The organism is Devosia sp. P1_H9 (assembly GCF_056405135.1).
Map to the genome: position 1 here is coordinate 442143 of NZ_JBFUCQ010000001.1, position 112477 is coordinate 554619.

Sequence of the window (112477 nt, forward strand, 5' to 3'; positions counted from 1 at the left end):
ATTGCGCTCACCGATTGAGCCCACGCTCGGGCAAATTCGTCCGAGCGTCGGGAGCAAGTCTCTGCTCTATGGCCAGGGGTATTCCGGCACTTCGATTCCGGCTGCAGCCAGCCGTTCGGCAACGATGCGCCTGTACTTCACAGCGTTCCCGACCTTGGCCACGCGAAGCGTCGCGACCTCGCCCGCCGAGAACGGCACATAGTTCGGGGGCAGAGAAGGACCCGCCCACGTTTCCATGATGTAGTTGAGCACGTCCGCAATCTCGGCATCGGAAAGGCTCGAGCCGATGACGCCGGGGACATGCATCAGGTACGCCCGCCCCTCGGGCAGCCCGGCAAAGGCGCCGACCTGATCGACGAAGTTGGGTATTCCCGCGCCGGGTAGTCCGGTGCCATCGGCGACGTGGCAGCCGATGCAGCGCAGCACATAGTTGGTTTCGGCCGTTCGATCTGCGGCCACGGCGCCCGTAGCGAAGACGAGCGATAGCAGGAAGAGCAGCGCGCGCGTCATGGGAGCAGTCCCTTTCGAAGCGATCGTAGGTCGGCGTGCGTGAGTGGAGCCCCCCGCGTTTCCCTAAACAGCTCAGGTGCAATGGTGAGGCCCAGACCGTTGAGGTCGTTGAGGACATAGTCCGCCACAGCCGACATATCTTGGTCCGACATCCACGCCTGCGACGGCATGGCAAGCCCGGTATAGGTGTTGCCGTCGGCGACAATGGTCCCCGACAGACCGCCGGTTAGAACGCCAGCGACGTAGCTTGCGGCTTTCCCACCCAGCGCGCCCCAGAGCTCACTGTCCACCAGCGGTGGCGCGAGGCCCGGCGACCCCACGCCGCCGAGTTGGTGGCAGCCGCTGCAGTTGTCGTTGAAGAGCAACTCGCCGGCCTCTCCCGCATGAGCTGGCGCTGCGAGCAGCGCCAGCACGACTGGAATTGGCGAAAGCCTCATTCGGCGATACCGACGACAACCGAGAGGGTGCAATGGATGCCCTTGTCGCCATTGGCCACGCACCAGCTGGATTCGCTGGCGAGCCCCATGCGATAGCCGGGCCGATCGCCTTCCTGGCGCGAACAGCCGCCGTCGCCACAGCTGCCGCCCTTGCCGCAACAATCGTTGTAGGAGACGAGGTAATCCTTGCCGTCGTTGGGGTTGCGGCAGGTGCCGACCCAGGCGACCTTGGACGGCGTCGAACCAGGCGGGCATTGCGTCACCGACCCGCCGCACTGGGTGCAAAGCGTCCCGTGCAGGGAGCAGTATCGCCAGTATTCGCAGTCGGTCGGAAGCTCCTCCGGCTCGCCGAACCCTCGGGCGAAGGCGACGCCGTTCGAATTGTCGTAGGGAAGCATGGGGAGGACGGCGCCCCCGACCAGTGCCCAGCCTGCCTTCTGCAGGAAGCTGCGGCGGCCGGCGACGCTGGCGATGCGACGCGCTTTAGCCTCCGCCATCGTGTCCATCCATTCCATTACATTGTCGATAAAGCTGGCCACTGTGGCTCTCCGTCTTGAAGGGGCTTTCGGGTCGCGTGTCCCACGCGGCTAGTGCTGAACTGCCGGCTGCCGGTCCAGGTAGGACTGGATCGACGCGACGTTCATGTCGAAGGCATTGAAGAGGCTGTCGAACTGCTCGCGGCTGTTGATCAGGCCCTTGGCGCGAATGGTGCCGTGCTGGTCGAGGAGGACCGCGTAGGGCAGCCGTGCCACGCGATAGGCGAGGCCGAGTTCCGTGGACACCACGTAGGGATAGCTCGAGAGTTCGGCGGTTTCGATGAAGCGCTGATGCTGCGCCTTCTCTCCATCGCTGGCGAACACAACATCGAGCCAGCTCCCCTCCGCCTTGCGGACCGATTTGATGATCGGCAGCAGCTTCTTGCAAACCGGACAGGTGGGGGAGAGGAAGAAGACGAGCGTCGACCGGCCCGGCCTTGGGCCCAGCGCGACGGAGCCGCCGGTGAGGCTGGGCAGGTTGAACAAGGGCGTCTGCTGGCCGACCTCGGGGCCGGAGTCGTTGACCAGAGCGCCCATGGGAGAAACCCGCTCGAACAGGATGCCGACCTGGCGGCCAAGGGCCAGCAGCGCGACCGTCAGAGCGACGACCATCAGAAAAAGGGCGGCAAGTGCAAAGATGATGAGGTTCATGTCTTGGATTCCTGGATCACGGTCAGCGCGAGAGTCGAGCTACGGATGAGTTTGCGATAAGCTGCTCGGCGAGCAGGAAGGCGACCCAGAGCGAGATGCCGCACGCTATGGCTGTTATCGCGCCGGCTACATCGAGCGCGTAGGGACCAAGCATTGCCGCTCCGATGGCGAGCAGCGCCAGGACGGCGTTGCGCCCCACCAGCGTCCACGACAGGGGCTGGACCGCGCCGCCGCAGCCGCACTCGATGCTGGTGCGCCCGCGCCGGATGTTCACGGCCATGGCGCCGGCGTAAATCGCCAGCAGCGTGGCCGCCAGAAGCAGGCCGGAGGCCTGTGCGCCCTGCACCAGTTGCAGCAGGACAGCCGCGAGCTCCGCCCCCACGATGCCCATCGACACCGGCCGCACGAGCCGTTCGCCGAACAACTTGTAGTCGGCGACGAAACCGGTGAACTCGGTGAAGGCCCCGAGCTTGTGCCAAGCCGCGCGCACGAAGATCAGGGCGACGAAGACGGTGGTGGCCGCGGACGCCAGCGACCCGAACGAGCTCTCCGTCATGGCGAACTCGTCAGCGTTGTGGCGAAACCGAAGTCCGATTGCTCGGCGGCCTTCTTGACCGCGAACCTGGCCACCGGATCAACCTCGTACTTGAAGACCTTCGAGCTGCCGATGCTGACGCCGTAGAGCGTCGGCACGGCACCGTCGGTAACGTGGATGCCGTTGAGGTCGTCCACGTTGGAGCGATAGAGAAGCTTCTTGTTGTCGAGGTCGTAGGCCCAGACCTCGCTGGCCCCGTGATAGTGGCTGCCGTCGTGGTGATCGGCCGCCATCGGCACAAACAGGATGTTGTTGGCATCGTTGTAGGCGACGACGCTGTAGCCACTTGTGCCCCAGTTCCCCTCGACTCCCTCGGTCATCGGCGTGACGCTGACTGACTTGATCACGCCATCCCGGTCGGACAGCCGGTAGACATTGGCGTGGTAGGAGACGAACAGCAGGTCGCCCTTGGCGCGATCGGACGCCAGGTAGATCGGGTCGCTATCGGGGTCGAAGATCTTGTCGCTCTTCTGGCTCTCGAAGGTCGTACCGTCTTCGCTGAGGGAGAAGGTGGTGAAGGCACCGTCATTGCAGATGGCCGAAAAGCCGTGGCCTTCGAGCGTCGGGTAGATTCCGAAGCACCCCGGCGAGGGAACTTCCTGGACGACCAAGCCCTTCTGGAGGTCGACAACCGTCACCGAGGTGGCAGGCGTCGCGTTCTGCACATAGAGGAACCGTTCGTCGGCGCTCAGTTGCAGCAGCGCCTTGTCGTCCGTGTATTGCGTCACCTTGAGGGGAAGGACGATCTCCGTCTTCAGCGTGTTGGTGGGCACGTCGAAGATCTGGAGGACGTGCTCGCCGCTGCCGGATGCGAGCCGCGAATAGAACCCGGAGACCAGGTAAACGGTGTTCCCATCCTTCGAGACTGCGAAGTGGCTCTGGGCGCCACCGGAGACGCTGCCCTTCAGGGTGAGGTCGTCGGCTGAATAGAAGTAGACCGCGCTCGGCCCGCCGCGCCAGTTCTGCATGTTGACAAAGACGTTGGGCCCCGGGTCCATTCTCTCCTTGCTCGAAACGGTCTCGGGCACGAACTGGGCGTCCTGGCCGAGCGTGCTTCCCACCATTGCATTTCCGATGAGGCATGCAGCGCAGAGCGCGGCTGACAGTTTGTGGGCCATTCGGGTCTCCATCACGGTAAGGCCGCATCCCAATCACCGCACCGGCGGTCCGGAAATCCGCTTTCGGAGAAATGTTTGCCTACGAAATAGGCATAGCGTGACCTTGCCCACGCCTTAAGCAGACGCTACGGTCTGGGCCAGAGATCCGATCCGTGCCCCGCTCTGCAACCTTTATCGCCAGGTCCTACGCCGACGCATCCGAACAGGAGGGCGCCCTGGTCGGCTGGGAGCAACGCTACATCCAGGTCGGTCGTGGACGCTTCGAAGGCGCTACGGCGTTCCTCGATTTCGGAGGTATCTCGGTCGGGGAGGAGCGGCTGAATGTGGATGTCGCCGAGTCGACCTCGCCTCCGCCGGGCAAGGTGGCGATCATCGTTCACAACGAGATGGTCCACGGCCGGATAAATGGGCAGCAGTCGTCGGCGCAGCTGTTTCTGCACCGAGGCGGGCACCAGATCGACCTCTCGACAGGGACAGCCCAGGGCTGTTCCTTCTACCTAGTCGCCGACGAGACTGCGTTCGCAGACATCGATTTCCGCAAACTACCCACAATCGGCCCAATCACCGGCTATTCGGAAGCTGACGAACTGGCCCGCTGGATTTCCTCGGTCATCTCGTCCGCGCCCGAGACACTGCGCCGGTCCCCAGGAGCGCTCGAGCGGGTGCTTCCCGCGATGCTGTCGGAGCGGATATCGGAGATATGCGAACACGCAAGCCACGGCACCGTCGTGCACTTGCGCGAGTCCTACGCCCACTCGCTGTTCAGCCGCGCACGCAAGCGCGTGGACGACATGCCGGACGATGGCCTGACTGTCGCCGCCCTCGCCGACGAACTGAGGGTACAGCAGCATGTCCTCCGGCAGGCTTTCATCGAGTCGACGGGGGTTAGTCCACGCGTCTGGCTGCGGCAGCACCGGTTGGGCCGGGCGCGCCGGGCAATGCTCCGACCCGACGGCCAGCCGAGGACTGTGGCGCAGATCGCCACGGAAGCCGGCTTCTTCCATCTGGGGCGCTTCGCGGCGTACTACGCGGAAACATTCCACGAGAGCCCGATCGAGACGCTGCGCGCCGCCGCGGGACTGTAGGTGGCGCGAACGCGCACAATCTGGGAACACCCACCGTTCGCAACGCGTCGTGCAAGGCCGGACAACCGAACGACCGCTTCGCGCCAAGAGTGGACTCTCGGAGAGCGGTGTCGGTAGAGCGCTACCTGGGATGGACCGGGCTGCTGGCGTGAAGAAAACCCGGAGAGTGCCAAGCTGGCGAGGCACTCTCCGGCGAGCATAGGCCCCTAGGCTACCCCCTGGCCTTCAGATAGGCATCGGCCTGCTTCGCCATCTCCGCGCGGAGAATGTCGAGGCCTGCGGCGTCTGCGGCGCTCTTGAGCTTGTCCAACTGGACATCGACATCGGCCAGCCCGTGGAACAGGGGATTGGCGTGCTGGATGATCACATTGTTCATCTGTGCCGCCTCCTGCTTGACCGGGGTGACGTCGGGGATGAACGAGGCGAAGGTGTCGGTGGTGAAGTTGTCGTAGTTCTGTGCCCAGTCGAAGACCTTTTTCTCGGACTCGGTCATGAACGAGGAGCGACGCTCGAGGCTGGCTCGCCACAGCAGCGCGTAGCCGGGGAACGAGTATTGGCTGAGCTGGTTCAGCCCGTCGTCGCCGACAGCTTCCCAGTCGGTGCCCTCGATGCCGTATTCGAGGAGGTCGTGGTTGGCCTTCACCGAGAGCCAATCCTGCAGCGCCAGCGCCCGGTCGACGTCACCGCCATTGGCGTTCACCACCACCATGTTGTCGGCCTGGAAGGTCTGCACCGGCTTGACCTCACTGAACGGTTTGCCGAACGGCAGCACCTGGGCGAGGCGCGCTTCCGGAACCGCCTTCTTCAGGCCGACGAGCGCGTTGCTGGCAAGGCCATCGGTGATCGACCAACCGCTGGCAATGCGGCCGGCCTGGAACTGGCTCTGGATGGTGGCCGAGTCCGAATTGAACGGATCGGCATTGATGATGCCGTCCTCGTGGTACTTGCGGATCTTTCGCAGGGCGGCGACCACGCCCTCGTCTTCCCAGAAGGGAATCGGACTGGAGGAGCCAGTGGTCGCGGCGTCCTTGGCCAGCAGGAACCGCAGGCCCGAGCCCGCGAACAGGTATTGCATGCGGGTCGGATCTTCCCACGATTGCTGGTTGAACATGCCGGTCGGCGTCGGCACGGCCAGCACCCAGGTCGTATTGCTCGCGATACCGAACGGTGTGATCCCGGACTCCTTCTCCTTGATGGCGTAGAAGAAGCGCTCGAGGGTGTCGAAGTCCTGGATTTCGCCAAAGCCGTGCTTTTCGGCGAGATCCTGGCGGATGCTGAAGTGCTGCACACGGCCGGCACTGTTGACCTGCGGGATGCCCCAGAGCTTGCCGTTCCAGCTGTTGGTTTCGATCAGCTTGGGGGCGATCTGCGCCTTGAGGTTGGGCCACTTGTCGATCTGGCCGGTGAGGTCGGCGAGGGAGCCGTCCTGCTGCAGCTGCGCCATGTTCAGCCACAGTGCCTGTAGCGCGGTGTCGAACTCGGCGCCGGCGGTGAATTTCAGCAGCGCCTGCTGGCCGTAGTTGCTCCAGTTGATGAACTGCGCATCGAGGGTGAAGCCGTGCTCGGCCTGGAGAGCGGCATTGGCCTTGTCCAGCACGGCCTTCCAGTTGCTCGGCGCCTGCGACGGCAGGATGGTCAGCGACGTGCCCGAAAGGCCCTGGCCGTAAGCCCGCGACATGCCGCCGGTAAAGGCGGCACCAAGGCCCGCTGCGCCGCTGAGGGCGAGGAAGTTTCGGCGACTGAAGTTACGTGTCATATCGGTATGCTCCTCCTGATTTCTCGCGGCTCTGGTCGGGAGTGCCGCTACCCCTTGGTGGCGCCCAGGGTGATGCCCTTGACGAAGAAGCGTTGCGCGAACGGGTAGGCCAAAAGGATCGGGCCGACCGTCAGCACCGTCATGGCGAAGCGCAGCTGATAGACCGGGATCGCGGCCTCCGCGGCCGTCGCGCCCGGAAGCGAGGTGGCATTGGTGACGTTGGCGATGAGGTTCTGGAGGATCAGCTGCAGCGGATACTTGTCCGGATCGGACACGAACAGCAGCGCCATGAACCACTCGTTCCAGTACGTAACGGCGTAGAAGAGACCGAGCACGGCGAGGATCGGCTTCGATAGCGGCAGGATGATCTGGAAGAAGATCCTGAGCTCGCCGGCGCCGTCGATGCGGGCAGCGTCGAGGATCTCCTCGGGGAGCTGGCGGAAGAAGCTGACGGTGATGAAGATGAGGAACGGCGCCAGCATGATCGGCAGGATCACCGAGAACCAGCTGTTGGAAAGGTTGAGCACCTGCGTCACCAGCAGGTAAAGCGGCACGAGCCCGCCGTGGAACAGCATCGGCACGTAGGAAAAGACGGTCAGCGAGCGGCTGATCCAGGGCAGCCGACGAGCGATCACCCAGGCGAGCGACGCCGTGCAGGAGACCGACAACAGGGTGCCGACGAGGGTGATGAACGCCGAGGCGGCATAGCCGTTGAGCAGCGATTGCCCGCTGAACAGCATCTGGTAGGCGGTGAGCGAGAAGGGTTGAGGGAAAAGGCTGTAGCCCTGGGTGGCCAGCACCGACTCGTCGGTGAGGGAGCCGGCGATGATCATCCACAGGGGGATCAGGCAGAAAAGCCCAAAGAGCGTCACTACGACATAGCTGACGGCGGTGAAGGGCTCCGGACGCCGCCTTGCCTTGCGGCGCGTTGCCGGCGTCGTCGTTCCCTGAGACTTCGATATGCCCTGCCCGGCAAGGCTCTCGTTGTAGCCAGCCGTGCTCATAGGACGCTGCTCTCTTTCTGGAAGCGGCGCTGCACGAGGACGGCGGCCGTGACGAAGAAAAACCCGACGACCGACTGGAACAGGCCGATGGCGGCCGTCGTGCCAAAGTCCCCTATGGTCCTCAGGGAGCGGAAGACATAGGTGTCGATGACGTCGGTCGTCGGGAAGAGAATGCCGTTGTCCTGGACGATGGCGTAGATGGTCGCGAAGTCGCCGAAGAAGATGCGCCCCACCCCAAGCACCATGAGCACGCCCAAGGTGGGCAGCAGCAGCGGCGTGGTGATGGAGAGCGCCATCCGCGCGCGGCTGGCGCCATCGATGGCGGCGGCCTCGTAGACTTCCTCGGAGATCGAGGTGATGGCGGCAAGGAAGATGACCGAGGTGTAGCCGCCCAGCTGCCAGATCTTGACGATGGTCAGGATCCACGGCCAGGCATCGGGCTCGGTGTACCAGCTGACCTGCGGCACATCGATGATGCTGAGCAGGTTGTTGAGCAGCCCGCCGCTGCCGCCAACGCCGGAGAGGATCACCTGCAGCATGATGCTGATGACGATCGGCGAGACGAAATAGGGAAAGAAGATCGTCGACTGCATGAAGCGGCGATAAAGGCTGCCGCGGATCTCGTTGAGCATCAGCGCGAGGATCAGGCCGGTCAGCAGCGAGGCACTGAGGAACAGCGCGTTGAGAAAGAGCGTGTTGGCGACGATGGTGAGAGCGTCGCCGCTGGCAAGGAAATAGCGGAAGTTCGCAAAACCGTTCCACGGGCTGCCGAAGATGCCGTCGCGAATGTTGAAGTCCTTAAAGGCCACAACCAGGCCGGCCATCGGCCCGTAGGCGAAGACCGCGAACCAGGCGATGCCCGGCAACGCCAGAACCAGCAACAGAAGACTATCTCGCGATGACAGCCCGCGCTTCCGCGAGGCTGCGACAACGGCTTTCCCTTGCACGATGCCCTCCTCCGGCATAGTGTGTAACTAGTTTCTCAAACGCTAGGCCACGCGTCGACACGAGTCAAGGGAGGTTGTAGATGTCGTGGAATGGATGAGAACGACAGCAGTCGGAAGCCGAGCCGCAGCGGTTCGCGAGGACCCGAGCGGATGGCCCCGGTCAACCTGCGCGACGTAGCCACGCACGCCGGCGTATCGGTAGCGACGGCGTCGCGGGTCTTTGCGGGCAACGCGAATGTGCAGCAACCCATCAAGGAGCGGGTCCTGGCGTCCGCCGAGGAGCTCGGCTACGTCGTCAACGGGTTGGCGCGGGCCATGACCGGACGCGGACCACGGTCGATTGCGTTTGTTGTCCGCGCCATGATCGGCCCGACCTTTGCCTCGCTTGCAGCGGGGGTCGAGAGCGTCGCCGGAAAGAACGGTCACTTGGTGCTGATGTGCGCCACGGAAGGCGATGAGCAGCGCGAGAAGGAGCTGATCGGCGTCCTGCGTGAACTCCGAGTCAAGGCTGTCCTCCTCGTCGGATCCACCGAAAGCCACGTCGCATTCGATGAACGGGCGGCCGGCTATGCCAGGGATCTGGCACAAGTGAATGCCTCGCTGATCCTCTGCGGCCGTCCCCCCGTCATCGGCCATCCCGACCTGATCAGCGTCGACTACGACCAGGCGGCCGGTGTAGCGGAGGCGGTGGATGAGCTCGTCGGCCTGGGGCACCGGCGGATTGCCTATGTGGGCGAGCCGCGCGGCATGACAACGGCCGAACTGCGGCTCGACGGATACCAGGCCGCCCTTGCCCGCCACGCCATCGTGCCCGACCCGGCGCTGGTGCGAACGGCAGCCAATTCCGAGGCCGACGGGGCCCGGGCGGTCAGCGAGATGTTGAGCTCCGGTGTCAAAGCGACCGCCTTGGTGGCGATGACCGACAATATCGCAGTTGGCGCCTACCGAGCCGCTCGCGAGCACGGCCTCGCCCTGCCCGATGACCTTTCGATCATTGGCTTTGACGATGTGCCTGTCGTTGCCGATCTCACCCCCGGGCTCACCACGGTGCATCCTCCGTTCTTCGAGGTGGGCGTGCGGGCCGCGGAGATCGCACTCGGCCTTGCGCCGGTGCAGCATGTACTGCTCCCCACTCGTTTCATGCGTCGCGGCTCGGCAGTGCGACTGAACTAAGCTTGCATTCGGCTGCGTGTGTAACTAGTTTCTCATCGATCCGAGTATCGATGAGGCTTTGATGTCACTGCTGCCCCCTTCAAACGCGCCGGCGGAGCGCAGCGGTGTCGACGACCGTTTGGGTGGCCTCGTGACATTCGTCGCCACGATGAACCCACCGGACCTGGCCGGTCGGCTGTTCGGCCCGAATTTCGAGGCTCTGAGGAACGCCGGCGCGACGCCCCTGCATCCCGTGCCGTACACCTCCCTCGACGCGATCGAGGCACGCGAGGCGTTCTCCCGGGCGGAGGTGCTCGTGACCGGCTGGGGAGCCAGCCAGCTCACCGATGGCGACCTCGATGCGGCACCGCGGCTTCGCTACGTGCTGCACGCCGGCGGCCAGGCTGCCCCCTTGCTGCCCGACAGCGCCGCCGATCGTGGCATTCAGGTCTCCAATGCCGGGTGGATAAACGCCATCCCCGTGGCCGAGTTCACTGTCGCGATGATCGCCCTCGCCAACAAGGAAACGTTCCGCGCTCGCCGTCTCTACGGGCGCCGGCGCGACCACATCGACCGCGAGCGGGAATTCCCTACAGCGGGCAATGTGGCGAAGACCGTCGGCATCGTCGGCGCTTCTCGCATCGGCCGCATCGTCATGGAGCGCCTGAGCGGGATGGACGTGTCCGTCCAGCTCTACGACCCGTTCGTCACGCCGACGGAAGCCGCCCGGCTGGAGGCGCGGCTCGTATCGCTCGACGAGCTGATGGCAACCAGCGACATCGTCACCCTGCATCCGCCGCTGAATGCCGCGACCGTCGGCATGATCACCGGCCGCCACATTGCGCTGATGCGCGACGGCGCCACGCTCATCAACACCTCGCGCGGCCTCATCGTCGACCAGGAAGCGTTGACCCTCGAGCTGCGCGATGGCCGGATTGAAGCCATCCTCGACGTCACGCACCCGGAAGTCCTGCGGCCCGACGACGAGCTCTATACGTTGCCCAACGTCTTCCTCACCCCGCATATCTCGGGATCCATGGGCACGGAGATCCGGCGCATGGGCGAGCATGTGGCGAGCGAACTCAACCGCATCGTGCTCGGACGGCCACTCGCCTTCCCCGAGGCTTTGAGATGACCACCACCCTCCATGTGATGGACCTGCCGGCCGTCGGCCGCTATCGCGGGACGATCGTCGCGGTTCCGGGCATCATGGAATCGGCGGAGACGCTGAGCATCACCGCCCAGCACTGGGCCTGCCGCGGCTTCCGTGTCCTCGCCATCGATCCGCGCGGTCATGGCCCCTCCCCGCGCTGGACCCAAGACCTGCTGAGGCGCCATCCCGGTGACGTCATCGTCGAAGACATCCTGTCCGATCTGGACGGTCTGCAGACCGCTGACGACGATCGGCTGGTGCTGTTCGGACATTCTGCCGGTGGCGCTGCCGCGGCAGCTGTCGCCTCCGCTTTGCGCCAGCAGGTCGCCGCCGTCGTTCTCGAGGATCCCTTCTGGAGGCTGCCCGTCACGCCTTTTCAGGACCGGGACGTGGCGGCGGCCGCCGCGGAGCTGAAACGGTTGCAGGCCCTCGGCGACGCCGGGCGGCAAGCCCATGCCGTCGAGATGTTTCCTCGCTGGCCCCGGGATGAGCTTGCGGCGTGGTCGAAGGCGAAAGAGGACATGGACGTCGCACTTGTCGAGCAGGGTGACGTGATTCCGACGCGGGCCTGGCCCACTCTGCTGGACGACCTGGCGGGGGCGGGAGTGCCGGTCAAGATCATCACCGGCACAGTCCGGATCGGCATCACCGCGAACCACCGCGCGATCATCCGCTCATTTGGCGCGGATGTGACCGTGATCCCGGGAGCAACCCACTTCATCCGCCGCGACGCACGTGATGCCTTCCACGATCTCGTCGATCAGTTCCTCGATATTGCATGTCCGGCGTAGTCTGATCGGGAAATGCGGCGTGCGATCAGTCCGGACGAATTCGCCGAGATGATCGGGGCGACCTATCCGGTGTCCGCTTTGCGCCAGGAGCGGACGTTCAGGCGACCGCCTGGCGTGCCAGACCAGACGACGCGATTGCTCTGAAGGCCGCCTCAACGTCGTTCGGGTCTTGCTTTGCGCCGGAGCGCAGCCACCACGTGACGATGGTGATGTATCCGCCGACAACAAACTGAACGGCTACCTCGCGCTCCAGCGCGTCACTGTTGGGTCGGGCCGGAAGTTCTTTGCGGACGATTTCACAGAGAACGTCCCGGATCATTTCGAGGAAGATCTGTCCGCCCTGTCCGCGCATCAGGGCGTGAAAGATTTGGCGCTGCTCGTAGAGGTGGGCCGTCATGAACCGGCTGAAGCCCAGAAGACGGTCCTCCGGGCGATCGCTGCGCTCCGCCTCGGTTTCGTGCTCCGCCACCAACACGCGCTTGAGGTAGTCGCCCGCGCTGCGCAGCAGATCGTCCTTGTCGGTGAAGTGCGCGTAAAACGTCGAGCGGCCGCTGTCGGCGGCGTCCGCGATATCGCCGACCGTGATCTCGTCGTAGCCGCGCTCGACGATGAGCCGGATCAGCGCCTGATGCAGGGCCTGCCGGGTGCGGCGCGAGCGGCGGTCGATGCCGGGCTCCAGCTCCGTGAACATGCCAGGCATGTTTTCGTGGACGAAATGGCCATGGTGTCTCTTATCGGACAAAGCCGCAGTCCTGTTCGTTGCAATTCAAGACATGTGTCCAGTATCACACTGCCGTCTCATAGTCACGGGAGTTGGGCATGACGCTGGATGTATCGACGGCGAAAGCGAAGCGGGGCGGCCAAGGTGGGGCGCTGCTGACCGCCAGCGGAGTCAGCAAGAGCTACGCCACGCCGGCAGGCCAGTTCACCGCCCTCGCAGGTATCGATCTGACCCTCGAACGCGGCGCGTTCCTCGCGGTGGTCGGCAAGTCGGGCAGCGGCAAGTCCACGCTCATCAATCTGCTCACCGGCATCGACCGGCCGAGCGCCGGGACCATCAGCGTCGCCGGCGAGGCGGTGACCGGCAAGTCCGAGTCCGAACTTGCCGCGTGGCGCGGGCGCAACGTCGGGATCGTCTTCCAGTTCTTCCAGCTGCTGCCGACGCTCACCATAGCCGAGAACATCATGCTGCCGATGGATCTTGCGCGGATGGTGCCTGCGGGACAGCGACGGCAGCAGGCGATGGATTTGCTGCGCCGGGTCGGGATAACCGACCAGGCGGACAAGTTTCCTGCCATGCTGTCGGGCGGCCAGCAGCAGCGCGCAGCCATTGCGCGGGCACTCGCCAACGATCCACCGCTGCTGGTGGCAGACGAGCCGACCGGCAACCTTGATTCCAAAACTGCCGAGGGTGTGCTGGAGCTGTTCTCCGGTCTCGCTGCGGCCGGCACGACCATCGTGATCGTCACCCATGAACACGACGTGATGAGCCTCGTCGACCGCACCATCACACTCGCCGACGGACGGATCGTCGGCGATACTGAGCGGGGCTGAAGCCATGCGCTGGATCAAGCTGCTGCGCGACGTGAAGGCCGAGAGCGGGCGGGCAATGCTGATGCTTGCCGCGGTGGGCTTTGCGCTGTTCGCCGTCACCACGATGCTCGCCGCCTACGGCATCGTCACGCGCGAGGTGACGCGCAACTACATGAGCACCAACCCTGCCTCGGCCACGCTCGACATGGCCGAGGTAACGCCACAGATACTCGAAGCGGCAAAGGCCTACCCCGGAATAGCGGATGCGGAAGCACGCTCCGTGGTCGCGGCGCGAGTGAAGGTGGGCACCGAGTGGATGCGGATGCTGCTCTTCGTCGTCGACGACTTCGCCACGATCCGCATGAACCTGTTCATGCCCTATTCCGGCGCCGCAGCTCCGGCAGATGGCGCCATGCTGGTCGAAAAGGTGGCGGCACCGCTGATCGGGGCGGTGGAGGGCCAAACTGTCACGATCAAGACGCCGCATGGACTCGAGACCGCCGTGCGCGTGGATGGGATGGTGCATGATACGACGCTCGCGCCAGCCTGGCAGGAGCAGAGCGGCTACGGCTACATCTCCCGTGCGACGCTTGCGATGCTGGGCGAACTGCCGGTGCTCGACGAACTGCGCATCCTCGTGCCCGGCACTCCGACCCAGGCCGAAGTCGACCGCATCGCCATGGGGCTTGCCGGGCAACTCAAGGCCTCAGGCTTCGATGTGCATGGTGTGAAGGTGCCGCCGCCCGGCCAGCACCCGCATGGTGGCCAGATTGCCATCGCGCTGGCGACCTTCCTGAGTTTCGCCGTGCTGGCGCTGGTGCTGGCGGCGATCCTCGTGGCGGCCGTGCTGGCGGCAACGCTGGCCCGGCAAAGCCGCGAGATTGGCATCATGAAGGCGATCGGGGCGCGGAGCAGCCAGATCGCCGGGCTCTATGTGGTTTTGCTTCTCGGGCTCGGTCTCATCTCACTTATCGTCAGCGTTCCGCCCGGATTGTGGGCAGCGGGACAGTTGTCAGTCCTGATGGCGGACACCATGAACTTCGCCATCGCCGACTTCACCCCGCCAGCCTGGGTCTTTGGCGTCGTCGTGGCCGCCGGCGTCCTGATGCCGCTGGCGGCGGCAGTTCTCCCCATCCTCAAGGCGAGCCGCATCACCGTCCGCGAGGCGATCAGCTCGAGCGGATCGTCTGCCGGCACGGCGGGAGGGCTGCTGGCACGGCTCCTGTCGGGCATTGGCAAGTTCAGCCTCAGCTACGTGCTGGCGGTACGCAACAGCATTCGGCGGCCCGGGCGGCTGGCGCTGTCCATTGCGATGCTGGCGACGGCAGGAGGCCTGTTCATCACGGCCCTCAGTGTCCGCGATGGCTGGCAAGTGATGGCGGCGAACGTCCTGACCGACCGAAAATATGATCTCGAGCTCACTTTCAGCGAACCCGTGACAGGTTCTGTCGTCCGCGACGTTATGGCGCCGATCTCCGGCATCGAAACGGCCGAGGTCTGGGGCTACGAGCAGGCAGCTCTGACCAGCGCAGGAGCGATTGACCTGATGCGCACCTATCCCGACGGCGGCCACGGCAGCTTCGCTGTGCTCGGGGTGCCAGATGGCATGTCGACCGTGGCATTGCCCGTGCGCGGCGGCCGCTGGCTCGAGCCCGGTGACACCAATGCCATTGTGCTCGGGCAAGGCCGGCATCTCAGTGCGGGCACAGAACTCGGCGACCGCGTGACGCTGTCGGTCGAGGGCAAGCCATCTGAATGGCAGGTCGTCGGCTTTGTCCGGGAGATTGGCGGCGGCGGCGCCTATGTGCCCAAAGCCACCTTCGACACGCTCTATGGCGCTGCGGACGCCGGCAAGATGCTGCGGATCCGGCTCACGCCCGGCACCGATCGCGCCAACGCAATCGAGACCATAGAGGCGGCGTTCAACGCGGCGGCGCTCCCGGTCGAGCGCTCGGCACCGCTGACCATGCTCTATGAGGCACTGGTCGGTCACGTCGAGGTGCCGGTGCGTATGATCGTGGCGGCGGCCGTCCTGCTCGCGGCGATCGGCGGGCTGGGCCTTGCCTCGATGACGACTGTCAATGTGCTCGAACGAACGCGTGAGATCGGCATCATGAAGGCGATCGGCGCGAGCCCGGCTGTGGTGCTGCGGATCGTCCTGGGCGAAGCCATGACGGTAGCTATCCTCAGCTGGCTGGTTGCGATCGTCGTTGCTGCACCGCTGGTCCTCGCGATCGGCCAGCTCGCGGCTGGCATGTTCGGATCGGCGCTCCCCTTCACGCTCCCGCCGTCTGCCTTGGCGCTCTGGCTTGGCATCATCCTCGTCATTGCCACCGTTGCCTCCATCTGGCCGGCCTCCCGGGCTGCGCGCCTCGTCGTGCGCGAAGCCCTCGCCTACAATTGAACCCCTGGGAGAACTCTATGCGTCGCACTCTCTTCATCAGCCTTGGCGTCGTGGTGGCCATCGGCCTGCTCGGCTACGCCGCTCACAGCATGAACCTTGTGGGGATGATCATGAGCATGCACACACCGCCCCAGCACTGAAGCGGGGGAGCCCCGCATGCTAGAGAGAGACGACCCGAAAATGTCCGCTTGGGCCAGAAGCAGCCGCTGCACTGGGTCCGCTTTGCGCCAGAAGGTGACGCAAGACTGCCATGCGAAAGCCAGGCTAGGCAACGAGGTCAGCTGGCGTTCGTTGGCAAGTCCTTCTGATCCAGCCGAAGGGCTTCAGCTAGGTCGTCGGCTCGGACCTCCAGCGCTTCCACCCCGCCAGGGTTTGTCAAAATTACGGTCCTTGTCAGAAGATGTGCGGTCCAGGAAACGTCTAGCAGTTCTCGCCTGACACGGACTTCGAACGTCCCCGGATTGTGTGGTTGCTCGAGGCCTGGAAGGGCGAATGGGTGACGGAAGGTCACCCATTCGGTTGTGGCGGTGTCGGATGACATGGTTCGCTCTCCTCGCTGACTATGTGGACGAAGCTGGCTCCATCGCATCGAGCAGCGCATCGACGCGGATGGTTGCGAAGTTCGAGAAGGTGTCCGACACAGCGTAGGGCAGAATGATGCGGGCGCCGTGACGAATAGCGCCGCAGGTATAGACGACGTTGGGGACGTAGCCCTCGCGCTGCGATGGATCCGGATAGACCAGCGGCTCGCGCGAGCGGGCGAGGACCTTTGTGGGGTCGTGCTTGTCGAGCAGCGCGGCGCCGATGGCGTAGCGGCGGACAGGGCCGACGCCGTGGGTGAATAGCAGCCAGCCTTCGTCGAGTTCGATCGGCGAGCCGCAATTGCCGATCTGCACGAACTCCCAGGGCCATTCTGGCTTCAGGATCGGCACGCCACCCTCCCAGGTGAGCAGGTCGTCGGAATAGATCAGGTAGAGGTTCTCGTTGTCCTGCCGGCCGATCATGGCGTAGCGATCGCCGATCTTGCGAGGGAACAGCGCCATGCCCTTGTTGCCAGCAGCACTGCCTTTGAGAGCGCGCATTCGGAAGCTGACGAAGTCCTGGGTCTCGAGCAGTTCCGAGCGGATGCCGCGGCCGTCATAGGCGGTGTAGGTGGCGTAGTAGGTCTGAGTTCCCTCATCCTCGAAGCTGACGAAGCGTGCATCCTCGATGCCGTTCGACTGAAACGAGGTCATCGGAAAGATGACCCGCTCGCTGATGTCCTCGCCGGCGTTGAAGGCGAACTCCACCGGCTCGTCGCTAAAGGGCGGAATCGGCGTCTTGAGGCGCGCCATGCTCGCCAGCCGAGCCGTCGGATCGATGGCGACGCTGCCATCCTTTGAGATCGTGCCGGCCCGGAATGTCAGCGACGACACATGCCCCTCTCCCACCGCCCGTAGGCTCAGGATGAAGCGCAGTCCACCAGGTGGCGCGAGGCTCTGATTGGGGTGAGCAACGATGCTCGGATTGAACAGCGCCGAGGACTCGAACGAGTACTCGTGGAGGAAATAAGCGCCGATCAGCTGGCGCTGAACCGGGGTGAACACCAGGTGTTCCGAAAACGCCTCTTCCATTTCGACGGCGCGGGCATCGAACCCGGCGAGCAGGTTCCGGTGCCGTCCGTCGAAATTGTGCAGCACATCCTTGAGCTGCTGCGACGCACTTTCGACATCGAGCGAGAGGACGCGATCGACGATGTGATTGGCACGGGTCTTTTCATGCGGCTTCAGGTCCTTCGGCTCGGTCGCCGGCTTGAACGGCCGGACGATCACCCGAGCCGGATCAGGTCGCAGGTAAAGTGCCTGCCGGTTGAGGAAGGTGACTGGCGACAAGGCGACCTCTGAACTGTTGATGATGTGGTCTCGCGGGGCGGTACAGCAGCGGCAGCGGCTGCAAGACGTCGACGCGTTCGATACGCCGCATGTCAGCGAGGCCTAGCAGGTACGAGACGACAGACTCGCCGCCACAGTTCTCGTTCGGACGGTCCGGATGGAGGCCGTCCTTGCAGCTGCCGGTCTCGACATCGACCAAGGGCTTGCCCAGGTCGTTGCTGCCGCGGAACCACGCGAAGGCGTGCCGGGCGGCAGCGCGCCAGCGATCGTCGCCGGTGGTTTTCCAGGCTTCGAGGCAGGCGGCTATTGTCGCTGCGGCTTCGACCGGCTGCTGGTCGAAGGCCTTGGGCGGTTGCCGGACGTCTCCGAAACCTTCGGTGCCGACCGGGCGGAACAGCCCGGATGGGGAGGTCTGCCGCTGCAGCAGCCAATCGAGGGTCCGCAGCCCGGCCTCAGCATAGCCGGGTAACCCGGTCGACCGGCCGCAGACGATCAGTGCCTCGCTCAGCCGCGCGTTGTCGTAGCTGAGCCCCTCTTCGAACCAAACCCAATCGCGTGTCTCGACTTGCCGCAGCAGAGCAACCAGGCGATAGGCCAGCCGCAGCCGGAACTGCGAGGCGAAATCATCGTCCGCCTGCACCTCGCAATATGCATTGAGCCCGAGCAAGGTGAACGCCCAAGCCCGCGGCGAGCCGAAGCTCTCCACCGGCGGCAGCGCTTCGGCGAACAAGGCTGCGGCCCAACGCCTACGCGTTGCGCTGACATCATCGCGGGCGGTGACACCGAGCGCCCACAGCGTGCGGCCGTGGCTGTCCTCGGAGCCCTGCTCCTCCAGCCAGCGGCGGTCGAAGCCCATGAAGTTGCGGAAGCGCTTGGTGTCGCGGTTGAAGGCGTGCTGCACGAAGGCGGCATAGGCCGAAGTCATGGCCTCGGGCAGCCGGTCGGCAGTGAAGCCGTGCAGCGAATTGGCAAGCAGCAGGCCGCGTGCGTTGTCGTCGACGCAATAGCCGTGCGAGCGGTCCGGTATGGTGTGGATGGCGTGCTGGAACAGTCCGGTATCGTCGGTCATCGCCCGCAGGTGGCCGATCGAAATCGGTGGCAGGAGCCGGCCATCACCCGGCGGAGTCATGAGGTGAATGCGGGCCGGTTGCGACGGCTGCCGCGCTACGGCGACGGCCTGGAACAGCTCCAGGTAGCGCTCGGCAGTCTGCGTCCAGGTCATCGAACGGCTGGCGGCATAGGCCCGGTTTCGCAGCGCGCGGTGCAGCGGCTCGTTGCCGAGTAGGGCTGCGATCTCGGCACCCATCGTTGCGGCGTCGCCGAACGGCACGAGGATGCCGCGATCGTCGGCCAACAATTCGAGTGCGTGCCAATAGGGCGTCGCGACCACGGCCTTGCCGAGCCCGAAGCTGTAGGCCAGCGTGCCGGAGGTCATCTGCGCCTGGTTGAGATAGGGCGTGACGTAAACGTCGCACATCGAGATGTATTCGAGCAGTGTCGGCCGATCGACGAACTGGTCGAGGAACACGACGTGGTCGGAAATACCCAGCGTCGCGGCGCGTGCCACGAGACCCTCGCGATAGGTTTCGCCTTGGTCGCGGACAAGATTGGGGTGGGTGGCGCCGAGCACGACGTAAACCGCATCCGGCCGGTTCTTCAGCACCGCCGGCATGGCGTCGATCATTACCTCGATGCCCTTGTTCGGCGACAGCAGGCCGAAGGTCAGGATCGTCGTCTTGCCGGCAAAGCCGAGCCGCTGCTTGGCGCCGTCGGGTTCGACGAAGGCGAAATCGGGGATGCCGTGGGGGATCACCTCGATCTTCTCAGATGCCGCCCCATAGGTGCCGACCAGCAATTCGCGTCCCTTGTCCGCCATCACCACGACGCGCGCCGACACGGCGATGATACGTTCGAGCACCCGCCGCTGTGCCGTGCTCGGCGTTTCGAGGACGGTGTGGAGCGTCGTGACTACTGGGACGCTGAGGCGATCGAGCAGTTTGAGGATATGCGCGCCCGCCTCGCCACCGAAGATGCCGAACTCGTGCTGCAGCGAGACCGCATCATACTCACCCGCGTTGATGATCTGGGCAGCACGGACGTAGTCGTCCTCATGCTCTTGCCGCACCTCAAAGCTCACGACGGGCGGGTAGACATAATCTCGCCCGTTGTCGGTCATGGCGACAATGGCCGTCTCGATGCCGATCGGCGAGGCAGCGACGGCCTGCTGCAAATCGGAGGTGAAGGTGGCTATGCCGCAGCGACGCGGTAGCGAGTTGCCGATGAATGCCACGCGGTGGATGGCCTTCATGACTGCCCGCTCCACGGCAGCGTCGGCGCGCCCTTGGAGGAGCGGCCGAGGCCCAGCTCCGGAAAGCGCTCCGCCATCAGCTCCATCGGGATGCCGTTACGGCTCTGCAGCAGGGCGGCAATCGGGCTGTTGGCGACATAGGCCATCAGCCCCTTGGCACCGCGCTCGCCGGTGCGGACCGTCGCTCGGTGCCCCTTGAGAAACATTGCTTCGCCGGAGGCGACCTGCATCAGATCGAATGCCGCCTCGCCCTCGAGGATCAGCACCCAGGTTTCGCTCATCGCATCGACTTCCCAATGCGAGTTGGGCGCGAGGTCGATGCGCTCCAGAACGAAGTACGGGCTTTGCGCCATTACGTTGCGCACATCGGACAACCGGGTCGGGGCGAGCTGTGCGGTCGCCGGCCCGGGGGTAGATGCTCCGACACCGCCATCGAGATGCAGCTCGCGCTGGCGGCCGTAATCGAACAGCCGGAATGTCGCGTCGCTGCGTTGCTGGATCTCGGCAATGACGAGGCCCGCGCCAATGGCATGGATGGTCCCCGCCGGGACCAGCAAGGCCTCATCAGCCTTTACCTCCTGCCATTGCACCAGCTCGGGGATCGAGCCGTCGGCGATGGCGGCGCGCAGCTGCGGCGCCGTCAGCTCGCGCTTCAGGCCGAGAGCGACCCGCCCCTCCGCGGTGGCGGAGAGCACGTACCAGGCCTCGGTCTTGCCATGCGGCAGGCCGATGGACTTGGCGAACGCATCGTCCGGGTGCACCTGGATGGAGAGCGGCTCATCGGTGAAGAGGAGCTTCAGCAGCAGCTCCGGTTCCGGCGCCTGGCGGTCGGCACGCTGGAACCACAACTCCCCCACCGCGACGCCGTCATGGCCGAGTTCGCTCCACGGTCGCAGGTCGGTCTTGCCCCAGGGTTTGCGCACCACCGTCGTCGATGAAAGTTCCATAGTCATGGTGGTCTCCTGGGGTAAGGCAGTCGGTTTGCGGGTGGGCGTCGCTCGATGTCGCTATGCCCGCTTCTTGTTCGGTGGCGAACTGGACAGGTTGGCCTTGGCCAACAGCCCTTCGCCTGCAGCCGGCGCGGCGACCTTCACCTGCTTGGGCTTCTTGGCTTCGCGATTGCTGTGTTTCTGGCTCTTGGCCATGGCAGACTCCTTGCACCGATGGTGCTGTTGGAACGACGGTGGTGATGGGCGTCAGGCGGCTGCGAATGCTCGCTCGGCGAGCTGGTGCTGGTATGATGCTGGAGCGCCATCGGCGACGCGATGGTGCCGCTCGACCAGCACATGCGGGTGGGCGGCACCAACGCCGAGAACCCGACGGTTCGCATAGAAACTGCGATTGGCTAGCGCCGTCGCAACGGCGTCACGCTGGCCCGCGAACATGGCGTCGTCGTTCGATACGGTCGCGATGTAGCGCCAGGACTGTCCTGTGGGATGGTGCGGCAGCGCCGCAGGGTTGTCCGCGTCGACGACGAGAGACGGACCACCAGCCCGCGCCCCGTGTGGGGCGCCGGTTGCATAAATCTTCAAAAACACTTGATGTCCTAAGTCTGCCCAGCGTGCCGAGAAATCACGGCACACCGATATCAATCAGCTCGGGCAGCAGGGAGCTTTATAGCTCTGCGCCTTTGCAGGCGCGTTGTCCAATTTATTCGGGATCGCAATTGTGGCGGCCAGACCAGATACTTTTTGGGTGGACGTAAAAGCTTTAGCTATCGGCAGTTTAGCTCGCTACTCGAACGAATTTGTGGGACGCGCCGGTAAACCGAGTGATATGCCCGCCCCAAGGAGGAGCGCCGATGGCCACCATGTACTTCGTCCAGGGCTTCCGCTCGAAAGGGCGAAAGCTCGAGCCCGACCTGCCGCAACCCGCCAGAAGCCCCGAGGCAGCAATCGCCGCCGCCGAACGATTGGCGCCGACACGCTCAGGCGTCTGGGCCTACTCTGCCAACATCGACCAGGAAACCGACACCTACGACGAACCACGCGAGCTGTTTCGTAGCGGCACCCTGCCTCCCGGGCTGGGGGAATAGCAGCCGGTCAGCGGATGCCCGGCAATCAACGTACCGGCGGGATTCAACGACAATCTGCTCGGCTTCCCATGGCCTTCAAGCTGCTGCCCTCTTGGACAAGTGGCTGGACTCGCAACTGATTTGGCACGCTATGCAGATATCTTAAACTGTCGGAGGTCATCAGTGGGCCTCTTCTGGATTGCCTCAATCCTCGCGGAACGTGTGCATCACCTGATCGAGCAACGGCTTCATCAGGTAGGCGAGAACCGTGCGGTTGCCCGTCTCAATGAATGACTCTGCTGGCATGCCGGGCACCAGTCTCGTCCCCTTGGCGAGGCGAGCCAGTTGCTCGCTGTCGACTGAGAGGCGGACAGTGTAGAAAGCAGCCCCGGTCGTTGGGTCGACGGAGGTTGCTGGCGAGATAGCCCGCACCGAGGCGAGCAGTTCCGGAGTCACTCGGGCGTCGAGGCTGGAGAGGTGCAGTATGACGCCCTGGCCCGCGCTGATCTTATCGACATCCATCGGACTGACTCTAGCATCAACCAGGATGTCAGGATTTGCCGGCACTATCAGCATCAGAGTCTCGCCGGCGGCGATCACCCCGCCCACGGTCTGCACCTTTGACTCATGGATCATTCCCGGCTGAGGAGCGCGTAGTTCGAGTCGCTTCAGCCGGTCCTCAGCTGCAATCTTTTGCTGTAGGAGCTCGGCGACACTGGCATTGACCTGCACACCTGGCATAGGCCTCATCAAGAATGCCGCACGTTGATGTGGATTTGCACGAGCACCCCGGATCCGTTCGTCGTTGCGCGGCGTCCCTTCTCTCTGCGTACCAGCAACAGATGTGACGGAGCGAGCATGAACTCGTCGCTGCCGATCGTAACTGCGAAGGTGCCGGCGAGGGCTAACATCATGGAGCAATCAGCCAAGCTGGTCGTCCGCATGGCGTCGCGATGAACACCAACACTTGCCGTCGCTCGGTCCCGGGCCACCATCACATTGAGGTCTCGCGACGGCCCGCGCACGTTTTCGGCCCGCGTGGTCCAGTCGCCGGAGAAGTGGACCGGCACCAGCGGCTCGACCGGGGCGACGCGGCCGTGAGGGCCGAAATCGAGGTCGAACCCTTCGCCTTCGCTGAGCATCAGGATGCGGTCGATGCCCGGGAAGGGCGAAAAGGCGCCGGCCTCGAGCACATCGGCCGACGAAAGGCGCCACAGCATGGCGCCATCCGCATCGTCTTCGCGGGCAAGCTCGAGCGTGGTGCCCCGGCCGTTGCGCCAGGGCATCGCGGTGAAATCGGCGGGGCCGAGGACCCGCGCCTGCATCAACGCGCCAGCATCGGCAGGTCGAGCCCCTGCTCGCGGGCGCAATCCCGGGCGATCTGGTAGCCGGCGTCGGCGTGGCGCATCACGCCGGTGCCCGGGTCGTTGGTCAGCACCCGCGCGATGCGGCGGTCCGCCTCTTCCGAGCCATCGCAGACAATGACCATGCCGGAATGCTGCGAAAAGCCCATGCCGACGCCGCCGCCGTGATGCAGCGACACCCAGGTGGCGCCCGACGCGGTGTTGAGCAGCGCGTTGAGCAGCGGCCAGTCCGAGACGGCGTCCGAGCCGTCCATCATCGCTTCGGTCTCACGGTTGGGGCTGGCGACCGAGCCGGAATCGAGGTGATCGCGGCCGATGACGATCGGCGCGGAGACGGCGCCGGAGCGCACCATTTCATTGAAGGCAAGGCCCAAGCGGGCGCGCTGGCCGAGCCCGACCCAGGCGATGCGGGCCGGCAGGCCCTGGAAGCTGATGCGCTCGCGGGCCATCTCCAGCCATTTGTGGAGGTGCGCGTCGTCGGGGATCAGCTCTTTGACCCGCGCGTCGGTCTTGTAGATATCCTCGGGGTCGCCTGAGAGCGCCACCCAGCGGAACGGCCCGACTCCGCGGCAGAACAGCGGGCGGATATAGGCCGGCACGAAACCGGGGAAATCGAAGGCGTTCGCGACCCCCTCCTCCTTGGCCATCTGCCGGATGTTGTTGCCGTAGTCGAACACCGGGACGCCCAGCTTCTGGAAATCCAGCATTGCCTGAACGTGGATGGCCATCGAGCGCTTGGCAGCCTTGGTCACCGCTTCGGGCTCGGTGCGGGCGCGCTCGCGGTACTCGGACCAGCTCCAGCCGATCGGCAGGTAACCGTTGAGCGGATCGTGGGCCGATGTCTGGTCGGTCACTAGGTCCGGGCGAACGCCGCGACGGACCAGTTCGGGCAGGATTTCGGCGGCATTGCCGAGGAGCCCGATGGAGACCGCATCACCCTGCTTGGTGTGATGGGCAATGAGCGCCAGCGCGTCGTCGAGGTCGCGCGCCTGCTTGTCGAGATAGCGGGTGCGGAGGCGGAAATCGATGCTCTGCTGCTGGCACTCGATGTTGAGCGACACCGCGCCAGCGAGCGTCGCCGCCAGCGGCTGCGCGCCGCCCATGCCGCCGAGCCCGGCGGTGAGGATCCAGCGGCCCGCGAGCTTGCCGTCATAGTGCTGGCGGCCGGCCTCGACGAAGGTCTCGTAGGTGCCCTGAACGATGCCCTGGCTGCCGATGTAGATCCACGAGCCTGCCGTCATCTGGCCGTACATCATCAGGCCCTGCGCATCGAGCTCGTTGAACTTTTCCCAGGTGGCCCAGTGCGGCACGAGGTTGGAATTGGCGATCAGGACGCGCGGTGCGCCGGGATGGGTCTGGAACACGCCGACGGGCTTGCCCGATTGCACCAGCAGCGTCTGGTCGTCCTCGAGCCGCTTGAGTGTGGCAACGATGGTGTCGAACGATTCCCAGTCGCGGGCGGCGCGGCCGATGCCGCCATAGACCACCAGTTCCTTGGGATTTTCCGCAACATCCGGATCGAGATTGTTCATCAGCATCCGCATCGGCGCTTCGGTCAGCCAACTCTTGGCCGACAGCGTGCTGCCGCGGGGGGCTCGGATTTCGGTGTCACGATAGCGGGTGTTGCTGAGCATCGTCGCGCATCCATGTTGCCTATACAAGCATGTATAAGCTAGGACAGGATTTGCGATCTGGCAATCGGCAAAATTGAGGGGCCTAGCGAGACGGCGGCGCGCTGGCTCGCGACTCCAGGCGATAGCGGCTGCCCGGGTAGAGCAGCCGGGCCAGCGACACGACACTGTCGCCCGACCAGGTGCGCCGGCGGATCATCAGGCAGGGCTCGGTGCGCTGGATTACCAGCAGCTTGCATTCCCACGGCTGCGGCATGGCCGCTTCGACGACATGCTCAGCCTGGCTGAGCGGCGCCTCGCGCGTCAGATAGGCGTTCGGAGTGATTGTCGTGAACTCCTGCGCGAGATAGCCCGGCGCCGAAGCCGGATTGACGAAGCGATCCTCGATCTGCACCGGCACATCGTTCTCGCTGTGCACGACGATGGAATGGAACACCGGCGCCCCGATCGGCAGATCCAGCGCATCGGCCGTCTCCGGTGAGGCATTTTCTTCTTGCAACAGAATTACTTGCGCCGAATGAACGTGGCCGCGCTCGGCGATCTCCTCGGCGATGTTGCGCACCTCGAACAGCGCCGACCGCCCCTTGCGCTCGGCCACGAACGAGCCGACGCCCTGGATGCGCACCAGCTCACCTTCGCTCGCCAATTCCCGCAGCGCCCGGTTGGCCGTCATGCGGCTGACCTTGAGTTCGGCGACCAGCTCGTTCTCGGAGGGCACCCGGTGGTTGGGCGGCCACTCGCCGCTGCGGATCCGGTCGAGCACGAGTTGCTTCACCCCCGCATAGAGCGGAGCGGGATCGTTGGCCGCATCCTTGGCGCCCTTGCCGCGCCGGGCGGCAGCCCGCTGGTCAGCGGGAAGGACGGGCGCCTTGTCGGTTACGGCAGTCTTCCTGTCCATATGCCTATTCCTTCAGCAAATTCACAAAGTGCACAATCGCTTCACTTTTCAGCTTGCGTCGTGAATGAATATGCATATGGTACCCTATACAACTGAGCACAGGCAAGCCGGCAATGCCCGAACCCGTCGCCCATCGATTGCACGCCGAGCGAGCCCTGCTCGCCGAGGGATGGGCGTCGAATGTCGCGATCGAGATCAGCGCCGGCGGAATCATAGAGGCAGTTGTAGCGCAAGCCGCGCCGCTGCCGGGTGATTTCGTCGCCGCCGGCCCGGTTATCCCCGCCCTGCCAAATCTGCACTCGCACGCCTTCCAGCGCGCCATGGCCGGCCTTGCCGAGATCGCGGGAACGGGCGACGACAGCTTCTGGACCTGGCGCGAAAAGATGTATCGCACCGTCGGTCTGCTGACCCCCGACGACGTCGCGGCGATTGCCACCAAGCTCTATGTTGAGATGCTGAAGGGCGGGTTCGGGGCCGTCGCCGAGTTCCACTACCTGCACCATGGGCCCGGTGGCGCGCCCTATGCCGACCCGGCGGAAATGTCGAAGGCAATCCTTCGCGCCGCGTCGGCCGCCGGCATCGGGCTGACGCTGCTGCCGGTGTTCTACGCGCACGCGAATTTCGGCGGCGCTGCGCCCAATCCCGGCCAGGCGCGCTTCATTCACGATGTCGACGGCTTCCTGGCGCTTATGCAATCGCTGGGTCCTAGTTGTGCCGACGCCGGCGCAGCGCTCGGTTACGCCTTCCACTCCCTGCGTGCCGCGACGCCCGATGAGATGCGCGCCATTCTCGCGGCGGCGCCCTCCTCCGGCCCGATCCACATCCACGTCGCCGAGCAGACCAAGGAAGTCGATGATTGCCTCGCCTGGAGCGGGCGCCGTCCGGTCGAGTGGCTGCTCGACGAGATGCCGGTCGACGAGCGCTGGTGTCTGATCCACGCTACCCATATCGAGCCGCCGGAGATCGCGCGCATCGCGCAATCTCGCGCCGTTGTCGGCCTCTGCCCGGCCACCGAGGCCAATCTGGGCGATGGCGTTTTCCCCGGCGTCGACTATGTGGCGGCTGGCGGCCGCTACGGCGTCGGCACTGACAGCCATGTCGCGACCAGCGTCGCCGACGAGCTGAGGCTGCTCGAATATGGCCAGCGGCTGCGCGACCGTCGCCGCAATCGGCTGGCCAGCGCTCCGGGCCAGTCGGTGGGCCGCTCGATCTTCGACAGTGCCCTTACCGGCGGGGCGCAGGCACTCGGCCAGCCTCTCGGACAGATAGGCAAGGGTAAGGTCGCCTCGCTCGTCGTACTCGATGACACCGACCCCTATGTCGACGCCGCCATCGACAACCAGATCCTCGATCGCTGGCTGTTCGCCGTCGGCGACCGCGCTGTGCGCGATGTGATGGTCGCCGGCAGCTGGCGGATCCGCGACCGACACCATCAACAGGACGAGCAGATCGACCGCGATTTCCGCGCCGTGCTCGCCAAGCTCTCCAACGCCTAACGCCTACACCTCATGCAACGACGACCGAACAGGAGAACCAGAATGAACGCAAAGCATCTGATACTCGCCGGCGCCCTCGCGCTGACCGGCTTCGCCGCCATCCCCGCCCAGGCCAAGGACTGGACCACCGTCACGATCGCGCTCGAGGGTGCTTACGCTCCCTGGAACCTCACCAATCCGGACGGCACCATCGGCGGTTTTGAAGCCGAGCTCGCCGCGGACCTCTGCGCTCGCATGAAGGTCGAGTGCAAGCTGATCGCCGCCGATTGGGACGGCATGATCGAGAGCCTCAATGCCGGCAAGTTCGACGTGATCATGGATGCGCTGTCGATCACCGAGGAGCGGAAGCAAGTCATCGCCTTCTCGGTCCCCTACGCCGCAACCCCGGCCACCTTCGCCACCGTGAAGGGCTCGAGCCTCGAAAACCTCGCCGGCACCGGCACCACGGTGAAGCTGACCGGCGATCTCGCCGCCGACAAGGCCACGGTCGACACCATCCGCGACGCCTTTGCCGGCAAGACCATCGGTATCCAGGCCGCCACCGTCTACGCCAAGTTCATCTATGACAACTTCGGCGCCACCGCGACGGTGAAGGAATACAAGACCGCTGCCGAGCGCGACCTCGACCTCGCGTCGGGCCGCATCGACGCCGGCTTCGACGACGCGACCGTGTTCAAGGCTGCGTTCGAGGCCCCCGAATATGCCGAGCTGGCCTTCACCGGCCCCGAAATCGGCGGCCCGATCTGGGGCGAAGGCGAAGGGCTCGGCCTGCGCCAGGCCGACACCGACCTCAAGGCGCTGTTCGACACCGCGATCACTGCGGCGCTGGCCGATGGCACGGTCAAGACGCTCAGCGAGAAGTGGTTTAAGGTCAACATCGCACCCTGATCAGCGCGTTTGCGAGGTGTCCGCCGCGATGCGGACACCTCCCCACCGCCCGGTGTCCTGCGACTTGTCTTTGACGGCTGGAGCAGTCCTTCATGACGATTTTCGACACGCTTGGATTTGGACCCACGGGCTGGGGCGGGCTGCTCCTCATCGGGGCATTGACCACCCTCGCCGTCACCCTCGCCGCATTGGCGCTGGGCTCGGTGTTCGGTGCCCTGGTTGCCTGGGCGAAGCTGTCGCGCGGCTTGATCCCGCGCTTTGTTGGCGACGCCTACACCACGGTGTTTCGCGGCGTGCCGGAACTGCTCATCATCTATCTCGTCTATTTCGGCGGCTCGCGCGCCGTCACTTCGATCGGGGCGGCGTTTGGCATCGAGGGGTTCCTCGGGTTGCCGTCGTTTCTCGCCGGTGCGCTGGCGGTGGGCGTGATTTCCGGTGCCTACCAGGCCGAGGTCTATCGCGGCGCCTTCCTCGCCGTCTCGCGGGGTGAGATCGAGGCCGCCCGCGCCATCGGCATGAACCGCATGCTGCGTTTCCGGCGTATCGTCGTGCCGCAGGTGCTGCGCTTCGCGCTCCCCGGTCTCGGCAATGTCTGGCAGTTGAGCCTCAAGGATTCGGCGCTGGTCTCGGTGACCGGCCTTGCCGAGCTGATGCGCTCGAGCCAGGTCGCGGCCGGATCGACCCACCAGTATTTCCTCTTCTACATCGTTGGCGGTGCTCTCTACCTGATCCTCACCTCGATCTCTGACCGGGCCTTCGGGGCAGCCGAGAGACGCGTGGGCAGGAGCTTCCGCGGCGGCATCGGCCGGACCTGAGGACAAGAGCAATGGACATCGCCTTCCTCTCCGACACCCTGAACAAGCTGCTCGCCGCCCTGCCGACGACCCTGGGGCTGTTCGTCCTCTCGATCACCCTCGGCGGCATTCTCGCGCTCGGCGTCGTGTGGATGCGGGTGAGCCGCAACCCGGTGCTCAAGCGCTTCGCGGCCGGCTACATCTTCATCTTCCGCGGCTCGCCGCTGATGATCCAGATGTTCCTCGTCTATTACGGCCTCAGCCAGTTCCCCGAGGTGCGCCACAGCCTTGCGTGGCCGGTGCTGAAGGACGCCTTCGCCTGCGCCGTCATCTCGCTGGCGCTTTGCACGGCCGGCTACACGGCGGAGATCTTCCGTGGCGGCCTCCTGGCCGTGCCGGCCCGCGAGATCGAAGCAGGACGCGCCACCGGCATGTCGGGCTTCACGCTGCTGCGCCGTATCATTGCGCCGATCGCGCTGCGCCAAGCCCTGCCGGCCTACTCGACCGAGATCGTCTTGATGCTGAAATCGACGGCGCTGGCCAGTCTCGTCACCGTCTGGGAGGTCACGGGCGTTGCCCAGCGCATCATCTCGCAGACCTACCGGACGATGGAAGTCTTCCTCTGCGCCGCTGCGATCTACCTGATCCTCAACTTCATCATCGTGCGGCTGTTCGCCCTTCTCGAGTACCGGCTGTCGCCACATCTGCGACCCGCAAAGCAAGTTGCCACACCCCGCCCGACCGCACTGGAGACGCACTCATGACCGCCACCACTGCCCTCTCGGTGAAGAACATCCAGAAGTCCTTCGGCAGCCTGCAGGTGCTGAAGGGGATTTCGCTCGACGCACATGAAGGCGACGTGATCTCGATCCTGGGCGCCAGCGGCTCGGGCAAGAGCACTTTCCTGCGCTGCATCAACCTGCTCGAGACCCCGGACTCCGGCGAAATCACCGTCGCCGGAGAGCCGGTCATCATGCGCAAGCGCCGTGATGGCCGCGAGGAGCCGGCCGATCACCGGCAGGTCGACCGCATCCGCTCCGAACTGGGCATGGTGTTCCAGAACTTCAATCTCTGGAGCCACATGACGATCCTCCAGAACCTCATCGAAGGTCCGGTGCATGTGCTGAAGCGACCGCGCGCCGAATGCATCGACGAAGCCGAGGCGCTGCTCGAAAAGGTCGGCATCGCCGACAAGCGCCACCACTACCCCGCGCACCTTTCCGGCGGCCAGCAGCAGCGTGCCGCGATCGCCCGGGCGCTAGCGATGAAGCCAAAGGTCATGCTGTTCGACGAGCCGACCTCTGCGCTCGACCCAGAACTCGTGGGCGAAGTGCTGCGCGTGCTGCGAGCCCTCGCCGAGGAGGGGCGCACCATGCTGGTCGTCACCCACGAGATGGGCTTTGCCCGCAACGTCTCGAACCGCGTCGTCTTCGTGCACCAGGGACTGGTCGAGGCCGACGGGACGCCTGACGAGCTGTTCGGCGAGCTGAAGTCGGACCGCTTCCGGCAGTTCGTCTCCGGTCTCGGCGCCTAGGATCAAGCGGATGCCGACCATCGTACTCGATGCGCCGCTGAGCTGGCGGGACATTGCCGCCGTGGCGGATGGCGCGACGCTGGAGCTTTCTCCCGTGGCGCGGCAGCGCATCGCGACGGCCCGAGCGATTGTCGAGGCGCTGGTCGAGAAGGGCATCAAGGCCTACGGCGTCAATACCGGCGTCGGCGCGCTTTCCGACGTGGTGGTCGATCGCCAGCAACTGAGGACGCTGTCGCGCAACATCATCCTCAGCCACGCCTGCGGCATCGGCGCGCCACTCTCGCCCGGCGAGACCCGCGCCATCATCGCCACGCAGATCAACAACTACGCGCATGGCCATTCCGGCGTGCGGCTGGAGGTTGTCGATGCCCTGCTGGCGCTGCTCAATGCAGGATGCGTTCCAGAAGTCCCCTCGCGCGGCTCCGTCGGGTACCTCACTCATATGGCCCACGTCGCGCTGGTCCTGATCGGCGAGGGCTTTGCGACGGTCGGCGGAGAGCGGGTGGGCGCCGCCGAGGCCTTGATCCGGATCGGCCTGTCGCCACTCGTCCTCGAGGCGAAAGAAGGTCTGAGCCTCGTCAACGGCACGCCCTGCGCTACCGGTCTGGCAGCCGAGGCGCTCTCTCGAGCTGAGCGACTGTTCGACTGGGCCGACGCGATCGGCGCAATGACGTTCGAGAACCTCGGCGGCCAGCTCGCGGCATTCGACGAGCACGTGCTGGCGTTCCATGCCTCGCCCGGCCTGCAGATCGTCGGCGCGCGCCTGCGCGATACGCTCGCCGGCAGCGAACTGCTCGCTGCAGCACAAGGCCGCCGGACGCAGGATGCACTAAGCCTCCGGGCCATCCCGCATGTCCACGGCGCCGCGCGCGACGCGCTCGCCCACGCGGCCGAGGTGGTCGACCGAGAGCTCGCATCCGTCACCGACAACCCGCTGGTCGCCGGCTCGCCCGAAGCGCCGCGGGTTCACTCCGAGGCCCACGCCGTCAGCGCCGCCATCGGATTGAGCATGGACGCCCTAGGCGTTGCCGTCGCCGAAGTCGCCGCCATGTCCGAGCGCCGGCTCGACCGGCTGGTCAATCCGCTGGTCAGCGGCCTGCCGGCCTTTCTCGCCGTCGATAGCGGCGCGGCGTCCGGGTTCATGATCACCCAGTACGTCGCCCTCTCGCTGGTCAGCGAAAACCGGCGCCTCGCCGCGCCGGCCAGCCTCGATGGCGGCATCACCTCGGGCCTGCAGGAGGATCACCTCGCCCACGCCACGCCCGCTTCGCTGAAGGCGCTGGCGATCCTCGACAACGCCGAGCAGATTTTCGGCATTGAACTGCTTGCCGCGGGGCAAGCCTACGAGCTTCAGAACAAGGAGCTGCGGCGCGCCGCAAAGACCGACGCCCTCTATCGGGCGATGCGCGCCAGTGTCGGTCCCTACACCGACGACCGGCCGTTTGCGCCCGATCTCGCAACGGCGCGGACCCTCATTCGTAGCGAGCGTCCCTGACCATGACCGATCCCATCGACACAATCTGGCTCAACGCCCGCATCACAACGCTCGCCTCCGGCGCACCCGGGCTCGGGATCATCGAACAGGGCGCGATTGCCGCGAAGGACGGCCGCATCGCCTGGGTCGGCCCGATGGCCGAGTTGCCCGCTTCGCTCGCACCGCGCGAGACCGTCGATCTGGAGGGCCGCTGGGTGACCCCCGGCCTCATCGATTGCCACACCCATCTCGTCTATGGCGGCGACCGCGCCCGCGAGTTCGAAATGCGGCTTGGCGGCGCCTCCTATGAGGAGATCGCCCGCGCCGGTGGCGGCATCATCTCCTCAGTGAGCGCCACCCGCGCCGCCAGCGAGGCGGAACTGACGACCAGCGCCCTCCGCCGGCTCGACGCGCTGCTGGCTGAAGGCGTCACCACTATCGAGATCAAGTCCGGCTACGGCCTCGATCTCGACAGCGAGTTGCGCATGCTCAGGGTGGCCCGCCAGCTGGCCGACCACCGCCGCGTCGCCATCGCCACCACCTGCCTCTCCGCCCATGCCTTGCCGCCCGAATTTGCCAACGATCGAGCCGGCTACCTAGCGCTGGTGATCGACGAAATCCTGCCGGCAATGGCGGCCGAAGGAATTGCCGATGCGGTCGATGGCTTCGTCGAAGGCATCGCCTTCTCGCCAGCCGAAATGGCACCAGTGTTCGAGAAGGCAAAAGCGCTGGGCCTGCCGGTGAAACTGCACGCCGACCAGCTGTCCAATCTCCACGGCGCGCGCCTCGCCGCCGAACACGGCGCGCTATCCGCCGACCACCTCGAATACACCGACGACGATGGCGCGGCCGCGATGGCAAAGTCCGGCACCGTGGCGGTACTGCTGCCGGGCGCATTCTACGTCCTCCGCGAAACGCAGGTGCCGCCCATCGCCGCCTTCCGCCACCACGGCGTGCCGATGGCCGTGGCCACCGACAGCAACCCCGGCACCTCGCCGATCACTTCGCTGCTCACCACCATGAACATGGCCGCAACGCTGTTCCGCCTGACCGTCGACGAGTGTATCGCCGCCGTCACCCGCGAGGCCGCACGGGCGCTGGGCCGGCTCGACGACACCGGCACCATCGAGCCGGGCAAATCTTGCGATCTCGCCATCTGGGACATCGAGCGCCCGGCCGAGCTCGTCTATCGCATCGGGTTCAACCCGCTGCATCAACGCATCTGGAGGGGCCAGTGACCGAAGTTGAACTGCTGCCGGGCGCCGTGTCGCTCGGCACCTGGCGCAGCATCTATCGCGGAGCGAACGTCACGCTCAGCTCGTCGAGCCGGCCGGCAGTCGAAGCCGGCGCGGCAACCGTCGAGGCGATCGTCAGGAAAGGCGAGCCGGTCTACGGCATCAATACCGGCTTCGGAAAGCTCGCGAGCATCCGCATCCCCGATGCCGAGCTCGCCCAGTTGCAGAAGAACCTCGTTCTCTCGCACGCTGCTGGCGTCGGCGAGCCCCTGCCCGCCCCGGTGATACGCCTCGTCATGGCGCTGAAGCTCGCAAGCCTCGCCCAGGGCTTCTCCGGCGTGCGCTGGTCGACCATCGAGCATCTGGGCGCCTGCCTCGCCAAGGACCTTATGCCGGTGGTGCCCGGCCAAGGCTCCGTCGGCGCCTCGGGTGACCTCGCCCCACTCGCTCACATGACCGCTGCACTGATGGGTGTCGGCGCGTTCTTCGTCAGGGGTGTCGTGGTTCCTGCGGAGCAGGCGCTTACCGCAGCCGGGCTGGCGCCGCTGGTCCTCGGTCCGAAGGAGGGGCTGGCGCTACTCAACGGCACCCAGGTCTCGACCGGCCTCGCGCTGGCCGGCCTGTTCGAAGCCGAGCAGGTGTTTCAGGCCGCCCTCGTCACCGGCGCCCTCGCCACCGATGCGGCGCGCGGCTCGGATGGACCGTTTGATCCGCGCATCCACGCCGTCCGCCCGCATCGCGGCCAGACCGAGGTTGCCACCGCGCTCCGCGAACTGATGGCCGGCAGCGCCATCCGCGCCTCGCATCTGATCGGCGACACCCGCGTGCAGGACCCCTATTGCGTCCGCTGCCAGCCGCAGGTGATGGGCGCCTGCCTCGATATCCTGCGGCAGGCCGCGCGCACGCTTGCCATCGAGGCCAACAGCGTCTCGGACAACCCGCTGGTCTTTGCGCGCGAGGGTGAGGTCATCTCCGGCGGCAATTTCCACGCCGAGCCCGTGGCCTTCGCAGCCGACACCATCGCCATGGCGATCTGCGAAATCGGCTCACTGGCCGAACGCCGCATCGCCATGCTGGTGGACCCTGCCCTCTCGGGCCTGCCCGCGTTCCTAACCCCCAAGCCGGGGCTCAATTCCGGCTTCATGATTGCGCAGGTGACCGCGGCCGCCTTGGTTTCGGAGAACAAGCAGCGGGCCTTTCCGGCAAGCGTCGATTCCATCCCCACGTCCGCCAACCAAGAAGACCACGTCTCGATGGCGACGCACGGGGCACGGCGCCTGCTGCCGATGGCCGAGAATGCCGCGAACGTCATCGGCGTCGAGCTTCTCGCCGCCGTGCAGGGCTGCGATTTCCATCAGCCGCTGATCTCCAGCGCCCCGCTCGAGGCCGCCCGCGCGCTGCTCAGGGCACGCGTGCCGCACCTCTCCGACGACCGGCATTTCACCCCGGACATGGCCGAAGCCGCCGCTCTGGTGCGATCGGGACAGCTGGGTGCGAGCACGGCGCACCACCTGCCGGGTGTGACAGAGGCCGGACAGTGACCGAAAGCGCTTTCGACGTCGCCATCATCGGCCTCGGCGCGATGGGCGCCAATGCTGCCGCCCAACTGGCCGCACGCGGGCTGAAAGTCATCGGCATCGAGCGGTTCTGGCCCAACCATGATCGCGGCTCCTCGCATGGTGACAGCCGGTTGATCCGCCTCGGCTATTTCGAGGACCCCGCCTATGTGCCGCTGCTGCGGCGGGCCTACGCCAACTGGCGGGCGCTCGAAGCGCGGGCGCGCGAGGACCTGCTGACCATCACCGGCGTGCTGCAGATCGGCCCGCCGGACGACCCGATCGTCAAGGGCACGCTGGCCTCGTGCGAGCTCCACGGCCTCGCGCACGAACTGATCGATCCGCAAGCCATGCGCGAGCGCTTCCCGGCTTTCCAGCTCGACGACGACGAAGTCGCGGTATTCGAGCCACAGGGCGGCTTCCTGCGCCCGGAGAAGGCCGTAATGGCCGCGCTCCGTCTCGCCGGCGCCGATGGCGCGGCGCTGCATTTCGGCGAACGCGTGCTGGCGATCGAGCCCAGCGATGCGGGCATCCGCATCGTTTCCGATACCGGCACCTATCGCGCCGGCAAGGTCATCGTCGCGACCGGCTCCTACATCGCCGATTTGGTGCCGGATCTCGCGGGCCTTGCCACGCCCATCCGCCAGGTCGTCGGCTGGTACCACCCGCGCGACGCCCTCGCGACGGCGCTGGGTCGGATGCCGGTGTTCCTCCGCGGCGAAAGCACGGCGGGCTCCTTCTTCGGCTTCCCGGCGCTCGGACCGGAGGGCGTCAAAATCGGCAAGCACGCCCATTTCCACGAGGCGATCGACCCTGAAGAGCCCAACCCGCCGGTCAACGAAGCCGACCGAGCCCTGCTCGACGACTTCATCGCCCGCCGTCTCCCCGCCGCGGCCGGATTGCCGAGCGGCTACGTCACCTGCCGCTACACCATGCTGCCGGGCGACGACTTCCTCATCGATGTCCTCCCCTCGGACCCGAACATCATCGTCGCCTCGCCCTGCTCCGGGCACGGCTTCAAGTTTGCGAGCGTCGTCGCCGAAATCCTCGCCGACCTCGCCGCGGACGGACAGACGGCATTGCCGATCGACCCGTTCTCGTTCGCGGCACTGACCCGGCGCGCCAAGACAATCAAGGAAACGGCCTGACCGATGACCTCCCCCACCGACTGGCTCACCGTCCACCGCGGCACGGCGCCGCTCATCGTGAGCCTGCCCCATACCGGCACCATCATCCCTGCGGAGCTGGAACCGGCGTTCGTGTCGCGTGCGCTCGCCCTCAGTGACACCGACTGGTGGATCGACCAGCTCTACGACTTCGCCTTGGGACTTGGCGCCACGGTCATCCGCACCGCGATTTCGCGGTCGGTGATCGACGTCAACCGCGATCCCTCGGGTGCCTCGCTCTACCCGGGCCAGAACACCACCGGGCTTTGTCCCACCACCAGTTTTGACGGCCGGTCGCTCTACCGGCAGGGGCAGGAACCAGACGCCACGGAGGTCGACCGCCGCCGTGAGACGTATTTCACCCCCTATCACGCCGCACTCAAGGCCGAGATCGTCAAGCTGAGAACTGCACACCCTCACATCGTGCTCTACGACTGCCACTCGATCCGCTCGCGCGTCCCGCGGCTGTTCGAGGGCGAGCTGCCGAACTTCAACATCGGCACCAATAACGGCCCCACTGCGGATGCCGCCGTTGCGACGCTGGTGGAGAACTATTGCGACGTACCCGGGTTCTCGCGCGTCACCAACGGCCGGTTCCGGGGCGGCTGGATCACCCGCGACAACGGTGATCCCGCCCACGGCGTCCACGCGATCCAGATGGAACTGGCCTGTCGCGGCTACATGGACGAAACCGAAGACGACCTCCCCGCCCCCTATAGCGAGACCAAGGCAGCTCCTATGCGAGCGATCCTGCAACCGACGCTTGCCGCCCTCGCGCAGTGGGCCCAAACCCGGACTGCGTGAGGGAGCCGGGACGCGGCGACGCGGTTACGTCTGGACCGGCGCCTTGCGTATCGGAGATGCCCTCGAGCTGGGCCAGAGGCCCGAGTGTCCGAATTGGGCCAATAGCGGACGTTCGCTGCGCGAAATATGCCCGCGGTCTGGGTTGCGCAATTGCGCAGATCCTTGGCGGCGACGCGGGCGGCCTCAAACGTGATCGGCTAGAGATCGCGATTCACGCCCTCTACCAGGCGGATCTTTCGGGCGTTGATCTCCCAGACCGCGGAGATCACCCGCCCACGCGTTCGCTTGCTCACGTTGTGCTGGCCCTTCAGAGCGCGGTGTACCGTGCTCTCGGCGACACCGGCGAGGGTCGAGATTTCCTTGATGGTGCCGAGACGCTCAATGCCGAGAGCGGGTTCAAACATCTCTAGCCCTCCTGGTTGGCAAATCCGACTTCCCGGAGGAAGCTCCGGCTCGCTGCCAGGTCATCGAGGATGCTGCCGGTGTTTCGCGGATCGCGCTCCTGTTCGATGGTGATGTAGCCCGCATAGCCGCGCGACTTGAGCAGGTCGTAGACGGCGGCGTAGTCGATCGAGCCGCGGCCGATGGGACACATCACGCCCTTGGCGCAGGCATCGAAGAAGCGGATGCGCTCGTGTTTGACCTCGTCGAACACGACTGGGTCGATGTCCTTGAAATGGATGTAGTCGATGCGGTCCCAATAGCGACGAAGGGTTTCGACGGGATCCATGCCGGCATAGGCGGTGTGCCCGGTGTCGATGCAGAGGCCAGCGGTCTCTGCCGGGATGTCCTCGACGATCCGCTCGATCTCGTCGGCGAACTCGATGTGGCCACCGGCGTGAGGGTGAATGACGGCGCGGACGCCGAAGCCGTCTCGCGCGCGTTCGGCGATGGCCCGGATGTTTCCGACCATGCCCGCCCAGGCCTCGTCGTCGAGGCGAACCGCCCGGTCGGAATGCCCAGCGGCATAGTCCCGCGTGTCGTGCCCCCAGTCCATGACGGTGAGATACGGCGCTTCGAAACGCTGGTGGACATGGTTGGCCGGCTTGGGCAGGCGGGTGATGAGGGCGCAGATTTCCTCGGTCTGGCGCAGCAGGTTCTCGCGATTGTGGGGATCGACGAGGTTGTCGAAGATGGTGCCAGCGACGATGCGGAGTTTGCGCTGTTCCAGCGCAGCTGAGACCCGGTCCACGTCCAGCGGCAGGTAGCCATAAGGGCCGAGCTCAAGCCCGTCGAAGCCGGCGGCACGTGCTTCGTCCAGCACGTGCTCCCAGGCCGGCAGATGCGGGTTCTTGACGTCGTCGACGCCCCAGCAGCACGGGGCGCAGGTGATGGTGATGGGAACGCTCATGCCGTTATCCCTCGCTGGCGCCGGATCTCAGCGGCTGATTGTTGCCTTGAGCGCATCGACCGAAGACTGGATGCCGGCCTCGACGGACATGGTGAAGTCCTCCATCTCGAGGCTCACCCAGCCGTTGTAGCCCTGCATGCGAACCACCGAGAAAAACTCCTTCCACCACTGGAGGTCGTGCCCGGCGCCGACCGCCACGTAGTTCCAGGTGCGGTTGGCGACGTCCGTCACCTCACGAAGTTCGAGCAGCCCGTCGACATCCGCCCGCCCGCGCTCGATGCGGGTGTCCTTGCCATGGCAATGATGGATGGCGCTCCCGAGGGCCCGGGCGGAGGCGATCGGATCGGCACCCATCCACATCAGGTGGCTGGGATCGAGGTTCATGCCGACCTTGGGACCGACTGCGTTGCGCAACCGGAACAGGGTCTCCGGGTTCCACACCAGCATGGCGGAGAAGTTCTCGAGCGCGTACGTCTCAACGCCAACCTCGTCGGCCAGCCTGACGAGATCGTGCCACAGCGGGAAGGCACGGTCTTCCCACTGGTAGCGGTCGCGCTCCGGCATCTCGTTGGGCCAGGATTTGGTGTAGACGAGCCAGTTCGGCACCATGTCGCCCGGGGCCGCTTCCGGAAGCCCGGACATGGTGACGACCGTCTTGACGCCGATGGCGCCGGCGAGACGGATGGTATCCTCCATCTCCTTGCGATGGCGCTTGCCCATCTCGCCTGGATCGAGGGGATTTGCCGAACAGTTCAGCGCTGCGATATGGAGGCCGCGAGCCTCGATCTCTTTCAGCTTGGACTTGAGCAGCGCCTCGTCGGCCAGCAGTTCGTCAGCGCGAAAATGCGGCGCCGGCGACCAGCCGCCACCGGTCATTTCGACGCCCTCGACGCCCAATGCCACGCACTTGTCGAGCATCTGGGTGAACGGCAGGTTGCCCATGACGTCGGTGCAGATAGAGAGTTTCATCGTCGTTCCGTCCAAAGAAGGGGCGCGCCGGAGCGCGCCCCAGGGGGGGAGAAGGGTTACTGGAAGTCGACCCAGGCCGAGCCGGCGTCGGCGGAGCGCACGCAGTTCTCGAGCCAGCGCACGCCTTCGGTGCCGGCTTTGATGCCGGGGTAGTGATGGGTCGCGAGGAAAGCCTTGTCACCGCGGTTGCTGGCGTCGATCGCCTCGGCGATCCACAGGTAGATGTTGGACCAACTGTCACCGAGCCCTTCGGTGTGGAGCGCACCCATGCGGTCGACGGCGAGGCTTTCCTCCTCAAGATACGGCATGCCGTGATGCAGGATGCGGTTCGGCTCGCCCTGCACGTCGTAGAGCAGCTGGTCGGGATGGGAATCGGACCATTCGAGGGAGGCTTTCGAGCCGACGAAGCGGTAGCGCTGGGACCCCATGTTTCCGGCGTTCACCGAGGATACCCAGAGCCGGCCGCGGGCCCCGTTGTCATAGTGGGTCAGCACTGTCGCGTGGTCTTCGAGCGGCGCACGTGTCGCAATGAAGGCCTTGCGGTCGCAGAGCAGCTTCTCGATCCTCATGTGCGGCAGCACGATCTCGGACAGGTAGTAGAGGTGCGTGCCGATATCGCCCAGAACGAAGGTCGGACCAGCGGTTCTGGGATTGGTGCGCCACTTCACCGCCTCGCCCGCGCCGACATCGTCGCCCGCGTTGAAGCCGTGGGTATATTGCAGGTCGACGATGCGGATGTCGCCCAGCAGGCCCTTCCTGACCATGGCCGCCATCTGGTGGACCAGCGGGTGGCCGGTGAAGCCGTAGGTGACGCCGACGATCAGGCCCTTTTCATCGGCCAGCTTCTCGATCTCGCGGCACTCGGCAACGCTGAAGAACAGCGGCTTTTCGCAGATGACGTGGAGGCCGGCTTCGAGGCAGGCCTTGGTGATTTCGTAGTGCGTGAAGTTGGGTGTGGCGATGGAAACCACCTCGACGCCGTCCTCGCGTCCGGCCTCCCCGGCAATCAGTTCCTTGTAGCCGGCGTAGCAGCGCCCGGCATCGACGCCGATATTGACGCCGAAATCCCGGCCGCGTTCGGCATCCAGATCGAAAGCGCCACAGACGAGCCGATAGGTGCCGTCGCGCAGCGCGCCGGTGCGGTGCTTGTAGCCGACCTGCCCGGTCCGACCGCCGCCGACCATGCCCCAGCGAAGCGGGGCCGTGATGGATCTTTCGCCATTCAACATCTTGATTGCCTTCATAGTTATTCGAAACGTGGAGTCGGGCCCGCGGACAGCAGGAGCCAGTGCCGCGGGCGCTAGAGCGGCGACAGGATCGCAGTCATTTCGCGGGCCAGTACTGGTCGATGTAGCGCTGCATTTCCTTGCGCATGAACCGGCCCGACTCGTCGGCACGCTCTTCCCAGGCGAAGACGCAAGCCGTCATGATCCCGTCGAAGCCGATTTCGGCCAGCGTGCCGAAGAAGTCATCCCAGGGCACTTCACCCTGGCCGATGTTGAGATGCTGGTGCACGCGGGCGGTCGAGCCCGGCGGGTTGATGATGTAGCGCAGCCCCGAACTGGCCTTGTGGTTGAACGTGTCGCCCACATGCACATGCGCCAGCACATCGGCGCATTGGCGGAGCATCGTCTTGGTGTCGTCGCCGAAATAGAAGGTGTGCGGCGCGCAGTAGAGGAACTTCACGTTCTTGCTGTTCACCGTGCGGATGATGTCGACGGCAGGCTGGATCGTTTCCACCCAGTCCTCCGGATGCGGCTCGATGTGGAGGGTGATCCCCTCCTTTTCGAGGATCGGAACCAGTTCCTCCATCGAGCGCCACCAGGCGTCCTCGCACGCTTCGATCATCGAACCGGTGTGGCAGCAGTAGCAGGTGCCCTTGTCCGGGTGCGGCCCGCGCCCGAACTCGGAATTCATGACGTCGACTTCCATCTCGACGGCGATCTCGATGGCGCGCTTCCAGTGACGGACGGCGGCCTGCCGCTCATCCTCGTCGTTGGAGGCCCAGCGGTACATCGGCAGCAGCGAGGCGATCCCCACCCCCTGCTCCTTGAGCGCGTGCTTGAAGGACTTCACCCGCTCGGGAAAGACGCGCGGCGCCTTGAACCACTCGAGGAAGTCGCCACGTGGCGACAGCTCGATCCAGTCGTAGCCAAGTTCCTTCACCTTCGCCGGGAGGTCCTCGAGCGACAGGTGGCGGTGCATGAACGGGTCAAGTGCGATCTTCATCGGTGTCTTCCTGGTGCGAAGGGAGCGAACTGCTACGGCGTGGCGCCAGAAGGCGCGCCGGCGTCGGAATTCCTGTGGCTTTCGATTTCGGCTTCCAGCGCGGCCATGGCCTCGCCGCCGGCCATCAGGTCGGTGATTTGCTCACGGGTCATCTCGCCCTTCCTGAAATCGGCTGCCTTGGCGCCGCGAATGAGCACCGCGAAGTGATCTCCGACGGTCATGGCGTGCATGACCTGGTGGGTGATGAAGATCACCGCCAGACCGCGCTTGCGGGCCTCGAGAACGATGCGCAGGACGTGCGCCGCCTCCTTGACACCCAGCGCAGCGGTCGGTTCATCGAGGATGAGCACTCGGGCACCGAAGTGCACGGCGCGGGCAATCGCCAGCGCCTGGCGCTCGCCACCCGACAGGCCACCCACGAGGCGATCACCATCGTCTATGCGGGTGATGCCGAAGCCTTGCACGGCCTTGACCGCAATCTCGTTGGCGGTTCGTCGGTCGTAGATGTTCAACGGCCCGAACTTCCGCGTCGGTTCCACCCCGACAAAGAACGATCGGCCGATGCTCATCAGCGGAAACGTGCCGCCGAACTGGTGCACTGTCGCGATGCCGCGGTTGGCTGCATCGCGGGGCCCGGTGAATTCGACCGCCTCGCCATCCATCTCGATGGTTCCCGAGCTCGGCTTGAAGACGCCCGCGAGGGTCTTGATGACGGTCGATTTCCCGGCGCCGTTGTCGCCGAGCAGGCACAGCACCTCGCCCGCGTTCACTGCGAGCGAGATGTCATGCAGCACGTCGATCGGACCGAAATGCTTGCTGATGTTCTTGAGCTTCAGGATCGGCTTTGCCATCACTTGGCCCCCTTGGTTTTGGGCGCATAGGAGAGGGCCGCCCGGCGGAAGGTGTTGTTCATCAGCACGGCAAGTAGCAGCAGCACGCCGATGATCAGGCTGGACCAGTTGCGGTCGAAGTCGGTGTAGTAGATGCCCTGGGTCACGATGGCGAAGGTGATAGTGCCGAAGAAGATGCCGATCACCGAGCCGAACCCGCCGGTCAGCAGCACGCCGCCAACGACCACCGAAATGATCGAATTGAAGATGAAGGACTGGCCGCCGGCGACCTGCGCGGAATTGTAGAGGATCGCCTGGCACATGCCGACGAAGGCGGCGCTGGTGGACGACAGCACGAACAGCGTGATGGTCAGCCGCTCGGTCGGGATGCCGGCGTTGCGGGCAGAGACCTTGTCGCCGCCCATGGCGAAGACCCAGTTCCCGAATTTTGAGAAGTGGATGAAGTACACATAGGCAGCCGTCGCCAGCAGCCACCAGATGACCATCACCTGAAGCTGGCCGAAGACGAAGTCGCCGAACAGCATTTTCGCCAGGCCCTCGGTCTTGAGCGCGACACTGGTGGACTTGGTGATGAAGACCGACAGGCCCAGCACCATGCCCTGAACGGCAAACAGGCTGCCGAGCGTGACGATGAGCGAGGGCACCGCCGTCCGCACCACCATCAGACCGTTGATCAGGCCCACGAGCACGCCAAGGCCCAGCGTGGCGGCGATGCCAACCCAGATCGGCAGGCCGAAATGTCCGGAGATGATGGACACGGTCATCGCCCCGGCCGGGACCATGGCGCCGACCGAGATATCGAGTTCGCCCGCGATCATCAGCAGGCCGACCGGAATGGCGATGACGCCCAGGGTGGCCGCAACGTTGAGCCAGCTCGACATGCCGGCGATCTTCAGGAACGAGGTCCCGCCGAAGATCGAGAAAAACACCAGCACGGCCACGAGGCCAAGCAAGGCGCCCGCCTCGGGGCGGCGCAATAGCCCGCCAAGCGAGAGGCTACGGTTCATGGGACTCTCCCCGAATTCAAGAACAGAGGTGTCGTGAGGTGGATGGCCGAACGCGCCCATCGCTCTTCGACGAGATGGCCCGCCGCACGGAACGGCGGGCCTGAAGTCGTCAGGACTCGATCAGCGCGCGCCCTTCGATACGCCCGCCAGCGTCGCATCGATGTTCGATGCATCGACGATGCCCGGGCCGGTCAGAACCGGGAAAGTGGGCAGGTCGGTGCCGAAGTCGATGGCGGAGGCCAGCAAGGTTGTCGCGAGGAAGCCCTGCAGGTACGGCTGCTGGTCGATGGCGAACAGCTGCGTGCCGCCCTTGACGCGGTCGAGGCCGGCCTGGTTCAGGTCGAAAGTGCCCAGCATGGTGGTGGCGGTCTTGTCGGCCTGGCTGATGCCGATGGCCGCCGAGTCTGCATCGCCCGCCGAAATCGTGATCACGCCGTCGATGGTTTCGTCCTGCAGCAGCGTTGCCTTGATGGCTTCCGCAACCGCGGTGGCATCGCCGAAGGAGGTCGAAGGCAGCGGCAGTTGCGCACCCTTGCCGCCCTTGGCGGTGATGCCGTCGATCACGCCCTTGCAGCGCGCTTCGATATTGGCAGTGCCCGGCAGCGTGTTGATGCAGAGCACGTTCTTCTGGCCGTGTGCGGCGAAGTACTCGCCGCCCGCCGTGCCAGCCACGTATTCGTCCGAGCCCACATAGTTGATGGCGCCCAGTTCACGGGCCTTGTCCGCCCCGCCAGCGTTCATCAGGATCACCTTGATGCCGGCCGCGACCGCGTCCTTGATCGCCGGGTCCTCGGCTTCCGTCACCCAGTCAGGGATCACCAGCCCATCGACGTCCATGGAGATCGCGGTGCGGATCAGCTGCACCACGTCAGGCGCGAAATTGTCGTAGTTGACGAGGCGCAGGTAGTTGACCGAGCCGCCATTGGCGACGATCCCGGGCGTCGCGTCGTCGAGGCCCTTCTTGATGATGTTCCAGAACGCGTCGTCGTTCGACCCGCCGACCACCGCGATGTTCGCCGCCATGGCGCTCGAGGCCATCAGAGACGCCGCTACTAGTGCCGTAAGAAGATGCTTCGCTTGTTTCACATTTCCCTCCCTGGAGCATTCGCCCCTTATGGCGGCGATACTCAACAGCTCAGGATGAGAGTCAACGAAAGCTGAACTGGCTCATTGATTTCATTCCATCCATGTCATACGGTCTCATTCAATGATACGAAATGACACGAGATCGACGTGGCGCGCCCGACAATTCGTGACCTCGCTGAAGCAGCAGGGGTGTCCATCTCCACGGTGAACCGGGTGCTGGCCGGCGCCGAAAACGTCCGCGACGCCACCATGAGGCAGGTCCGCGACGCGGCAGAGCGGATCGGCTTCTATGGGCTGGGGACCATTCAATCGAGCGTCGCCGCGCGTCGGGCCAAGCACCGCTTCGGCTTCCTGTTGCTGCAGCCAACCCGCCTCTTCTACAGGAACGTGGCGGCTGCGCTGGAGGCGGCCGCGCGAGGCCTCGAGGGCCACGACATCGAACTCGAGATCGAGTTTGCCGAAGACCTGGCGCCACAAACCACGGCGTCCAAACTGCTCGCTCTGGGGCAGACCTGCGACGCGATCGGGGTCGTGGCGCCGGTGCACGCCCTGGTCGCCGGCGCCATCGGCGAACTGGAGCAGCGGGGGGTGCCGGTCTTCGCGCTGATCTCCCAGAGTTCGCCCACCGGTCAACATCGCTATGTCGGGCTCGACAATTGGAAGGTGGGCCGGACAGCGGCCTGGGCGGTCGCACATGCCTGCAAGGAGCCGGGCAAGGTCGCGATCCTCGTCGGCAGTCACCGATTCCGCAGCCAGGAAATGAACGAAAGCGGCTTCCGCTCATACTTCCGCGAGCACGCCCCCCACTTCATTGTTCTCGAGGCGCTCTCGACCTTCGAGACGAGCAGCGTGTCGCAGGAGATCACCGAGAAGCTCCTGTACGAGCACCCCGACCTCGCCGCCATCTACGTGGCCGGCGGCGGCATCACCGGAGTGCTGTCGGCGCTACGCAACGCCGACAAGGCGGGCGAGATCGTCATCATCGCCCACGACCTGATGGACGTGACGCGCACGGCGCTACTCGATCATTCGGTGACCGTGGTGCTGGCCCATCCACTGGAGCGCCTCGCGACCGAGATCGTCTCGAACATGGTGCGCGCGACATCAAACCTGGAGGACTCTCGCAACCAGACGAGCATCCTGCCCTTTGATATTTTCACGTCAGAGAATGTGTAGCCGCGCGACCTTCGAGCGCTGCTTGGAACTTGGGGAATCTGAGACGGACCCCATTCCGGGTGGGGAGATCCAGTCAGCGGGTGCTTAAACGCCAGCGTCCGCCTTGGGCCAAGAGCGGACATCTGCAGAGGTCCGCTTTGCGCCAGAAGCGGACATCGTCGATTCCCCACACGGCGGCAGGTCGCACTCCACCGTTGGCGCTTTGACGGTCATCCCGGCTGGCGGGCAGCTCCAGTCGACCCGAACTAATCGAGTCTCAAATCGCCTGCCGCTGAAATAGCGTGTTCTTGTACTTGGCGTTCGAACTGAGTCTCTCTGATCTAGCAACCAGGCCTTGGTCTAGGTCAAACTTCTGCGAGCGACTGCATGCCGACCAGTGCCTCGATTCGAGCTTGAATAGGGGCAAAAGCCGGAATCGCAGTGGGGCTCAGCGGTCGAGTGCCGTCACTATTGGCAACTTCAACGATGCGGCCAAGGCCACAAGCTCGGCTTGGCGATGACAGCCGGTCTTGGCAAAGATCTGTATCAAGTGCGTTCTGACGGTGCTGACCCCCGCGCCGAATTCGATGGCGATTTCCGTCGGGGAAGCTCCCGAGGCAACCTTCTGAAACACCCGCGCCTCGGCGGGGGTCAGATCGAAGAGGGCAGCGACTTCAGTCTCGGGCCACAGTTGGGACTTGCGCGACGGGGCAATGAACACGGCAGCATCTGCCATGGACCTTACCCCTGGTCGAATCTGACCTGAGCGAAGTGGAAGCACGTGGAAGACATGGGTCTGGCCATCCGTGAGGCGCAGCGGCACACCAAAACCGTTCCGTCCCAGTGTGGTCTCGTCCCCTGCCGCCTTGGCCACTGCCGTCGCCAGTGCAGCCGTCGCTCCGGGAGACGATATCGCGAAGCTACCATGAGCAGCCAGCACGGGCACCCCGCTTGCCAGCATCTTCTGCGCGGCGGCGTTGGCGTGGATCAGCCTGAGACTGGTGTCGGTCATGATCACGCCCACCGAAAGCGCGTCGACTACGCTTTCGAACGTCGCCGCCTTGACTGAGACCAAGTCGAACAGCCGGGAGATAGCGACGGATCTCTGCAGGTGCGGGATCAGCAAACCGGCGAGTGACGTCTCCGCTTCGGTGATAGGACCGGCATCGCGATGCCGGCCAAAGGCGATACTGCCAAGCGTAATGCCATCGCGCGCTAGCATGACAGCCATTACGTCGATAATACCGCGGGGCTTGGTCCATTCCGCATAGAAGCGGTTCCTGTCTGTCAGGCCCTCGCTATTCTTCTCGGACAGTACCGCTGGCTTGTCTAATGCGAAGCTAAGCATCTTGGCCGCTCCGCCCCATTGCTCAACGATGTCGGCGCTGTAATTCGCCATCATTTCCAGCCACGGACTCTCGATGCCGCTGGTGACGTTGAGGAGGGCTCCGCCAGTAGGAAGGTTGCGCAAATTCAGGGCGGCACTGCGGAAGGTCATCGTCCGGCACAGCGCACCTAGGGTTTGCGGCCATAAGTCAGGCTCGATCGCACAATCATAAATGGAGGCGACCAGATCGGAAAGAACAGATGCAGAGATTGATTGCTCCATCGACCCCTCTCCAGTCACGCGTACCCACATGCAGTATATTCATGCGAGATATTCAGGCGTCCCCCGTGCAGTGTCGCAGACATACATTTCTGTTCACCAAACGAGGGGGGCAGAGATTTAGTACCCGATCTACTCGGTGGCGCAAACAGGTGACAGCCCGGCGCTTTTGCGCCATGAACTGGCCGCGCCATGACTTAAAGCATGGCACTCCACCAAATGGTGGAGGAACTGCAGTTCCAATCCTGATCTGCTCCGATGCTCTGACTCATTGCGCATTTGGAGGGCGACGTGCCAAAATTTGGAACGCACTTTATTATTGCGGAAGAAGCCAAGAAAAAGCGTCCGGACCAGTTTCCGTTCGGTCCCCGGTTTGACAATGCTTTCCGGCTTGGCGCTGTCGGGCCAGACACAACGCTATTCTTGTTCGACCCAGCCGTGAAATCGAAGGAGTTCCGCGACGGCATAGATACAGCCCTCAAGGTCCTCAAGGTCGTCCACGACGTGAAGGACAGGGTCGACGACGTCGTCGAGGAGCTGACCGGGCCGATCGAGAATCTGGCCGACTGGGTGACGGGCGGCCTCTACTCGGCACTGCGCTATACGATGAACACGGCCCTTGAGGCACTGTTCCTGTCGCTGAAGCTGGGTACCGCCGGCGTCACGCAGGTGATGAACCTCAAGAACCCGGTCTTCACCCAGCTGCAGGATCTCCCGGGAGACTTCATCGACAACCCGCTTCATGCGGCGAAGTACTGGTCCATCGGGATCGTCGACAATGTCGGTTATCCGCTGCGGACGTTCGGGCACCCATACACCTCGGACGGCGCCTGGCGAAAGCCTGAGCCCACCGGGGACTACAGGAAGTGGTGGTGGATGGACCTGCTGCACTACCGGCGGACAGGCCAGTTCGCTTCCTCCCTGCTGAGAGGCGCCGAAGGCTCCGAGCTCCTCACGGCCTACGCTCGCGGCTACATGACCCATTTCGCCGGCGACGTGTGCGGCCATCCGTTCATCAACACGCTGGTCGGAGGGCCGTATCGGAACCACGCCTATCGTCACCTCGTGGTGGAGACGCTCGCCGATACCTGGCTCTGGCGGCATATGCAGCGCGGCGACATCATCGGCGCTCAGTTCGACGCGCTGATCGACGTCCCTGACAGCGACCTGGGGCAGATCGCCAACCTCGTCGTCTCTTCCATGCGGGAGGTCTATCAGGCGCCGATGGTGCCGACCCACCTCGAGCAGGGCTATCCGACGCCTGACGAGTGGGCGGGCGCGTATCGCCTCATGCGCGAGTACCTTCGCCTTGCCACCAACCCTGGCGTGCGGCGGCCGCCGGTGCCGCCCGATAGCCCGTCGGAGATCATCAAGGAGCTGCAGGATCGGCTGAAGCGCAACATGCCCGGGCCATTCCCGTCGCCTGGCACAAGTATCGAAGTTTTCCTGAAGGCGCTGCTCGGCTGGTTCTCCAAGGGCGTCGCCCTGATTGCCATGCTGGTGACCGCGCCGATCGCCTTCGTCGTGGAGCTTGCGGCCACCGCCCCGCGCTGGCTGATCTATGTGATCAACCTCGCTCTCTACATGATCGTTTCTTCGCTTCGCTCGACCCTGTGCCTCATGGGGTGGGGCTACTGCAGCGTCGACGATTTCGAGAATTTCACGTTCCTCGAGAAGTTCGTCACGGTCTCCGACGGTGCGGCAGAGAGCTATCCCAAGCAGACGGTCCCGAACCCGAAACTGCCGTTCTACTGGCTCGTCTCACCCAACGGACTGATCCCAGCACCGCTGGAAGGCCGGGCCACCATCCCAATGACTCCACACAACCAGGGGCTGACCCCGTTCTGGATGATCGACCCTGCAAACAGGATGGACCTGCCAAGGCTGCTCGAGTTCATAAATTCCAAGTCTCCCGAAGAAACTAGAGGCTTCGAGGCCGCGGTGGGACCCTCCGTTTTCGGAAACGCCATCGACCTCGCTATTGGGCTGCTGGATCACTCCGTGCCGATGGCAGACTTCGACCTCGATGGTGACCGGGGGTTCGGGTATCTCGGATGGGAGGAACTGCCGCCCAATGAGCGCTACTTCGTGAGAAAGGGGTCTGGAAATGTCTGAGCAAGCGATCGAGATCGATCTCGGCAACCCCGAAACCGGGTCGTTCGAAGCCTACGTCTTCTTCCGCCTGTTCGATGGCGATGGCGGCAACGCTAGTGGGCGGAGAAGAAAGCCCGAATTCATCGACCGCAAGCCGGTGTGTGCCGCGTTCGCCGAGGACGCCATTACGCTCGAGCTGTTCAATTGCGGGCAGATGGTGAGCGACATGGTCTGTGTCGACTACGAGCTCGTCTTTTGCACCAGGGCCAGCCACCTGCCTCATGAGGGCTTTACCGTCACACATGCGGACGAGGTCGAGAGCGGCGTGGTCGACCGTCTGGCAACGACAACGTTCGTGCCGGCGGGCGGAGCATCGTTCATCCAGATTCCGCTCGGGCCCCTGCCGCCGAGGCTCAAGAACATCTACCTCCGCGCCTGCGTGTCCACTCTGTGGGAAGAGTGCCCGCCGCGTGATCAATGGGACTTCGCACGGCAGTCCAAGGTTACCGAGTTCCACCACAAGGTGGCCTGACCGCCGTTCTCGGCAAACTGGGGGTTGGTATGACCGCACTTCGCATCATGACGTTCAACGTCCAGCTGCTCCCTTTGGCGGCGGTGATTGCCGCCGCCCAGAGCGACGAGGCGGTCGAACGGGCTGAGCGGGCCGCTGAAGCGATCCGCGGGATGCCGCCCGACGAACAGCCGGATGTTATCGCGTTCAACGAGGTGTTCAGTGAGGACGGCCGAAACACACTGAAGAGCTGGCTCGTCGGGCGTTGGCCTCACTTCATCGAGAAGCTGCCGGGCCCCGGTCCGCGCGAAGACGCAGGGGTGATGCTGTTCAGTCGGTTCCCGTTCAGGGCTCTGCCAACCGGAGACTTCTTATACGAACGCTACTATCAGGATAGCGCCGGCGACGATGCAATGGCCAACAAGGCAGTGGGCATCGTCCAGATCGATGAACCGCTCGCGAGAACGACCATCGCCTTCACTCACCTGCAGGCGTCCTATGACTACGAGGACCAGCACAGCGAAGTTCGCGCAAGTCAGCTCGACGAGATCCAATCAGCACTCGAAACGGTGCTCGCAGGTGATCCTGGCGATCGCGGCAGGGTCATCGTTATGGGCGATTTGAACGTCCGGGGTGACAATCGAGCAACGGCCGGCGAACGGGGGATCCTTTTCGAGCAGGGCGGGACGACCCTTTGTGGGCCCTATATCGACGGTTGGCGGACCTACATTCAGTCGCCACAGGGGGACCGTCTCGACCAAGGGATCACGAACGTCGACTACAAGGACCCCGAGCTCCGCCAAAGGCTCGACTACATGTTCTTCTGCCGTCGAGACGCCGCGGAAACCGTACTCGTTCCCCAGCAGATGCGGGTTCGCTTGCGAAACTCGTCCGACCACTTTGCGCTCGAGGCGGTGGTGAACGAGTACACGCCCCACTGCGTGCCGTCCGAAGCCATCGACTTCCTTGCCGTGCAACCGAAATCCGGCGGCCAGGATGGACTTCCGACCTCGCTGCGGACACGAGACCTGAGCTTCGATTTTGACGGCACGTACCAATGGTTGTTCGTCGACACGCCCGGCACCTACTCGCTTTTTTCCAGCGCCAACGTGACGTTTGAGGTCTATCAGCTCTCGGACATGAGCCACCCCGTCCAGCGCGTCGAGGTCCTGGACCGGCGGCTGTTACCCACCGACCTGAAGAACGCCTTTGTCGAGCACCGCTTCGAGATGAAGGGCGACACCTTCGCGTGCAGGGAGCCATTCCTGGTGCTTACAAAGACGGTGGACGGTCGAAAGGGAAGTGGCGAGATCGGCATGATCGAGCACCGCGGCGAAAGCGATGTGACGGCAATCGAGCTTCTGCTTCACCAGGATGTCGAATCGAGCTTTCCGCCCAATCAGATCCTCGGAGACGAGGATCAGTGCTGGTTCCGAGCCCATATGCCCCGCACGCTGCAGGGGATCACCAGGAACGAGACCTTCCTCATCTACAATCCCAGCGGGGGAACCATAACGGTCAGCATCGTCAATGACGATCTGCAGCCGACCAGTGCCGCGGTGTCTGGTTCCGACGAGTACCTCCTCCTCGAAGCGCCGTTCAAGGGTGGCGAGACCGTCTACCTCACCATCGAGCGGGACAGCCAGGACCTCACGGGTTTCTGGGTGAAATGGAACTGCCCGCTGTCGTTCATCGACCTTAACGAGCCGATCTTTTTCTACATCAACGACGAAAGTGGTTTCGACGTACCCGGCGCGGATACACCGGAGCTTCAGGTTAATGTCGACACGGGACTTCCGGTCTACGCAGGGAGATGGCCCGACGCCGACACCGGCGAACACTGGCCGGGTCTGGCCGAAGCGATCCGGAAGGAGATCGGCTGGAGGCTGCCGGGGGTAATGAGAGTGGGCTTCGTTGAAGGGATTTTCCTGACCTACATCGAGCCCGACTTCAACGCGCATGGATATGAGTTCGAGTTCATTGCCCCGCTTCCTCCAAGTGAGGTGGGCGTCGCGATCCGTACGATCTCCATGCCGGTCCCGGACGCGTTGTTTGACGGCCGGTACAGCTTCACCTGCACGATCACGCGGTTTCCGTAAGTCGAAAAAGAAACGGAACGCGCGTCTTGCCACGCCAGAGGTGGCTAGCTCGGGCGCCGGCCGTTGGCGTCCCGTACCAGCCGGCTCGCCACTTCATCGTCGCCTTTTGCCCTGCAGCTTTAGATAATCGATCGCGGCAGAGGGCGCAAAGGGATAGCGGGGTCACGAGGGCTGGGCGCAGGTTCAACCAGTATGACAGTACCTACGAGCGGCACTCAAATGTCCGCCTTGCGCCATAAACGGACGTTAGCCCCTGCGCACAGACTCTTTCGGGCTACAGCGCAATCGCTGCGCCGCGCCTCGGGGCTAGCTGTTGATCATCGGGGCAAGGGTGCGAACGGCGGTGCGAAGGGCCGACTCTGGCATGCTCGCGTAACTGAGCAGCAGGGTGCTCTCGGCAGGCGCGGCGCCGAGATAGTGCCGGCGCATGAAGCTCAGGCCAATGCCGCGCTTGTCGGCGTTCTCGAGGATCGTCGCCTCCTCGAGCCGCCGGGGGAAGCGCACGGTCGCGTGCAAGCCGGCTGAAATGCCGTCGACCTCGGCCTCGGGCAGTTCCGACCTGACGACAGCGAGGAGCGCCTCGCGACGGTCGCGGTAGACCGCGCGCATCTTGCGCAGGTGCCGATCATAGTCGCCGGTCGTGATGAAGTGAGCCAGGGAGAACTGCTCGATGCGGCCGCGGCCGCAATCCATCAGCCGCAATTCGTCCTCGAGCGTCAGCAGCAGATCGGCGGGGACCACCATCCAGCCCAGCCGCAGTGCCGGGGCAAGCGTTTTGCTCGCGGTACCGGCATAGACGACGTGGCCCGGCGCAAGGCCTTGCAGCGCACCGATCGGGGCGCGATCGTAGCGGAACTCGGCATCGTAGTCGTCCTCGAGCGCGACCGCGTTGTTGTCGCGAAGCCAGCTTGCGAGCGCGAGGCGACGTCCGCCGCTCATCACCACGCCGGTTGGCGATTGGTGAGCGGGTGTCAGCAGCACCGCCTGCGCCCCGCTCCTCGCCAGCGCCGCAACGTCGATGCCATCCTTGTCCACGGGGATGGGGATGAGCTTCAAGCCGGCAGCGAGCCATACGTCGCGGTCGTAGTAGCCCGGATCCTCAAGCGCGAGCCGCGTGACTCCACGACGCTTCAACGCCCGCGCCATGGAGGTCCGCGCCTGCTCGAAGCCGCTGGTGATCAGGATCTGGCGCGGATCGGCGCTGACGCCACGCACGCGTCCGAGATAGTCCGCCAACGCCTGGCGCAGGGGCAGGACTCCGTAGCGCTGTCCGTAGCCGAAGTCAGCGGGCGCCATCGCCTTGAGCGCAGCCTCGACCGCCTTCAGCCAGCGTGCGGAGGGGAAGGTCGACAGGTCCGGGCTGCCGGGTCGAAAGTCATAGCGGAAGGAGAGGGTCGAAATGCTCTCGGGCGGGAGATTGTCCTGGACTTGCTGGCCCGGCGCCGTATCCGCCACGCGTGGCACCGCGCCCTGGCGCAGCGCCAGGTAGCCTTCGGCGGCAAGCTGGGCGTAGGCTTCCATTACCAGCGGTCGCGAAATGCCCAGATCGCGGGCAAGGTCGCGGGTCGACGGCACCTCGCTCCCCGGTCGCAACGTGCCACCGCGGATGGCGTCGCGCAGTTGCCTTTCGACCTGGGCCTGCAGGGATCCTGCCCCTTGGCGATCCACGCTGATCAGCAGCTCGGCATCTCGACTGGACAAGTGTTCCCGCCTCAACTGGTCATTAAGTACCTACCCAGTTTGCCATAGCTTCCTCCTTGCCCGCTAGGGCGTCGAGCCCCGTGCAGAACAGGGCCGATCCGATCAGTCGAACCGTTGGAGAAGCAAATGGCCATCGCCGATTTCGCCCCCGCTGACCGTTCCGTCCAGTCACCCCTGGTCCGCGGTTACCATACGATCGTCCAGTTGCTCGCCGCCCGCCGGGCAGCGCGAGCCAAAAGGGACGCATTGCAGAACCTGCTCTTTGCGCCCGAGCACCTGCTGCGCGATGTCGGTGTCACCCGCGAGCAGCTGATCGAGCAGATCGGGCGCAAGGCCGCCACGCGCCAGACCTGGTTCCCGTACTGAGTTGGAGAAACTGACCATGCCCAAGCAAATCCTCTTCATTCAAGGCGGCGGCGACGGAACGCACGACGCCTGGGACAACAAGCTTGTCGCGAGCCTCGAAGCCGGACTCGGCCCGGACTATGCCGTCCGCTATCCGCGGATGCCGAACGAAGGCGATCCGAGCTACCCGGCGTGGAAAGCCGAGCTCTACAAGCAATTCGACGCGCTGCACGAGGATGCGATCCTCGTCGGCCATTCGGTCGGTGGTGCGTTTCTGATCCACGCCCTGGCCGAGCACCGGTCGAAGCGGAAGTGGAGTGCGGTCCTGCTCATCGCGCCCCCCTTCTTCGGTGCCGGCGGCTGGCCTGACGATGAAATCGACCCTGGGAAGCTGGCCGAGCTTACCGTCGACCTTCCCGTATTCCTCTACCACGGCGCCGCAGATGCTGAAGTCCCGGTCGAGCACATGAAGCTCTACGCGGCGGCTATCCCGCACGCCACGCCCCGTCTCCTCGCGGATCGGGATCACCAGCTCAACAACGACCTGGGTGACGTCGTGCGGGACGTCCGTGACCTTCAATCGCACTGACCCACGACGATCGACGCCTCGGCTGACGTGGCGCCACGCCCCAGGGGCACCGATCAAGGAGCGGGCGCGCTTTTGGCCAGTAGCGGACTTTGGCCGGTGTAGCACCCGCCGCGATGCCGGTGCGAAACCCGTGGCCAATCGAGCGGGGTTTACGCCTCATTAACCATGCAGGGCTAGCCTTAACCACTCAGTAAGGATCCCCTCCGTGAACAGCGCCGCACCTTCTATCCAGAAGAAGTCCATCCGTTTCCGGGCGCGCTCGTTTGTCGCCTTCGCGCTGACGCCCGAGGCACCGTTGGGCGAGTGGCTGGCTGGGCTGGATCGCTGGACCGAGAACTCGCCCGGGTTCTTTGCGGGTCGCCCGGTGGTGCTCGACCTCAATTCGCTGAAGCCGAATGCGCGCGAGATCGGCACGCTTGTCTCGCTGCTCGCCGACCGCGGAATTCGGGTCTACGCGATTGAGGCGGACGGAATCGAGGTTCTCGGCGCCGACCTGCCGCCCCTGCTCAAGGGGGCGAAGACGACGCTGCTCGACGAACCCGTCGGAAGGGCCGGCGGCGCCACGGAAAAGAATGCTGCGCCGGCCAAGAAGGACGATGCGGCCGAGCCGAAGTCGCTGATCATCAAATCGCCGGTCCGCTCTGGCCAGTCGGTGTTTCACCCCCATGGGGACGTTACGGTCCTCGGCTCGGTGGGCTCGGGTTCCGAGATCATCGCCGGGGGATCCATTCACATCTATGGCACGCTGCGCGGCCGCGCCTTCGCTGGCGCCGCCGGCAACGCCGAGGCGCGCATCTTTTGCCAAAAGAACGAGGCGGAGCTGCTAGCCGTCGATGGCTGGTATCGCACCGCCGACGACATGGAGCCGTCCTCGCGCGGCCGGCCGATACAGGCCTTTCTCGACAACGGCACGATTTGGATCGCAGCCCTCGACTAGTGAAGATTGGAGACAGGAACATGGCCAAGGTAGTGGTCGTCACATCTGGCAAAGGGGGCGTGGGCAAGACAACCTCGACTGCCGCTCTCGGCGCTGCGCTTGCCCAGATGGGGCAGAGGGTGGTCGTCATCGACTTCGATGTCGGCCTGCGCAACCTCGATCTGGTGCTGGGTGCCGAGCGGCGCGTGGTGTTCGATCTCATCAACGTCACGCAGGGCGTGGCGAAGCTCTCGCAGGCGCTGATCCGCGACAAGCGTCTCGACAGCCTGTTCCTGTTGCCGGCGTCGCAGACACGGGACAAGGACGCCCTCACCGAGGAAGGTGTGGCGCGGGTCATCGGCGATCTCAGGGAGAAGTTCGACTACGTGATCTGCGACAGTCCGGCGGGAATTGAGCGGGGCGCGCAGCTGGCGATGCGATTTGCCGACGAGGCGGTGATCGTGACCAATCCCGAGGTCAGCTCGGTTCGCGACTCCGACCGCATCATCGGGCTGCTCGACTCCCGTACCCTGAAGGCCGAGCAGGGCGAGAGCATTTCCAAATACATCCTCGTGACGCGCTACGACGCGGCGCGTGCGGCGCGCGGCGAGATGCTCAACATCGACGACGTGCTCGACATTCTCTCGACGCCGCTGCTGGGGATCATCCCCGAGAGCGAAGGCGTCCTGCGCTCCTCCAATGTCGGCTCACCGGTGACGCTCAACGAGCCCACCAACATTGCCGCGCGCGCCTATATCGAGGCAGCACGGCGGCTGAGGGGCGAGGATGTGCCGATGGTGCTGCCCGTCGACAGGAGAGGGCTTTTCGATCGGCTGTTCGGCAGGAGGGCGGCGTGAACCTGCTCGACCTTTTCAAAAGACGCGGTAGCGCACCCGTCGCCCGCGACCGGCTGCAGGTGCTGCTGGCCTATGAGCGGAACAACCGCAACCAGCCCGATCTCGTGGCCATGCTGCGCGAGGAGATCATGGCGGTGATCACCAAGCATGTGCAGGTCGATCAGGATGATGTCCGCGTGAGCATGGATCGCGGCGAGACGACGTCCACCCTGGCGATCGACATTCACATCCCAAACGCAGGCGCGCCGGCGCATTAGGCGCCGGCCGCGAACTGACAGTTCTGGTGCTGCCGGAACGCGAGGCGTTGGCGCTTCGCGCCAACCCAGGCGATTGGTCACGTTGGCGGGCGCAGGCCTCGCCCGGGCATACCGGGTTGCCGTGAACAATTGCGAACGAACGTCCCATGACTTACTGTCGATCGCGCCACCTGAATGCCTGTGCGACCCAATATTCGCTGAAATACTGCAGACGAGCACTTTAGACGCGAACCGGCTATTAGCCGACGGGGACGTGGCGATGCGCAGCACCATGCTGCCGGCGGCTTATGCGATGACGGCGGCGCTGCTCGCTTCGCCCGCGGCGGCCGCCAGCATCTTCTACAACCCGGATCTCAAGACGATCATCATCGATGGGACCATCGAGGCCAGCGACTTCGGCAAGATCCGCAACGCCGTTGCCGACGCCAAGGGCGCGGTGGTGGGGCTTTACCTCCACAGCCCCGGCGGCGACTTCATGACGGCCATCGAAATCGGCAGCTGGGCACGCCAGCAGCACCTTGCGACCTATGCCTCAGGCACCATGTGCTACTCGGCCTGCGCCTTCCTCTGGCTGGGCGGCGAGGCCCTCTACGCCAATGGCGTGGTGTCGCTGCACATGCCGTTCTACCGGACGTCCATGGTGACCATCGCCATCCCCGACGAGGGCGTGGCGGCTGCGGCCTGGTACCTCGCCAGCCTCGGTTACGATCGCAAGCTGATGGACGCCATGCTGGTGGTGAGCCAGACCGAGTCCAACGAGATGTTCCCCATCACCGGCCCCAATACCGCGCTCTTTCACATCAGCTACGAGCATCTGCCGGACGAAGGGCGCTTCAAGGAGGCACTGACGGCGGCCCGGGCCCGAAAGTCGGCAGAGCGGCTGAAGAGCCACCAGTAGCGGACTGCCTCTATGGTCAGGTTGCGAGCCCAAGGCGAGATGTGGAGTATCGCCGGGTGCAGCGGATCGGGAGGACCTCATGGCGCCACCAGCAGCAGTGCCGACGCTCAGTGAATGGGTGGGCGGCGAGGAGCGGATCGCGGCGCTGACCGCGCGGTTTTATCAGAAGGTGCCAGCCGATCCGGTGATCGGCCCGGTGTTTGCCAACATGGACCCCCGACACGCCGCGCATGTCGCGAGTTTCATCGCCGAGGTGTTCGGCGGCGGCACGCCCTACACCGACCACGGCGGCTCGCATACCGGGATGATCGCTCGCCATCTCGGCCGGGCGCTGACCGAGCAACAGCGGAAGCGCTGGATCGAGTTGATGCTGGAGACAGCGGATGAGGTGGGGCTGCCCAGCGACCCGGAGTTCCGGGCGGCGTTCGTCGGCTATCTCGAGTGGGGCACCCGGATCGCAGTGATCAACTCGCAACCGGGTGTGGCGGCGCCGACGGGTGATCCGCCGATGCCCGTATGGGGCTGGGGCCCGCCGGGTGGGCCGTATCGCGGGTGAAGCCGCCGGCCGGAGCTGCAGCGTGGCCGGTTCAGAACTCTTCGTGCGTGCGGGGATCGCCGTCGAACAGGCGGCCGTCCGGGCGGGAGAGCTGATTGATCGCCGCCATATCGGCGTCGTCGAGCTGGAAGTCGGTGACGGCGAGGTTCTCGCGGCGACGCGACGGAGTGGCGGACTTCGGGATGGGCAGGACGCCAAGCTGCAGGTGCCAGCGGAGGACGACCTGCGCTGGGGTGCGGTTGTGCTTCTTGGCGGCCGCGACCACCTGCGGTTCGGCGAGGAGGCCCGTGCCCTTGCCGATCGGGGTCCAGGCCTGGGTGAGGATGCCGCGCTGCTTGTCGGCGGCGCGCTGCTCGGGCTGGTTGAAATAGGGGTGCAGTTCCACCTGGTTGACGCTGGGGGTAACGCCGGTCTTGGCGATCAGCTGGTCGAGATGCTCGGGGAGGAAGTTCGAGACGCCGATGGAGCGGACGAGACCGCGCTCGCGGGCTTCGATCATGCCCTCCCAGGCTTCGACGAACAGCTGCTGGCTCGGGTTGGGCCAGTGGATCAGGTAGAGGTCGAGATAGTCGAGGCCAGAGCGGAGCACCGACTCCTCGATGGCCCAGGTGACGTTCGGCTTCTTGTGATGGCGGCCGGGGAGTTTTGAGGTGACGCGGATTTCCTCGCGCGGGATGCCGGACATGCGGACGGCTTTGCCGACGGCGCCTTCGTTTTCGTAGTTCACGGCAGAGTCGAGGAGGCGGTAGCCCTGGCGCAGGGCATCGGCCATCGCTTCGGCGCCGGCGACGCCGCGCAGCGCGTAGGTGCCAAGGCCGACGGCTGGGAGGGTCGTGCCGTCGTTCAGGGTGTGCTGCGGAAGAGGCATGTGGTGTTCCTGGGTTTGGGCTCAGGGCGAGATGGCCGCCCCCTCCACCGGCTACGCCGGTCCCCCTCCCCCGCCACGCGGGGGAGGATCACTGAGAGGCCGGTTGACCGATCAGGTCGCCTTGCCGGTGGGTGGGGCTTCGTCGCCGTTTTCGGGCATGTCGTCGAAGCTCGAGTAGTTCATGGTGTAAAGCTTGGCGTAGAGGCCCTGCTTGTTCATCAGTTGCTCGTGGTTGCCCGACTCCAGGAGCTCGCCGTTCTGCAAGACGATGATGCGGTCGGCGCCGCGGATGGTGGCGAGGCGGTGGGCGATGACGAGGCCGGTGCGGCCTTCGAGCAGGCGCTTCAGGGCACGCTGGATCAGCATCTCGGTGTAGCTGTCGATGTTCGCCGTGGCTTCGTCGAGGACGAGGATCTTGGCGTCGGCGACGAGTGCGCGAGCGAAACTGATCAACTGGCGCTGGCCGAGCGACAGGTTGCCGCCGCGCTGCTCGAGCTTGGTGTCGTAGCCATCGGCCAGCGACATGATGAAATCATGCGCGCCCACGGCCTTGGCCGCGTCGACGATCTGCTCGCGGGTGGCGGATTGCTTGTTGTAGCGGATGTTCTCGATCACCGTGCCGGTGAACAGGAACGGCTCCTGCAGCACCATGGCGACTTCGGCGCCGAGCGAGTCCTGGGTCACGTCGCGCACGTCGATGCCGCCGACGGTGACCGAGCCGTCCCACACATCGTAGAAGCGGTGGACCAGCGACATGCAGCTCGATTTGCCCGAGCCGGTGGGGCCAACGATGGCGACCGTCTCGCCCGGATTGACCCGGAAGCTGACGTTCTTCAGCACCGGCTGGTTCTTGCGATAGCCGAAGGTGACGTTCTTGAACTCGACCGAGCCGTCCATGGCGCCGGTGAGCGCGACGGCGTCGGGCTTGTCCTCGATGTTCACGGGGACATCGAGCACTTCGGTGATGCGGGTGCCGGAGCTCATGGCGCGCTGGAACACCGAATACTGCATGGTGAGCGAGCGGATCGGATCGAAAAAGCGCTGGATGTAGAACAGGAACGCCACCATCACGCCGACCTCGACCTGATGGCCGAGCACCATCTGGCCGCCGATCACGATGACCGTCGCCATCGAGATGCCGGTGAGGGTGTCGACGATCGGCACCATCACCTGCGCGAACTTGGCTGCGCGCAGGTGCGCCTTGAGGTTGGCGCGGGCCTTTTCCTCGTAGAGGTCGAAATTGACCTTCTGACGATCGAGGCTCTGCACGGTGCGGACGCCGTTGATGCCTTCGGCGAGGGCGCCGTTAGCCGACGAGTTGGTGTGGTGCGCCGCCATGAAGCTGACCTTGGCGGGCGGCAGCCAGAACAGGCGCACGATGAACAGGATCGGCATCGTCGCCATAGTGATCGCGCCGAGCATCGGATCGAGCCACAGCAGCACGCCGATGATGCCGAACAGCAGCACGATATCGCCAACGGAAAGCACTGAAGTTTCAAGGAACTCCTGCATGGAGTTCACGTCGCCCATCAGGCGCGACATCAGCCGGCCGACCTCGGTCTTGTCCATCCAGCTGAGCGACACGCGCTGCAGGTGCTCGAACATGGCGCGGCGCATGTCGAACAGCACGTCCTCGGCCGCCTTGCCGACCACGGACTCCTGGATCCAGCTGGCGGCGAAGTTGAAGGCGATGGTGACGGCGAAGCCGACGATGGCCCACAGCAGCACCACCCGGCCACCGCCGCCCGCCGCCATGCCGTTATCGATGGCGAAGCGGATGATCAGCGGGAAAGCCAGCTGCGTCAGGGTGAAGACCAGCACCGCGGCGACCGAGATGTAGATCTGCTTCTGGTACGGCTTCACGAAGGCCCAGATGCGGCGGACGATCTTGGGATCGTACGCCTTGCCGAACACCTCTTCCTCGCGGTCGAGGCTGGAGCCGACCACAGCGCGCGGCGGTCGCTGACGGCGGTCTTCGCTTTCGTCGTCGTTGACGGTCACGTCGCTCATTCAGCGGCCTCCAGATGGTCGTCGCCAGGCTTGACCTGGAGGTCGTAGAGGGCGCGGTAGCGGCCGCCCAGCGCGAGCAGTTCTTCATGCGTGCCGCGCTCGAGGATGGTGCCATCCTCGATGAAGAGTATCTGGTCGGCGTGCATCAGCGACGAGAGCCGGTGCGAGATGATGAGGGTGACGCGGTCCTTGGCGAAGCGCTTCATGGCCGTGCGGATGCGCTGCTCGGTGCCGGCATCGACAGCGGCGGTCGAGTCGTCGAACACCATCACCGAGGGGCGCAGCATCAGCGAGCGCGCGATGTTGAGGCGCTGGCGCTGGCCGCCGGAGAGCGAGACGCCGCGCTCGCCGACGATGGTCTCGTAACCGGTGGGCAGCCCGATGATGTAGTTGTGCAACTGTGCGAATTCCGAGGCGCGCGAGATCCGGCCCTCCTTCGCCCACGGGTCGCCATAGGCGATGTTGTTTTCGATGTTGGTGGTGAACAGGAAGGAGTCCTGCTGCACCACGGCGACCGCCTGCCGGAGGCTGGCGAGGGTAACGTCGCGCACGTCCTGGCCGTCGATGGTGACCTTGCCGCCATCGACATCGTAGAAGCGCGGGATCAGGTGGGCGATGGTCGACTTGCCCGAGCCGGGGCGGCCGACGATGCCGATGGTTTCGCCGCGGCGGCCCTCGAAGCTGACGTTCTGCAGCACCTTGCGGGTGGGCGCGCTCGGATAGGCGAAGTCGACGTTCTCGAACCGCACCGTGCCTTCGGTGACCTTCAGCGGCTGGGCGCCCGGCTTGTCCTTGATCTCGATCTCGAGGTCGAGGAAGGCGAACAGGCGATTGCCGCAGGTCGAGGCGCGGGCGAACGAGTTGACCAGCAGCCCGAGCTGGCGCACCGGCATCTGCAGGATGGTCATGAAGGTGAGAAACGAGGCGAGCGTGCCGACAGTCATGGCGCCGGACAGCACCTTTTCGCCGCCGACCCAGAGCACGAGGCCCATCGAGAGCAGGAAGCTGACGTTCATCATCGAGGTGCTGGAGACGCGGATATCGACGCGCTTGTGGGCCAGCGCCAGCGCTGCGTTGGAGGCCTCGTCGTACTTCTTCAGCTCATGGTCCTGCCCGGCAAAGGCCCGGACCACACGGATACCGCCGAGGTTCTCTTCCATGACGCGGCTGAGGTTCTGCAGCATTTCCTGCAGCGTCAGCCAGGTGGCGCGCAGCGTCAGTTGGGCGACTGACGAGCGCCAGGCGACAAACGGCGCAAAGCTGAGTGCCAGGATGCCCAGCAACAGGTCGGTCGACATCATCATATAGGCGCCGACGCCGATCAGGATGCTGAGCAGCACGACGCGCAGCACACCGGTGGCAAAGAACATGCGCACGCCCTCGAGGTCGAGCATGCCCACGGTGATCAGATCGCCGGTGTGGACCTTGTCGTGGTAGGAAAAGCTGAGGCGCTGGATCTTCTCGTAGACGGCGAGGCGGAGCTCATAAGCTGTGTGGTGACCAACGGCTTCGCCGAAATAGTTCATGGTCATCGTGAAGATGCCGCGGCCGATCGAGACGACCAGCAGGATCCACGCCGTGACCCACAGCGCGTCCACCGCCCCCGCTCCGCCATCGAGCACGCCCTCGGCCTGATCGACCGCCTGGCCGAGCAGCCGCGGCACCCATAGCTGCAGCACGCAGGCGATGATGGTGGAGGCGATGGTGATGCTTACCATCCAGGGGTGGCGCCAGGTTTGAACCATGATGCGCCATAGGGTGGTCAGTCCCTTGCCGGCCTGTGTGGCTTCGACATGTGACATTGCATCGCCAGGCGAATAGGCGCTGCGCGGAGCATTCGAGCTCAATTTGCGGGTCCAGACATTATGCATTTGGGCCTGCCCTCGCCGGAATATTGGCGGCAGACTCGGCCCTGTAGAACCAGAGGAAGACCCCATCTGTCGCGCCGATTTGCGTTCTGTTCAAGGCAGATATGCGGGCCCGATGGCCTTCTTTCGTATGAGCGCCGTACGGGTCGAGCATGATGTTGCACGAATGCAACCTCGCCCCCAAAGCAACGTTCAGGCCTAATGACGCGCGAGATCGAGATGACCGAAGGCACAGGGCAGCCGCCACCCGAGGACGACACTTTCCGCGAGGCGGTCCGCAAGACCGCTTACTTCCTGTGGCAACAGGATGGGCGACTGGATGGCCGGGATGAGGAGTACTATCTGCGCGCGCTCGAGATGCACCGGCGCGAGCGGACCTACGATGCCTGGCTGAAGGACAACGGGCCGGAGGACGGCTAGGTCGCCCGGCTTGCCACGAACTGCTGCCAGACACGGCGCATCACGACGCCGGCGGTGACGCCGAGCACGCCGCCCAGCATCTTGACGCCGAGGTCGATGAGCCGGCCGTGGCGTGACACCGACACCAGCTGCAGCGCTTCGAGCGCTACCGCTGCCCCCAGCACCACTACCACCGTGACCCAGAGATGGCGCGGATAGGCCAGCGCGAACAGTAAGCCGATGGCCCCGAAGGCCATGAACCGCTCGATGCTGGGCGAGTAGCCGCTGGTGGGCCGGAAGCCAATCGGGGCCAGGGTGACGAAGGCAACGGCGGCGAGCAGCAGCCAGGCAAGCAGCGGTAACAGGCGCATCGGCGAAAGAGCTCCGGATCAGACGGCGTTGCGCCGGGTCTTGGACGAGAAAACCGTCAAGACGATGATCCAGCAATCGAGGAAAATCGACCAATTGTCGATGTAGTAAAGATCGTGCCGGGTACGGCCCTCGATCTGCTCGAAAGTCGAGGTCTCGCCGCGATATCCGTTGACCTGGGCCCAGCCGGTGATGCCGGGCTTGATGCGTTGGCGGTGGGCATAGCTGGCCAATTGCTCGCCCAATTCATCGTCGTGCACCAGCGCATGCGGGCGCGGGCCGACGAGGCTCATGTTGCCGCGGATGACGTTGATCAGCTGCGGCAGTTCGTCGATCGAGGTGCGGCGGATGAAGGCGCCGATCTTCGTGATGCGCTTATCGCCCACGCGGGCCTGGGTCATCTTGCGCCCGGACTCGGTGACGGTCATCGAGCGGAACTTCCAGATGTGGAAGGTGTCGCCGTTGAAGCCGCGGCGCTCCTGCCGGTAGAACACCGGGCCGCGGCTATCGAGCTTGATCAGCAGCGCGACGACCGCGAGGATCGGGCTGAGGAAGAGGAGGCCAAGGCCGGCCCCGCTGACGTCGAACACGCGCTTCAGCAGCACCGCGCCGTCACTCATAGGCTTGCGCAGCGAACGCAGCGCGTTGTTGGGGCCGAGCGGCACCACGTCGAGGAACTTGAAGCTGACATTGTCGGTGGCCGGCACGCAGACCACGTTGATGGCAAAGCGCTTCAGCTCATTGGTGAGGCGCTCCAGCCCGTCGATGTCGCCGATCTCCCCGACGAATACGATGAACTCGGCGCCGCGCGCCACCCAGTGCTGCGCGAACTCGACTAGGGCGCTCTCGCGGACCACGCCCTCGGCGTCGACGGCGTCTTCGAGATACATCGTCCCCGCGAGCCGGTAGCCGGTCTTCCACAGGTTGCCGTTGACGAGGAAACGAACGGTATCGGCACGGTTGCCGACGACGGCGACCTTCTGGAACTGCAACTGGCCGGCGCGGATGCGGGTGGTGACGGCGGCGTAGGCGATGGTGCGGGCCAGCAGCAGCGCCGGGACGCCGAGCACATAGGCCGAGATCAATGAAACGCGGGACAGCTCGCCGGCGACGCCAAACATGAAGGCGCCGAACAGCGCGATGGCGAAGGCACCAGTCCACCCCAGGACGCTCTGCGCCAATGTCGTGTGCGGATGCTGGGCGCGGTCCAGGAACTGGTTGGCGGCGATGGCGGAGAAGCCGCCATAGAGGACGCCGACAACGAGCGAGTAGACGCCGTAGAATCCCAGCAGCTCGTCACTCGGCACATGCATGAAGAGGTTGTGGTAGATCAGCGCCGGCAGCAGCATCACCAGCGCCGCGAGCACGCCTTCGGTGAGGGCGAAGGTCATGCACAGGGCCGTCTGGTTGGCCACAACGCGGCGCGCCCGCCGTCGTTCTAAGCCTTGATATCCGAGCTCGCTTTGCGCCACAGCAAATTGCCTCAAATTACTGGCAATTCAGGATAATCGATGCCCTGGTTGCCGTGCCTTGGCGATTAGCACGGAGCCGGATTCGGCCAAAGGCTTAGGTTAAGACGCGGTTAATGCCGAGGTTCAAGGCTAGCACGGCTCGGTACCGCCTCGATATAGGCGACGAGCAGCACGATGAGGATCGTGACAACGGTGGTCTTCTGGCTGAGTGTGTTGTTGGAGAGCGCCGCGCAAAGGAACACGGCGGTGCCGATCCAGGCCGGGCGCGGCTGGTGGCGGAGCAACCGCCAGACCAGCCAGAAGAACAGCAGGGCGAAGGGGATGGCGAGCGTCAGGCCCAGCTGGAAGGTCATGAAGACCGGGGTGGACTCGATGAAGGGCAGCCCCAGCTTGTCGTTGACGATCTTGGTGAGCTCGACGATGTCCTTGCCGAACATCACCTCCTGCCAGGTGACGTGGTCGAATATCTGGTAGATGTCGGTACGAGCGAAGAAGTTCTGATCGACCACGCCTTCCGAAAAGCGCGACAGCAATCCGCCAGCAGCCATCACGCCGATCAACGCCGCGCCCCCCACGAGCACCATGATCAGCACCGCGAGCTTGGCTTTGCGCTCTGCGGGGCGGCTGAGTGACGTCCAGGGGACGAGCAGCACCAGCGCCAGCACCTCGACGGTAGCGACGATCAGCGCGAAGCGGGCGCCGGCGGCGACGGTGCCAACGAACAGCAGCGCCATGGCGGCAACCTTCACCCAGGGCTTCCAGTTGGTCAGCGGCACGAAGCCGATCGTCGTGGCGGACAACAGGCCAAGGGTCAGCGGATGGCCGGCGAGGCCGATCGGCCGGAACGCCGCCTCGCCCTCCGAATAGGGGAAGATGCGGATATGGGTCGCCACCTCGAACAGCCCCATCAGCGCGCTCAGCAGGTTGATGAGGATCACCGCGTCGCCGAGGAAGCGCCGGTAGGACGGGTTCTGCGCCAGGAGGATGAGGCCCACAGCGCCGGCGACGAGATAGGTGTCGATGAGATTGCCCCCCGCTCCGCCCCGACCAGTGGCGATGAGGAAGACGATCAGCAGTCCCTGCAGGCCCATGAAGCGCACGAGATCGCGGAACTTGACGATCTCCTCGCCCCTGAGGAACACCGGGCGCGTGAACAGCGCCACCGGCAGCAGCAATAGCAGCAGGTAGGTACCGAGGTGGATCTTGTTGTAGAAGGCGCCGCCTTCGCGCACGTAGTCGTAGACCGTGTCCATCACCGCCGGCGACACGCAGATGCGGATCACCAGTGCCGCGAGGATCACCATGAACATGGCAAGCGAGAAGGCATTGGCGCGCTGCGCGCTGTCGCCGGCCGCTTTGGGTCCGGTGGCCGAATAGCTCAAGGCTGTCCCTTTCCACTGGCATGGGTTGCGGCTTTTGGCGGCCCGGGCTTAGCACGCCCCGCCCCGCCAAGGCGCGGAGGAGATCGCCGTATCCTTAATCGAGACGGGCTGCTGCCGGCGTTTCGGCAAGGCCGTGTGAGACCGATCCGCCATTAATCATTTGAGCAGTTGGCGTTGGTTGAACCGCGCCCGCGGGACTAGTGTTCGGGCTCTCCTCAGTGGTTAACGCCCCATGACTCACGCTCTGCAGACCTCGATACCGACGACCGCTCCAGGCACGCCAGCAAATGCTGGGCCGCTGGAACTGAGCGACGCTACCTCGGTGGTGTTCGAGACCGTCAACAATGCGCTGCAATGGGAACGGCTGCTGGGGCAGGCCGACCGCGCTCACAGCGTCCAGGCATTTGGCTATGGCGAGGCAAAGGGCAGCAAGGGCTGGCAGGTAAGCCGGCAGCTGCTGTCGCTGGCGGGCCAACCGGTAGCCATCGTGCAGGCGCTGGAAAAGCGCGTGGCGGGGCTGCGGGTCGTGACGCGCATCAATCGCGGTCCGATGTTCCTGATGCCCGATGCACCCGCCTACGTTGTCACCGCCGTCTATCGAGCGGTGCGGAAGCGGTGGGGCCGGTTGCCGTTCGGCATGCTGCTGCTGGCACCCGCGCTGGAAGATCGGCCCGAAAACCGGGCGATCCTCGCGAGGGCCGGGTTCAGGCCGCGCAAGGGCAATGGCTGGGGCTCGGCCCGGCTCGATCTCGCGCTGCCGATCGATGATGTGTTCCAGACCTTCGAGCACAACTGGCGCAAGTCCATCCGCGCTGCCGACAAGGCCGGCGTGACGGTCAAGGTGGCGGATGCGGAAGCCGACCACGAATGGATGATCGAGCGCCATCTGCAGAACATGGCCGAGAAGGGCTTTTCCGGCCACGATGCCGAGTTCCTTCGCAGCCTCAGGAAGAACTCCGGTTCCGACTATGTGCTGCTTCAAGCATTGCATGAAGGCCGACCCGTGGCCGGGCTGGTGATGCTGAAGTTCGGCAACGTCGCCGACTCCATCGTCGCCTGGTTTGGCGAGGAGGGCCGCAAGGTGAAGGGCGGCAATGCCATTACCTGGGGCGCCATCCAGGAGATGCAGCGGCGGGGCTGCCGCCTCTACGATGTCGGCGGCATCAACAGCGACAAGGGCTTCTCAAGCTTCAAAAGCGGCATGAACGGAGCCGAGTATTTCCTCCTCGGGGAGTATGTCGGCTTCTAGGCGCAGCGATGCGCCGGGAGGCCCGTAAGGCCATGGCAGGTTCTCGATGACGTCCACCGCTCTCACCGTTGCCTATTGCGGCCCGATTGCGCGGCAGGGGGAACCCGCCCGCGGCGGTTTCGAGGCCGCCAATCGCCGGCTGATCGATGACCTCGATCGCGCCGGGCTCGACGTCGTCGAATTGCCCTACGCGCCGGAACGCAAACCCGCGTGGCGGAAGATCCTGGCCTACGGCACGAGCTTTGCCGCCCTGGCCTGGCGCATCGCCATCGAGGGCGGGCAGTGGGACGTGTTCCACATCACGCCGCTCCGCCGCCAGTTCATCCTCGCCGAGTGGCTGCTGTGCCATCTGGCGCGCCGTCGCGGCGCCAAGCTCGTGGTCGACCTGAGGGCGGGCGCCATTGCCGAGGACACCGCCAGCCCCAAGCGGGCGAGGCGCGCCGCCTTCGAGAGCATGTTGAAGATGTCCGACCTCATCTGCGTCGAGGGCGAGGTCTATTTGCCGCTCGTCGCGCCGTACGGGAAGGACGCGCTCTACCTGCCCAACTATGTCGATGCGGGGACGGTGGGCGACCGCCCCGCCCCGCCATCCGGCCGGATCAACCTGGTTTTCCTTGGCCGTATCGTGCCGGAGAAGGGGATCGAAGTCGCGCTGGACTGCGTACGGGCACTCAAAGCGAGGGGGCACGACGTACGGCTGAAAGTCATCGGTCGCGACGACGAGGCCTATGTTACGGGGCTGAAGGCGGCATCTGAAGACCTGCCGGTGTCGTGGCTCGGTGCCGTCCCCCACCCGGAGGTCCCGGCGCAGCTCGGTGACGGCCATTTCTTCATATTCCCCACCCGGCATCGCGGCGAGGGCCATTCCAACGCGCTGACCGAGGCGATGAGCCAGGGGTTGGTGCCGCTGGTGGCGGACAATGGCTTCAACCGCCAGGTCATCGCGGATGCGGGCGTCGTCTTCGACATGGACGCGACGGGCGAGGACTATGCCGTCGCCGTCGAGAACATCCTGGCGCAGGATACGTGGGCAGGACTATCCGGCGGAGCCCGCCAGCGCATTGTCGAGCAGTTCACCGGCGAGAAGCTGGTGCCGGCACTGGTGGCCCGCTATCGGGCCTTGGTCGGGATGGACGCTGGGCGCCGCCGTGCCGCTGTTCGGCACGAAGAGGTTGTCGCGGGCCGCAGCTAGAAGCGTCACACCGCTTCTTGTTCGCGGGCGGAGTACCCCAGGCCGGCTACCGGCCGAACCCCGACCGCAACTGTGCGCCCGGTTTCGCCTACCCTGCCCTGCCAGATGATGCGATCGGCTTCCTGCTTGCGACCGAAGGCAGGTGAGACCCAGCCCCCGCCGGCACCCTCGCCACCACGTTGCACGGAGATGTCGCCGTGCTCGAAGGCGAGCGTGAGGATGGTGAGCGCGCCGCGCTGGACGATCACTTCGTTCCCCTCTACGCGCGCCGAAAGGTCGGGAGCAAGCTGGAAGCTGACCTGCGCCTGCCGGTCCTCGCCCCCGCCCAGCAGACAGTCGGTGATGGCGAACCCACTCTCGGTGCGAGCGAGGCTACGCTGATGGGTGACGCCGAAGCGCTTGCGATAGCCGTCATGGCTCGCGGTCAGGCTCCACTGGGCGCCCTTGTCGTGGCGCTCGAGCCGACTTGCGGCCTTCTGCGACCAGTTGAACGAACCCGAGATCGTGCTCTGATCGGCGCCTGAGAGGGCCAGTGTGTTGTGTGCTGCGGTGCCGCGGAACCAGTCGCGCCAGGCGCCGCCCGAGTGATAGAGATAAGTGCCCGGATCGACCAGCACCGGCTCGCCGTCGACCGCCAGTGTGATGGCCAATGCATCGGCGTGCCCGTGAGCGGCGATCGAGAGATAGCCCAGCGGCCCATGGTCGAACACCAGGCTGACCTGCCGCCCGCCAATCTCCTCGTTGACGACGGAATAGCCGCCTTGGGTGAAAACCCGCTGTCCTCGCGGCGATGCAGCGCGTTCATCAGCGCGGCCGAGTAGCAGGCCACGAAAATCGACTTCGGCATCCGTCGGCGCACCGCGCCCCGTGAACCCCGCTATCGCGTTGGCGACTGAGCCCGGATAGGCATGCTCGACATCGCCCGAGGTCAGGACGCGTCCGTCATCGTCGTCGCCGATGGCGGGAACCGTGCCGCCTTCGAGCGCTAGCCAGCCGATGAACTCGGCGAAAGCGCTGAGGCGCTCACCCACCGAGGCGGGGAACCGCTGCCCGGAATCGCGGGCAACCACGGAGCAGAGGAGCACGAACTCGGCCGAAAAGGCGCCATAGCTCGGCGACTGCTCGGCCGGGACACCGTCGGGCAGGATCTGGCGAGCGGTCTCTTCGACCAGCTTGGCGCGAGCCCGGGCCGCCATGTCGGCAGCTCCAGCGATGCCCGGCATTGCCAGCCCGATGAGAAACTCACCCGCCAGTTCGGCAATCAGGTGATTGTTCGCCGACGAGAAGCGCGAGGGATACCGCTTCAGCCAGGTCGCGGTGGCCTGGAGGATGGATGCGATCTGCCGGCGGCAGACGACGGACAGGCGCTCGCCCACCAGGGAGACGGTGATCAGAAGCGAAATGGCCCGCAGGGCGAGCTCGATACCGGAGTTCCAGCCGAGGCCGCGGAACGGCGGATTGGCCGCGTACCAGCTGTCGACGGCCGCTTCGATAGCGGCGACGCTATCCGTATTGGAAGCCAGCAGCGCGTGGGCGGCCAGCGGCTGCAGGAACTGCAGGCGGTTCAGTTCCCACACATATTTGACGTCGCCGAGCTGCCGCTCGTGCCGGTAGGGAACGTCGAAGCAGTACTGGTCCGCACCTGGCCATGCGCCGCCCGTAACCGGATCGAGCCGCCAGAGATCATGGGGAAACCGGTCGGCCGTCGCCTGCTGCGGCCATTCGACGCCAAGCGCGGCGAACCGTCCGGCCAGAACCTTCTCGGCGGCCAGGCGGACATTCTCCGCGAGCGCCGGAGACGCGCCCAGCACCCGTTCCCGCAAGCCGGGCAGCGGCCGGACTTCCGTACCCGGGTAGTGGGCCCAGCCTTCCAGGCGTCCGCGGGCTCGTTCTTTCTTGATCTTCTCGCTGACGCGGTGCGCCAGCTCGCCTGCGCTCATGGCGCGCAGGCGATGAAGGTACCAGCCCAGGGACATGGCCTAGATTCCCTGGAGGGCTCGTTGGTAGGCAGCGATCAGCGGGCGCACCTGGTGGTTCCAGCTGAACCGGTCTTCGACGCGCTCGCGCCCCAGCTGTCCCATGCGGGCGCCACGTACCGGATCGGCGAGCAGATCGGTGATCCGCGCGGCCATATCCACCGGATCGTTCGGCTTGGCATAGAGCGACGACTCGCCGGCCGAATAGCGCCCCTCGGTGACGTCGAACTGCACGATCGGCTTGCCGAACGCCATGTACTCGAGGATCTTGTTCATGGTGGACTTGTCGTTCATGACGTTGACGCGGTCAGGATTGACGCAGACGTCGGCCGTCGAGAGCATTTCGAACAGATCGGCATCGCTGATGCGGCCGGGCAGATTCACGAAGTCCGTGAGGCCCAGCTGCTTGGATTGAGCGCGCAGCTGCTCCAACTCCGGCCCGCTTCCGGCGATGCAGAATTGGATATCGGTCCGCCCCTGCCGCACGACGATATCGTGCACCGACTGCAGCAGCAGGTCGACGCCTTCCTGCGCGCCCATCACCCCGACATAGCCGACGAGGTGCTTCCGCCCCTGCTTCCAGCGCGCGTTGGGAGCGACCGGCTTGATCTTGTGCAGGTCGGGCCCGCTGCGCACCACGAAGACGTCCTTGGGCCGCATGCCGCCGCGTTCGAGCGCGATGTCGCGATAGCTGTGGTTGGTGGCGATCGACACATGCGCCATGGCAAAGGTGAGCCGCTCGAGTACCAGCATCAGGCGCCAGAACAGGTCGCGCCGGCCGAACTTGGCCTCGTAGAGTTCCGGATTGATGTCGTGGTGATCGAACACGAACCGCTTGCCGAACGGCTTGAATAGCAGCGCGACGAGAAAGATCAGGTCCGGCGGGTTGCACGCGTGAATGACGTCGAAGCCCCGCTCGCGCAGCACCTTGAAGGCCAGTACGGTTTCCCAGAACAGGGCGGCACCGTATTCCTTGAGATAGCCGATCGGACCGTTGCCCTCGGCGGGCAGCGGATGGCGATAGACGTGAATACCGTCGATCACCTCGTAGCGCTTGGTGTAGCCCTTGGCGACCGGACAGATGACACTGACCACCGCTCCGGCCTTGTTCAGCGTCGTGGCCTCCAGCCAGACACGCCGGTCGAACGGCACCGGCAGGTTCTCGACAATGATCAGAACCTTCTTGCCGGCCAGCGGGGCGTCGCGCAGCACGTCGGTGCTCGCCTGCTGCGTGACGCTCAGTTCGGGCGTGTACGCGCCCTCTGCCATCGAGCTCATGGGATCATGCTCACATCGATCACGTTGCTGCTGCGCAGCGCCAGGCTGCGCTGCAGGCCGTTGGCGGCGACCACCAGGTCGAAATCGCCGGCCTCGGCTTCGTCCTTGTCGATCAGCAGCTCGCCGATCTTGGGCAGCTGCGAATAGGCATAGCCGAGGTTCTGGCCAATCAGCTTGCGTGCATCGAGGCCCGAGTCATAGATGGACACATCGAACCCGGCGGTGATCAGCCGGCGGGCCATATCAACATTCGGGCTCTCGCGCAGATCGTCGGTGTTCGCCTTGAAGGCGAGGCCGACCAGCAGCACCTTGGCGCCGGGCGTAAGCTGACGGACGATGTGATCGAACTGGTAGTGCTTGTGCGCCTCATTGGTGCGCAGCACCGCGTCCAGCAGATGGGTGTTCGCGCCGATGTCGTTGGAAATGTGCTGCAGTGCCCGCACGTCCTTGGGCAGGCAGGAGCCGCCAAACGCCCCGCCCGGCCGGGTGTAATAGGCCGAGAGATTGAGCTTGGTGTCCGACACGAAGATCTCGTGCACCTTGGTGGCGCTGATATCGAGCTGCTGGCAGATGCGGCCGATCTCGTTGGCGAAGGCGATCTTGACCGCGTGCCAGGAGTTGTCGACGAACTTGGTCAGCTCGGCTTCCCGATAGCCCACGTGGAAGGTCTGGGCCTGGAGGCCTTCATGCATCCGATCCATGGCGGGCGAAGGCAGGCCATCGACCGTGCCGATGACGATCTTGGGCGGATTGAAGAAGTCGGCGATGGCCGAGGATTCGCGCAGGAATTCCGGATTGTAGACCAGCTCGATGAGGTCGCCGAAATTCTCGCCCAGGATCGAGCGGAAGATCGGGGCGATCAGCCCGTCGACAGTGCCGGGCCGGATCGTCGAGCGATAGGCAACCGTCAGGCGGCTCGACCGATCGCGCCGCACGCCGGTGGCGATCTGGCGGGTCACCTCGGCGATGTGGCTGAGATTGTGCGAACCATCGAGGGCGCTTGGGGTGCCCACGCACACCAGGGCAATGTCGGCGTCATCCAGCAGGCCGCCGATCACAGTCGAGCCTTGCAGCAGCCCCTCGTCCCGGGCAGCTGCCAGCCGTTCATCGAGGCCAGGCTCGAGCACAGGGGAGATACCGGCCTGAAAATCGCGGACCTTGGTCTCGCTGACATCTATGCCGATAATGTGGTGACCTTGGCTCGCCAGGCAGCCTGCCGTAGTACTACCAACGTAGCCAAGCCCAAAAACCGCAATCTTCATGTAACCCACCGCAAGGTTAGTTCAGGCAGCGTAGTGCTGACGCCGAAAAATCGAGCCGTCCGCAACTCTCTTTGACCTGTTAACGGAGGTTTAACCGAACCATGCGGCCCGGACATCCTGAACCAGCCGTTAATCCTAACAGCTAAACTTGTATCTATTTGGCAGCCGGCTTAACCAAAAAACCCCATTACGCGAGCCCGGCGCGACTGTCGGTATATAAGGGCACGAACAACAGGCTGCCTCAGCAACGAGATCCAACGCCATGTCCGACGTCACCGACAGGCCAGTTTCCGACACTGCCCGCTCCGGCGCACGCGTCTTCGCTCGGCTGGGGAGCGACGACGCCCACGGCCACCGCGAGGCCGTGATGGCAAGGCTGCACCCCGCACCGAGGCCGGCGCCGGCCGCCGCCTCGCAGGTCGCGGACGCAGTGCCGGTGGAAACGGTGACGCTCAACAAGATCGGCGATTTCCTCGAGCTCGATTTCGGACGGCTGTTCAGCTGGATGGGCCGCGGCAAGAAGCTCGCCCTCGGGCTGGCGGTGGTCGGCGCCGTAGCCGGTGGGCTTTACGGCATGTTCGGCACGCCCAAGTACACGGCCTCGACCGACATCATGATCGATCCGGCCAACCTGCAGGTGGTGTCGGACGACTTGTTCCAGCAGCCCGGCCAGGCCGATGCGGCGGTGCTCAACGCCGGCTCGAAGCTCCGCGTCTTGACCTCGGGCAATGTGCTGCTGCGCGTCGTTGATGAACTGAACCTTGTGGACGACAAGGAATTCTACGACCCTACGCCCAGCTTCTCGCTTTCCTCGCTGATCCCGCTGGGCGGCGACAAGGCCGTGCCCAATCCGCGTCTCGCGGCGCTCGCGGCGCTGTCCAAGAAGGTCAGTACTAAGGCCGACGAAACGAGCTTTGTCGCTACCCTGCAGGTCTCTTCGGAAAACCCGCAGAAATCGGTGAAGATCGCCGACGCGGTCGTCGCCTCGTTCCAGAACGAACTGGCGACGGCGGAATCGGCTGGGGCCTCGCGTACAGCGGATTCGCTGAACGAGCGCCTCGATGAGCTGAAGGGCGCGGTGAAGACGGCCGAGGAAAAGGTCGAGGCGTACAAGCGCGCCAACAACCTGTCGGCGAGTGCGGGCGAGCTGGTGAGCAACCAGACGCTGACCCAGTTGAACGCGCAGGTGGTCGAGGCGCAGTCGCGCGTCATCGCGGCGCAATCGGCCTATGACGAGCTGGTGGCAGCCGGCAGCAATGCATCGACCGCCGACACCCAGGCTTCGGCTTCGCTGGCCGGCGTGCGTGCCCGGATTTCCGACCTTCGCGCCCAGCTCGACAGCCAGTCGATGATCTACGGCGCGCGCCATCCCACCATCGTCAAGCTCAATGCCGAGCTGGCCGTGGCGCAGTCCGAGCTCAGTGCCGAGATCGCCCGAGTGGTGACGGCCGCCAAGGTGACGCTCGACGAAGCTAAATCGGGACTTCAGGCGCTGACGGCCAAGGCGGATACCCTCAAGACCAACGTCTTCTCCGACAACGAGGCGCTGGTGGCGCTGCGCGAACTCGAGCGCGACGCCGCGAGCAAAACCACGATCTACGAAGCGTTCCTCAGCCGCGCCAAGCAGGTGGCCGAGCGTGAGCAGATCGACACGACCAATGTGCGGGTGATCTCTCCGGCCGTACCACCCACGGACCGCTCCTGGCCGCCCAAGACAGTGGTCGTCGCCGCGGGCGGTGGGGTTGGCGGGTTCGTCTTCGGCATGCTGATTGCCGTAGCGCTGGGCATCTCGCGCGACCTGAAGCGCGACACGCGCCGGCGGGATACGGCAACGGCCACGGCATAAGCCGGTTGCCGCGCAAAATGAACGAGGCGCCCTGCGGGGCGCCTTTTCTTTTGGGAGGGTACTTAGAACAGGGTCTCGAGCTTGGCCGCCGCGTCGTCCCAGCTGAAGCGGGTGGCGTTGCTGCGGGCAAGTCCCGAGAGCCGGGCGTGTTCGGCCCGGTCGGTGCTGACGGCGGTGATCGCATCGGCGATCGCCTGGGGGTTCAGCGGGTCAAAGAAGCGGGCGCCCTGCCCGCCCACTTCGCGCAGCACCTCGATATCCGAGCAGACCACCGGCACGCCGAACTTCTGTGCCTCGACCACCGGCAGGCAGAAGCCCTCAGTGAGTGACGGGGCCACATAGAAATCGGCATGCGCGTACCAGGTGGCGAGTTGCTGCTCGTCGACCCGGCCGGGGAGAATGAAGCTCTTGAGCTCGGGGTAACGGGCCAGCTCATCGCGGACCGCATCGCCATTGTCCTTGCCGATCCAGACGATCGGGATATCGAGGCCGCGCTGACGCATCAGCTCCGCCGCCTCGATGAGGCGCGGCAGGTTCTTGGTCGCCATGTTGCTCGAGACGCACAGGCCGTAGCGGCCGGGCACGGGTCGCTCGGCGAGCGGCGTCGCGCGGATCGTCGAGGCCTCGCCGATCGTCACGGCCTTGCCGGCCGCATCGGGATAGAGGCGCCGGAACTCGTTGGCCGTGGCGTCGGAGACGCAGACCACCTGCGACGAGGCGGCAACCGAAAGGGGGAAGTAGGTGTTCCAGGCCAGCTGGTAGTGCCACTTGTGCAGTTCGGGGTGGGTGCGGCGATAGAGATCGTGCAGCACCAGGACCCGCTTCCTGCCGCCGGCGATCGGCGCCAGGGGCCAGGGCGTGAAGATGGTATCGGCCTTGTGCTGCGCAGCGACGACACTGACCTGCGCCGTCTCGAACCAGTACTGCAGCTTCTCGCTGGGGGTCGCCTTGCCTCGCACGATGGTCACGCCATCGAGCGGCAGGTGCGGTTCAAGCCATTCCGGCTTCCAGCTGGTCAGCAGCACGTAGTCGTGGCGACGACGGTTCAGCAGCGCGGCATAGACGTTCGCCGTGTACATGGCGATGCCGGACAGCTGTGCGGACCCGGCGCCGAGAAGATTGAGCAGAACTTTGGCCATGGGGCGTCAGCGGCGCTCCCGTCCCTCGCCGAACAGCGGGATGACGTTGCCGACCCGCGCCGGCGGAGTGGCGGCGCCCTCGAACGGCCGGACCATCGGGCCATTGGCCATCGCGACGGCGCGCTCGGGTTCGAACAGGCTCTCGATGGCCTCGAGCAACGCGCCCGGCGTGACCGGCTTCAGCAGCGCCTGATCGATGCCTGCGGCGAGCAGCGGTTTGTGGAAAGGAGCCGGGGTACGGGTGAGCGCGACGATCTGGAAGTCGGGCGTCGCGAGCTTCATGTGCTGGCGCAGGCCACGGGCGATGTCGATGGCCGGTGCGCCGGGCAGATCGGTATCGAGGATCACCACGTCGACCGGGGAAATGCGCAGGTAGGTGGTCAACACCTCGACGCCCTGGAAGCTCGCCACCTTGTGCCCGCCATCAAGCTCCAGCGCGCGCTGCAGGATGCCGCTGAAGGCCGGATTGCCGGCTAGCATTGCGATGCCGAGACTGCGCGAAATCATCTGAGGTTGGCCTCCCGCTTGGGGTTAACAGGGGCTTAACACGCGCCTGCGCATAGAGCGCGGGGGAACTCGCCATATCCTTAATCGGCTAGGTTACCGCCCTGCCCGGCTCAGGCGATGCCTAGGCGGGCCTTGACCTTGCCGGCGAGATTGCGGGTTTCGTCGGGGTGGATCAGCGCGGTTAGGCCGAGGAACACCAACCCACCCGCAACGCTCCCGGCCGCCAGCCGGAACAGCGGCCACGCATCGCCCAGCAACGCGCTGGCGATGAAGGCGGCGATACCGGTCGCGACCGCAATGCCGACCGACGCTCCGAGGTCGCGCCAGGCGATGGGGATCGGCGTCAGCCGGCGCGAGACGATGATCGCCGTGATGAGGTTGGCGAGCGTCCCGCCCGCCAGCGCCAGCGCCGCACCGACCTCGGCCAGCGGGGGAATGACCAGGAAGGAGAGCACGATAGTGACGATCGAGCCCGGCGTGCTGGTGACGATCAGCAGCCACGGCCGCTTGTGCGCGTGGATGACGTTCTGGAACACGAAGGCCGAGAAATTGGCGGCCATCACCGCGACAGCGATCAGCGGGAATATCTGCAGCACGGGCCCCTGGTAGTCGGCGGGGAGCAGCAACTTGGCGATCTCGGTGCTGAGCGCCACCAGCAGCGCGGCGACCGGAAAGGTCAGCCGAGCGAGAAGCGCCATCTGCTGCGACAGGAAGCTCGCCGCCGCGGCCGGCCCGTCGCGGTCGAACCGGCTGACCATTTCGGGGAAGCCGCCCATGTTGATGGCGTTGGCGATGGTATCGATCGGCTGGCGGGCCAGCACGTAGACTGCGGCGAAGACCGCCACGGCGCTGGCGTCGTAATACATCTTGAGCAGCACCCGCTCGGCGCTGTTGAGGCCGAAACCCACCACTGCGATCGCGATCATCGGCAGGCCGAGCGCGAACAACTCGCGATAGGCGAAGCGCGGCGGCCCGTCGACGACGCGGCCAAGGGCGAGCCGCAGCCCGATGAGCCCGGCGAGCAGCGTCGCTGCAGAAGAGGCCAGCGAGACGAACAGGAAACTGTGCTGCACCATTGAGATGACGACCACTGGCAGCGTCAGCTGCAGGGCGGCCCGCACGAACTCCAGCAGGGAGTAGGCGCTATGGCGCTGCTGCATCTGCAATATGGTGAGCGCGAAGCGGCTGACCGCGCCGACCGCAAGGTAGGTGCAGACGGCCAGCGCAAACTCGGCCCAGCGTTCCGGCGCAACGATGCCCGAGGCAGCCGCGGAGACCACGAGGCCGATGAGCGTCGTCACCGCCAGCACCCGCGCCGCCAGCGCCAGGCTGCCGCGGCTGATCTCGCCCTTGCCGCCGAGCCGGAGCAGCGCGATGCGCAGCCAGTTGGTGACGGCGGAATCGGTGAGCTCGCCGACCGTGACGACAAGCGTCAGCAGCCCGTATTCGGTCGGGTCGATGAGCCGGGTGGCGATGACCAGCAGCAGCAGCGCCGAAAGGCGCGTCAGCAGCATCGCCGGAGCGTAGATGAGGGTGGAGCGCAACAGCACTGGCGGCACTTTCCGGGCATCGCCGGCGAGGGTCCGGCAAATCCGCTTACGCCCGCGACCGTCGAACGGATAGTTAATTGGCCGTCTAAGGTGAATAGCAGCAATTGTATCGAAATTTGCGGACTGATCTTAGGCGCGCCGCGCTACTCGGTGATCATGCTGGTGCTCCTGCCACGATACCGCCGCCAATATTAACACTAAAGTAACCTTTCGGTACTGCCGGACCGGGCGAGGTTATATCGATGCTGTGCGGCCTCGGGTAAGGGCCCGGGATTATTGCCATGGCCTTCGACGTTGCTCCACAGATAGAGGCTCCGACTACCGCTGCCGAGCGGCCGGCCGATGCTGTCACTGTGCACGTCAACACCGATGAAGCCGAGTGGCGCGCCCTGATGGCCGCAGCGCCGGTTGGCCACCTGCCGCAGGATTTCAGTTTTGCCGCCGGCAAAGACGCCAGCGGCTGGCCATCCCGCCGTTTGATCTTTGCCGTCGGCGAGCAGCCCGTGGCCTTTGCGGTGGTGCTGCAGTACCGGCGCTTCGGCATGAAGCTGCTCAATCGCGTCAATCGCGGACCGATCCTGCTCGAAACGATGCCGTCGGACGAACAGGTGGTTGGAGTCTACCGCGCGCTGCGCAACACAGTCGGCCGGCTGTGGACGATGCCGCTGCTGATCGCCCCGGCGCTCAACAGGACCGAGCACAATATCGGCCTGTTGCGTGAGGCCGGCTATGTCCGCCGCCAGGCCGCCTCGTGGCGCTCCGGCCGCATCGACATCTCGGTGAGCGACGAGGAGCTCTGGAAGAGCTTCGGCTCGACCTTCCGCAACCGCACCCGCGCCGCCGAGAAAGCCGGTGCCGAGGTGCGGATCGCCGACGACGCCGCCACCTATGACTGGATGATCGCCCGCCATCTCGAGAACATGAAGGCGAAGAACTTCCTCGCCGCTGGCCCGGAGATGCTGCGCGGCCTGCGCGCGGCAGCGCCGGGCAATGTCCTCGTGTTCCAGCTGCTGCGCGCGGGCATGCCCGTCGCCGGCATGTCGGTGGTCCGCTTCGGCAATACCGCCGAATACCACATCGGCTGGTTCGGGCCGGAAGGCCGCAAGGTCAACGCCGGCAACTTCCTGATGTGGAACGTGATGCGCGAAATGAAACGGCGCGGCGCGAAGAGTTTTGATGTCGGCGGGCTGCGGCTCGGCGACGGCTATACGCAATTTAAGCGAACGATGAAGCCGGTCGAGTACGAGCTCGCCGGCGAATGGATCAGCATTTAAGGGGGTGGTTATGAGTATGATGGATGTGGCGCGCGGCGCCTATGCACGAGGTCCGAAATTCCTGCGCCAGTCGCTGGCGCCACTGGTCTCGCTGGTGCCGACCAGCATGAAGTTCGGCGGTACCTACCGGCTGTGGCGCGAGCGCATCGCCGCCAGCGCCGACCCGGTCTATGCCAATGCCGAGCACCTTAAGGCGCTGCGCGGCTTGCTGCGCAAGGCGCATGACAACAGCCCGTTCTACCGCGACCTGCTCGGCCGCCACCTGGGCGTCGACTTTGACTATGAGCGGGCCATGCCCGAGGATCTGCGCCGCCTGCCGATCCTCAAGAAGACCGATCTCACCGCCGCCGGCGACAGTGCGCTCGCGGCCCCGCGCTCCAGCGTCGACCGCGCCGACACCAGCGGCTCCAATTCCGAGCGGCCGTTCGGCTTCTATCTCGATCGCGACCGCAGCGTGCGCGAAATGGCCTTCGTCAACGACAGCTGGAGCCGGGCTGGCTTCACCGAAAAGGACAGCAAGATCGTGCTGCGCGGCGTCGGCCTCGACGGGCGCGGCCGCATTACCTCGGAATGGGAGCCGGCGCTGCGCGAGCTCCGCCTCTCGGTGTTCCCGATGACCCGGCAGGATGTCGCGCACTATGCCGACCTGATCGACGAGCACGGCGTGCGTTATCTCTACGGCTACCCCTCGGCCATCGACCTGATGGGCCGCCACATGATCACCCTTGGCCGTGAGTTCAAGCAGCCGCTCAAGGGCATCCTGCCGATCTCCGAGCCGATGCTGCCGCACCACCGCGCCACCATCGCGGCGGCCTTCGGCCCCGATGTGCCGATCGCCAATTTCTATGGCCTGAGCGAAAAGGTGCTGTTTGCCTCCGAAAGCATGGCGGGCGGCGAACTCTATACGTTCGAGCCGCTCTATGGCCTTGCCGAACTGGTCGACGAGCATGACCAGCCGATCACCGAGCCGGGCCGTGAGGGCCGGCTGATCGGCACCGGATTCCTCTCCACCGGCATGCCGTTCATCCGCTACGACACGCATGACCGCGCCACGCTGGTCGAGCTGCCCACTGAGGCCAACGGCCAGCGCATGCGGGTTTCCAGCATCATCCCGCGGCGCAAGCCCAACTACCTGATCACCTCCGATGGTGGGCGGGTGGTCACCATCGACCTGACGCCCGACACCCCGCGCTTCTTCAAGGGCGTCGACGAGTACCAGTTCCTGCAGGAGCGGCCGGGCCACGTCACCATCCGCTACATCGCCTCGGAGGGCGGCACTGAAGCCGATGCCCTGAATCTTGCGGCAGACCTGCAGGATCGCGTGCGCGACCGCGTCACCTTCTCGATCGAGCGGGTCGAGAACCTCGCCGGCGGTCGGGGCGGCAAGCGCGCCTTCATCGACCAGCGCCTGGATCTGAACCAGTTCTGAGGGCTGGGGCTAAAGCCCCAGTGCTTTCAGCATGGCGGTGTCGGGAATGGCCGGGCCAGTGGGCAGGATGATGCTCATCCCCCACCGGTTGGAGTATTCCCAGACCGACCACGGGATGCCGTGCTCTTCGGCCTTGCGCCGCACCGCCTCCAGGTAGCGCAGGCGGTCGGCGGCGAAGGCCCCCATCCGGCCATCGTCGGACATGGCGATGACGCCGAACTCGCCCAGGAACAGCCGGCTGGTCGGGATGCCGTGGGCGCCGGCCCAGTTGAGGACGTAATCAAAGCCCTCTTGTAGCTGGCTCTCCCCCTCGCCGTCGGCGAAGTACCTGGCGATGTACGGGCCGAGCTTCAGGATGGTCTGCTCCTGCTCGGCCTCGGTGACACCGGCCGCCGTCATATGGGCGCGCAGCATCTCGATCACCGCGCCCGGCGAGCCCTCGCTGGCCGGCCAGGGCAAGCCCGAAGCGAAGCCCCCCTCCTCGTCCGACTGTTGGTGGGTGAAGGTGTGCGGGTCGTACATGTGGAAGCTGTAGTAGAGGTTGGGGTCGTCGAAATTCGGATCGAGGTCCGCCAGCCCGATGACGTCGCCACCGCAGGCGCCGGTGGCGATCACCGTGAGCTCGGTGCTGACGGCACGGATCGCCGCCATCGCCTGCTCCATGATCTTCTGCCATTGCCCATCGCCCCTGCCCTCGCAGGGATAGTGTTGCGGCTCGTTGAACGGCTCGAACGCCACCTTGTCGGCGCCGAGCGAGGCCAGCATTTTCGCGACGTCCGCCGTCATCGCCACGTAGCGCGCGACGCCCTCGCTGTCTGAGCGACCCTCGACCGTGCTGTCCCCGCTATAGGCGGCGACCTGGGTGATGGGGTGGAGGTTGAACACCACCTTGAGGTCGCTCGCGAGAACCTGCCGGACGTCCTCGGCCAGCACCGCCAATGCCTCCTGGCGCTTCGCGCCCTCGGTGGCGAGCAGCGGGCCCGGATCGACGGTGAGACGGATGAAATCGAAGCCCAGCGACTTGATGCGGGCGAATTCGTCGCCGGCTGGCCAGTCGGTGAGCTCGCGATAGCGGGTGCGCCATTGGTCCACCGTCTGATAGGGCGGCCACCGATAGGAACCGTCGGCTGCCAGTGGCGACCAGTTGAGCCATTCATGCACGCCCACGCCGCGCTGCAGCGCCAACGGCGCCGCCTGCGCGCTTCCCATGAGCATCGCGAGGGCAAAAAACACTACCCGCCAGATCGTCGCCATCGCACCCTCCGCTTTCGCGGCGCATGTTAGCCGTCCGGCGTGACGAGCGGGTTCATGCCCGCCGAAATCGCTGCCTATGGTGTATCAGGCGTCAAACGCAGAGGGCCGCCGACAGCTTGGCTGGGACATCCGCACGATCGCTCCCGGGAGCGCTTGACACCCACCCCCACCAAACCTAAGAAGGCGCCGCGCTACCAGCGCCCGTCGGCCGGTCCCAGGACCAGCCAGCGTCTGGGGCGGAGTAGCTCAGTTGGTTAGAGCAGCGGAATCATAATCCGTGTGTCGGGGGTTCAACTCCCTCCTCCGCTACCATTCAAAACCCCTCTAGCGGCGCCTGGCCAGAGAACCGTCGCGCAACGCGACCGGCCTGTGCTTACAGCCGGTGGAGCAGTCTCAGCCGCGTTTCTGGTGGGATGAACGCTGCGGAGAGGGCGCTGCGGTTGCTGGCACGGAACTCGTCCAGCCCCCAACCAAATATCTGGTGCATGCGCTCGTACTCGTCGGTGAGGGTGAGGTTCGTCGGGCCGCGGGCGTCGGTGTTGAGGCCGACCGAGATGCCGAGCCGGCGCAGGCGGTCGATCGGGTGGTCCTCGTAGCGGTCGAACACGTCGATCTGGATGTTGCAGGACGGGCAGACTTCGAGGTGGACGTTGTTGGCGAGCAGCAGCTCGATGACGGCGGGATCCTCGATCGAGTGGACGCCGTGGCCGACGCGGCGGGTGCCGAGCTGCTCGATCACGTCGCGCACGCTGTGGGCGCCGACCGCCTCGCCGGCATGGGCGGTGACGTTGAGGCCCTTGTCGCGGGCGGCGCGGAAGACCGGGATGTGCTGGTCGAGTGGATAGCCCGCCTCGTCGCCGGCGAGATCGAACCCGCCGACGCCCTGGTCGCGGTATTTGTCGGCGATGCGGACGAGATCAAGCCCGGAGGCTGTGTCGTCTGGGCGGAGGGTGCACAGGATGAGGCGGACTTCGACCGGGTAGGGGGCCCTGCCCTCTTCAACCGCCGCGAGGACGATCTCGACCACTTCGTCGGTGGTGAGGCCGGTCTGCCGGTGAAGGTGTGGCGCAAAGCGCAGCTCGGCATAGATGATGTTGTCGGCGGCGAGCTGGCGCAGCATGTCGATGGTCTGGATGCGCAGCGCCTCGCGCGTCTGCAGCAGCGCCAAGGGCGGGCCGAGATAACGGAAATAGTCAACGAGGCTCTTGCACTTCTTGGGTGCGAGGAACTCGGCGCGGTAGCGGTCCGGCGTCATCTCGGGGACGAGCGCGTGGACGGACTCAAAGCTCATCGAGCAATCGAGGTGGAGGTGCAGCTCGACCTTGGGCAGCGCGTTGAGTTCGTCGCGCGTCATCCTTGTTCTCCTGTCAGCCCTTGATACCAGCGCTCGCAAGGCCCTGCACGTAGTAGCGCTGCAGCGGCAAGAGCAGTGCGATTGGGATCAGCGCGGTGATGACCGCGACGGCAAAGAGCTGGTTCCAGATCGTCTGGTATTGCTGCTGGAAGGCGGCCATGCCGACCTGGATCACCTTGAACTGCTGGGAGGGCATGGCGAGCAGCGGCCACAGGAACGCCTCCCACTGGAAGACGAAGAGCAGCAGCCCCGCGCTGATGCAGGTGGGGATCGAAAGCGGCACGTAGATCTTGGTGAGGATATCGAGCCAGTTGGCGCCATCGAGCTTGGCGGCCTCGAGGTAGTCCTTCGGGACCTCCTTGAAGAACTGGTAGAACAGGAACACCGCAAGCCCGTTGGCGACGCTGGGGACGATCAGCGCCGCGATGTTGTCGACCCAGCCTAGCTGCAGCGTTACCGTGTAGAGCGGCAGCGCGATCGCCTCGAAGGGCAGCATGAAACTGATGATGATCAGCGTCAGAATCGCGTTCTTGCCCTTGAAGTCGAACACCGCGAAGGCAAAACCGGCCATGCCGTTGACGATCAGCCCCGCGATCATCGTGATGATGGCGACGAACATGGTGTTGGCGATGATGAGGCCGAAGCCGCGATCGAACACGCCCTGGTAGGCCTCGAGCGAGAACGGCGAGGGGATCAGCGCCTTGGCGGTGAACGGGAAGATATCGGCGAAGACCGCCGTGTTCGGCCGGAGCGAGGAGACGATGGCCCACCACAGCGGCAAGACGAAGATGAAGGCGATGGCGATGTAGGCGATGTGCCTGAGACCGAAGCCGATGCCACGGCGGAGGGCGAGGGAGGTGCCGGCCATCACTTCTTCTCCGGCTTGCCGTTGAGCAGGCGGAACTGCAGCCCTACGATGACGAGGAGGATGGCGACCACCACCACGATGATCGCCATGGCGCGGCCCATGTCGCCGAAGATGAAGCCCGACTTGTAGGCCTCGTACATCAGCACGTTGGTGCTATCGGCCGGCCCGCCCTGGGTGATCATGAAGATGGGCGCGAACAGCAGGAAGTTGATCGAGACGTCGGCGACGAGCACGAACAGCAGCGTCGGCCGGAGCAGCGGGATCGTGATGAAGAACAACCGCTGCCAGGGCTGGGCGCCGTCGATCTTGGCCGCGTCATAGATCTCGGGCGAGATGTTCTGCAGCCCGCCGATGATGAAGATCATCCAGTACGAAATGCCCTTCCATGTCGCGATGGCGATGATCGAGTAGAGCGCGAGGCTCTCCGAGGTCAGCCACGGCTGGCCGGGGATGCCGGCTATGTTGAGCAGGCCGTTGGCCAGCCCATCGGGGCTCAGCATGATCCGCCAGATGATCACCGCCGTAGGCAGCGACACCCCGATCGGGATGAGGAGCAGGATGCGGTAGAAGGTGACGCCCTTGAACTTCTGCACGTAGAGCAGCGCGAGGCCCAGCGCGAGCGCGATCTGGATCGGGTTGATCAGCAGGTTGAACCAGAGGGTGACCTGCAGCGATTTCCAGAACGTCGAGTCGGTGACGAGCGACAGGTAGTTGTCGAGCCCGACGAACACCTGGTTGCCGCGGAAGACGTTGAAGAAGCTGTCCGAGATCGCGAGCGCGATCGGATAGAGCCGGAACACGACGAGGCCGAGCAGCGCGGGGGTGAGGAGCGCCACGACAAAGAACAGGGGGGACTTGGCTCGGGTCGTCAACGGCGGTCGGTTCCTGCGATATTCGATCTCGGTTGGGTCGCCTTCTCCCCTTGGGGGAGAAGGTGCCCGAAGGGCGGATGAGGGGTCTGTCTCCGCGAACTGCATCGCCCGTCGCTCCGCTCCGGTCGCGCTACACTTAGGTGTTGCGGACCCCTCATCCGGCGCTGCGCGCCACCTTCTCCCACAAGGGAGAAGGTAGATCGGTGCGCGTTTCGCCGACTACTGCGCGACGCGCGAGGCGGCGGATTCGAACTTCTGCACGGCGCTCGTCAGAGCATCCTTCACCGGCACGCCGTTGGCGATATCGACGAAAGCGGTGCGGAACGCATCCTGCAGCTGGCCGTAGGCGGCGGTCACCGGACGGACCTTGGCGGTGTTAAGCGAGTCGTAGACACCCATGCGGAACACGTCGTTCGGGAAGGCATCGAAATCGGCCGAGTTGCTGATCTCGTCGAGCAGCGGCTTGTAGGTCGGGAGCTGGTTGAGCGCCTTGAACCAGACGCGCGTGCCCTCATCGGAGGTCGTGATGTATTTGACGAAATCGAACGATTCCGCCTGGTTGGCCGAGGCGGCGTTGACGCCGATATACCAGCTGCCGGTTGGGGTCAGCACCTTGCCGCCCTCAAAATAGGGGTACGGCGCGACACCGTAATCGACGCCGGTTGCGCTGAGGATGGGCAGGTTCCAGGTGCCGCCGGCGAACATGGCGAGCTGGCCATTGCCGAACAGCTGCGCGGCTTCGCCATAACCGAGGCTCTTGGGGCTCACTGCCCACTCATTGTAGAGATTCGACCAGTAGGTCGCGGCCTTGGTCCAGGCTTCACTGTCGAGATAGCCCTTGGCGGTGTAGCCGTCGGGCCCGATCACGTCGGTGCCCAGCGACTCGCCGAACGGCTGCAGCTGGTAGAGCTCACCGAATTGCTCGACGGTGAAGCCCCACTGGGTGGTGCGGCCATTGTCGCGCTTGGTGACCTTCTGGGCAGCATCGGCCACCTGCTCCCAGGTCCAGCGCTTGGTGGAAGCGAGTTCGTCGACCTGGGCCTGCGTCGCGGTGGCGCCAGCGGTCAGCCCCTCGGGCGCGGTGATGCCTGCGTCGGCGAAGAGCTTCTTGTTGTAGTAGAGCACCTGGGCCGAGTTGTTGACCGGCAGCGCATAGAGCGTGCCGTCGTATTTCCCCGCCTCGACCGAACCGGGCACGAGGCTGGCGGTGTCGATCGCCGGATCGATCGGCGACAGGAACCCGCGCGAGGAATAGCTCGCGACCAGCGGCGCATCGACATAGACGATATCGATGCCGGCATCCTTCGAGCGCAGGCGCAGGTCGGCGACCTGGAAGAACTGCGCGAAGGGATAGGGCTGGAGGTTGATCTTGATGTCGGGATGCGCTGCCGAATAGGCATCGACCACCGCTTGCATGGCGGTGGTGTCGCCACCCTCGATGACGATGAGGTTGAGGGTCTTCTGCTGCGCGAACGCGGTGGTGGTGAGCATGCCGGCAACGAGCCCGGCAATGGCTGCGGTCTTCCACATCTTCATGAGTGCACCTTTTCGGGAGTGACGTGCGAGGGAGAGGCATACCGGCTGGCGCCCCAGATGAGGGCCTGGGTCACCAGGTCTACGAAACGAGGAACATCGGCCTTGAGCGCGACGCCGACATTCTTGATGCGCTTGTCGTACGCGGGATCCTGCGGGCGGAAGTCGATCAGTGTCTGGCCATAGCTCTCACTGTTGGCGACGATCACTTCGCCGGGCAGCTGCTCGACTGTGAAGATCGAGGGATCGATCAGGTAGGCGATGGCGCAGGGGTCGTGCAGCGGCGCGCCCGGCTTGTCCTCACCGGCGAACGAATAATAGGTGCCGCAGTAGAACTGCATGATGTCGGCAACCGGATTGGGGCCCGCCTGCGACGCACGGACGGCGGCCACATGGTCGCGCCCGAGCAGCGTCTGATGGGTGACGTTGAGCCCGAACATTACGAGCTTGATGCCCGAGCGGAACACGATGCGCGCCGCCTCGGCGTCGGCCCAGATGTTGAACTCGGCCGCCGGCGTGATGTTGCCCTCGCCGGCCGAGCCGCCCATGAACACGATCTGCCTCAGTTTCTGCGCCATGTCGGGGCGCTTGGCCAGCACCAGCCCGAGATTGGTCATCGGACCGATGACGACTGCGGTGATCTCGCCGGGATTGGCGTCGGCGAGCGCGATGATCGCATCGACGGCGTGGGTAGGCTCGGCCTTGCCCTTCGCCGCGGGCAGGTCCGCACCAGCGCTGTCGAGCCCGCTCGGGCCGTGGAACTTGGTCGGGAACTCGTAGCGGTTGAGCAGCGGCTGCACGGCCCCGGCATAGACCGGCACATCGAGCCCGAACGCTTCGACGATGCGCAGCGCATTGTTGGTGGTGTTGGCGACGGACGCGTTGCCGCATACGCTGGTGATCGCTTCAATCTTGATGTCCGGGTGCCAGGCCGCGAGCAGGATCGCCGCCATGTCGTCATGGCCGGGGTCGCAATCGATGATGATCCGGTGGGTGGGCATAGGCTGGTCACTCGCAGATATTCGTCAAGGAAAACTGCGAGATATCGTCCGGGGACCAAGTGCCTCCCGGACAGCTCGATAAGCCCGCACATTGGGGCATTACGCTAAGATGGACGTTGCGTGACAAACAGCCTAAATTTCAGCTGTTCGATTGACTTTTCCTCAACGGTCCAATGCTGCATCTGCTCAACGCCATCCGTGCCTTCGAGGTCGCCGCCCGGCTGGGCAGCGTCAAGCGGGCGGCCGACGAGCTGCATGTGACGAGCGGTGCGATCAGCCGGCACATCAAGAACCTCGAGGACGAGTTCGGCATCTCCCTGTTCGAACGCGGTAACCGCTCGATGAAGCTGACGCCGGAGGCAGCGGCGTTCGCCGCGACGGTGACCGAGGCTTTCGCCTCGATCACGCGCGGCACCGAGCATTTGCACGCGGCGGCGACCCAATCGACCATCATGCTGACCGCGCCCGACACGTTCCTCCTCCGCTGGCTGGTACCGCGGCTGCAGAGCCTCGAGAGCGCGCTCGGCGGCAAATCAGTGCGGCTCACCACCTGGACGCGCGAAATCAACCCGGCCGATCGCTCGATCGACGTCTATGTCGGGGTCGGGCCGCTGCTCGATATCCACGGGATGACCGTGGTGCCGGTGGCGCCCGAGACGTTCGGTCCGGTGGTGAGCCCGATGCTGGTGCGTGATCGGCAGGTGACGCGCGATTTTCTGTGGAGCCTGCCACGGCTCGATATCCGCTGGCCGCCCGATATGTGGACCAACTGGGCCCGCGAGGCGGGCATCGCCCTGCCCCCGCGCGAGACCATCTGGTACGACGCGCTCTCGTTCAGCGTACAGGCGGCGGAAGCCGGCCTCGGTGTGGCCATTGGCCCCGGCCCCGCGACCTGGGATGCGCTGGCACAGGGCCGCCTGATCGCGCCACTCGGCATGGTCACCCGCCCCGGCCACTGGTTCCTCGCCTGGCGCGACGATCGCTCGAGCCGCACGATGAACGCCATCGCCCGCTGGTTCCAGCAGGAGATGGCAACGGGCATAGAACTGGAACCTGCGCCAGCGGTGGAGATCGCATAGCAAAGGGGGGGGGGGGGGGGGGGGGGGGGGGTGCACGCCGCCGACAAAGTGCGACGTAGTGAGCTCGATCGCGGTGGCGATCATCGCCGGGCTGTAGCTCACATCGACCGGGACGAGCTTGTCGCCCGCCTGGACGCGCTGCAGCATCTGCTGCATGCCGGCGCCGCCGACGATGAACATGTCGTTCTCGCGGCCGGCCTGCTTGATCGCCTCGATGGCGCCGAGCGCGATGTCGTCGTCCTGCGCCCACACCGCTTTGATGTCGGGGAAGCGGGTCAGGAAGTCCTGCATCACCTTGAAGCCGTCATCGCGGTTCCAGTTGGCGAACTCGTCGTCCAGCACCTTGATGTTGGTGCCTTCGATGCCCTTCATGAAGGCGTCGAAGCGCTGCTGGTCGATCGGGATCGGCAGGCCGCGGAGGATGACGATATTGCCGCCCTCGGGCAGCGCCTCTTTGAAGTACGCGGCCGAATTGGCGCCGAGGCCCGGATTGTCACCGGCGACGTAGAGGTTCTCAACGCCGTTGATCGACAGCTGGCGGTCGACCACGGTGACGAACTTGCCGGCGTCCTTGACCTGCTTGATGGCCGAGGTCATCGCGTCCGGATCACCCGGCAGGATGACGAGGGCATCGATATTGCGGGTCGAGACCATGTCCTCGATGTCGGCGATCTGCTTGGGCGCGTCGGGCGCCGAAGCGAAGACGAAATCGACATTGGTGTAGGTCTTCTTCAGCCGCTCGATCGCCTGCTGGGCGAAGTAGTTGACCCCGCCCGTCCAGCCATGGTCGGCCGCCGGCACCGAGACGCCGATGGTCACCTTGTCCTGCGCGAGCGCGACCCCACCCAGGCCGCCGGCGACGACCGCCGCGGCAAGAAGAGATTTCAGCAATTTCATTTAGTCCTCCCAAAAGTGCCCTTGAGCGGGCGAAGTGGATAGCGATTGGCCTAGCTGGTGCGGCGCCCCCGCTGCAGCAGCACGGCGAGAATGATGATGACGCCCTGGAACGCTCCGTTGAGGTACGGGCTGATGAAGCTCTGGAGGTTCAGGATGTTGCCGATGAGCCCGAGGATCACGACGCCAACCACCGTGCCCCAGATCCGGCCGTAGCCGCCCTTGAGCGTGGTGCCGCCGATGATCACCGCGGCGATGGCTTCGAGCTCCCAGAGGACGCCTGTCGTGCTCGAGGCCGAGCCGAGCCGCGGCACATAGAGCAGCACCGCGACGGCGACGAGCACGCCCTGCAGGATGTAGGTCAGCAGCCGGACGTTATCGACATTGATCGAGGAATAGCGCGCGACCTGCTCGCTGGAGCCGATGGCGGCGCAATAGCGGCCGAAGGCGGTGCGGCGCATAACGATCTCGCCGCCGATCGCGACGACCGCGAAGACGATGATCGGCCACGGCACGCCGAAGATGCCGTCGTAGTAGACCGGGCGGTAGACGTCAGCGACCTGGAAGTTGAGCGACAGCGTGCCACCATCGGCAAGGAAGGTAACGAGCGAGCGGAATATGCCCATGGTGCCCAGCGTCACGATAAAGGCCTCGATGCGCCCGCGGGTGATCATCAGCCCGTTGCCGACGCCCGCGCCGCCGCCGAGCAGCAGGCCCGCCCCCATGCCGACGAGGACGACGCCGACGCCAATCCCCATCGAAGGGATCAGCGAGTTCATGACGATGATCATGACGCCGGCGATCACCGCGGCCATCGAGCCCACCGACAGGTCGAGCCCGCCCGAGGTGATGACGAAGGTCGCCCCGATGGCGATGATGCCGATGAAGCTCGAACGCGCGAGAACGTTGGTGAGGTTGTTGTAGGTGAGGAAGTTCTCGTTGAGCGAGATGCCCAGGATCACCAGCAACAACAGCGCCACGAGGGGTCCGACAGTCTTCAAATCGAGGCGGAACCCCCTGGCGGGCTTCGCTGCAATATCAGGCGCTGATGCGCTCATCGTTTCCACTCTGTTTGATGCCGGCGGCGTACCGCATGATTTCTGCTTCGGTGATCTCGGCGCCCTCGAGCAGGCCCGCCATGCGACCCTCGCGCATGACCACGACGCGGTGGCTGAGCCCGATCACCTCCTGCATCTCGGACGAGATGACGATGATGGCTTTGCCCTCGGCGGCGAGCGCCGCGATGATGTGGTAGATCTGCTGCTTGGTGCCGACATCGATGCCGCGCGTCGGCTCGTCCATGATGATGATGTCGGGCTCGGATTCCATGGTCTTGCCCAGCATCAGCTTCTGCTGGTTGCCTCCTGAGAGCCGGCCGACAGCGACCGAGGGGTCACGGGCGCGGATATCGAAGCGACGCACTGCGCGCTCCAGCGCCTTGGCCTCGCTGGCGCTGTCAAGAAAGCCGGCCTTGAGGTGCTTCTTGAGCGTCAGCAGCGTGAGGTTGGGCTGCAGCCCCATGTTGAGGAGGAGGCCTTTGCCCTTGCGGTCCTTGGTCATGTAGGCGAGGCCGGCCGCCACCGACTGGGCGACACGGGTGAAATTGACCGGCTTGCCCTTGACCTCGATCTCGCCGCCCGTCCTGTGCGTGAGGCCGGCGATAGCTTCGGCGACCGCGGTGCGGCCCGAACCGATGAGGCCGGCAAAGCCGAGAATCTCGCCCTTCCTCAAATCGAACGAGATGTCCTTGACGCCCGGCGCCTTGAGCCCGCGCACCGAGAGCAGCAGCGGCGCGTCGATATCGGGTTCGTGCTTAGGCGGATAGAGGTTGGTGAGCTCGCGGCCGACCATCATCTGCGCCGCCGAATCCGGCGTCAGCGCCGTGGTGCTGACCGTGGCAATCAACTGGCCGTCGCGCAGCACGGTGACTCGCTGGGCCAGTTGCATGACCTCGTCGAGCTTGTGCGAGATGAAGATCACCGCGACGCCGCGCGCCGTGAGGCGGCGGATCTGCTCGAACAGCGTCTGCGTCTCGCCCACCGACAGCACGGCGGTCGGCTCGTCCATGATCAGCACGCGAGCATCGCGGCTAATAGCTTTCGCGATCTCGACCATCTGCTTGTCCGCGACCGAGAGCGTGCTGATCCGCGCATCGGGATCGACATGGACGTGCAGCGTTTCGAGTACCGCCCTCGCCTTCTGACGCATCTGGCGTACGTCGAGAAAGCCGAAACGGCGGATCTCGCGGCCAAGAAAGATCGAGTCGGCAACGGTCAGGTGCTCGGCGAGGTTGAGCTCCTGGTGGATGAGCACGATGCCCATTGCCTCGGCCTCGCCATTGGGTGGCAGCACGGCCGGCTTGCCGTCGTAGACCACGGTGCCCGAGGTCGGCTGCTCGATGCCCGAGAGTATCTTGATGAGGGTGGACTTGCCGGCGCCGTTCTCGCCGATGATGGCGTGAACCTCGCCGCGCTTCACATCGAAATCGACGCTGAACAGCACCGGGACGTCGTTGAACGACTTCGAGATCCGGCTGGCCGCAAGGATCGCCGGCGCGCTCGCGCCCACGGCGTTCGACATCTTGATTTGCCTCCCCTGGAAGCGGCCGGGTTATACCTCCGCTCGCTTCCGAGCCATCGATGTAAAGGTTTTCATGTATGATGTAAAGGTTTACATGGACGGGTAACTGTGTAGCCTTTGGTCGGGCCATCTGGCGCATCCCGTGCCTTCTGCTAAGGGAAGAAGGGGGACGCCTGGCCCGTTGGGTGGCGGACGGAGCACCAGGTGCAGCAACAAAAACTGGCGACGATTGAAGACGTTGCGGCGATTGCCGGGGTGTCCATCGCCACGGTCAGCCGGGCCATCAACGAGCCGACCAAGGTGGCCGACGAGACCCGCCGCAAGGTCAACGAGGCCATTGCGCAGACCGGCTACGCCGCCAACGCCATGGCGCGCTCGCTGCGCATGCGGCGCTCCAACATGATCCTGATTCTCGCCCCCGATGTCGGCGACCCGAACTTCTCCAACATCCTCGTCGGGCTCGAAACCGAGGCGAGCAAGCGTGGCTACGGGGTTCTGATCGGTAACACGCGAAACGACCCCGAGCGTGAGACCGACTACCTGCGCTTTATCAGCTCCAACCAGGCCGACGGCCTGATCCTCCTCACCGGGCACCTGCCCTTCGGCCACGGCCAGGAGGGCGCCGAAACCCGCCTGCCCCCGATGGTGGCGGTGAACGAGCCGGTGGCCAATAGCGACGTGCCATTCGTCGGCGTCGACAATTTCGAGGGTGCGAGGCTGGCGGCCGAGCACCTGATCTCGCAGGGCCATCAGCGGATCGCCTTCATCGGCCGTTCGACCAGCCGAGCGGTCAACCAGTTGCGCGAGAAAGGCTATCGCGCTGCGCTGGAGGGCGCCGGAATTACCATCGATCCGCTCATGATCCTTAATGGCGACGGCACGACCGAAAGCGGCAGGCAGGCAACCGAGCACATGTTCGTGCGCGACGTGCTGCCGACGGCGTTCCTGTGCGTCAATGACGCCACCGCGCTCGGCGTCATCATCGCCCTCACCGCACGCCGGTACGACCTACCCCGCCAGTTCTCGGTGATGGGCTTCGACGACATCTCATTCGCCAGCTTCGTTACCCCCTCCCTCACTACTATGAAGCAGCCGCGGCTCAGAATCGGCGAGGCCGCCATGGACGTTCTGCTCGGCCTGCTCGAGGGCAACCGGCCCGATCGCACTGAGCTGCTACTCCGCAGCGAGCTCGTCGTTCGCAATTCAGTGAGTCCCCCGGCCCCATAGCCGAGTACGCCCCACCCCGGAGCGGCCTCGCGGCTGCGCTCCTGTCTTCGTCTCGATCCCACCTCCTAGAGCCGACCATTGACTCTCGCGCCTTCTGGACGTAGATGACATCGGTGTCATGACATCGGTGTCACAACGATGAATGACGCGGGAGGAGCAGATGGCAACCATCTACGACGTGGCGAAAGCCGCGAAGGTGTCGCCCAAGACCGTGAGCCGTGTGCTGAACGGGGACGCGCCCGTCGGCAAGAAGACGCGCGATGCGGTCAATGCCGCGATTGCTGCGCTCGGCTACGTCCCCTCCAGCGCGGCCCGCATGATGCGGTCCAACAAATCCGGCCTGATCGGGCTGATCACCGGCGCCATCTCGGACCAGGTCGAGCCAGCGCAACCAGCCGGTCTGCCGGAACTGCTGCTGGTTCGCGGCATCCAGCAGACCATCGGCCTCACCGGCAAGACGCTGATGATCGCGGATTCCGGGGGCCGCTCCGAGCGGGCACCCGAGCTCATCAAGACCTTCCTCGAGCACCGGGTCGAAGGACTGTTCTACGTGGCCCCCTACCACCAGAACGTCCAACTGCCGCCTGTGCCCGACGATACGCCGATCGTGCTGACCAACTGCTTCGACGATGCCGGTACGCCTGCGGTGATTCCGGACGACCGGCGGGGACAGCATGACCTGGTGGCGCGGCTGATCGCAGCCGGGCACGAGCGGATCGCCTACCTGACGCTGCGCGAGGACATCGTTGCGACAGGGCTGCGCAAGGCGGGCTACCGCGAGGCGCTGGCCGAGGCGCGGCTTGCCTATGACCCGACGCTGGTACAGTGCGTTGAGATCGGCAGCCCCGAGGGCGAGACGCAAGTGCTGTGGGCGGCAATCGACCACATGCTGCGCCTGCCGCAGCCGCCCACCGTGTTCTGCTGCGGTAATGATCGCATGGCGCTCAAGGTCTACGGGATCCTGCGCTCGCGCGGCCTGCAGGTGCCGGACGAGATCTCGGTGGCCGGCTACGACAACTACCGCGTCATCGCCGAGACGCTCTATCCGCCGCTGACCACGGTGGAGCTCCCCTATACCGCCATGGGCGTGCGCGCGGCGCAGCGCCTCCTGGACCTGATCTCCGGCGAAGGCCGGGATGAGACGGGCCCCGATATCGTCGCGGGGCCGGTCTACTGGCGCAGCTCGGTGGCCGAGCGGCGCTCCCCCAATGTCTCACAGCTCAAACTCGTCAGGGAGGACTAAATGACAATGAGCAAATTCGCGATCCTAGCGGGCGTCCTGCTCTCTACGGCGCTTTCATCCGGCGCCGCCTTCGCCCAAACCACGCTCTCGATGTGGTACCACGGCGCCGGCAACGAAGTTGAATCCAAGATCGTCAACCAGATCATCACGGACTTCAACGCCAGCCAGGCCGACTGGAAGGTCGAGCTGCAGAGCTTCCCGCAGGCCGCCTATAACGACAGCGTCGTCGCCGGGGCACTGGCCGGCAACCTGCCGGACATCCTCGACGTCGACGGCCCGGTGATGCCCAACTGGGCCTGGTCCGGCTATATGCAGCCGCTCAAGATCGACGAGAGCAAGATCGCCACGTTCCTGCCCGGCACCAAGGGCGTCTGGAACGGCCAGCTCTATTCGATCGGCCTGTGGGACGCGGCGGTGGCCCTCGTCACCCGCAAGTCGATCCTCGACGAGCTCGGGCTCCGGCAGCCGGCCCTCGACCAGCCCTGGACCAAGGACGAGTTCATGGACGCCCTGGCCAAGGCCAAGGCTTCCGGCAAGTACGAGTTCGCCTTCGACCCCGGCATGGCCTGGACCGGCGAGTGGTACCCCTATGCGTTCTCGCCGTTCCTCCAGAGCTTCGGCGGCGACATCGTCGATCGCTCGACCTACAAGACCGCCGAAGGCGTGCTCAACGGCGAAGCCGCGGTGGCGTTCGGCGAATGGTGGCAGAGCCTGTTCAAGGACGGCTATGCCCAGCCGACGCAAGATCCGGCCGACCGTGACAACGGCTTTGCCGCAGGCAAGTACGCCTTCTCGTGGAACGGCAACTGGGCAGCGTTGAACACGCTCAAGCAGTTCCCGGACACCGTCTTCCTGCCCGCACCTGACTTCGGCAATGGGCCCAAGATCGGCGCGGCGTCCTGGCAGTTCGGCGTCTCGGCCAAGTCGGCCCATCCCGACGGGGCGGCCAAGTTCATCGAGTTCGCCCTGCAGGACAAGTATCTCGCGACCTTCACCGACGGCATCGGCCTGATCCCGGCCACCCCGACGGCGGCCCAGCTGACAGAGCACTACAAGGACGGCGGCGACATGGCCGTGTTCTTCGATCTCTCGGCCAAGCAGGCGCTCGTCCGTCCGGTGACCCCGGGCTACGTCGTCGCCGCCAAGGTGTTCGAAAAGGCCATTGCCGATATCGCCAACGGCGCCGAGGTCAGCGCGACGCTCGATGCCGCGGTCGACGAGATCGACGCCGACATCGCCAAGAACGGCAATTACGGCTTCTAGGGCTCAACTCCCTCTAGCCCTGGGAGGGATCCCGGCTCCGGCCGGGGTCCCACGCCGGTCCCCACGCCGGTCCCCAAGTCCTTGGCAATTCGCGAGATCAACATGGCTTCCAAGTTCACACGGTCAAATCGAGTTGGATGGCTCATGGCGGGGCCGGCGGCGTTCCTCATCGCCGTGTTCGTGGTCCTGCCGTTCATCTTCGCGATTATCCTCAGCTTCACCAACCAGCGGCTGATCTCGCCCAATCCCACCCAGTTCGTCGGCCTTGCCAACTACGAGCAGTTGCTCGGTGTCGGTCTGCTGACGCTCGAGCCCGAGCGCGACGATACGGGCGCCGTGGTGCGCAACGAGGCCGGCGCGCCAAAGTATCCGTCGCTGCGAAGCTTCACCCGCAACAATCCAGACTTCCCGCAATTCGACGGCATGCGCGAATGGTTCAGCTTCCAGCTGGGCGATAACCCCACCTATGTGCTGGCCCGCGACGTCGTGTTCATGAAGGCGATCGTCAACACCTTCATCTTCGTTCTAGTGGTCGCGCCGGTGCAGGCCGGGCTCGCGCTGGTGTTGGCGCTACTGATCAACCAGCGGCTCAAGGGCATCAACCTGTTCCGCGCCATCTATTTCATGCCGGTCGTGGTCTCGATCGTCGTCGTCTCGCTGCTCTGGCGCTTCATCTATGACGGCAGCAGTGGGCTGCTGAACAACCTGCTTGGTGCGCTGAGCTTCGGCGCCTTTCCCAAGGTCGACTGGCTCGGCAACCCCTCGACCGCGCTCGGCGCCATCATCGCCATGTCGATCTGGCAGGCGGTGGGCTTCCACATGGTGATCTGGCTGTCGGGCCTCCAGACCATCAGTCCCTCACTGTACGAGGCCGCGGCTATCGAGGGCTCGAGCAAGTGGCAGGTGTTCCGTTATGTCACCTGGCCCGGCCTCCGCAATACGGCCGTCCTGATCCTGATCGTCATCACCATGCAGGCCTTCGCGCTGTTCTCGCAGATCGACGTGATGACCGGCGGCGGGCCGCTCGACTCCACCCAGACCATCGTCTTCCAGGCGGTCGAACGCGGTTACGGCAAGCAGGACATCTCCGGTGGCTCGACCATCTCGGTGATCCTGTTCGTCATCGTATTCTCGATCTCGCTGATCCAGCGCTACCTCACCCGGGAGAAGAAGTGATGGCCACGATCGCCTCCGACAACCGCGGGCTGCGCCTCGCCGTGCGCTATGCCGTGCTGATCCTGATCGCGGTGATCTTCATCTTCCCGCTGATCTTCATGGTGGTGTCGAGTTTGAAGCCGGACCAGCAACTGCTGGGTGACACAGGCAGCCTCGCCGCGTTCCTGCCGGTGGGCGACATCTCGCTCGATAACTATTCCGACGCGTTCAAGCGGGCGCCGGTGGGGCTGTTCATCTTCAACTCGGTGCTGGTCACCGGCGTGACGGTGATCCTATCGCTGCTCATCTGCTCCGCCGCCGCCTTCGCCTTTGTGTTCGTCGACTGGCGCGGACGCGAACTGGTGCTGACGGCGATCCTCGCGACACTCATCGTACCGTTCGAGACCATCGCCATCCCGCTGCTGCTGATCGCCTCCAAGCTGCCGTGGCTCGGCCTCGACGGCCTGACCTTCGGCTGGCTCAACTCCTACCAGGTGCAGATCGTCCCCTTCATCGCGGACGGCCTCACGATCTTTCTGTTCGTGCAGTACTTCAAGGATTTGCCGGGCGAGCTGATCGAGGCCGCCCGCGTCGAAGGGGCAACCTGGTGGCAGGTCTACCGCAAGGTGGTGATGCCGCTCGCCGGCCCGGTGCTGGCAACGGCGGCGATCCTCAAATTCCTCGTAATGTACAACCAGTACCTGTGGCCGCTGATGGTGGTGCAGCAGGAGGGCTACCGGCCGGTGATGGTCGGGCTGCAGTACTTCTTCCAGCTCAACCGGGCCTGGGGCGAGATCATGGCCTACCTGTCGATGATCACCGTGCCGGTGCTCGCCTTCTACCTCTTCCTGCAACGCGCATTTATCGCCTCGATCGCCTCGACCGGCGTCAAAGGCTGACGGAGTTATTCATGGTCATTGCCCTCGAAAAGAAATGGATCTGGGACAGCTGGTACGTCCATGACGGCAGCCGTTGGCACGGGTTCTTCCTGCAGGCCGACAAGGGCCTTGGCGATCCCGATCTGCGCCATTTCAACGTGTCGCAGGGCCATGCCGTGTCGGACAACCTCATCGACTGGCAGCACCTCGGAACGAGCCTGACCCCCAGTGCCGGCCCGGCCTGGGACGATTACACCACCTGGACCGGCTCGGTGATCCGCGGCGACGATGACCTGTGGCACCTGTTCTACACCGGCACGCGCCGCGCTGAGGACGGACTCTATCAGCGTATCGGCCACGCCACCTCGACGGACCTCCACAACTGGCAGCGCGTCGGCAACGGCTTCTGCCTCGATATCGAAGGGCCGGCCGCAGCCCACTACGAGGCGCAGCACGCCATCGGCCACTGGCACGACCGCGCCATGCGCGATCCGTGGGTGATGCGCGACCCCAATGGCAAGGGCTGGCTGATGTACTTCACCGCCCGCGTTCCCGGCGTTGCCGAACCCAACGCCGGCGGCGCAATTGGCTTTGCTACCTCGGACGACTTGATGACCTGGACTTTGCAGCCACCGGTGTTCTCCGGCGGTTTCGGTCAGCTCGAAGTCCCGCAGGTCTTCCGCCAGGGGGACAAGTGGTACTGCCTGTTCTGCTGTTCGGGCCAGCAATGGTCCGAGGAATACCGGCGGTTCAACCCGCAAAGCCCGGTCACCGGCACGCACTACCTCATCGCGGACGATCCACGCGGGCCTTGGCAGATCGCGCCCGGTCCGTTCCTCGATGGCGCCGAGCCTTGCCGGCGCTACGCGGCGCGTATCGTCGACACGCCAGACGGGCTGCGGATTCTCGGCTTTGCCGACAACGGCAAGGCGCAATTTGGCGGTTACGTCATGGATCCCGAACCGGTGGTCGTCGGCGCAGACGGCCTGCTTTCGGTAGTCCCCATCAGAGACGCAGCGGAGTAGCAACAATGGCACGCGTGTCGCTCAACGGTATCAAGAAGGTCTACGGCTCCACCGAGGTCATCAAGGGTGTCGACATCGACATCGCGGACGGTGAGTTCTGCGTGTTCGTCGGCCCGTCAGGCTGCGGCAAGTCGACCTTGCTCCGGATGATCGCCGGGCTCGAGGACATCTCGGGCGGCACGCTCACCATCGGCGACCGGGTGGTCAATGACCTGCCGCCCAAGGACCGCAGCATCGCCATGGTGTTCCAGAGCTACGCCATCTTCCCGCACATGACGGTGCGCGAGAACCTCGCTTTCGGCCTCACCATCGCCAAGGCCCCGAAGGCCGAAAAGGACGCCAAGGTCGCGGAAGCCGCGCGCATCCTGCAGATGGAGCACCTGCTCGAGCGCCGACCCAGCCAGCTCTCGGGCGGCCAGCGCCAGCGCGTCGCCATCGGCCGCGCTATCGTGCGTCACCCCGGCGTGTTCCTGTTCGACGAGCCGCTATCCAACCTCGATGCAGCGCTGCGCGTCGACATGCGCATGGAGCTCGCCAAGCTTCACGCCGACCTCGGGGCGACGATGATCTACGTTACCCACGACCAGGTCGAAGCCATGACGCTGGCCGACAAGATCGTGGTGCTCGACGCCGGTGTCGTCCAACAGATCGGCTCGCCGCTCGACCTCTACCATCGGCCGGCAAACCTGTTCGTCGCCGGTTTCATCGGCTCGCCGAAGATGAACCTGCTCAAGGCCCGCGTCGATGACGCCGATGCGACCAGCGTCAAGCTGTCGTCGAGTGACATTGGCACGCTGGTCCTTCCCCGCTCGAACGCCGCCGTGAGCAGCGGCGACGAGGTCACCATCGGCCTACGGCCGCATCACCTGGGCACCACCGGCGACCACCAGATTGGCGGCAAAGTGAAGCTCGTCGAGCGGCTCGGCAACGAAACCCTCGCTGCCATGACCCTCGCATCCGGCCAGCAGATCATCGTGGCGCTTCCCGGCGATGTGGACGTAGCCGTCGGCGAGGACCTGAACCTTGCGCCACAGCCCGAGAGGGCAAGTCTGTTCCTGGCCTCGGGGGCAGCGGTGCACTAACGCCAAAGTCTGAGGGAAGGCACTAGGCACAGACTATCAAATGCGCCCGTCTTGAACGTGTTGGAATGCAGAAGCATTCGCTGCAAGTTGAGCACATGGAGGGCGGCATGAAGGCAGAAACCGTCATCGGTCCGGTCGCGATCGTCGAAAAACACGACCGGCCTTATGTGGGGATACGGTTGAAGACCCCGTTTCCCGGAATGTTCGCTCGCGCCACGCGGGCGCTCAAGGACTTGCGGGCGTGGAGCAAGACCAACGGCCTCGAGGAGGAAGGTCCGTACTTCCTCCGCTACTATCATTGCGACATGAAGGACATCATGGATATCGAGGCCGGCTTCCTGACCGGGTCGGTCCCGCCAAACCACCCCCAGATCAAGGCCGGCTTGCTCCCCGGCGGCAAATTCGCCTCCCTTATCTACAGGGGCAACGGCCTGCGCGGCAATCAAGCGCTCATGAAGTGGGCGCGCGATACGGGAACCGCGTTTGAGCCGATCGACCCCACCCAGGCCGAGTCGTACGTGTGCCGCTACGAGGCCTATTTGACCGATCACCGGATCGAGCCAAGAAAGCTGCTCTGGGATGTGGAGTTATCGATCAAGATCGTTAGCTAGCGGCATTATTCCATCCGTACAGGGGCAAGGGCGGGCGCCGCGTGACCGGCAATCCGGCTCCCGTTCCAGCGCTTGCCTTCGCTAGAGCCTGGCGAGGCCCAGCCCCTCTGCCTTAGCTGCAGGCAGTGCCTACTTCGTGACCATCGCGCTCGCAAAATCCGCAGGTCGCGTTCTGCGGCGAGGCCGATCCACATAACAACTCATTGAAATCACTGTATTTCATAGAGTGGCACGTCGCTTGCTGGGTTGTATGCAGAGATTAGGAGCTAGGGTTCCGGCGTCGGCATCTTTCTAAAGAGCCGGCGTGTCTGGTCCGAGAGCACCCACCGGCGCGGGAGACATCCGCCCGGGACACGGCGGGACAAAAGCCCGGGAGACCTCGTAAGCCAAGGGATTGGCAGCGCGGGTCTTTACGCGCCCTCGCCAATCCCCAAGTCGAAACAGGGGATTGCGCATGAAGTTCACCAAACTGGTTTCCGCCCTCGCCCTCGCGGCCCTTGCCGCCAGCACGGCGACACTCGCCTTCGCGGCCGAAAAGACCGGCTTCAAGGTCGCCTGGTCGATCTATGTCGGCTGGATGCCCTGGGGCTACGCCGCTGACAACGGCATCGTCAAGAAGTGGGCCGACAAGTACGGCATCACCATCGAGGTCACCCAGTTCAACGACTACGTCGAGTCGATGAACCAATACACCGCCGGCGCCTATGACGCGGTGACCCTCACCAACATGGACGGCCTGTCGATCCCCGCCGCCGGCGGCGTCGACACCACCGCCGTCATCATCGGCGATTTCTCCGCCGGCAACGACGCGGTGATCCTCAAGGACAAGACCGCCCTCGCCGATATCAAGGGCCAACCGGTCAACCTCGTCGAGTTCTCGGTGAGCCACTACCTGCTCGCCCGCGCCCTCGAAAGCGCCGGGATGACCGAGCGCGACGTCAACGTCGTCAACACCTCCGACCCCGATATGGTCGGCGCCTTCCAGACCCCTGATGTCACCGCCATGGTGACCTGGAACCCGATGGTCTCCGAAATTGCCGCGCTTCCCGACGCCCACAAGGTATTCGACAGCTCGCAGATTCCTGGCGAGATCATCGACATGATGGTCGCTAACTCCGCCACGCTGAAGGACAACCCGAACTTCGGCAAGGCGCTGGCCGGCATCTGGTACGACACCATGGCCGTGATGACCGCCGACACCCCGGAAGGCGCCGCGGCTCGCGCCGCCATGGGCGCCGCCTCGGGCACCGACCAGGCCGGCTTCGAGTCCCAGCTCGCCGCCACCAAGCTGTTCCCGACGCCTGCCGAGGCCGTGGCCTTCACTGACAGCCCGGACCTCAAGGCCACCATGGACAAGGTCCGCACCTTCCTCTTCGACAAGAGCCTGCTCGGCTCCGGCGCCCCCTCAGCCGACGTGATCGGCATCGAGCTGCCGTCCGGCGAGGTCCTCGGCGATGCCAACAACATCAAGCTGCGGTTCTCCGACGCCTACATGAAGGAGGCCGCGGCGGGGTCGCTTTGACCAGACGGCGACGAACGGCGGACCGACCCCATGCGCCTGATCAACCTCAAGCCCACACGCACCAACCAGCTGCTCCTCGCGCTGGCGCCCTTCGTGCTGCTGGTGCTTGCCTATGCGCTGGGCTCGGCCGCCCGCCTCACCGAGAACCCCGCGGACAAGCTGCTACCGGCGCTCGGCTCACTGACCGACGCCATCAACCGCATGGCCTTCGTTGCCGATCCGCGCACCGGCGAATACCTGCTCTGGGGCGACACGCTTGCAAGCCTCGGGCGCCTGTTCACCGCGCTTGGTATCTCCACCGCCATCGCGCTCTGCTTCGGCATGATCATCGGCATGCTGCCCTATGCAAGGGCCCTGCTCGCCCCGTTCTTCGCCGCCGTCTCGATGGTCCCGCCGCTGGCGCTGCTGCCGATCCTGTTCATTGTCATGGGGCTGGGCGAGACCTCCAAGATAACCCTGATTGTCATCGGCGTCGCCCCGATCATGATCCGCGACCTGGCGCTCAAGGTCATGGAATTGCCGCGCGAGCAGACCGTGAAAGCCGAAACCCTGGGCGGCAATTCGTGGCAGATCGCACTCCGCGTCGTCCTCCCGCAGATCCTGCCCCGGCTCATCACTTGCCTCCGCCTGCAGCTCGGGCCGGCCTGGCTGTTCCTCATCGCCGCAGAAGCGATCTCCGCCGATTCCGGGCTCGGCTACCGCATCTTCCTCGTCCGCCGCTACCTGTCGATGGACGTGATCTTCCCCTACGTGATCTGGATCACGCTGCTCGCGGTCCTGACCAACGTCCTCCTCGATTGGCTGCGCATCCGCGTCTTCCCGTGGTCCGAACTGGGGAAGGCGTCATGATCGTCGTCGACAATGTCTGGAAAGAGTATGGCGACCAGATCGTGCTCGAGAAGGTGTCGCTCACCATCGAGGACCGCGCCTTCGTCGCGCTTGTCGGCCCCTCCGGCTGCGGCAAGACCACGTTCCTGAAACTGCTGCTTGGTGAAGAGCGGGCGACGCGGGGCACGATCACACTCGACGGCAAGCCGCTCTCACCCGAGCCCGGACCGAACCGCGGCGTCGTGTTCCAACGCTACTCGGTATTCCCGCACCTGACGGTGCTCGGCAACGTCCTCCTTGGCAAGGAGTTCGAAGCATCCCGCTTCCGCGCCCGCCTCGTCGGCCCCGCCCGCCGTGACGCCATCGAGGAAGCGCGCGGCCTGATCGCCGAAGTCGGGCTCACCGGCAGCGAGGACAAATACCCGGCCCAGCTATCGGGTGGCATGCAGCAGCGCCTCGCCCTGGCGCAGGCCCTGATCATGAAGCCGCGCGTCCTCCTCCTCGACGAGCCGTTCGGCGCGTTGGACCCCGGCATTCGTGCCGAAATCCATGTGCTGATGAAGCGGCTCTGGAACGAGACAAATCTCACCGTGGTGATGGTCACCCACGATATGCGCGAGGCCTTCACCCTCGGCACCCGCGTCATCGCCTTCGAGCGGCCGCGCAACCGTCCCGACGAGCGCGAGCGCTACGGCGCCTCTCTCAGCCAAGACATCGACATCTGGCCGCTGCGCCGCGCCGGCCAGCTTGATCCAGACAGCCCCGATCGGGACGACCCGATCCTCGAGGCGGGCGCCCCCCAGGACGACCTGGTTCCCGTACCTCAAGGAGCCCCGGCATGAGCCGAACGCCCGAACAGATCGCCGCCGATCGCGCGCGCTACGAAGCGCACCAGCAGTCCGGCCTCGCCTTCGCCGCCAAGGCGCTGCCTGAGGCTAGCCCCCTGCCGGCTGCGCCCATTGCAGCTGCCGACATCATCGCCACCGAAACCATTGCCGGCGGCTGGTCCTGGTCGACCCTGCTTCGCAAGGGCGAAGCACTGCGTATCGCGCAGGCCCACGGACCGGCCTCTGTCGCGCTCGTCTGCTGGGGTGCGAGGGATACCAGCGAACGGCTGAACCTGCCCGATACCGTCAAGGTGCAGTGGGACACGCGCGTGCAGAAGGGCCGCGTACTGTTCTCCGACATGGGCCGCGTCATGCTCTCGGTCACCGAGGATTCCTCCGGCGGCGCACATGACCTGCTGGTCGGAGGCTCGAACGCGGCCGCCAATGCCGCGAAGTACCCCGGCGCCATTACCCGCAATACGCGCGACAACCTTGTTCTCGCCGCAGGCAAGCTGGGCCTCGCCCGCCGTGACATCCCCATGGCGTTGACCCTGTTCGCGCCGGTCCGCGTCTCGGACGATGATGGCCATTTCGAGTGGCAGCCGGGGCTGCTTAACGGCGGCGACTATGTCGACCTCCGCGCCGAAATGGACCTGCTCGTTGCGCTGTCCAACTGTCCGCATCCGCTGGACCCGAGCCCGACCTACGCCCCGAACCCGGCGGAGATAACGCGTTATCGGGCCACGGTCGCCGCCGACGATCTCAGCCGCACAGCCACCGCCGAAGCCGTCCGCGGCTTCGAAAACAACGCCCGCGCGGAGGCCTGAGAAATGCGCAGCGAAGCCACCGCCATCCAGTCGCACTTCATCGCCGCCGAAGCCCCGTGGTCGGGCACCGTCAAGGCCGGCCAGACGATCCGCATCATCGACAGCGAAGGCCAGCAGGCAATCGACACGATCTTCTACCGCGCCGATGATTTCGCCGAGCGCTACTCCGCGCAGGACACGCTGCGCACCCAGGGCTCGGCCTATGTGGGCGTCGGCACCAAGGTCGTCTCCAACGAGGGCAACGTCATGCTCACCGTGGTCGCCGACACCTGCGGCCGCCACGACACCATGGCCGGCGCCTGCTCATGCGAGAGCAACACCGTCCGCTTCGGCCACGAGACGCGCTACCTCCACGCCTGCCGCGACAACTTCGTTATCGAGGTGACCAAGCACGGCATGACCAAGCGGGACATCGTCCCCAACATCAACTTCTTCATGAACGTGCCGATCGCGCCCTCAGGCGAGATGACCATCGTCGATGGGTTGAGCAAACCCGGCGACTACGTCGAACTCGTCGCCGAGATGGACGTGCTCTGCGTCATCTCCAACTGCCCGCAGATCAACAACCCCTGCAACGGCTTCAACCCGACGCCCATCAAGGTCCTGATCTGGGACGCAGAGTGATGTTCAGCAAAGTCCTCATTGCCAACCGCGGCGAGATCGCGGTGCGGATCATTCGCACGCTCAAACGCATGGGCATCGCCTCGGTCGCGGTCTATTCCGACGCCGACCGCTTCACCAAGGCGGTGCGGATGGCCGACGAGGCGGTGCGCCTCGGCCCAGCCCCGGCCGCCGAAAGCTACCTCAACGTCGACGCCGTCATCGCGGCGTGCAAAGCAACCGGCGCCGAGGCTGTGCACCCGGGCTATGGCTTTCTCAGCGAGAACACCAAATTCGCCCGCCGCCTCGAAGCCGAAGGCATCACCTTCATTGGCCCGACGCCCGAGAACATCGAGTCCTTCGGCCTCAAGCACACCGCCCGCGAGCTGGCCGAAACCAATGGCGTGCCGCTGCTCCCTGGCACCGGCCTGCTCGCGACGCTCGACGAGGCGCTTACCGCGGCCGAGACTATCGGCTACCCGGTGATGCTGAAATCCACCGCTGGTGGCGGCGGTATCGGCATGTCGCTCTGTGCCGACGCCGCGGCCCTCGCGGCCGCCTTCGAGGGCGTGCAGCGCACGGCTCGCGCCAGCTTTGGCGACGCCCGCGTCTTCCTCGAGCGCTTCGTCTCCGATGCGCGCCATGTCGAGGTGCAACTGTTCGGCGACGGCAAGGGCAAGGTCATCGCGCTCGGCGAACGCGATTGCTCGCTACAGCGCCGCAACCAGAAGGTAGTCGAGGAAACGCCGGCGCCTGGTCTTTCCGCCACAACCCGCTATCGGCTGCACGAGGCCGCCACCAATCTCGGCCGAGCCGTCGGCTATCGTTCCGCCGGCACGGTGGAGTTCATTTACGATCCGGTGCGCGAAGAGTTCTACTTCCTCGAGGTCAACACGCGCCTCCAGGTCGAGCATCCAGTCACCGAGGCGGTGTTCGGCATCGACCTCGTCGAGTGGATGATCCGCCAGGCGGCAGGCGAGGATGTGATCCCCGCAAAACCCCTATCGCCCAAGGGCGCGGCGATAGAGGTCCGGCTCTATGCGGAAATCCCGCATGCCAACTTCCAGCCCAGCGCCGGCCTCCTCACCGAGGTGAAGTTTGGCGAGGCGCGCGTCGACACCTGGGTCGAGACCGGCACCGAGGTCACCAGTTTTTACGATCCGATGCTGGCCAAGATCATCGTCGCTGCCGGCGATCGTCCCGCGGCGATCGAGAAGCTCCGCGCGGCGCTGGCTGAAACCAGCATCTCCGGCATCGAGACCAACCTCCAATATCTCAGCGCCATCGCCGCGTCCGACCTGCTCGCCTCAGGCAAGGTCGCGACGACAGCACTTCGAACCTTCGCCTTCAGCCCCGACGTCATCGAGGTAATCGCACCGGGCGCGCAGTCCTCACTGCAGGAACTGCCCGGCCGGCTCGGGCTCTGGCACGTCGGCGTGCCGCCTTCAGGACCGATGGATGAGCGCAGCTTCCGCCACGCCAACCGGCTCGTGGGCAATGCCGACGAAACCGCGGCGCTCGAGCTCACCGTCTCCGGCCCGACGCTGCGCTTCCATTCGCCCGCCACCGTCGCGCTCGCCGGCGCTCAAATGCCGATGAAGCTCGACGGTGCTCCATTGGCGCACAACGAGCCGATCGTGATTGGTGCCGGTCAGGTCCTCAGCATCGGGACCATCGAAGGTCCCGGCCAACGCGCGTACCTCGCCATCTCGGGAGGGGTCGCAGCCCCGGTCGTACTCGGCTCCCGCGCCACCTTCGCGCTTGGCAAGTTCGGCGGCCATGCCACCGGCACGCTCCGCGCCGGCGAGGTCCTGCACCTCGCCAACGCGCCCCAAGCCACGAAGCCAGCCGACGATCCTGCCCCGCTCACTCGCGAGTGGGAAGTCGGCGTCCTCTACGGCCCGCACGGCGCGCCCGACTTCTTCCTCACCGAAGACATCGAGACGCTGTTCTCGACGGCCTACGAGGTCCACTTCAACTCGGCCCGCACCGGCGTCCGCCTCATCGGGCCGGCGCCGAAATGGGCACGTACCGATGGCGGCGAGGCGGGTCTCCATCCGTCCAACCTCCACGACAACGCCTACGCGGTCGGTGCCATCGACTTCACCGGCGACATGCCCATCATCCTCGGCCCCGACGGTCCGAGCCTCGGCGGCTTCGTCTGCCCGGCGGTGATGGCGCGCGACGAGCTGTGGAAGCTTGGCCAGTTCAAGCCGGGTGACACCATCCGCTTTGTCCCCGTCGCGCGGCCGGATGATAAGGTCGCCGGGCCCGCGATCCATCGGCCGAGCGAGGCCGGTTCGGCCATCGTGGGCCATTCCCACAACGGACCCGTCCCGGTCGTCTACCGGCGGCAGGGCGACGACAATCTGCTGGTCGAATACGGCCCGATGGCGCTCGATCTCGCGCTGCGTTTGCGCGTTCATCTGTTGATGGAATCCGTTCATCAGGAGGGCAAACTCGGGGCAAAGAACGGGATTATCGACCTCACTCCCGGCATCCGTTCGCTCCAGATCCACTACGATTCGACCCGATTGAGCCGCGACCATCTCCTCGGCCTCCTCGCCGAGATCGAGCAGTCCCTACCTCGGCCGGAAGAGGTCACCGTACCCTCCCGCATCGTCCACCTGCCGCTCAGCTGGAACGATCCGGACGCCCAACTGGCCATGAGGAAGTACCAGGAACTGGTCCGCCCGAACGCCCCATGGTGTCCGGACAACATCGAATTCATTCGTCGTATCAACGGCTTGCCTGATATCGACGCGGTCAAGAGGACGATCTTCGACGCCAGCTATCTCGTCCTCGGCCTCGGCGACGTTTATCTAGGCGCCCCCGTCGCAACCCCGATGGACCCGCGCCACCGGCTCGTCACCACCAAGTACAACCCGGCCCGCACCTGGACCCCCGAGAACGCCGTCGGCATCGGCGGCGCCTATATGTGCATCTATGGCATGGAGGGTCCCGGCGGTTACCAGCTCTTCGGTCGTACCATCCAGGTCTGGAACACCTGGCGCCAGACCCCGGAGTTTGCCGCTAACAAGCCGTGGCTGCTCAATTTTTTCGACCAGATCCGGTTCTTCCCGGTCAGCCACGACGAGCTCATGGAAGCCCGTGCCGCCTTCCCGCACGGCGGCTATCCCGTCCGCATCGAAGAGACCAAGCTCTCCTACGCCGACTACGCCGCCAAGCTCGCCCGCAACGCCGGCAGCATCGCCGCCTTCAAGCACACCCAGCAGTCCGCCTTCGAAGCCGAACGGCAGCGCTGGAAGGACGAAGGGCTCGATAGCTTCATCGCCGATGAAAGCGCAAGTGCTTCCGACGCAAGCGAAATCCCGTCCGGCCACTTCGGCGTCGCGACTTCGGTGCCCGGCAATATCTGGAAGATCCTGGTCGAGGACGGCGCCCACGTCGAAGCCGGCCAGCCCGTCGCCATCATCGAATCCATGAAGATGGAAATCACCATCACCGCCCACGAAGCCGGCGCCGTTCGGGACGTCCGAGCCGGGCCAGGGCGCAACGTAAAAACCGGCGACATCATCATCGTACTGGAGGAGATCTAGATGGCCGAAACCGACGCACTCTTGCCAATTGTCGTGGTGGGCGCACACCTGAGCGGCCTGCCTCTCAACCATGAACTCACCGGTCCCGGCGGGCAGTTGATCAAGCGCGGCCGCACGGCCGGCGACTATCGGCTCTACGCGCTGCCCAACACCACCCCGCCCAAGCCGGGCCTGGTGCGCGAGCCTGGCTATGCCGGTCCCGGCCTCGAGGTCGAGGTCTGGGCCCTGCCCGCCGACGCCTTCGGCCGCTTCGTGGCAAAGATCCCGTCGCCGCTCGGCATCGGCAAGGTATCGCTCGACGACGGCAGCTCGGTCTCCGGCTTCCTCTGCGAGGCCCACGCCATTGCCGGTGCCGAGGAGATCACCCGCTTCGGCGGCTGGCGTGCATTCTTGCAGGAGAAGTCGCGATGAGAGGCTCCATCTTCACCACCATTGCCTGGCTTCTGGAGTGCCTGCGCGATGGATTGGCCGCCCGCAAGGGCGTTGCGTGGTCAAGGGGCACCGCGGGCACAGGCAAACGACCGACTCCAGGTACTTGAGAGGCCCGCGAGGCATCGCGAGACCAATGCAAGCACGCCATCGCCGCTGAATTGTTGGCACCGAACGCCAGCCGGAGCGTTGCAGTGTGTGTTGAGTGCTTTCCAGCCGGCCTGGTCAGGAAGCGCTGATCCTCGACAATAGAGGTAGTCGCATGACCTTTATCTTGCACGCCGTCGCGCCACCGCTGCGGGGCTATGTCAACTTCTTCTATGTGGCGCGGGGGTCGATGCCCTACCGACGCGACGGAATTTTCCCAACGGCGTCGACTGATCTCAAGTTCAACTTCGGCGACCCTTGGCGCGTCCGTGAGCGCTCGGAGGGTCCGGTGATTTCCGTCTGCACCGAAAGCTGGTGTCTGGGTATCTGGAACCGGCGCCACCTGGTGGAGTGGCCTGCGCAGACCGAATTTCTAGGTGTAAGTTTCCGGCCCGGCGGGGCCTACGCCTTCTTCGGCGTACCGTTGTCCGAGATGCACAATCGCGTGGTGTCGCTCGACGCCATATGGGGTAGCGCCGCCTCCGAGATCCGCGAACGTCTCTACGAGGCGGCAACCCCCGAACGACGATTTGCGCTGCTCGAAGAAGTGCTGCTGGCGCGGCTCAGTGAACAGCCGGACGCGGCGCGAATCGTGGACCACGTTGCAGGACGTATCGCGCGGCGGCACGGCGGGGCGAGGATCAGCGAACTCTGCGGCGAAGTCGGTGTCAGCCATAAGCACCTTATCACGCTGTTCAATCGCGTGGTGGGCTGCACACCAAGAGAGCTTGCCCGGCTTTGCCGGTTCCAGCACGCACTCGAGAGCATCGACGTGACCGAGCCGGTCCGCTGGACGACCCTCGCTCACGACAGCGACTATTTCGACCAGTCCCACTTCAGCCGAGACTTCACTGCCTTCGCCGAGCTCAATCCCACGGCCTACCTCCAGCAGCGGCGATCGGTTTACGCCGAGCGGCCTGACCACGCGATGGTCCCGTGGATGCTCCCCGCCGGTTAAATTTGTACAAGCGGTGTTCCCCACGGAAATCCTATCGTGGGGTTTGGACGGCCAGCGGTTCGCCGCCGAGGCCAAGCAAACGCGCCAGTTCGCCCGCCGCGATCTCCCCCCGCAGGCTCGGTGCAACTCAGCTGTTAGGAGCCAGACATGGATACGCCAACCCCGCTTGGGACCGCGATCGGTCGCGCGTCGGCACGCTTGTTGAGCAGGCGGCAGTTCATCTGGAACGGTTTAGCGGGCGCCGTCATTTGCACTGCATCAATGGTGCGCCAGGTATCGGCCGAGGAGGCGAGCGTGGACGCAAACACCGTGACGTCGAAAGACGGGACTCGCATCGCCTTCGATCGATCCGGTGACGGGCCGGCGCTTGTCCTCGTCGGCGGCGCCCTCAGCGAGCGCTCGGCGTGGGCGCCGGTGGCCAAGCTCCTCGCGCCACACTTCACGGTTTTCAGCTACGATCGCCGAGGCCGAGGCGATAGTGGGGACACGGCGCCGTACGCGGTTGAGCGGGAGATCGAAGATCTCGAGGCCATCATTGACGAAGCCGGTGGGACGGCCTTTGTCCATGGCCAGTCTTCTGGTGCCGTCCTTGCCCTTAAGACAACAGCGTGGCTTCCCACCAAGGTCCAGAAGCTATCGCTGTACGAGCCACCGTTCATCACTGACGACAGCCGTCCGCCGCCGCCTGAGGACTATGTCACTCACATCAACGAGTTGATCGCAGCCGATCGCCGCGGGGAGGCAGTGGAGTACTGGACGACAGACTTGGTGCTCGCGCCGGCCGAAGTGGTTGCCAAGATGAAGAGCGACCCATCATGGCCGGCGCTCGAGGCCGTGGCGCACACCCTGCTCTACGACATCGCCGTGCTTGGCGACGGCATGGCCGGCAAGCCACTGCAGGCTGAGGAATGGGCGAGCGCCACAGTGCCCACGCTGGTGATGGACGGCGGAGCGAGCCCCCAGTGGATCCGGAACTCGGCTCGCGGGCTGGTGGACGTCCTTCCGGATGCTGAGCACAAGACGCTCGAGGGGCAGATGCACAACGCCGCGCCAGACGTTCTCGCCCCGGCAATCGAGTGGTTCTTCCTCGGTGAGGCTGCCAGCAGCTAAGGCACTCGCCGTTACGTCATCGCCAAATACTCAAGAACGGAGAAAACGCAAATGGCAAAGCTCGAGCACATCAACCCCAAAGGCATGCACAAGAACCCTGCCTTCTCGCAGGGGATCATTATCCCCGCTGGCGCGGCGACACTGATCATCGGCGGGCAGAATGCAGTCGACGAGAAGGGTGAAGTCGTCGGCAAGGGAGACACCGCGGCGCAGACGACCCAGGCGGTCGACAACCTCATCACGGTGCTGGAAGCCGCGGGAGGCAAGCTTGAAAATCTTGTCCGCGTCGGCCTTCTCCTGCGCGACGACGCCGACCTCAAGGCTGGTTTCGGCGCCTGGATGGCACGCGCCGGCAAGCTGAAGAACCCGCCGACCGTGACAACGGCGATTGTCTCGCAACTGGCCAATCCCGACTACCTCATCGAGATCGAAGCGACGGCCGTCTTGTCCTGATCAGGACGCGACGAGAACCCATGCCGCGACCGGCGCAACCCGGTCGCGGCAAGCGAGTCTAGCCGTGCAGAGCTTCGCGTACCGCCTGCACAATGTCGGCATCGTCGGGAAAGTACCCCTTGCGTCGCGCTGTCACCACCTGACCCGCTACCGCGACTTGGAAGACGCCGCCTTTTCCAGGGTTCAGCTCCGCGAGAAGGCCGAGTTCATCGGCTAAACTCTCCGCGGCCCTCTTGGCGCGGCTCTCATAGCCGCACGGCACACAATAGGTGATCGTGACCTGCTCTTGGCGTTCGGCTCTCGCTGTTCCGTTGCCGGCTGCATGCTCAACATCTGCGATCATCCGTTCCTCCATACCAGTTCAATACGGACGACCGTATTAACATCAGAGAACCTTGACTTCAATACGGTCGTACGTATTTTGGATGACATGCCCAAACCATCC

Annotated in this window: 105 protein-coding genes, 1 tRNA gene, 2 pseudogenes and 1 riboswitch (2 of these 109 only partly in view); of the genes and pseudogenes, 57 read left to right on the forward strand and 51 right to left on the reverse strand. The window is 65.0% G+C overall.

The features are described from left to right. Window positions 1–18, forward strand: the end of a protein-coding gene (locus AC1DYL_RS02275) for an NAD-dependent epimerase/dehydratase family protein (RefSeq protein ID WP_477171898.1). Its footprint begins 951 nt before the window's first position; the window shows 18 of its 969 coding nt (coding positions 952–969); its start codon lies beyond the left edge, outside the window; the stop codon is at window positions 16–18. A gap of 48 nt (window positions 19–66) precedes the next feature. On the opposite strand, the gene AC1DYL_RS02280 is transcribed toward AC1DYL_RS02275, so the two are convergent. From AC1DYL_RS02280 to AC1DYL_RS02305, 6 genes are read right to left on the reverse strand one after another with little or no spacing between them, the layout of a single operon-like run. Next, window positions 67–510 carry a c-type cytochrome gene (locus AC1DYL_RS02280; RefSeq protein ID WP_477171899.1) on the reverse strand — a complete coding sequence of 148 codons (444 nt, stop codon included), beginning with the start codon at window positions 508–510 and terminating at the stop codon, window positions 67–69. Beyond that, window positions 507–947, reverse strand: a complete 441-nt coding sequence (locus AC1DYL_RS02285) for a c-type cytochrome (RefSeq protein ID WP_477171900.1) — start codon at window positions 945–947, stop codon at window positions 507–509. The genes AC1DYL_RS02280 and AC1DYL_RS02285 overlap by 4 nt, the downstream gene beginning before the upstream one ends. Further along, the gene (locus AC1DYL_RS02290) at window positions 944–1486 is read right to left on the reverse strand and encodes a methylamine dehydrogenase light chain (protein ID WP_477148628.1); all 543 of its coding nucleotides are present in this window, start codon (window positions 1484–1486) and stop codon (window positions 944–946) included. Before AC1DYL_RS02290 ends, AC1DYL_RS02285 begins: the two co-directional genes overlap by 4 nt. A 48-nt stretch (window positions 1487–1534) precedes the next feature. Next, window positions 1535–2134, reverse strand: a complete 600-nt coding sequence (gene mauD, locus AC1DYL_RS02295) for a methylamine dehydrogenase accessory protein MauD (protein ID WP_477171901.1) — start codon at window positions 2132–2134, stop codon at window positions 1535–1537. Between the two features lie 22 nt (window positions 2135–2156). Beyond that, window positions 2157–2690, reverse strand: a complete 534-nt coding sequence (locus tag AC1DYL_RS02300) for a MauE/DoxX family redox-associated membrane protein (protein ID WP_477171902.1) — start codon at window positions 2688–2690, stop codon at window positions 2157–2159. Further along, the gene (locus AC1DYL_RS02305; RefSeq protein ID WP_477171903.1) at window positions 2687–3847 is read right to left on the reverse strand and encodes an amine dehydrogenase large subunit; all 1161 of its coding nucleotides are present in this window, start codon (window positions 3845–3847) and stop codon (window positions 2687–2689) included. Before AC1DYL_RS02305 ends, AC1DYL_RS02300 begins: the two co-directional genes overlap by 4 nt. A 152-nt stretch (window positions 3848–3999) precedes the next feature. Here AC1DYL_RS02305 and AC1DYL_RS02310 point away from each other — a divergent pair, with 152 nt between their 5' ends. Next, window positions 4000–4932: a helix-turn-helix domain-containing protein gene (locus AC1DYL_RS02310; RefSeq protein WP_477171904.1), complete on the forward strand. Its 933-nt coding sequence runs from the start codon at window positions 4000–4002 to the stop codon at window positions 4930–4932. 211 nt (window positions 4933–5143) lie between these two features. On the opposite strand, the gene AC1DYL_RS02315 is transcribed toward AC1DYL_RS02310, so the two are convergent. The 3 genes from AC1DYL_RS02315 to AC1DYL_RS02325 are packed head-to-tail and all read right to left on the reverse strand — an operon-like array spanning window position 5144 to window position 8639. Continuing rightward, window positions 5144–6688, reverse strand: a complete 1545-nt coding sequence (locus AC1DYL_RS02315) for an ABC transporter substrate-binding protein (protein ID WP_477171905.1) — start codon at window positions 6686–6688, stop codon at window positions 5144–5146. A gap of 47 nt (window positions 6689–6735) precedes the next feature. Beyond that, window positions 6736–7692, reverse strand: a complete 957-nt coding sequence (locus AC1DYL_RS02320; protein ID WP_477171906.1) for a carbohydrate ABC transporter permease — start codon at window positions 7690–7692, stop codon at window positions 6736–6738. Next, window positions 7689–8639, reverse strand: a complete 951-nt coding sequence (locus tag AC1DYL_RS02325; RefSeq protein ID WP_477171907.1) for an ABC transporter permease subunit — start codon at window positions 8637–8639, stop codon at window positions 7689–7691. Before AC1DYL_RS02325 ends, AC1DYL_RS02320 begins: the two co-directional genes overlap by 4 nt. A 90-nt stretch (window positions 8640–8729) precedes the next feature. Here AC1DYL_RS02325 and AC1DYL_RS02330 point away from each other — a divergent pair, with 90 nt between their 5' ends. From AC1DYL_RS02330 to AC1DYL_RS02340, 3 genes are all read left to right on the forward strand, one after another. Further along, window positions 8730–9812: a LacI family DNA-binding transcriptional regulator gene (locus tag AC1DYL_RS02330; RefSeq protein ID WP_477171908.1), complete on the forward strand. Its 1083-nt coding sequence runs from the start codon at window positions 8730–8732 to the stop codon at window positions 9810–9812. A gap of 61 nt (window positions 9813–9873) precedes the next feature. Next, window positions 9874–10926: a hydroxyacid dehydrogenase gene (locus AC1DYL_RS02335; protein ID WP_477171909.1), complete on the forward strand. Its 1053-nt coding sequence runs from the start codon at window positions 9874–9876 to the stop codon at window positions 10924–10926. Then, window positions 10923–11735: an alpha/beta fold hydrolase gene (locus AC1DYL_RS02340; RefSeq protein WP_477171910.1), complete on the forward strand. Its 813-nt coding sequence runs from the start codon at window positions 10923–10925 to the stop codon at window positions 11733–11735. Before AC1DYL_RS02335 ends, AC1DYL_RS02340 begins: the two co-directional genes overlap by 4 nt. Window positions 11736–11832: 97 nt before the next feature. Here AC1DYL_RS02340 and AC1DYL_RS02345 read toward each other — a convergent pair whose 3' ends face one another. After that, window positions 11833–12477, reverse strand: coding sequence for a TetR/AcrR family transcriptional regulator (locus AC1DYL_RS02345; RefSeq protein ID WP_477171911.1), 645 nt, complete (start codon window positions 12475–12477; stop codon window positions 11833–11835). Window positions 12478–12554: 77 nt separating this feature from the next. On the opposite strand from AC1DYL_RS02345, the gene AC1DYL_RS02350 reads away from it, so the two are divergent. The 3 genes from AC1DYL_RS02350 to AC1DYL_RS02360 are packed head-to-tail and all read left to right on the forward strand — an operon-like array spanning window position 12555 to window position 15812. Beyond that, the gene (locus tag AC1DYL_RS02350) at window positions 12555–13289 is read left to right on the forward strand and encodes an ABC transporter ATP-binding protein (RefSeq protein WP_477171912.1); all 735 of its coding nucleotides are present in this window, start codon (window positions 12555–12557) and stop codon (window positions 13287–13289) included. 4 nt (window positions 13290–13293) lie between these two features. Next, on the forward strand, window positions 13294–15672 hold the full coding sequence (locus AC1DYL_RS02355; protein WP_477171913.1) for an ABC transporter permease: 2379 nt from the start codon (window positions 13294–13296) through the stop codon (window positions 15670–15672). 17 nt (window positions 15673–15689) lie between these two features. Beyond that, a complete protein-coding gene (locus AC1DYL_RS02360) occupies window positions 15690–15812 on the forward strand; it encodes a hypothetical protein (RefSeq protein WP_477171914.1) in 123 nt (40 codons plus the stop codon). A 420-nt stretch (window positions 15813–16232) separates the two neighbouring features. Here the strand turns inward: AC1DYL_RS02360 and AC1DYL_RS02365 are convergent, their stop codons facing one another. Genes AC1DYL_RS02365 through AC1DYL_RS02385 form a run of 5 tightly spaced genes read right to left on the reverse strand, consistent with a single transcriptional unit; the run spans window position 16233 to window position 21383 of the window. After that, complete coding sequence (locus AC1DYL_RS02365; protein ID WP_477171915.1) at window positions 16233–17543, reverse strand: glycoside hydrolase family 130 protein; 1311 nt, start codon at window positions 17541–17543, stop codon at window positions 16233–16235. Further along, complete coding sequence (locus AC1DYL_RS02370; protein ID WP_477171916.1) at window positions 17494–19851, reverse strand: glycosyltransferase family 4 protein; 2358 nt, start codon at window positions 19849–19851, stop codon at window positions 17494–17496. The genes AC1DYL_RS02365 and AC1DYL_RS02370 overlap by 50 nt, the downstream gene beginning before the upstream one ends. Then, a complete protein-coding gene (locus AC1DYL_RS02375; protein WP_477171917.1) occupies window positions 19848–20804 on the reverse strand; it encodes a class I mannose-6-phosphate isomerase in 957 nt (318 codons plus the stop codon). Before AC1DYL_RS02375 ends, AC1DYL_RS02370 begins: the two co-directional genes overlap by 4 nt. 54 nt (window positions 20805–20858) lie before the next feature. Next, a complete protein-coding gene (locus tag AC1DYL_RS02380; RefSeq protein ID WP_477171918.1) occupies window positions 20859–20996 on the reverse strand; it encodes a hypothetical protein in 138 nt (45 codons plus the stop codon). 51 nt (window positions 20997–21047) lie between these two features. Continuing rightward, the gene (locus AC1DYL_RS02385) at window positions 21048–21383 is read right to left on the reverse strand and encodes a hypothetical protein (RefSeq protein ID WP_477171919.1); all 336 of its coding nucleotides are present in this window, start codon (window positions 21381–21383) and stop codon (window positions 21048–21050) included. Between the two features lie 269 nt (window positions 21384–21652). Here AC1DYL_RS02385 and AC1DYL_RS02390 point away from each other — a divergent pair, with 269 nt between their 5' ends. Beyond that, entirely contained in the window at window positions 21653–21886 is a 234-nt protein-coding gene (locus tag AC1DYL_RS02390; RefSeq protein ID WP_477151986.1) for a hypothetical protein, read from the forward strand. A gap of 183 nt (window positions 21887–22069) precedes the next feature. Here the strand turns inward: AC1DYL_RS02390 and AC1DYL_RS02395 are convergent, their stop codons facing one another. From AC1DYL_RS02395 to hutC, 4 genes are all read right to left on the reverse strand, one after another. Continuing rightward, entirely contained in the window at window positions 22070–22597 is a 528-nt protein-coding gene (locus AC1DYL_RS02395; protein ID WP_477171920.1) for a beta-barrel domain-containing protein, read from the reverse strand. A gap of 17 nt (window positions 22598–22614) precedes the next feature. Continuing rightward, window positions 22615–23190 carry a HutD/Ves family protein gene (locus AC1DYL_RS02400; RefSeq protein ID WP_477171921.1) on the reverse strand — a complete coding sequence of 192 codons (576 nt, stop codon included), beginning with the start codon at window positions 23188–23190 and terminating at the stop codon, window positions 22615–22617. Then, on the reverse strand, window positions 23190–24863 hold the full coding sequence (gene hutU, locus AC1DYL_RS02405; protein ID WP_477171922.1) for a urocanate hydratase: 1674 nt from the start codon (window positions 24861–24863) through the stop codon (window positions 23190–23192). Before hutU ends, AC1DYL_RS02400 begins: the two co-directional genes overlap by 1 nt. Before the next feature lie 82 nt (window positions 24864–24945). Then, a complete protein-coding gene (gene hutC, locus AC1DYL_RS02410; protein WP_477171923.1) occupies window positions 24946–25758 on the reverse strand; it encodes a histidine utilization repressor in 813 nt (270 codons plus the stop codon). A gap of 113 nt (window positions 25759–25871) precedes the next feature. Between hutC and hutF the strand changes: the two genes are divergently transcribed. From hutF to hutG, 10 genes are all read left to right on the forward strand, one after another. Next, complete coding sequence (gene hutF / locus AC1DYL_RS02415) at window positions 25872–27254, forward strand: formimidoylglutamate deiminase (RefSeq protein WP_477171924.1); 1383 nt, start codon at window positions 25872–25874, stop codon at window positions 27252–27254. Window positions 27255–27296: 42 nt separating this feature from the next. Continuing rightward, window positions 27297–28142, forward strand: coding sequence for a transporter substrate-binding domain-containing protein (locus AC1DYL_RS02420; RefSeq protein WP_477171925.1), 846 nt, complete (start codon window positions 27297–27299; stop codon window positions 28140–28142). A 92-nt stretch (window positions 28143–28234) separates the two neighbouring features. Next, on the forward strand, window positions 28235–28957 hold the full coding sequence (locus AC1DYL_RS02425; protein WP_477148612.1) for an ABC transporter permease: 723 nt from the start codon (window positions 28235–28237) through the stop codon (window positions 28955–28957). Window positions 28958–28968: 11 nt separating this feature from the next. Further along, the gene (locus AC1DYL_RS02430) at window positions 28969–29700 is read left to right on the forward strand and encodes an ABC transporter permease (protein WP_477171926.1); all 732 of its coding nucleotides are present in this window, start codon (window positions 28969–28971) and stop codon (window positions 29698–29700) included. Beyond that, complete coding sequence (locus AC1DYL_RS02435) at window positions 29697–30470, forward strand: ABC transporter ATP-binding protein (RefSeq protein ID WP_477171927.1); 774 nt, start codon at window positions 29697–29699, stop codon at window positions 30468–30470. Before AC1DYL_RS02430 ends, AC1DYL_RS02435 begins: the two co-directional genes overlap by 4 nt. Before the next feature lie 10 nt (window positions 30471–30480). Then, a complete protein-coding gene (locus AC1DYL_RS02440) occupies window positions 30481–31965 on the forward strand; it encodes an HAL/PAL/TAL family ammonia-lyase (RefSeq protein WP_477171928.1) in 1485 nt (494 codons plus the stop codon). Between the two features lie 2 nt (window positions 31966–31967). Next, a complete protein-coding gene (hutI, locus tag AC1DYL_RS02445; protein ID WP_477171929.1) occupies window positions 31968–33182 on the forward strand; it encodes an imidazolonepropionase in 1215 nt (404 codons plus the stop codon). Next, window positions 33179–34720, forward strand: coding sequence for a histidine ammonia-lyase (hutH, locus tag AC1DYL_RS02450; protein WP_477171930.1), 1542 nt, complete (start codon window positions 33179–33181; stop codon window positions 34718–34720). The genes hutI and hutH overlap by 4 nt, the downstream gene beginning before the upstream one ends. After that, window positions 34717–35883: an N-methyl-L-tryptophan oxidase gene (solA, locus tag AC1DYL_RS02455; RefSeq protein WP_477171931.1), complete on the forward strand. Its 1167-nt coding sequence runs from the start codon at window positions 34717–34719 to the stop codon at window positions 35881–35883. Before hutH ends, solA begins: the two co-directional genes overlap by 4 nt. Window positions 35884–35886: 3 nt before the next feature. Beyond that, window positions 35887–36705, forward strand: coding sequence for an N-formylglutamate deformylase (gene hutG, locus AC1DYL_RS02460; protein WP_477171932.1), 819 nt, complete (start codon window positions 35887–35889; stop codon window positions 36703–36705). A gap of 197 nt (window positions 36706–36902) precedes the next feature. Here the strand turns inward: hutG and AC1DYL_RS02465 are convergent, their stop codons facing one another. The 8 genes from AC1DYL_RS02465 to AC1DYL_RS02500 form a co-directional block, all read right to left on the reverse strand. Beyond that, window positions 36903–37109: a LacI family DNA-binding transcriptional regulator gene (locus tag AC1DYL_RS02465; RefSeq protein ID WP_477148169.1), complete on the reverse strand. Its 207-nt coding sequence runs from the start codon at window positions 37107–37109 to the stop codon at window positions 36903–36905. A gap of 2 nt (window positions 37110–37111) precedes the next feature. Continuing rightward, window positions 37112–38056, reverse strand: coding sequence for a TIM barrel protein (locus tag AC1DYL_RS02470; protein WP_477171933.1), 945 nt, complete (start codon window positions 38054–38056; stop codon window positions 37112–37114). Between the two features lie 27 nt (window positions 38057–38083). Further along, window positions 38084–39025, reverse strand: a complete 942-nt coding sequence (locus AC1DYL_RS02475; RefSeq protein WP_477171934.1) for a sugar phosphate isomerase/epimerase family protein — start codon at window positions 39023–39025, stop codon at window positions 38084–38086. Window positions 39026–39081: 56 nt separating this feature from the next. Continuing rightward, window positions 39082–40254, reverse strand: a complete 1173-nt coding sequence (locus AC1DYL_RS02480) for a Gfo/Idh/MocA family protein (RefSeq protein ID WP_477172028.1) — start codon at window positions 40252–40254, stop codon at window positions 39082–39084. 94 nt (window positions 40255–40348) lie between these two features. Beyond that, window positions 40349–41254, reverse strand: coding sequence for a sugar phosphate isomerase/epimerase family protein (locus AC1DYL_RS02485; RefSeq protein ID WP_477171935.1), 906 nt, complete (start codon window positions 41252–41254; stop codon window positions 40349–40351). Between the two features lie 32 nt (window positions 41255–41286). After that, entirely contained in the window at window positions 41287–42105 is an 819-nt protein-coding gene (locus AC1DYL_RS02490) for an ATP-binding cassette domain-containing protein (RefSeq protein ID WP_477171936.1), read from the reverse strand. Then, a complete protein-coding gene (locus tag AC1DYL_RS02495) occupies window positions 42105–43112 on the reverse strand; it encodes an ABC transporter permease (RefSeq protein ID WP_477171937.1) in 1008 nt (335 codons plus the stop codon). The genes AC1DYL_RS02490 and AC1DYL_RS02495 overlap by 1 nt, the downstream gene beginning before the upstream one ends. Before the next feature lie 120 nt (window positions 43113–43232). Further along, window positions 43233–44150 carry a substrate-binding domain-containing protein gene (locus tag AC1DYL_RS02500; protein WP_477148500.1) on the reverse strand — a complete coding sequence of 306 codons (918 nt, stop codon included), beginning with the start codon at window positions 44148–44150 and terminating at the stop codon, window positions 43233–43235. Between the two features lie 195 nt (window positions 44151–44345). Between AC1DYL_RS02500 and AC1DYL_RS02505 the strand changes: the two genes are divergently transcribed. Continuing rightward, complete coding sequence (locus AC1DYL_RS02505) at window positions 44346–45374, forward strand: LacI family DNA-binding transcriptional regulator (RefSeq protein WP_477171938.1); 1029 nt, start codon at window positions 44346–44348, stop codon at window positions 45372–45374. Window positions 45375–45801: 427 nt separating this feature from the next. On the opposite strand, the gene AC1DYL_RS02510 is transcribed toward AC1DYL_RS02505, so the two are convergent. Further along, window positions 45802–46962, reverse strand: coding sequence for a helix-turn-helix transcriptional regulator (locus AC1DYL_RS02510; protein WP_477171939.1), 1161 nt, complete (start codon window positions 46960–46962; stop codon window positions 45802–45804). A 435-nt stretch (window positions 46963–47397) separates the two neighbouring features. Between AC1DYL_RS02510 and AC1DYL_RS02515 the strand changes: the two genes are divergently transcribed. From AC1DYL_RS02515 to AC1DYL_RS02525, 3 genes are read left to right on the forward strand one after another with little or no spacing between them, the layout of a single operon-like run. Then, window positions 47398–49074, forward strand: coding sequence for a zinc dependent phospholipase C family protein (locus tag AC1DYL_RS02515; RefSeq protein ID WP_477171940.1), 1677 nt, complete (start codon window positions 47398–47400; stop codon window positions 49072–49074). Then, window positions 49067–49585: a hypothetical protein gene (locus AC1DYL_RS02520; RefSeq protein ID WP_477171941.1), complete on the forward strand. Its 519-nt coding sequence runs from the start codon at window positions 49067–49069 to the stop codon at window positions 49583–49585. Before AC1DYL_RS02515 ends, AC1DYL_RS02520 begins: the two co-directional genes overlap by 8 nt. A 29-nt stretch (window positions 49586–49614) precedes the next feature. Continuing rightward, entirely contained in the window at window positions 49615–51663 is a 2049-nt protein-coding gene (locus tag AC1DYL_RS02525; RefSeq protein WP_477171942.1) for an endonuclease/exonuclease/phosphatase family protein, read from the forward strand. Window positions 51664–51969: 306 nt separating this feature from the next. Here the strand turns inward: AC1DYL_RS02525 and pdxR are convergent, their stop codons facing one another. Beyond that, complete coding sequence (gene pdxR / locus AC1DYL_RS02530) at window positions 51970–53364, reverse strand: MocR-like pyridoxine biosynthesis transcription factor PdxR (protein ID WP_477171943.1); 1395 nt, start codon at window positions 53362–53364, stop codon at window positions 51970–51972. A 126-nt stretch (window positions 53365–53490) separates the two neighbouring features. Between pdxR and AC1DYL_RS02535 the strand changes: the two genes are divergently transcribed. From AC1DYL_RS02535 to AC1DYL_RS02565, 7 genes are all read left to right on the forward strand, one after another. Continuing rightward, entirely contained in the window at window positions 53491–53730 is a 240-nt protein-coding gene (locus tag AC1DYL_RS02535) for a hypothetical protein (protein WP_477148603.1), read from the forward strand. 16 nt (window positions 53731–53746) lie between these two features. Further along, window positions 53747–54298 carry an alpha/beta hydrolase gene (locus AC1DYL_RS02540; protein ID WP_477171944.1) on the forward strand — a complete coding sequence of 184 codons (552 nt, stop codon included), beginning with the start codon at window positions 53747–53749 and terminating at the stop codon, window positions 54296–54298. A gap of 205 nt (window positions 54299–54503) precedes the next feature. Next, complete coding sequence (gene minC / locus AC1DYL_RS02545; RefSeq protein WP_477171945.1) at window positions 54504–55235, forward strand: septum site-determining protein MinC; 732 nt, start codon at window positions 54504–54506, stop codon at window positions 55233–55235. A gap of 20 nt (window positions 55236–55255) precedes the next feature. After that, window positions 55256–56071: a septum site-determining protein MinD gene (gene minD, locus AC1DYL_RS02550; protein ID WP_477148600.1), complete on the forward strand. Its 816-nt coding sequence runs from the start codon at window positions 55256–55258 to the stop codon at window positions 56069–56071. Then, window positions 56068–56328 carry a cell division topological specificity factor MinE gene (minE, locus tag AC1DYL_RS02555; protein WP_477148599.1) on the forward strand — a complete coding sequence of 87 codons (261 nt, stop codon included), beginning with the start codon at window positions 56068–56070 and terminating at the stop codon, window positions 56326–56328. Before minD ends, minE begins: the two co-directional genes overlap by 4 nt. Before the next feature lie 259 nt (window positions 56329–56587). Beyond that, window positions 56588–57226, forward strand: coding sequence for a hypothetical protein (locus AC1DYL_RS02560; RefSeq protein WP_477148598.1), 639 nt, complete (start codon window positions 56588–56590; stop codon window positions 57224–57226). Window positions 57227–57305: 79 nt separating this feature from the next. After that, window positions 57306–57782 (forward strand): group II truncated hemoglobin, encoded by a 477-nt coding sequence (locus tag AC1DYL_RS02565; protein WP_477171946.1) that lies wholly within the window; start codon window positions 57306–57308, stop codon window positions 57780–57782. 31 nt (window positions 57783–57813) lie between these two features. Here AC1DYL_RS02565 and AC1DYL_RS02570 read toward each other — a convergent pair whose 3' ends face one another. From AC1DYL_RS02570 to AC1DYL_RS02580, 3 genes are all read right to left on the reverse strand, one after another. After that, window positions 57814–58650: an aldo/keto reductase gene (locus AC1DYL_RS02570; RefSeq protein WP_477171947.1), complete on the reverse strand. Its 837-nt coding sequence runs from the start codon at window positions 58648–58650 to the stop codon at window positions 57814–57816. 111 nt (window positions 58651–58761) lie between these two features. Continuing rightward, window positions 58762–60660 carry an ABC transporter ATP-binding protein gene (locus AC1DYL_RS02575; RefSeq protein ID WP_477171948.1) on the reverse strand — a complete coding sequence of 633 codons (1899 nt, stop codon included), beginning with the start codon at window positions 60658–60660 and terminating at the stop codon, window positions 58762–58764. Further along, on the reverse strand, window positions 60657–62507 hold the full coding sequence (locus AC1DYL_RS02580) for an ABC transporter ATP-binding protein (RefSeq protein WP_477171949.1): 1851 nt from the start codon (window positions 62505–62507) through the stop codon (window positions 60657–60659). Before AC1DYL_RS02580 ends, AC1DYL_RS02575 begins: the two co-directional genes overlap by 4 nt. A 240-nt stretch (window positions 62508–62747) precedes the next feature. On the opposite strand from AC1DYL_RS02580, the gene AC1DYL_RS02585 reads away from it, so the two are divergent. Next, entirely contained in the window at window positions 62748–62948 is a 201-nt protein-coding gene (locus AC1DYL_RS02585; RefSeq protein WP_477156450.1) for a DUF2934 domain-containing protein, read from the forward strand. On the opposite strand, the gene AC1DYL_RS02590 is transcribed toward AC1DYL_RS02585, so the two are convergent. The 3 genes from AC1DYL_RS02590 to AC1DYL_RS02600 form a co-directional block, all read right to left on the reverse strand. Beyond that, window positions 62945–63298 carry a hypothetical protein gene (locus tag AC1DYL_RS02590; RefSeq protein ID WP_477171950.1) on the reverse strand — a complete coding sequence of 118 codons (354 nt, stop codon included), beginning with the start codon at window positions 63296–63298 and terminating at the stop codon, window positions 62945–62947. The two genes, AC1DYL_RS02585 and AC1DYL_RS02590, sit on opposite strands and share 4 nt — an antisense overlap. A gap of 18 nt (window positions 63299–63316) precedes the next feature. Further along, window positions 63317–64687, reverse strand: coding sequence for an exopolysaccharide biosynthesis polyprenyl glycosylphosphotransferase (locus AC1DYL_RS02595; RefSeq protein ID WP_477171951.1), 1371 nt, complete (start codon window positions 64685–64687; stop codon window positions 63317–63319). Between the two features lie 191 nt (window positions 64688–64878). Beyond that, window positions 64879–66150 carry a VpsF family polysaccharide biosynthesis protein gene (locus AC1DYL_RS02600; protein ID WP_477171952.1) on the reverse strand — a complete coding sequence of 424 codons (1272 nt, stop codon included), beginning with the start codon at window positions 66148–66150 and terminating at the stop codon, window positions 64879–64881. Window positions 66151–66382: 232 nt separating this feature from the next. Here AC1DYL_RS02600 and AC1DYL_RS02605 point away from each other — a divergent pair, with 232 nt between their 5' ends. After that, the gene (locus tag AC1DYL_RS02605) at window positions 66383–67399 is read left to right on the forward strand and encodes a lipid II:glycine glycyltransferase FemX (RefSeq protein WP_477171953.1); all 1017 of its coding nucleotides are present in this window, start codon (window positions 66383–66385) and stop codon (window positions 67397–67399) included. A 46-nt stretch (window positions 67400–67445) separates the two neighbouring features. Continuing rightward, the gene (locus tag AC1DYL_RS02610) at window positions 67446–68591 is read left to right on the forward strand and encodes a glycosyltransferase family 4 protein (protein WP_477171954.1); all 1146 of its coding nucleotides are present in this window, start codon (window positions 67446–67448) and stop codon (window positions 68589–68591) included. A 5-nt stretch (window positions 68592–68596) separates the two neighbouring features. Here AC1DYL_RS02610 and AC1DYL_RS02615 read toward each other — a convergent pair whose 3' ends face one another. From AC1DYL_RS02615 to AC1DYL_RS02625, 3 genes are read right to left on the reverse strand one after another with little or no spacing between them, the layout of a single operon-like run. Continuing rightward, the gene (locus AC1DYL_RS02615) at window positions 68597–70567 is read right to left on the reverse strand and encodes a heparinase II/III domain-containing protein (protein ID WP_477171955.1); all 1971 of its coding nucleotides are present in this window, start codon (window positions 70565–70567) and stop codon (window positions 68597–68599) included. Between the two features lie 3 nt (window positions 70568–70570). Then, window positions 70571–71845 (reverse strand): glycosyltransferase family 4 protein, encoded by a 1275-nt coding sequence (locus AC1DYL_RS02620; RefSeq protein ID WP_477171956.1) that lies wholly within the window; start codon window positions 71843–71845, stop codon window positions 70571–70573. Beyond that, a complete protein-coding gene (locus tag AC1DYL_RS02625) occupies window positions 71842–73107 on the reverse strand; it encodes a nucleotide sugar dehydrogenase (RefSeq protein ID WP_477148585.1) in 1266 nt (421 codons plus the stop codon). Before AC1DYL_RS02625 ends, AC1DYL_RS02620 begins: the two co-directional genes overlap by 4 nt. Before the next feature lie 262 nt (window positions 73108–73369). On the opposite strand from AC1DYL_RS02625, the gene AC1DYL_RS02630 reads away from it, so the two are divergent. Further along, on the forward strand, window positions 73370–74953 hold the full coding sequence (locus tag AC1DYL_RS02630; protein ID WP_477171957.1) for a GumC family protein: 1584 nt from the start codon (window positions 73370–73372) through the stop codon (window positions 74951–74953). A gap of 62 nt (window positions 74954–75015) precedes the next feature. On the opposite strand, the gene AC1DYL_RS02635 is transcribed toward AC1DYL_RS02630, so the two are convergent. The 3 genes from AC1DYL_RS02635 to AC1DYL_RS02645 all read right to left on the reverse strand — a co-directional run bounded on the left by AC1DYL_RS02635 (window position 75016) and on the right by AC1DYL_RS02645 (window position 78149). After that, window positions 75016–76092, reverse strand: a complete 1077-nt coding sequence (locus tag AC1DYL_RS02635) for a glycosyltransferase family 4 protein (RefSeq protein ID WP_477171958.1) — start codon at window positions 76090–76092, stop codon at window positions 75016–75018. Between the two features lie 6 nt (window positions 76093–76098). Next, window positions 76099–76599: a response regulator gene (locus AC1DYL_RS02640; protein WP_477171959.1), complete on the reverse strand. Its 501-nt coding sequence runs from the start codon at window positions 76597–76599 to the stop codon at window positions 76099–76101. 110 nt (window positions 76600–76709) lie between these two features. Beyond that, window positions 76710–78149, reverse strand: a complete 1440-nt coding sequence (locus AC1DYL_RS02645; RefSeq protein WP_477171960.1) for an oligosaccharide flippase family protein — start codon at window positions 78147–78149, stop codon at window positions 76710–76712. A 281-nt stretch (window positions 78150–78430) separates the two neighbouring features. On the opposite strand from AC1DYL_RS02645, the gene AC1DYL_RS02650 reads away from it, so the two are divergent. Next, a complete protein-coding gene (locus AC1DYL_RS02650; RefSeq protein ID WP_477171961.1) occupies window positions 78431–79423 on the forward strand; it encodes a lipid II:glycine glycyltransferase FemX in 993 nt (330 codons plus the stop codon). Window positions 79424–79433: 10 nt separating this feature from the next. Beyond that, the gene (locus AC1DYL_RS02655; RefSeq protein WP_477171962.1) at window positions 79434–80852 is read left to right on the forward strand and encodes a phenylacetate--CoA ligase family protein; all 1419 of its coding nucleotides are present in this window, start codon (window positions 79434–79436) and stop codon (window positions 80850–80852) included. A 9-nt stretch (window positions 80853–80861) separates the two neighbouring features. Here the strand turns inward: AC1DYL_RS02655 and AC1DYL_RS02660 are convergent, their stop codons facing one another. Next, complete coding sequence (locus AC1DYL_RS02660) at window positions 80862–82106, reverse strand: glycoside hydrolase family 5 protein (protein WP_477171963.1); 1245 nt, start codon at window positions 82104–82106, stop codon at window positions 80862–80864. Window positions 82107–82341: 235 nt separating this feature from the next. On the opposite strand from AC1DYL_RS02660, the gene AC1DYL_RS02665 reads away from it, so the two are divergent. Next, window positions 82342–82418: transfer RNA gene (locus tag AC1DYL_RS02665), tRNA-Met, on the forward strand. Between the two features lie 61 nt (window positions 82419–82479). Here the strand turns inward: AC1DYL_RS02665 and add are convergent. The 5 genes from add to AC1DYL_RS02690 form a co-directional block, all read right to left on the reverse strand. Further along, entirely contained in the window at window positions 82480–83460 is a 981-nt protein-coding gene (gene add, locus AC1DYL_RS02670; protein ID WP_477171964.1) for an adenosine deaminase, read from the reverse strand. A gap of 13 nt (window positions 83461–83473) precedes the next feature. Then, a complete protein-coding gene (locus AC1DYL_RS02675) occupies window positions 83474–84328 on the reverse strand; it encodes a carbohydrate ABC transporter permease (protein ID WP_477171965.1) in 855 nt (284 codons plus the stop codon). After that, the gene (locus AC1DYL_RS02680; protein ID WP_477171966.1) at window positions 84328–85200 is read right to left on the reverse strand and encodes a carbohydrate ABC transporter permease; all 873 of its coding nucleotides are present in this window, start codon (window positions 85198–85200) and stop codon (window positions 84328–84330) included. Before AC1DYL_RS02680 ends, AC1DYL_RS02675 begins: the two co-directional genes overlap by 1 nt. 219 nt (window positions 85201–85419) lie before the next feature. Continuing rightward, window positions 85420–86736, reverse strand: a complete 1317-nt coding sequence (locus tag AC1DYL_RS02685; protein ID WP_477171967.1) for a sugar ABC transporter substrate-binding protein — start codon at window positions 86734–86736, stop codon at window positions 85420–85422. Then, on the reverse strand, window positions 86733–87734 hold the full coding sequence (locus AC1DYL_RS02690) for a nucleoside hydrolase (RefSeq protein WP_477171968.1): 1002 nt from the start codon (window positions 87732–87734) through the stop codon (window positions 86733–86735). Before AC1DYL_RS02690 ends, AC1DYL_RS02685 begins: the two co-directional genes overlap by 4 nt. A 173-nt stretch (window positions 87735–87907) precedes the next feature. Between AC1DYL_RS02690 and AC1DYL_RS02695 the strand changes: the two genes are divergently transcribed. Then, a complete protein-coding gene (locus AC1DYL_RS02695; RefSeq protein ID WP_477171969.1) occupies window positions 87908–88813 on the forward strand; it encodes a LysR family transcriptional regulator in 906 nt (301 codons plus the stop codon). A 180-nt stretch (window positions 88814–88993) separates the two neighbouring features. Here the strand turns inward: AC1DYL_RS02695 and AC1DYL_RS02700 are convergent. From AC1DYL_RS02700 to AC1DYL_RS02710, 3 genes and pseudogenes are all read right to left on the reverse strand, one after another. Continuing rightward, window positions 88994–89710: pseudogene (locus tag AC1DYL_RS02700) on the reverse strand (substrate-binding domain-containing protein); the annotation flags it as partial. A gap of 50 nt (window positions 89711–89760) precedes the next feature. Further along, the gene (locus AC1DYL_RS02705; RefSeq protein ID WP_477171970.1) at window positions 89761–90765 is read right to left on the reverse strand and encodes an ABC transporter permease; all 1005 of its coding nucleotides are present in this window, start codon (window positions 90763–90765) and stop codon (window positions 89761–89763) included. Next, entirely contained in the window at window positions 90746–92287 is a 1542-nt protein-coding gene (locus AC1DYL_RS02710) for a sugar ABC transporter ATP-binding protein (RefSeq protein WP_477171971.1), read from the reverse strand. Before AC1DYL_RS02710 ends, AC1DYL_RS02705 begins: the two co-directional genes overlap by 20 nt. Window positions 92288–92491: 204 nt before the next feature. On the opposite strand from AC1DYL_RS02710, the gene AC1DYL_RS02715 reads away from it, so the two are divergent. The 18 genes and pseudogenes from AC1DYL_RS02715 (at window position 92492) to AC1DYL_RS02800 (ending at window position 112032) form a co-directional block, all read left to right on the forward strand. Then, window positions 92492–93514, forward strand: a complete 1023-nt coding sequence (locus tag AC1DYL_RS02715; RefSeq protein ID WP_477148568.1) for a LacI family DNA-binding transcriptional regulator — start codon at window positions 92492–92494, stop codon at window positions 93512–93514. A 160-nt stretch (window positions 93515–93674) separates the two neighbouring features. Continuing rightward, window positions 93675–94757, forward strand: a complete 1083-nt coding sequence (locus AC1DYL_RS02720; protein ID WP_477148567.1) for a LacI family DNA-binding transcriptional regulator — start codon at window positions 93675–93677, stop codon at window positions 94755–94757. Then, window positions 94758–96020: a sugar ABC transporter substrate-binding protein gene (locus AC1DYL_RS02725; protein ID WP_477171972.1), complete on the forward strand. Its 1263-nt coding sequence runs from the start codon at window positions 94758–94760 to the stop codon at window positions 96018–96020. Between the two features lie 144 nt (window positions 96021–96164). Continuing rightward, entirely contained in the window at window positions 96165–97196 is a 1032-nt protein-coding gene (locus AC1DYL_RS02730) for a carbohydrate ABC transporter permease (RefSeq protein ID WP_477171973.1), read from the forward strand. Next, window positions 97196–98074: a carbohydrate ABC transporter permease gene (locus AC1DYL_RS02735; protein WP_477156428.1), complete on the forward strand. Its 879-nt coding sequence runs from the start codon at window positions 97196–97198 to the stop codon at window positions 98072–98074. Before AC1DYL_RS02730 ends, AC1DYL_RS02735 begins: the two co-directional genes overlap by 1 nt. A gap of 11 nt (window positions 98075–98085) precedes the next feature. Further along, on the forward strand, window positions 98086–99078 hold the full coding sequence (locus AC1DYL_RS02740) for a hypothetical protein (protein WP_477171974.1): 993 nt from the start codon (window positions 98086–98088) through the stop codon (window positions 99076–99078). Between the two features lie 5 nt (window positions 99079–99083). Beyond that, the gene (locus AC1DYL_RS02745) at window positions 99084–100160 is read left to right on the forward strand and encodes an ABC transporter ATP-binding protein (RefSeq protein WP_477148562.1); all 1077 of its coding nucleotides are present in this window, start codon (window positions 99084–99086) and stop codon (window positions 100158–100160) included. 107 nt (window positions 100161–100267) lie between these two features. Then, window positions 100268–100771, forward strand: coding sequence for a GyrI-like domain-containing protein (locus AC1DYL_RS02750; protein ID WP_477171975.1), 504 nt, complete (start codon window positions 100268–100270; stop codon window positions 100769–100771). A 255-nt stretch (window positions 100772–101026) separates the two neighbouring features. Beyond that, a riboswitch (guanidine-I (ykkC/yxkD leader) is annotated at window positions 101027–101149 on the forward strand. Between the two features lie 76 nt (window positions 101150–101225). Further along, window positions 101226–102293, forward strand: a complete 1068-nt coding sequence (locus tag AC1DYL_RS02755; protein WP_477171976.1) for a putative urea ABC transporter substrate-binding protein — start codon at window positions 101226–101228, stop codon at window positions 102291–102293. 30 nt (window positions 102294–102323) lie between these two features. Further along, the gene (locus AC1DYL_RS02760) at window positions 102324–103142 is read left to right on the forward strand and encodes an ABC transporter permease (protein ID WP_477171977.1); all 819 of its coding nucleotides are present in this window, start codon (window positions 102324–102326) and stop codon (window positions 103140–103142) included. Beyond that, window positions 103139–103963: an ABC transporter ATP-binding protein gene (locus AC1DYL_RS02765; protein ID WP_477171978.1), complete on the forward strand. Its 825-nt coding sequence runs from the start codon at window positions 103139–103141 to the stop codon at window positions 103961–103963. The genes AC1DYL_RS02760 and AC1DYL_RS02765 overlap by 4 nt, the downstream gene beginning before the upstream one ends. Next, window positions 103960–104775 carry an urea amidolyase associated protein UAAP1 gene (locus AC1DYL_RS02770; RefSeq protein WP_477171979.1) on the forward strand — a complete coding sequence of 272 codons (816 nt, stop codon included), beginning with the start codon at window positions 103960–103962 and terminating at the stop codon, window positions 104773–104775. Before AC1DYL_RS02765 ends, AC1DYL_RS02770 begins: the two co-directional genes overlap by 4 nt. Before the next feature lie 3 nt (window positions 104776–104778). Next, window positions 104779–105399, forward strand: a complete 621-nt coding sequence (locus tag AC1DYL_RS02775; protein ID WP_477171980.1) for an urea amidolyase associated protein UAAP2 — start codon at window positions 104779–104781, stop codon at window positions 105397–105399. Continuing rightward, on the forward strand, window positions 105399–108935 hold the full coding sequence (gene uca, locus AC1DYL_RS02780; RefSeq protein WP_477171981.1) for an urea carboxylase: 3537 nt from the start codon (window positions 105399–105401) through the stop codon (window positions 108933–108935). The genes AC1DYL_RS02775 and uca overlap by 1 nt, the downstream gene beginning before the upstream one ends. 27 nt (window positions 108936–108962) lie before the next feature. Further along, window positions 108963–109346 (forward strand): annotated as a pseudogene (locus tag AC1DYL_RS02785) (allophanate hydrolase-related protein); the annotation flags it as partial. Between the two features lie 280 nt (window positions 109347–109626). Next, on the forward strand, window positions 109627–110469 hold the full coding sequence (locus tag AC1DYL_RS02790; protein ID WP_477171982.1) for a helix-turn-helix domain-containing protein: 843 nt from the start codon (window positions 109627–109629) through the stop codon (window positions 110467–110469). A 147-nt stretch (window positions 110470–110616) separates the two neighbouring features. Continuing rightward, window positions 110617–111579 carry an alpha/beta fold hydrolase gene (locus AC1DYL_RS02795; RefSeq protein ID WP_477171983.1) on the forward strand — a complete coding sequence of 321 codons (963 nt, stop codon included), beginning with the start codon at window positions 110617–110619 and terminating at the stop codon, window positions 111577–111579. Between the two features lie 51 nt (window positions 111580–111630). Continuing rightward, window positions 111631–112032: a RidA family protein gene (locus tag AC1DYL_RS02800; RefSeq protein ID WP_477148552.1), complete on the forward strand. Its 402-nt coding sequence runs from the start codon at window positions 111631–111633 to the stop codon at window positions 112030–112032. Between the two features lie 58 nt (window positions 112033–112090). Here the strand turns inward: AC1DYL_RS02800 and AC1DYL_RS02805 are convergent, their stop codons facing one another. After that, window positions 112091–112375 carry a SelT/SelW/SelH family protein gene (locus AC1DYL_RS02805; protein ID WP_477171984.1) on the reverse strand — a complete coding sequence of 95 codons (285 nt, stop codon included), beginning with the start codon at window positions 112373–112375 and terminating at the stop codon, window positions 112091–112093. An 87-nt stretch (window positions 112376–112462) separates the two neighbouring features. On the opposite strand from AC1DYL_RS02805, the gene AC1DYL_RS02810 reads away from it, so the two are divergent. Further along, a protein-coding gene (locus AC1DYL_RS02810) for a TetR/AcrR family transcriptional regulator (protein WP_477172029.1) crosses the window boundary here: on the forward strand, window positions 112463–112477 show its start. Its footprint extends 579 nt past the window's final position; 15 of the gene's 594 nt are visible here — the first part of the coding sequence; the start codon lies at window positions 112463–112465; the stop codon falls past the right edge of the window.

What these genes read in the sequence shown, in the direction of transcription:
- minD (WP_477148600.1), top strand. Translation starts at nt 55,256, where the DNA reads ATGGCCAAGGTAGTGGTCGTCACATCTGGCAAAGGGGGCGTGGGCAAG.
- AC1DYL_RS02650 (WP_477171961.1), top strand. Translation starts at nt 78,431, where the DNA reads ATGGCCTTCGACGTTGCTCCACAGATAGAGGCTCCGACTACCGCTGCC.
- add (WP_477171964.1), bottom strand. Translation starts at nt 83,460, where the DNA reads ATGACGCGCGACGAACTCAACGCGCTGCCCAAGGTCGAGCTGCACCTC.
- AC1DYL_RS02370 (WP_477171916.1), bottom strand. Translation starts at nt 19,851, where the DNA reads ATGAAGGCCATCCACCGCGTGGCATTCATCGGCAACTCGCTACCGCGT.
- AC1DYL_RS02560 (WP_477148598.1), top strand. Translation starts at nt 56,588, where the DNA reads ATGCGCAGCACCATGCTGCCGGCGGCTTATGCGATGACGGCGGCGCTG.
- AC1DYL_RS02380 (WP_477171918.1), bottom strand. Translation starts at nt 20,996, where the DNA reads ATGGCCAAGAGCCAGAAACACAGCAATCGCGAAGCCAAGAAGCCCAAG.
- AC1DYL_RS02690 (WP_477171968.1), bottom strand. Translation starts at nt 87,734, where the DNA reads ATGCCCACCCACCGGATCATCATCGATTGCGACCCCGGCCATGACGAC.
- AC1DYL_RS02390 (WP_477151986.1), top strand. Translation starts at nt 21,653, where the DNA reads ATGGCCACCATGTACTTCGTCCAGGGCTTCCGCTCGAAAGGGCGAAAG.
- AC1DYL_RS02675 (WP_477171965.1), bottom strand. Translation starts at nt 84,328, where the DNA reads ATGGCCGGCACCTCCCTCGCCCTCCGCCGTGGCATCGGCTTCGGTCTC.
- AC1DYL_RS02640 (WP_477171959.1), bottom strand. Translation starts at nt 76,599, where the DNA reads ATGATTTCGCGCAGTCTCGGCATCGCAATGCTAGCCGGCAATCCGGCC.
- AC1DYL_RS02355 (WP_477171913.1), top strand. Translation starts at nt 13,294, where the DNA reads ATGCGCTGGATCAAGCTGCTGCGCGACGTGAAGGCCGAGAGCGGGCGG.
- AC1DYL_RS02735 (WP_477156428.1), top strand. Translation starts at nt 97,196, where the DNA reads ATGGCCACGATCGCCTCCGACAACCGCGGGCTGCGCCTCGCCGTGCGC.
- AC1DYL_RS02535 (WP_477148603.1), top strand. Translation starts at nt 53,491, where the DNA reads ATGGCCATCGCCGATTTCGCCCCCGCTGACCGTTCCGTCCAGTCACCC.
- AC1DYL_RS02420 (WP_477171925.1), top strand. Translation starts at nt 27,297, where the DNA reads ATGAACGCAAAGCATCTGATACTCGCCGGCGCCCTCGCGCTGACCGGC.
- hutI (WP_477171929.1), top strand. Translation starts at nt 31,968, where the DNA reads ATGACCGATCCCATCGACACAATCTGGCTCAACGCCCGCATCACAACG.
- AC1DYL_RS02725 (WP_477171972.1), top strand. Translation starts at nt 94,758, where the DNA reads ATGACAATGAGCAAATTCGCGATCCTAGCGGGCGTCCTGCTCTCTACG.
- AC1DYL_RS02710 (WP_477171971.1), bottom strand. Translation starts at nt 92,287, where the DNA reads ATGTCGAACGCCGTGGGCGCGAGCGCGCCGGCGATCCTTGCGGCCAGC.
- AC1DYL_RS02375 (WP_477171917.1), bottom strand. Translation starts at nt 20,804, where the DNA reads ATGACTATGGAACTTTCATCGACGACGGTGGTGCGCAAACCCTGGGGC.
- AC1DYL_RS02795 (WP_477171983.1), top strand. Translation starts at nt 110,617, where the DNA reads ATGGATACGCCAACCCCGCTTGGGACCGCGATCGGTCGCGCGTCGGCA.
- AC1DYL_RS02790 (WP_477171982.1), top strand. Translation starts at nt 109,627, where the DNA reads ATGACCTTTATCTTGCACGCCGTCGCGCCACCGCTGCGGGGCTATGTC.
- AC1DYL_RS02485 (WP_477171935.1), bottom strand. Translation starts at nt 41,254, where the DNA reads ATGAAGATCGCACTTGACCCGTTCATGCACCGCCACCTGTCGCTCGAG.
- AC1DYL_RS02480 (WP_477172028.1), bottom strand. Translation starts at nt 40,254, where the DNA reads ATGTTGAATGGCGAAAGATCCATCACGGCCCCGCTTCGCTGGGGCATG.
- hutF (WP_477171924.1), top strand. Translation starts at nt 25,872, where the DNA reads ATGCCCGAACCCGTCGCCCATCGATTGCACGCCGAGCGAGCCCTGCTC.
- AC1DYL_RS02425 (WP_477148612.1), top strand. Translation starts at nt 28,235, where the DNA reads ATGACGATTTTCGACACGCTTGGATTTGGACCCACGGGCTGGGGCGGG.
- AC1DYL_RS02500 (WP_477148500.1), bottom strand. Translation starts at nt 44,150, where the DNA reads ATGGCCTCGAGCGCCATGGCGGCGAACATCGCGGTGGTCGGCGGGTCG.
- AC1DYL_RS02635 (WP_477171958.1), bottom strand. Translation starts at nt 76,092, where the DNA reads ATGGCCAAAGTTCTGCTCAATCTTCTCGGCGCCGGGTCCGCACAGCTG.
- AC1DYL_RS02490 (WP_477171936.1), bottom strand. Translation starts at nt 42,105, where the DNA reads ATGGCAAAGCCGATCCTGAAGCTCAAGAACATCAGCAAGCATTTCGGT.
- AC1DYL_RS02470 (WP_477171933.1), bottom strand. Translation starts at nt 38,056, where the DNA reads ATGAGCGTTCCCATCACCATCACCTGCGCCCCGTGCTGCTGGGGCGTC.
- AC1DYL_RS02475 (WP_477171934.1), bottom strand. Translation starts at nt 39,025, where the DNA reads ATGAAACTCTCTATCTGCACCGACGTCATGGGCAACCTGCCGTTCACC.
- AC1DYL_RS02315 (WP_477171905.1), bottom strand. Translation starts at nt 6,688, where the DNA reads ATGACACGTAACTTCAGTCGCCGAAACTTCCTCGCCCTCAGCGGCGCA.
- AC1DYL_RS02595 (WP_477171951.1), bottom strand. Translation starts at nt 64,687, where the DNA reads ATGACCTTCGCCCTCACCGAAGGCGTGCTCGCGGCGCTGGTGATGCTG.
- AC1DYL_RS02775 (WP_477171980.1), top strand. Translation starts at nt 104,779, where the DNA reads ATGCGCAGCGAAGCCACCGCCATCCAGTCGCACTTCATCGCCGCCGAA.
- AC1DYL_RS02440 (WP_477171928.1), top strand. Translation starts at nt 30,481, where the DNA reads ATGCCGACCATCGTACTCGATGCGCCGCTGAGCTGGCGGGACATTGCC.
- AC1DYL_RS02335 (WP_477171909.1), top strand. Translation starts at nt 9,874, where the DNA reads ATGTCACTGCTGCCCCCTTCAAACGCGCCGGCGGAGCGCAGCGGTGTC.
- AC1DYL_RS02540 (WP_477171944.1), top strand. Translation starts at nt 53,747, where the DNA reads ATGCCCAAGCAAATCCTCTTCATTCAAGGCGGCGGCGACGGAACGCAC.
- AC1DYL_RS02655 (WP_477171962.1), top strand. Translation starts at nt 79,434, where the DNA reads ATGAGTATGATGGATGTGGCGCGCGGCGCCTATGCACGAGGTCCGAAA.
- AC1DYL_RS02745 (WP_477148562.1), top strand. Translation starts at nt 99,084, where the DNA reads ATGGCACGCGTGTCGCTCAACGGTATCAAGAAGGTCTACGGCTCCACC.
- AC1DYL_RS02495 (WP_477171937.1), bottom strand. Translation starts at nt 43,112, where the DNA reads ATGAACCGTAGCCTCTCGCTTGGCGGGCTATTGCGCCGCCCCGAGGCG.
- AC1DYL_RS02465 (WP_477148169.1), bottom strand. Translation starts at nt 37,109, where the DNA reads ATGTTTGAACCCGCTCTCGGCATTGAGCGTCTCGGCACCATCAAGGAA.
- AC1DYL_RS02590 (WP_477171950.1), bottom strand. Translation starts at nt 63,298, where the DNA reads ATGCGCCTGTTACCGCTGCTTGCCTGGCTGCTGCTCGCCGCCGTTGCC.
- mauD (WP_477171901.1), bottom strand. Translation starts at nt 2,134, where the DNA reads ATGAACCTCATCATCTTTGCACTTGCCGCCCTTTTTCTGATGGTCGTC.
- AC1DYL_RS02575 (WP_477171948.1), bottom strand. Translation starts at nt 60,660, where the DNA reads ATGAGCGACGTGACCGTCAACGACGACGAAAGCGAAGACCGCCGTCAG.
- AC1DYL_RS02520 (WP_477171941.1), top strand. Translation starts at nt 49,067, where the DNA reads ATGTCTGAGCAAGCGATCGAGATCGATCTCGGCAACCCCGAAACCGGG.
- uca (WP_477171981.1), top strand. Translation starts at nt 105,399, where the DNA reads ATGTTCAGCAAAGTCCTCATTGCCAACCGCGGCGAGATCGCGGTGCGG.
- hutG (WP_477171932.1), top strand. Translation starts at nt 35,887, where the DNA reads ATGACCTCCCCCACCGACTGGCTCACCGTCCACCGCGGCACGGCGCCG.
- AC1DYL_RS02695 (WP_477171969.1), top strand. Translation starts at nt 87,908, where the DNA reads ATGCTGCATCTGCTCAACGCCATCCGTGCCTTCGAGGTCGCCGCCCGG.
- AC1DYL_RS02330 (WP_477171908.1), top strand. Translation starts at nt 8,730, where the DNA reads ATGGATGAGAACGACAGCAGTCGGAAGCCGAGCCGCAGCGGTTCGCGA.
- AC1DYL_RS02565 (WP_477171946.1), top strand. Translation starts at nt 57,306, where the DNA reads ATGGCGCCACCAGCAGCAGTGCCGACGCTCAGTGAATGGGTGGGCGGC.
- hutU (WP_477171922.1), bottom strand. Translation starts at nt 24,863, where the DNA reads ATGCTCAGCAACACCCGCTATCGTGACACCGAAATCCGAGCCCCCCGC.
- AC1DYL_RS02435 (WP_477171927.1), top strand. Translation starts at nt 29,697, where the DNA reads ATGACCGCCACCACTGCCCTCTCGGTGAAGAACATCCAGAAGTCCTTC.
- AC1DYL_RS02285 (WP_477171900.1), bottom strand. Translation starts at nt 947, where the DNA reads ATGAGGCTTTCGCCAATTCCAGTCGTGCTGGCGCTGCTCGCAGCGCCA.
- AC1DYL_RS02765 (WP_477171978.1), top strand. Translation starts at nt 103,139, where the DNA reads ATGATCGTCGTCGACAATGTCTGGAAAGAGTATGGCGACCAGATCGTG.
- AC1DYL_RS02685 (WP_477171967.1), bottom strand. Translation starts at nt 86,736, where the DNA reads ATGAAGATGTGGAAGACCGCAGCCATTGCCGGGCTCGTTGCCGGCATG.
- AC1DYL_RS02800 (WP_477148552.1), top strand. Translation starts at nt 111,631, where the DNA reads ATGGCAAAGCTCGAGCACATCAACCCCAAAGGCATGCACAAGAACCCT.
- AC1DYL_RS02350 (WP_477171912.1), top strand. Translation starts at nt 12,555, where the DNA reads ATGACGCTGGATGTATCGACGGCGAAAGCGAAGCGGGGCGGCCAAGGT.
- AC1DYL_RS02570 (WP_477171947.1), bottom strand. Translation starts at nt 58,650, where the DNA reads ATGCCTCTTCCGCAGCACACCCTGAACGACGGCACGACCCTCCCAGCC.
- AC1DYL_RS02730 (WP_477171973.1), top strand. Translation starts at nt 96,165, where the DNA reads ATGGCGGGGCCGGCGGCGTTCCTCATCGCCGTGTTCGTGGTCCTGCCG.
- AC1DYL_RS02430 (WP_477171926.1), top strand. Translation starts at nt 28,969, where the DNA reads ATGGACATCGCCTTCCTCTCCGACACCCTGAACAAGCTGCTCGCCGCC.
- AC1DYL_RS02360 (WP_477171914.1), top strand. Translation starts at nt 15,690, where the DNA reads ATGCGTCGCACTCTCTTCATCAGCCTTGGCGTCGTGGTGGCCATCGGC.
- AC1DYL_RS02340 (WP_477171910.1), top strand. Translation starts at nt 10,923, where the DNA reads ATGACCACCACCCTCCATGTGATGGACCTGCCGGCCGTCGGCCGCTAT.
- AC1DYL_RS02280 (WP_477171899.1), bottom strand. Translation starts at nt 510, where the DNA reads ATGACGCGCGCGCTGCTCTTCCTGCTATCGCTCGTCTTCGCTACGGGC.
- AC1DYL_RS02630 (WP_477171957.1), top strand. Translation starts at nt 73,370, where the DNA reads ATGTCCGACGTCACCGACAGGCCAGTTTCCGACACTGCCCGCTCCGGC.
- AC1DYL_RS02305 (WP_477171903.1), bottom strand. Translation starts at nt 3,847, where the DNA reads ATGGCCCACAAACTGTCAGCCGCGCTCTGCGCTGCATGCCTCATCGGA.
- AC1DYL_RS02510 (WP_477171939.1), bottom strand. Translation starts at nt 46,962, where the DNA reads ATGGAGCAATCAATCTCTGCATCTGTTCTTTCCGATCTGGTCGCCTCC.
- AC1DYL_RS02760 (WP_477171977.1), top strand. Translation starts at nt 102,324, where the DNA reads ATGCGCCTGATCAACCTCAAGCCCACACGCACCAACCAGCTGCTCCTC.
- AC1DYL_RS02620 (WP_477171956.1), bottom strand. Translation starts at nt 71,845, where the DNA reads ATGAGCTCGATGGCAGAGGGCGCGTACACGCCCGAACTGAGCGTCACG.
- AC1DYL_RS02605 (WP_477171953.1), top strand. Translation starts at nt 66,383, where the DNA reads ATGACTCACGCTCTGCAGACCTCGATACCGACGACCGCTCCAGGCACG.
- AC1DYL_RS02610 (WP_477171954.1), top strand. Translation starts at nt 67,446, where the DNA reads ATGACGTCCACCGCTCTCACCGTTGCCTATTGCGGCCCGATTGCGCGG.
- AC1DYL_RS02660 (WP_477171963.1), bottom strand. Translation starts at nt 82,106, where the DNA reads ATGGCGACGATCTGGCGGGTAGTGTTTTTTGCCCTCGCGATGCTCATG.
- hutC (WP_477171923.1), bottom strand. Translation starts at nt 25,758, where the DNA reads ATGGACAGGAAGACTGCCGTAACCGACAAGGCGCCCGTCCTTCCCGCT.
- AC1DYL_RS02400 (WP_477171921.1), bottom strand. Translation starts at nt 23,190, where the DNA reads ATGCAGGCGCGGGTCCTCGGCCCCGCCGATTTCACCGCGATGCCCTGG.
- AC1DYL_RS02750 (WP_477171975.1), top strand. Translation starts at nt 100,268, where the DNA reads ATGAAGGCAGAAACCGTCATCGGTCCGGTCGCGATCGTCGAAAAACAC.
- AC1DYL_RS02755 (WP_477171976.1), top strand. Translation starts at nt 101,226, where the DNA reads ATGAAGTTCACCAAACTGGTTTCCGCCCTCGCCCTCGCGGCCCTTGCC.
- AC1DYL_RS02320 (WP_477171906.1), bottom strand. Translation starts at nt 7,692, where the DNA reads ATGAGCACGGCTGGCTACAACGAGAGCCTTGCCGGGCAGGGCATATCG.
- AC1DYL_RS02740 (WP_477171974.1), top strand. Translation starts at nt 98,086, where the DNA reads ATGGTCATTGCCCTCGAAAAGAAATGGATCTGGGACAGCTGGTACGTC.
- AC1DYL_RS02625 (WP_477148585.1), bottom strand. Translation starts at nt 73,107, where the DNA reads ATGAAGATTGCGGTTTTTGGGCTTGGCTACGTTGGTAGTACTACGGCA.
- AC1DYL_RS02585 (WP_477156450.1), top strand. Translation starts at nt 62,748, where the DNA reads ATGACCGAAGGCACAGGGCAGCCGCCACCCGAGGACGACACTTTCCGC.
- AC1DYL_RS02720 (WP_477148567.1), top strand. Translation starts at nt 93,675, where the DNA reads ATGGCAACCATCTACGACGTGGCGAAAGCCGCGAAGGTGTCGCCCAAG.
- AC1DYL_RS02770 (WP_477171979.1), top strand. Translation starts at nt 103,960, where the DNA reads ATGAGCCGAACGCCCGAACAGATCGCCGCCGATCGCGCGCGCTACGAA.
- AC1DYL_RS02805 (WP_477171984.1), bottom strand. Translation starts at nt 112,375, where the DNA reads ATGATCGCAGATGTTGAGCATGCAGCCGGCAACGGAACAGCGAGAGCC.
- AC1DYL_RS02300 (WP_477171902.1), bottom strand. Translation starts at nt 2,690, where the DNA reads ATGACGGAGAGCTCGTTCGGGTCGCTGGCGTCCGCGGCCACCACCGTC.
- AC1DYL_RS02525 (WP_477171942.1), top strand. Translation starts at nt 49,615, where the DNA reads ATGACCGCACTTCGCATCATGACGTTCAACGTCCAGCTGCTCCCTTTG.
- AC1DYL_RS02705 (WP_477171970.1), bottom strand. Translation starts at nt 90,765, where the DNA reads ATGAGCGCATCAGCGCCTGATATTGCAGCGAAGCCCGCCAGGGGGTTC.
- AC1DYL_RS02615 (WP_477171955.1), bottom strand. Translation starts at nt 70,567, where the DNA reads ATGTCCCTGGGCTGGTACCTTCATCGCCTGCGCGCCATGAGCGCAGGC.